The 111,851-nt window shown below is 43.5% G+C and carries 99 protein-coding genes, 6 tRNA genes, 4 pseudogenes and 1 riboswitch; of the genes and pseudogenes, 97 read left to right on the top strand and 12 right to left on the bottom strand.

Translation table 11 applies throughout. The annotated features are described in order from the left end of the window. The first annotated feature begins 159 nt into the window (after positions 1-159). From AB5618_RS12035 to AB5618_RS12020, 4 genes are all read left to right on the top strand, one after another. Positions 160-230: transfer RNA gene (locus AB5618_RS12035), tRNA-Gly, on the top strand. Positions 231-233: 3 nt separating this feature from the next. Next, a tRNA-Gly gene (locus AB5618_RS12030) sits at positions 234-306 on the top strand. A 40-nt stretch (positions 307-346) separates the two neighbouring features. After that, positions 347-417 (top strand) — tRNA-Gly (locus tag AB5618_RS12025). 3 nt (positions 418-420) lie between these two features. Beyond that, positions 421-493, top strand: a tRNA-Gly gene (locus AB5618_RS12020). A gap of 40 nt (positions 494-533) precedes the next feature. Here the strand turns inward: AB5618_RS12020 and AB5618_RS12015 are convergent. The 3 genes and pseudogenes from AB5618_RS12015 to AB5618_RS12005 form a co-directional block, all read right to left on the bottom strand. Next, positions 534-752, bottom strand: a complete 219-nt coding sequence (locus tag AB5618_RS12015; protein WP_148462795.1) for a DUF378 domain-containing protein — start codon at positions 750-752, stop codon at positions 534-536. Positions 753-965: 213 nt separating this feature from the next. Then, positions 966-2,075: a DUF5067 domain-containing protein gene (locus tag AB5618_RS12010; protein ID WP_243271395.1), complete on the bottom strand. Its 1,110-nt coding sequence runs from the start codon at positions 2,073-2,075 to the stop codon at positions 966-968. Next, positions 2,057-2,134, bottom strand: a pseudogene (locus AB5618_RS12005) (DUF6783 domain-containing protein); the annotation flags it as partial. The gene AB5618_RS12010 and the pseudogene AB5618_RS12005, both read right to left, overlap by 19 nt. An 85-nt stretch (positions 2,135-2,219) precedes the next feature. Here AB5618_RS12005 and AB5618_RS12000 point away from each other — a divergent pair. From AB5618_RS12000 to AB5618_RS11945, 12 genes and pseudogenes are all read left to right on the top strand, one after another. Next, positions 2,220-2,288, top strand: a pseudogene (locus tag AB5618_RS12000) (hypothetical protein); the annotation flags it as partial. 250 nt (positions 2,289-2,538) lie between these two features. Then, the gene (locus AB5618_RS11995) at positions 2,539-3,468 is read left to right on the top strand and encodes an alpha/beta fold hydrolase (RefSeq protein WP_148462793.1); all 930 of its coding nucleotides are present in this window, start codon (positions 2,539-2,541) and stop codon (positions 3,466-3,468) included. 76 nt (positions 3,469-3,544) lie between these two features. Then, on the top strand, positions 3,545-3,700 hold the full coding sequence (locus AB5618_RS11990; protein ID WP_195477800.1) for a hypothetical protein: 156 nt from the start codon (positions 3,545-3,547) through the stop codon (positions 3,698-3,700). A gap of 375 nt (positions 3,701-4,075) precedes the next feature. Continuing rightward, positions 4,076-5,020, top strand: a complete 945-nt coding sequence (locus AB5618_RS11985) for an ABC transporter permease (protein ID WP_173735203.1) — start codon at positions 4,076-4,078, stop codon at positions 5,018-5,020. A gap of 2 nt (positions 5,021-5,022) precedes the next feature. Further along, entirely contained in the window at positions 5,023-6,381 is a 1,359-nt protein-coding gene (locus AB5618_RS11980; protein WP_173735202.1) for an ABC transporter permease, read from the top strand. A gap of 15 nt (positions 6,382-6,396) precedes the next feature. Next, positions 6,397-7,404: an ABC transporter ATP-binding protein gene (locus AB5618_RS11975; RefSeq protein ID WP_118579216.1), complete on the top strand. Its 1,008-nt coding sequence runs from the start codon at positions 6,397-6,399 to the stop codon at positions 7,402-7,404. After that, positions 7,405-8,415, top strand: coding sequence for an ABC transporter ATP-binding protein (locus AB5618_RS11970; protein WP_118579213.1), 1,011 nt, complete (start codon positions 7,405-7,407; stop codon positions 8,413-8,415). A gap of 103 nt (positions 8,416-8,518) precedes the next feature. Then, the gene (locus AB5618_RS11965; RefSeq protein WP_118579210.1) at positions 8,519-10,174 is read left to right on the top strand and encodes a peptide ABC transporter substrate-binding protein; all 1,656 of its coding nucleotides are present in this window, start codon (positions 8,519-8,521) and stop codon (positions 10,172-10,174) included. A 210-nt stretch (positions 10,175-10,384) separates the two neighbouring features. After that, positions 10,385-11,911 carry a 4-alpha-glucanotransferase gene (gene malQ, locus AB5618_RS11960; RefSeq protein ID WP_330589393.1) on the top strand — a complete coding sequence of 509 codons (1,527 nt, stop codon included), beginning with the start codon at positions 10,385-10,387 and terminating at the stop codon, positions 11,909-11,911. Between the two features lies 1 nt (position 11,912). Next, positions 11,913-13,646 (top strand): ABC transporter ATP-binding protein, encoded by a 1,734-nt coding sequence (locus AB5618_RS11955; RefSeq protein WP_173716426.1) that lies wholly within the window; start codon positions 11,913-11,915, stop codon positions 13,644-13,646. Then, positions 13,646-15,388 carry an ABC transporter ATP-binding protein gene (locus AB5618_RS11950; RefSeq protein ID WP_173716427.1) on the top strand — a complete coding sequence of 581 codons (1,743 nt, stop codon included), beginning with the start codon at positions 13,646-13,648 and terminating at the stop codon, positions 15,386-15,388. Before AB5618_RS11955 ends, AB5618_RS11950 begins: the two co-directional genes overlap by 1 nt. A gap of 11 nt (positions 15,389-15,399) precedes the next feature. Next, entirely contained in the window at positions 15,400-15,834 is a 435-nt protein-coding gene (locus tag AB5618_RS11945) for a hypothetical protein (protein WP_173716428.1), read from the top strand. 239 nt (positions 15,835-16,073) lie between these two features. Here the strand turns inward: AB5618_RS11945 and AB5618_RS11940 are convergent, their stop codons facing one another. Next, positions 16,074-16,589: a VanZ family protein gene (locus tag AB5618_RS11940; RefSeq protein ID WP_118579198.1), complete on the bottom strand. Its 516-nt coding sequence runs from the start codon at positions 16,587-16,589 to the stop codon at positions 16,074-16,076. Positions 16,590-16,840: 251 nt separating this feature from the next. Here AB5618_RS11940 and thyA point away from each other — a divergent pair, with 251 nt between their 5' ends. Beyond that, positions 16,841-17,689: a thymidylate synthase gene (gene thyA / locus AB5618_RS11935; protein ID WP_118579195.1), complete on the top strand. Its 849-nt coding sequence runs from the start codon at positions 16,841-16,843 to the stop codon at positions 17,687-17,689. Here the strand turns inward: thyA and AB5618_RS11930 are convergent. Further along, positions 17,664-17,807 (bottom strand): DUF6783 domain-containing protein, encoded by a 144-nt coding sequence (locus AB5618_RS11930; protein WP_306797087.1) that lies wholly within the window; start codon positions 17,805-17,807, stop codon positions 17,664-17,666. The two genes, thyA and AB5618_RS11930, sit on opposite strands and share 26 nt — an antisense overlap. Between AB5618_RS11930 and AB5618_RS11925 the strand changes: the two genes are divergently transcribed. Together AB5618_RS11925 and AB5618_RS11920 are read left to right on the top strand one after the other, a co-directional pair. Continuing rightward, the gene (locus tag AB5618_RS11925) at positions 17,772-17,888 is read left to right on the top strand and encodes a DUF6783 domain-containing protein (RefSeq protein ID WP_334285858.1); all 117 of its coding nucleotides are present in this window, start codon (positions 17,772-17,774) and stop codon (positions 17,886-17,888) included. The genes AB5618_RS11930 and AB5618_RS11925 overlap by 36 nt on opposite strands. After that, positions 17,866-18,357: a dihydrofolate reductase gene (locus AB5618_RS11920; protein ID WP_173718256.1), complete on the top strand. Its 492-nt coding sequence runs from the start codon at positions 17,866-17,868 to the stop codon at positions 18,355-18,357. Before AB5618_RS11925 ends, AB5618_RS11920 begins: the two co-directional genes overlap by 23 nt. Before the next feature lie 119 nt (positions 18,358-18,476). Here the strand turns inward: AB5618_RS11920 and AB5618_RS11915 are convergent, their stop codons facing one another. Further along, positions 18,477-19,502: a branched-chain amino acid aminotransferase gene (locus AB5618_RS11915; protein ID WP_148462786.1), complete on the bottom strand. Its 1,026-nt coding sequence runs from the start codon at positions 19,500-19,502 to the stop codon at positions 18,477-18,479. Positions 19,503-19,745: 243 nt separating this feature from the next. Here AB5618_RS11915 and AB5618_RS11910 point away from each other — a divergent pair, with 243 nt between their 5' ends. The 7 genes from AB5618_RS11910 (at position 19,746) to AB5618_RS11880 (ending at position 32,882) form a co-directional block, all read left to right on the top strand. Beyond that, positions 19,746-21,212, top strand: a complete 1,467-nt coding sequence (locus tag AB5618_RS11910) for a 5-bromo-4-chloroindolyl phosphate hydrolysis family protein (RefSeq protein WP_173718257.1) — start codon at positions 19,746-19,748, stop codon at positions 21,210-21,212. Between the two features lie 132 nt (positions 21,213-21,344). Further along, complete coding sequence (locus AB5618_RS11905; RefSeq protein ID WP_173718258.1) at positions 21,345-22,496, top strand: toxic anion resistance protein; 1,152 nt, start codon at positions 21,345-21,347, stop codon at positions 22,494-22,496. A 400-nt stretch (positions 22,497-22,896) separates the two neighbouring features. Then, a complete protein-coding gene (ispG, locus tag AB5618_RS11900; protein ID WP_148462783.1) occupies positions 22,897-23,967 on the top strand; it encodes a flavodoxin-dependent (E)-4-hydroxy-3-methylbut-2-enyl-diphosphate synthase in 1,071 nt (356 codons plus the stop codon). 21 nt (positions 23,968-23,988) lie between these two features. Beyond that, a complete protein-coding gene (locus AB5618_RS11895) occupies positions 23,989-28,500 on the top strand; it encodes a PolC-type DNA polymerase III (protein ID WP_148462782.1) in 4,512 nt (1,503 codons plus the stop codon). A 21-nt stretch (positions 28,501-28,521) separates the two neighbouring features. Next, entirely contained in the window at positions 28,522-30,498 is a 1,977-nt protein-coding gene (locus tag AB5618_RS11890; RefSeq protein ID WP_368366776.1) for a fructose-1,6-bisphosphatase, read from the top strand. A 15-nt stretch (positions 30,499-30,513) separates the two neighbouring features. Beyond that, the gene (locus tag AB5618_RS11885; protein ID WP_148462780.1) at positions 30,514-31,929 is read left to right on the top strand and encodes an amidophosphoribosyltransferase; all 1,416 of its coding nucleotides are present in this window, start codon (positions 30,514-30,516) and stop codon (positions 31,927-31,929) included. Positions 31,930-31,946: 17 nt separating this feature from the next. Continuing rightward, positions 31,947-32,882 (top strand): YARHG domain-containing protein, encoded by a 936-nt coding sequence (locus AB5618_RS11880; protein WP_368366775.1) that lies wholly within the window; start codon positions 31,947-31,949, stop codon positions 32,880-32,882. A 122-nt stretch (positions 32,883-33,004) separates the two neighbouring features. Here AB5618_RS11880 and AB5618_RS11875 read toward each other — a convergent pair whose 3' ends face one another. Beyond that, positions 33,005-33,217 (bottom strand): helix-turn-helix domain-containing protein, encoded by a 213-nt coding sequence (locus AB5618_RS11875; protein WP_118579180.1) that lies wholly within the window; start codon positions 33,215-33,217, stop codon positions 33,005-33,007. 204 nt (positions 33,218-33,421) lie between these two features. Here AB5618_RS11875 and AB5618_RS11870 point away from each other — a divergent pair, with 204 nt between their 5' ends. From AB5618_RS11870 to AB5618_RS11815, 12 genes are all read left to right on the top strand, one after another. Continuing rightward, complete coding sequence (locus AB5618_RS11870) at positions 33,422-35,017, top strand: YifB family Mg chelatase-like AAA ATPase (RefSeq protein WP_368366774.1); 1,596 nt, start codon at positions 33,422-33,424, stop codon at positions 35,015-35,017. Between the two features lie 42 nt (positions 35,018-35,059). After that, entirely contained in the window at positions 35,060-35,944 is an 885-nt protein-coding gene (gene dprA / locus AB5618_RS11865; RefSeq protein ID WP_118579174.1) for a DNA-processing protein DprA, read from the top strand. A 42-nt stretch (positions 35,945-35,986) separates the two neighbouring features. Continuing rightward, positions 35,987-38,065: a type I DNA topoisomerase gene (gene topA / locus AB5618_RS11860; protein WP_226855525.1), complete on the top strand. Its 2,079-nt coding sequence runs from the start codon at positions 35,987-35,989 to the stop codon at positions 38,063-38,065. A 250-nt stretch (positions 38,066-38,315) separates the two neighbouring features. Further along, complete coding sequence (locus tag AB5618_RS11855) at positions 38,316-38,396, top strand: DUF6783 domain-containing protein (protein ID WP_368366778.1); 81 nt, start codon at positions 38,316-38,318, stop codon at positions 38,394-38,396. Between the two features lie 21 nt (positions 38,397-38,417). Then, positions 38,418-39,203 (top strand): GTP-sensing pleiotropic transcriptional regulator CodY, encoded by a 786-nt coding sequence (codY, locus tag AB5618_RS11850; protein ID WP_118579172.1) that lies wholly within the window; start codon positions 38,418-38,420, stop codon positions 39,201-39,203. Between the two features lie 427 nt (positions 39,204-39,630). Next, the gene (gene groES / locus AB5618_RS11845) at positions 39,631-39,915 is read left to right on the top strand and encodes a co-chaperone GroES (RefSeq protein WP_118579169.1); all 285 of its coding nucleotides are present in this window, start codon (positions 39,631-39,633) and stop codon (positions 39,913-39,915) included. Positions 39,916-39,959: 44 nt separating this feature from the next. Beyond that, positions 39,960-41,582, top strand: a complete 1,623-nt coding sequence (gene groL, locus AB5618_RS11840; protein WP_195477787.1) for a chaperonin GroEL — start codon at positions 39,960-39,962, stop codon at positions 41,580-41,582. A gap of 395 nt (positions 41,583-41,977) precedes the next feature. Further along, positions 41,978-42,484: a DUF6106 family protein gene (locus AB5618_RS11835; protein ID WP_118579163.1), complete on the top strand. Its 507-nt coding sequence runs from the start codon at positions 41,978-41,980 to the stop codon at positions 42,482-42,484. Positions 42,485-42,565: 81 nt separating this feature from the next. Further along, positions 42,566-44,023, top strand: coding sequence for an IMP dehydrogenase (gene guaB, locus AB5618_RS11830; RefSeq protein ID WP_118579160.1), 1,458 nt, complete (start codon positions 42,566-42,568; stop codon positions 44,021-44,023). Further along, positions 44,023-44,796 (top strand): N-acetylmuramoyl-L-alanine amidase family protein, encoded by a 774-nt coding sequence (locus AB5618_RS11825; protein ID WP_368366773.1) that lies wholly within the window; start codon positions 44,023-44,025, stop codon positions 44,794-44,796. The genes guaB and AB5618_RS11825 overlap by 1 nt, the downstream gene beginning before the upstream one ends. A gap of 280 nt (positions 44,797-45,076) precedes the next feature. Next, positions 45,077-45,159, top strand: a riboswitch (ZMP/ZTP riboswitch). 113 nt (positions 45,160-45,272) lie between these two features. Next, positions 45,273-45,986 (top strand): IMP cyclohydrolase, encoded by a 714-nt coding sequence (locus AB5618_RS11820; protein WP_118579154.1) that lies wholly within the window; start codon positions 45,273-45,275, stop codon positions 45,984-45,986. Between the two features lie 106 nt (positions 45,987-46,092). Further along, positions 46,093-47,277 carry a phosphoribosylaminoimidazolecarboxamide formyltransferase gene (locus AB5618_RS11815; RefSeq protein ID WP_118579151.1) on the top strand — a complete coding sequence of 395 codons (1,185 nt, stop codon included), beginning with the start codon at positions 46,093-46,095 and terminating at the stop codon, positions 47,275-47,277. 348 nt (positions 47,278-47,625) lie between these two features. Here the strand turns inward: AB5618_RS11815 and AB5618_RS11810 are convergent. Further along, positions 47,626-47,698: transfer RNA gene (locus AB5618_RS11810), tRNA-Gly, on the bottom strand. Between the two features lie 242 nt (positions 47,699-47,940). On the opposite strand from AB5618_RS11810, the gene AB5618_RS11805 reads away from it, so the two are divergent. The 15 genes from AB5618_RS11805 to AB5618_RS11735 all read left to right on the top strand — a co-directional run bounded on the left by AB5618_RS11805 (position 47,941) and on the right by AB5618_RS11735 (position 64,198). After that, positions 47,941-48,861: a 3D domain-containing protein gene (locus AB5618_RS11805; RefSeq protein WP_243243767.1), complete on the top strand. Its 921-nt coding sequence runs from the start codon at positions 47,941-47,943 to the stop codon at positions 48,859-48,861. Positions 48,862-49,034: 173 nt separating this feature from the next. After that, positions 49,035-49,733, top strand: a complete 699-nt coding sequence (locus AB5618_RS11800; protein WP_118579145.1) for a CpsD/CapB family tyrosine-protein kinase — start codon at positions 49,035-49,037, stop codon at positions 49,731-49,733. Positions 49,734-49,785: 52 nt separating this feature from the next. Continuing rightward, positions 49,786-50,517, top strand: a complete 732-nt coding sequence (locus AB5618_RS11795; protein WP_195699911.1) for a CpsB/CapC family capsule biosynthesis tyrosine phosphatase — start codon at positions 49,786-49,788, stop codon at positions 50,515-50,517. An 81-nt stretch (positions 50,518-50,598) separates the two neighbouring features. Beyond that, the gene (locus AB5618_RS11790) at positions 50,599-51,333 is read left to right on the top strand and encodes a YveK family protein (RefSeq protein WP_195699910.1); all 735 of its coding nucleotides are present in this window, start codon (positions 50,599-50,601) and stop codon (positions 51,331-51,333) included. 27 nt (positions 51,334-51,360) lie between these two features. After that, positions 51,361-52,116, top strand: a complete 756-nt coding sequence (locus AB5618_RS11785) for an immunoglobulin-like domain-containing protein (protein WP_173718263.1) — start codon at positions 51,361-51,363, stop codon at positions 52,114-52,116. Positions 52,117-52,223: 107 nt separating this feature from the next. After that, positions 52,224-53,141, top strand: coding sequence for an LCP family protein (locus AB5618_RS11780; RefSeq protein ID WP_173718264.1), 918 nt, complete (start codon positions 52,224-52,226; stop codon positions 53,139-53,141). Between the two features lie 176 nt (positions 53,142-53,317). Next, positions 53,318-53,881 carry a phosphatase PAP2 family protein gene (locus AB5618_RS11775; RefSeq protein WP_118579130.1) on the top strand — a complete coding sequence of 188 codons (564 nt, stop codon included), beginning with the start codon at positions 53,318-53,320 and terminating at the stop codon, positions 53,879-53,881. A gap of 16 nt (positions 53,882-53,897) precedes the next feature. Then, positions 53,898-55,055: a 23S rRNA (uracil(1939)-C(5))-methyltransferase RlmD gene (gene rlmD, locus AB5618_RS11770; protein WP_118579264.1), complete on the top strand. Its 1,158-nt coding sequence runs from the start codon at positions 53,898-53,900 to the stop codon at positions 55,053-55,055. A gap of 87 nt (positions 55,056-55,142) precedes the next feature. Further along, a complete protein-coding gene (locus AB5618_RS11765) occupies positions 55,143-55,487 on the top strand; it encodes a DUF1622 domain-containing protein (protein WP_173718265.1) in 345 nt (114 codons plus the stop codon). A gap of 80 nt (positions 55,488-55,567) precedes the next feature. After that, positions 55,568-56,248: a tRNA (N6-threonylcarbamoyladenosine(37)-N6)-methyltransferase TrmO gene (tsaA, locus tag AB5618_RS11760; RefSeq protein WP_368366777.1), complete on the top strand. Its 681-nt coding sequence runs from the start codon at positions 55,568-55,570 to the stop codon at positions 56,246-56,248. Between the two features lie 73 nt (positions 56,249-56,321). Beyond that, complete coding sequence (locus tag AB5618_RS11755; RefSeq protein WP_148462768.1) at positions 56,322-57,641, top strand: aspartate kinase; 1,320 nt, start codon at positions 56,322-56,324, stop codon at positions 57,639-57,641. Between the two features lie 365 nt (positions 57,642-58,006). Continuing rightward, a complete protein-coding gene (locus AB5618_RS11750) occupies positions 58,007-59,338 on the top strand; it encodes a putative DNA modification/repair radical SAM protein (protein ID WP_368366097.1) in 1,332 nt (443 codons plus the stop codon). Next, on the top strand, positions 59,335-60,114 hold the full coding sequence (locus tag AB5618_RS11745) for a TIGR03915 family putative DNA repair protein (RefSeq protein ID WP_148462766.1): 780 nt from the start codon (positions 59,335-59,337) through the stop codon (positions 60,112-60,114). The genes AB5618_RS11750 and AB5618_RS11745 overlap by 4 nt, the downstream gene beginning before the upstream one ends. 89 nt (positions 60,115-60,203) lie before the next feature. Beyond that, entirely contained in the window at positions 60,204-62,573 is a 2,370-nt protein-coding gene (locus AB5618_RS11740) for an ATP-dependent DNA helicase (RefSeq protein ID WP_148462765.1), read from the top strand. Positions 62,574-62,695: 122 nt separating this feature from the next. Then, positions 62,696-64,198, top strand: a complete 1,503-nt coding sequence (locus AB5618_RS11735; protein ID WP_368366772.1) for a serine hydrolase — start codon at positions 62,696-62,698, stop codon at positions 64,196-64,198. 40 nt (positions 64,199-64,238) lie between these two features. Here AB5618_RS11735 and AB5618_RS11730 read toward each other — a convergent pair. Further along, positions 64,239-64,289 (bottom strand): annotated as a pseudogene (locus AB5618_RS11730) (DUF6783 domain-containing protein); the annotation flags it as partial. Between AB5618_RS11730 and AB5618_RS11725 the strand changes: the two are divergent. The 16 genes and pseudogenes from AB5618_RS11725 to AB5618_RS11650 form a co-directional block, all read left to right on the top strand. Beyond that, a pseudogene (locus tag AB5618_RS11725) lies at positions 64,266-64,349 on the top strand (DUF6783 domain-containing protein); the annotation flags it as partial. The pseudogenes AB5618_RS11730 and AB5618_RS11725 overlap by 24 nt on opposite strands. A 184-nt stretch (positions 64,350-64,533) precedes the next feature. Then, positions 64,534-64,905, top strand: a complete 372-nt coding sequence (locus AB5618_RS11720; protein WP_148462763.1) for a RidA family protein — start codon at positions 64,534-64,536, stop codon at positions 64,903-64,905. A gap of 305 nt (positions 64,906-65,210) precedes the next feature. Next, positions 65,211-65,684: a 2-C-methyl-D-erythritol 2,4-cyclodiphosphate synthase gene (ispF, locus tag AB5618_RS11715; RefSeq protein ID WP_118579255.1), complete on the top strand. Its 474-nt coding sequence runs from the start codon at positions 65,211-65,213 to the stop codon at positions 65,682-65,684. A 94-nt stretch (positions 65,685-65,778) separates the two neighbouring features. Then, on the top strand, positions 65,779-67,188 hold the full coding sequence (cysS, locus tag AB5618_RS11710; protein ID WP_173716451.1) for a cysteine--tRNA ligase: 1,410 nt from the start codon (positions 65,779-65,781) through the stop codon (positions 67,186-67,188). Then, complete coding sequence (locus AB5618_RS11705) at positions 67,173-67,598, top strand: Mini-ribonuclease 3 (RefSeq protein ID WP_118579103.1); 426 nt, start codon at positions 67,173-67,175, stop codon at positions 67,596-67,598. Before cysS ends, AB5618_RS11705 begins: the two co-directional genes overlap by 16 nt. Before the next feature lie 50 nt (positions 67,599-67,648). Beyond that, a complete protein-coding gene (rlmB, locus tag AB5618_RS11700; RefSeq protein ID WP_148462761.1) occupies positions 67,649-68,380 on the top strand; it encodes a 23S rRNA (guanosine(2251)-2'-O)-methyltransferase RlmB in 732 nt (243 codons plus the stop codon). Between the two features lie 14 nt (positions 68,381-68,394). Beyond that, entirely contained in the window at positions 68,395-68,976 is a 582-nt protein-coding gene (gene sigH, locus AB5618_RS11695; protein WP_118579097.1) for an RNA polymerase sporulation sigma factor SigH, read from the top strand. 480 nt (positions 68,977-69,456) lie between these two features. Beyond that, positions 69,457-69,945, top strand: coding sequence for a hypothetical protein (locus AB5618_RS11690; RefSeq protein ID WP_148462760.1), 489 nt, complete (start codon positions 69,457-69,459; stop codon positions 69,943-69,945). 10 nt (positions 69,946-69,955) lie between these two features. Then, positions 69,956-70,642, top strand: coding sequence for a hypothetical protein (locus AB5618_RS11685; RefSeq protein WP_173716453.1), 687 nt, complete (start codon positions 69,956-69,958; stop codon positions 70,640-70,642). A 21-nt stretch (positions 70,643-70,663) separates the two neighbouring features. Next, the gene (locus AB5618_RS11680) at positions 70,664-71,440 is read left to right on the top strand and encodes a TasA family protein (RefSeq protein ID WP_148462759.1); all 777 of its coding nucleotides are present in this window, start codon (positions 70,664-70,666) and stop codon (positions 71,438-71,440) included. A 19-nt stretch (positions 71,441-71,459) separates the two neighbouring features. Then, positions 71,460-72,857, top strand: coding sequence for a hypothetical protein (locus AB5618_RS11675; RefSeq protein WP_226855207.1), 1,398 nt, complete (start codon positions 71,460-71,462; stop codon positions 72,855-72,857). After that, a complete protein-coding gene (locus AB5618_RS11670) occupies positions 72,854-73,348 on the top strand; it encodes a signal peptidase I (RefSeq protein ID WP_173772378.1) in 495 nt (164 codons plus the stop codon). Before AB5618_RS11675 ends, AB5618_RS11670 begins: the two co-directional genes overlap by 4 nt. 1 nt (position 73,349) lies before the next feature. Continuing rightward, positions 73,350-73,985 carry a hypothetical protein gene (locus AB5618_RS11665; RefSeq protein ID WP_148462756.1) on the top strand — a complete coding sequence of 212 codons (636 nt, stop codon included), beginning with the start codon at positions 73,350-73,352 and terminating at the stop codon, positions 73,983-73,985. Then, complete coding sequence (locus tag AB5618_RS11660) at positions 73,982-78,079, top strand: SpaA isopeptide-forming pilin-related protein (protein WP_368366771.1); 4,098 nt, start codon at positions 73,982-73,984, stop codon at positions 78,077-78,079. The genes AB5618_RS11665 and AB5618_RS11660 overlap by 4 nt, the downstream gene beginning before the upstream one ends. A 166-nt stretch (positions 78,080-78,245) precedes the next feature. Continuing rightward, positions 78,246-78,318, top strand: a tRNA-Thr gene (locus AB5618_RS11655). A gap of 254 nt (positions 78,319-78,572) precedes the next feature. Further along, on the top strand, positions 78,573-80,240 hold the full coding sequence (locus AB5618_RS11650; RefSeq protein ID WP_118579073.1) for a glutamine--tRNA ligase/YqeY domain fusion protein: 1,668 nt from the start codon (positions 78,573-78,575) through the stop codon (positions 80,238-80,240). A gap of 168 nt (positions 80,241-80,408) precedes the next feature. On the opposite strand, the gene AB5618_RS11645 is transcribed toward AB5618_RS11650, so the two are convergent. Continuing rightward, positions 80,409-80,840: a hypothetical protein gene (locus AB5618_RS11645; protein ID WP_118579070.1), complete on the bottom strand. Its 432-nt coding sequence runs from the start codon at positions 80,838-80,840 to the stop codon at positions 80,409-80,411. A 152-nt stretch (positions 80,841-80,992) separates the two neighbouring features. Between AB5618_RS11645 and AB5618_RS11640 the strand changes: the two genes are divergently transcribed. From AB5618_RS11640 to AB5618_RS11615, 6 genes are all read left to right on the top strand, one after another. After that, positions 80,993-81,595: a nucleoside triphosphate pyrophosphatase gene (locus AB5618_RS11640; protein ID WP_368366770.1), complete on the top strand. Its 603-nt coding sequence runs from the start codon at positions 80,993-80,995 to the stop codon at positions 81,593-81,595. Then, positions 81,592-82,260, top strand: a complete 669-nt coding sequence (locus tag AB5618_RS11635; RefSeq protein ID WP_118579064.1) for an HAD family hydrolase — start codon at positions 81,592-81,594, stop codon at positions 82,258-82,260. Before AB5618_RS11640 ends, AB5618_RS11635 begins: the two co-directional genes overlap by 4 nt. A 68-nt stretch (positions 82,261-82,328) precedes the next feature. Continuing rightward, positions 82,329-82,586, top strand: a complete 258-nt coding sequence (locus tag AB5618_RS11630) for a glyoxalase (RefSeq protein WP_118579061.1) — start codon at positions 82,329-82,331, stop codon at positions 82,584-82,586. Between the two features lie 503 nt (positions 82,587-83,089). Further along, positions 83,090-85,555 (top strand): hypothetical protein, encoded by a 2,466-nt coding sequence (locus AB5618_RS11625; RefSeq protein WP_368366769.1) that lies wholly within the window; start codon positions 83,090-83,092, stop codon positions 85,553-85,555. A 343-nt stretch (positions 85,556-85,898) separates the two neighbouring features. Then, positions 85,899-87,965 (top strand): molecular chaperone HtpG, encoded by a 2,067-nt coding sequence (gene htpG, locus AB5618_RS11620; RefSeq protein ID WP_148462752.1) that lies wholly within the window; start codon positions 85,899-85,901, stop codon positions 87,963-87,965. A gap of 268 nt (positions 87,966-88,233) precedes the next feature. Next, entirely contained in the window at positions 88,234-88,623 is a 390-nt protein-coding gene (locus AB5618_RS11615; RefSeq protein ID WP_148462751.1) for a sporulation initiation factor Spo0A C-terminal domain-containing protein, read from the top strand. Between the two features lie 5 nt (positions 88,624-88,628). Here AB5618_RS11615 and AB5618_RS11610 read toward each other — a convergent pair whose 3' ends face one another. Next, complete coding sequence (locus tag AB5618_RS11610) at positions 88,629-89,132, bottom strand: DUF5721 family protein (protein WP_148462750.1); 504 nt, start codon at positions 89,130-89,132, stop codon at positions 88,629-88,631. Positions 89,133-89,395: 263 nt separating this feature from the next. On the opposite strand from AB5618_RS11610, the gene AB5618_RS11605 reads away from it, so the two are divergent. Further along, positions 89,396-90,235, top strand: a complete 840-nt coding sequence (locus AB5618_RS11605) for a DegV family protein (RefSeq protein ID WP_148462749.1) — start codon at positions 89,396-89,398, stop codon at positions 90,233-90,235. A 294-nt stretch (positions 90,236-90,529) separates the two neighbouring features. Continuing rightward, on the top strand, positions 90,530-90,787 hold the full coding sequence (locus AB5618_RS11600) for a hypothetical protein (protein WP_118579046.1): 258 nt from the start codon (positions 90,530-90,532) through the stop codon (positions 90,785-90,787). Positions 90,788-91,009: 222 nt separating this feature from the next. Here the strand turns inward: AB5618_RS11600 and AB5618_RS11595 are convergent, their stop codons facing one another. Beyond that, the gene (locus AB5618_RS11595) at positions 91,010-91,210 is read right to left on the bottom strand and encodes a cold-shock protein (protein WP_008705499.1); all 201 of its coding nucleotides are present in this window, start codon (positions 91,208-91,210) and stop codon (positions 91,010-91,012) included. 320 nt (positions 91,211-91,530) lie between these two features. Here AB5618_RS11595 and AB5618_RS11590 point away from each other — a divergent pair, with 320 nt between their 5' ends. From AB5618_RS11590 to radA, 20 genes are all read left to right on the top strand, one after another. Next, positions 91,531-92,826, top strand: coding sequence for a dihydroorotase (locus AB5618_RS11590; protein WP_148462747.1), 1,296 nt, complete (start codon positions 91,531-91,533; stop codon positions 92,824-92,826). Positions 92,827-92,873: 47 nt separating this feature from the next. After that, the gene (gene pyrF / locus AB5618_RS11585; RefSeq protein WP_148462746.1) at positions 92,874-93,800 is read left to right on the top strand and encodes an orotidine-5'-phosphate decarboxylase; all 927 of its coding nucleotides are present in this window, start codon (positions 92,874-92,876) and stop codon (positions 93,798-93,800) included. A 10-nt stretch (positions 93,801-93,810) separates the two neighbouring features. Next, on the top strand, positions 93,811-94,593 hold the full coding sequence (locus AB5618_RS11580) for a dihydroorotate dehydrogenase electron transfer subunit (protein WP_148462745.1): 783 nt from the start codon (positions 93,811-93,813) through the stop codon (positions 94,591-94,593). Beyond that, positions 94,590-95,495 (top strand): dihydroorotate dehydrogenase, encoded by a 906-nt coding sequence (locus tag AB5618_RS11575; protein WP_173735193.1) that lies wholly within the window; start codon positions 94,590-94,592, stop codon positions 95,493-95,495. Before AB5618_RS11580 ends, AB5618_RS11575 begins: the two co-directional genes overlap by 4 nt. A gap of 362 nt (positions 95,496-95,857) precedes the next feature. Beyond that, on the top strand, positions 95,858-96,532 hold the full coding sequence (gene pyrE, locus AB5618_RS11570; protein ID WP_118579037.1) for an orotate phosphoribosyltransferase: 675 nt from the start codon (positions 95,858-95,860) through the stop codon (positions 96,530-96,532). A 79-nt stretch (positions 96,533-96,611) separates the two neighbouring features. Further along, on the top strand, positions 96,612-96,764 hold the full coding sequence (locus AB5618_RS11565; protein WP_173717277.1) for a hypothetical protein: 153 nt from the start codon (positions 96,612-96,614) through the stop codon (positions 96,762-96,764). Positions 96,765-96,774: 10 nt separating this feature from the next. Continuing rightward, positions 96,775-97,251: a VanZ family protein gene (locus AB5618_RS11560; protein ID WP_233456030.1), complete on the top strand. Its 477-nt coding sequence runs from the start codon at positions 96,775-96,777 to the stop codon at positions 97,249-97,251. 107 nt (positions 97,252-97,358) lie between these two features. Next, complete coding sequence (locus AB5618_RS11555; RefSeq protein WP_148462743.1) at positions 97,359-97,673, top strand: DUF6142 family protein; 315 nt, start codon at positions 97,359-97,361, stop codon at positions 97,671-97,673. Positions 97,674-97,745: 72 nt separating this feature from the next. Then, positions 97,746-98,351 carry an HD domain-containing protein gene (locus AB5618_RS11550; protein ID WP_118579031.1) on the top strand — a complete coding sequence of 202 codons (606 nt, stop codon included), beginning with the start codon at positions 97,746-97,748 and terminating at the stop codon, positions 98,349-98,351. 97 nt (positions 98,352-98,448) lie between these two features. Next, positions 98,449-100,524 (top strand): aminopeptidase, encoded by a 2,076-nt coding sequence (locus AB5618_RS11545; protein ID WP_368366768.1) that lies wholly within the window; start codon positions 98,449-98,451, stop codon positions 100,522-100,524. A gap of 140 nt (positions 100,525-100,664) precedes the next feature. Further along, positions 100,665-101,171 (top strand): 5-(carboxyamino)imidazole ribonucleotide mutase, encoded by a 507-nt coding sequence (gene purE / locus AB5618_RS11540; protein WP_118579028.1) that lies wholly within the window; start codon positions 100,665-100,667, stop codon positions 101,169-101,171. A gap of 129 nt (positions 101,172-101,300) precedes the next feature. After that, positions 101,301-102,326 (top strand): phosphoribosylformylglycinamidine cyclo-ligase, encoded by a 1,026-nt coding sequence (gene purM / locus AB5618_RS11535; protein WP_368366767.1) that lies wholly within the window; start codon positions 101,301-101,303, stop codon positions 102,324-102,326. Then, positions 102,320-102,946, top strand: coding sequence for a phosphoribosylglycinamide formyltransferase (gene purN, locus AB5618_RS11530; RefSeq protein WP_148462742.1), 627 nt, complete (start codon positions 102,320-102,322; stop codon positions 102,944-102,946). The genes purM and purN overlap by 7 nt, the downstream gene beginning before the upstream one ends. Positions 102,947-102,956: 10 nt before the next feature. Further along, entirely contained in the window at positions 102,957-104,231 is a 1,275-nt protein-coding gene (gene purD, locus AB5618_RS11525; protein ID WP_148462741.1) for a phosphoribosylamine--glycine ligase, read from the top strand. Positions 104,232-104,373: 142 nt separating this feature from the next. Next, the gene (locus tag AB5618_RS11520) at positions 104,374-105,567 is read left to right on the top strand and encodes an FprA family A-type flavoprotein (RefSeq protein WP_368366766.1); all 1,194 of its coding nucleotides are present in this window, start codon (positions 104,374-104,376) and stop codon (positions 105,565-105,567) included. A gap of 244 nt (positions 105,568-105,811) precedes the next feature. Beyond that, entirely contained in the window at positions 105,812-106,705 is an 894-nt protein-coding gene (locus tag AB5618_RS11515; protein WP_173717280.1) for an SseB family protein, read from the top strand. A gap of 139 nt (positions 106,706-106,844) precedes the next feature. After that, positions 106,845-107,216 (top strand): GntR family transcriptional regulator, encoded by a 372-nt coding sequence (locus AB5618_RS11510; RefSeq protein WP_118579020.1) that lies wholly within the window; start codon positions 106,845-106,847, stop codon positions 107,214-107,216. A gap of 62 nt (positions 107,217-107,278) precedes the next feature. Continuing rightward, positions 107,279-109,738, top strand: a complete 2,460-nt coding sequence (locus AB5618_RS11505) for an ATP-dependent Clp protease ATP-binding subunit (protein ID WP_173717281.1) — start codon at positions 107,279-107,281, stop codon at positions 109,736-109,738. A 181-nt stretch (positions 109,739-109,919) separates the two neighbouring features. Then, positions 109,920-110,333, top strand: coding sequence for an endosialidase (locus tag AB5618_RS11500; RefSeq protein WP_148462737.1), 414 nt, complete (start codon positions 109,920-109,922; stop codon positions 110,331-110,333). Further along, on the top strand, positions 110,327-111,703 hold the full coding sequence (gene radA, locus AB5618_RS11495) for a DNA repair protein RadA (RefSeq protein ID WP_173770452.1): 1,377 nt from the start codon (positions 110,327-110,329) through the stop codon (positions 111,701-111,703). Before AB5618_RS11500 ends, radA begins: the two co-directional genes overlap by 7 nt. The last annotated feature ends 148 nt before the right edge of the window (positions 111,704-111,851 follow it).

Here is a 111,851-nt window from a genome sequence, read left to right as displayed (position 1 = left end):
GATGGAAGCATTATACTACATTGGGACATTTTCCTTTGTGGTATATTAGGACATTATCATAAATGGTTCATAAAAAATTAAAAAATTTCAAAAAAGTTGTTGACAAATATTCCAACATCAGATATACTAATCTTCGTTGTGACGGACAAGCACAAATGTGCGGGTGTAGTTCAATGGTAGAACACCAGCCTTCCAAGCTGGATACGTGGGTTCGATTCCCATCACCCGCTTATGCGATAGTGGCGTAGTTGGTAACGCGCGACCTTGCCAAGGTCGAGACCGCGGGTTCGAGCCCCGTCTATCGCTCTTCTGACAAATGTCAGGCAAACACATCTGAATATGATGTGCGGGTGTAGTTCAATGGTAGAACACCAGCCTTCCAAGCTGGATACGTGGGTTCGATTCCCATCACCCGCTTGTGCGATAGTGGCGTAGTTGGTAACGCGCGACCTTGCCAAGGTCGAGACCGCGGGTTCGAGCCCCGTCTATCGCTCTTTAAAAGCCAGGAATTAAGTTTCCTGGCTTTTTTTAACTTATGACGCATTATTTTCATTGGAGCAGAGCGTTCCATAGAAACTGAGCAGATACAGACCCGAAAGTCCGACCAGTGCGTAGATGATTCTGGAAATCCAGCTCATACTGCCAAAGATGAGAGCTACCAGGTTAAAGTTGAAGAACCCAATCAGCCCCCAGTTGACAGCGCCGATTATTGTGAGAGTCAGACAGAAACAATTTAAAAATTTATTTTCCATAAGTCACCATCCTTTCGTAACTATAGTGTTTCTTTTTATCGTGGAAATTATACGAAAAAGCCTGTATAAAATGTGGTAAAAGATGGAATTTTAGCAGCAAAAAACAGGGGGACTGTCTGAAACTGCAAAGAGAGACATAAAAATACGCGAAAGCCTTAAACGGAACTTTCGCGTATAAAAGATTTCATTGTGCTTCCCATATGGTTGCGTTTTTTACTGGAGATTTAATGTCTGTGCTGCTGTAATTCCTGTATCCAGACCAAATGCGTCCGAAGCATGCAAGGTAACCGGGCTCATATCATTAAGGGAAAAAGCCTGACATACATTTACCGTTTCTCCAGGCTGAATTTCTTTCATAAATGCATCAACAGCCTCATCACTGTTTGCCGGAATAGCTGCTTCAAGAGCCGCATCATTCTGATAAGCGGTAAGATTTACATCTACCATAGCACTGGAAGAACTTTCTCCGTTATTTGTGTAGTCGTAGTAGACGAGAAGACAGGGTTCACCGCCAAAGTCTGTGGAAACTACATTTCTGGTATAGTGGATAGAGAAACGCTGGTTGGAAAGATCAATGGTCCCATCGGATGTGGCTGGTGTCTGGGCTGCAGAATCAGCTGAATGATCGGTTCCCTCCGCTGTGGAATCGGAAGCCGCTAGTGTCTGGCTGATCTCATCCTCTACACTTTTGAAATTAGCGGACATGATCTTTACCGTTTCCTCATCAAGAGCCGTAACTTTCCATTGGCCGTTTACTTTGATCATAGGATAAACAATGTCTGTTTCACTGAATTTGTCTTCCAGGCTGGAGGCTTTTTCCATTAAAATAGCAGCAAGTTTGTCCTGGGTTTCCTGTTCTGTAAGACTCTCTCCGGAAAAGGCGCTGGAAACAATCTGACGAAGGAATTCGGTTACAGTTTCACGGTAGATGTCAGATCCGTCTACATAGCGGATCCGTGCAGTGACTTCTGCAGTGCCGTCTTGAAAACTGAAACGTGTCTTTGTGATCTTCCAGGTCATTTTGGCATTGATGGATTTGAAGAAGCTTTCGTAGGTGGCGTTTCGCACATCTGCATTGTCAAGAGCGGAAAGATCGGCGCTCTGGAGCATACCTTCCATTGTGTCGAAATCAAGGCTCTGAATGCCGGTGAGATATTTATCCAATTCTTTGGCTGGCTGGCTGCGTTCGTAGAAATAGTAGCCAATGGCTGCGCCGGCGACAAGGATAAGAATAAGCAGAAGCAGAATGCGTCCGGCCTTTCCTTTTCTTTTTTTCTTCGGAACAGGGTGTTCATCTGGCATATTTAGTTGTTTTTCTTCCATGTTTCCTCCTTGTTAGGTTTAGAGCCTGTTTGAAAAATCATTCCCGCAATCTGCACGTCCCACTTTGCGGTATATTTCGCCCGAATTCGGTTGCCTTAGCCCGGCTACGGCGCCCTCATCCGGAAAAAATCTCCCATAAATTGTGACGCACATCTTGCAGAAAGCCTTTTTCAAACATGCTCTGGCGATGTCTATGACATTATAATTTTATAAATTGACCGTCTGTAAAAATTTCACATATAAATTTGTGTGACATCTTTTTTATTATAGTATACTCTTGGGAGAGTGTCAAAGTATTTACAGAGTGTTACTGGCCACTCCGTTCACAGTAACGTACTTCGCGATGCACAGAAATCATGCTTTGCATGATTTCGCGCCGCAACTCTCGAACAGTAACCAGTAACTTTACGGATACCGGGTATTTATGTTAAGATAATAAAAAAAGAAGAAAGGCGGAAAAACTATGGGTGCAAAGTATGAAGCTTATATAGAATCAGAGGCGGATGGACTTGATATTTCCGTTCTGGCAGTGGTTCCGGATGAGACACCGTACAGAGGAATCCTGCAGCTTGTTCATGGGATGAGCGAATACAAGGAGCGCTATCTTCCCTTTATGGAATACATGGCCAAAAAAGGCTATGTATGTGTGATCCACGATCACCGTGGTCATGGGAAAAGTGTGCGGGCTCTGGATGACCTGGGATATATGTATGGCGGCGGCGCGGATGCAATCCTAAAGGATATTGAGGTGGTGAACCGGGAAATGCACCAGCAGCTTCCGGATCTGCCCTTGATCTTATTCGGGCATAGTATGGGTTCGCTGGCCGTGCGCGCTTTTGCAAGAGATCATGATGACTGCATGGACATGCTGATCGTTTGCGGTTCTCCAAGCAAGAATGGGGCAAGATCTCTTGGAGAAGCAATTGCCCATATGGAAAGTGCTGTGTTTGGACCAGCCCACAAGAGTAAAGTCATCGAAACCCTTTCCTTTGCCGGAAATGTGATGCGCTTCCGCAAGGACAAAAACTGTACTTCCTGGATCTGTGCCAATAAGGCAGCAGCTCAGGAGTACTCCGATTCTGAACTTTGTGGCTTTACGTTTACAGATGATGGCTATCTGGCACTTTTTGAGCTGATGAAGCGTGCTTACGACGTAAAGCACTGGCACTGCACCAGACCGAAAATGCCCGTGCTTTTTGTCAGTGGCTCTGATGATCCCTGTATGATCAACGTGCGTCATTTTGCAAAAGCAGTGCAGGATATGCGGCGTGCCGGTTATGTAGACGTGAAAGGCAAGCTGTATCCGGGAATGCGCCACGAAATTCTGAACGAGACAGACCGGAAGAGGGTTTATCACGACATTGCCTTTTATATAAAGAAAAAGGGCTTTTGAGAAAAGACGTCCATTATGCATAAGATGCTCTATTTTGCACATACTCACAGAAATACAGTGTGAAATGGAGAACTATATGAGAAAAAAAGGCTGGATTCTGCTGCTGGTTCTTCTGGGTGTGGCTTTTCTTATGAGCTGCGGCAAAGATACGGAGCCGGATGAAGCAAAAGGGGAACTGGTAAGAATTGAGAGGGAAGGATGCCAAGCTGGTGTCCTTCTTTTTTTGAACTAAAAAATAGATTAGTTTTATATAGATTGCAGAAATGATTTTTGAAACAGGCTCCCAAGTCTTTTTTAAACATGCTGTAGTGTTATGACAAACAATCTGCGCTTGTGAAACAAACAAATGTCTTTGTATAAAATACACAAAAAACACACCATAATAGCACTAAAAAATAGTACAAGCTTAAAAAATTGCATTGTCACTGTTCTAAAGTTTAAAATGTTACTTGAATAAAGCAAATTGAAATGCTATAATTTTTTTTACATATTATAAAAATGAACTCTGGTCAGAAATCAGTCTGATATGGGTGTGGTATTTTTGACGACATCTCTCATAAAGGAAAACGAAATAAATGTTTTCGACCGGAAAAAATAAGGAGGAAAAATGGGAAAGTATTTTGCAAAAAGACTTGGAATGGCGATTCTGACTATCTTTCTGGTAGCCTGTCTTACCTTCCTGCTGATGAATGCTGTACCTGGAAGCCCATGGCTCAGTGAAAAAACACCTTCCGAGACCACACTGGCTGCACTGAATGCCAAATATGGACTGGATAAGCCTGTCTATGTACAGCTGTTTATGTATCTGAAAAATATTCTTCACGGTGACTTCGGTGTATCACTTAAGATGCAGAAGAACCGTGCAGTTCTTGACATTATCGTGGATATGTTCCCGGTATCTGCCAAGGTAGGTGCGCTTGCACTTGCATGGGCGATTCTGGTGGGTGTACCTCTTGGCTGTCTTGCCGCATTTAAGAGAGGCAAGCTGACAGACAGCATTCTTCGTGTGATCTGTACACTTGGAATCTCCATGCCAAGCTTCGTTGTGGCATCTGTTCTTCTGGTAACCCTGACCGGAAACAATGCACTGAATCTGTTTCCGTCTATTTTTGATCCGTCGCAGGGATGGCGTGCCTATGTACTGCCATGCTTTGCCCTGGGCTTTTATCCAATGTGCTATACAGCACGTCAGACACGTTCTGCCATGCTGGATTCCTTAAGCCAGGAGTACATTAAGACAGCCCGCGCCAAAGGTCTGAAGAACAAAAAGATTATTTTCAAACATGCTCTTAGAAATGCACTGATTCCGGTTATTACATACTTAGGACCGCAGGTGGCCTTTACCCTTTGTGGTGGTTTCGTTGTAGAGAGCGTATTCTCAATTCCGGGACTTGGACGTTATTTCGTACAGTCCATCCAGAACCGTGATTATCCGGTTATTATGGGAACTACCATTTTCCTGGCAGCATTTATTATTCTGATGAACCTGGTTGTAGACTTCCTTTATAAGGTTGCTGACCCGAGAATCAGCCTTGCGAAAGGAGGAGAATGATCGTGGCAGAAGATAAGAAGATTAAGAAATGTCCGGTGAGTCTTCAGCCGGATATTGAGAACCTCCTTCAGGATTTAAGTCCGGATGATTTTGCATCTGCGTCCAGACAGGAGAAGGATGATTTTATTCAGGACCGCCAGAGTGTTTCCTACTGGAAAGATGCCTGGAGAAGATTAAAGAAAAATGTGGTGGCTATGGTTGCACTTGGTGTGATCGTATTCCTGTTTTTGTTTGCCTTTGTGGGCCCGCTTCTGATTCCATATGGCTATGACGAGTTTAACAAAGGTGCTGAGAACCTTTATCCCTATCACTACACACTGGAGGACACCCAGCGTGTGAACGACGAGATCGCTTCCAGAACCCAGTCCGATGTAGTGGATGTAGATGAAATGATCGCCCAGGCGAAAGCAGAAGCTGAGAAAAAGGGCGAGAAATTTACAAAGAAAGATGAAGCAGTTATCCGTGCAAAAGCAAAAGTTGCTGCAAAACCTTCAGAAGACTCTTCTGAGGAGCAGAGCGTAGATGAAGATTCCGTCCGCAAGGAGCTTGGAATCAAGAAGCATATTTTCGGTTATTCCCAGGCAGAGCTTGAGCGCAAGGCAAATGGGGAAAAAGTATTTCCACATGTATTTGGTACTGACATGTATGGCCGTGATATTCTGGTCCGTGTTATGTATGGTGCCCGTGTTTCCATGTCTGTCGGCGTATTCGCAGCTATTCTGGTACTGGTGATCGGCGCACTTTATGGTGCTATTTCCGGTTACTGCGGCGGCAAGGTGGACGCAGTGATGCAGCGTATTGTTGAACTTATTTATGCAGTTCCGGAGATGCTGGTTGTCCTTCTGATCGCAACTGCACTGAAACCAATCCTTACCGACTATGTGAATTCATCAGGAACCAGTCCTCTGAAATCCTTTGTCAATGTACTTGGACCGAACCTGATCTCCATGTTTATTGCATTTGGTCTGTTATACTGGGTTACCATGAGCCGTATTATCCGTGGCCAGGTACTTCAGCTGAAACAGCAGGAATATGTAACCGCAGCAAGAGCACTTGGTGCATCTGGCGGCAGGATCATCCGCCGTCATCTGCTTCCAAACTGTATCGGACAGATCGTTGTTACTACCTGCCTGCAGATACCGTCTGCTATTTTCCTGGAATCCTTCTTATCCTACCTTGGAGTTGGTGTTTCAGCACCTCTTCCAAGCCTTGGATCCATGGCAACAGACGCACTTAGCGGTATGTACACTTATACTTACAGACTGATCGTACCTTCCGTGATCCTGAGCATTATGATCCTTGCATTCAACCTGTTTGGCGATGGACTTCGCGATGCTCTTGATCCGAAGCTGAAGAAATAAGAGAGGAGGAGAACAATGTCTGAACAGAAAAATAAATTGCTGGAAGTAAAAGACCTGAAAGTCTCCTTCTTTACCCCGGCCGGCGAGGTAAAAGCCGTTGGCGGTATCTCCTATGACCTTGATTATGGCGAAGTTATGGGAGTTGTTGGAGAATCTGGTTCTGGAAAGAGCCAGGAGGCATATTCTATTATGGGGCTTCTTCAGTCCCCAGGTAAAGTTATCGGAGGCTCCATTACCTTCGAGGGAAAAGATGTCCTTTCTTTTTCCAAGGAAGAGATGACTGCGTTCCGCGGAAACAAAGTAGCTATGATCTTCCAGAATCCCATGACCTGTCTGAATCCGGTTTACACCATCGGAAATCAGCTTGTGGAAGCTCTTCGTGCCCATGATAAGAAAATCAGTAAAGAAGAAGCTCAGAAACGTGCCATGGAAATGATGGAACTGGTTGGAATCAATAATGTGGAGAAGCGTATGAAGCAGTATCCACACGAGTTTTCCGGCGGTATGCGACAGCGTGTCATGATCGCTATGGGACTGATCTGCCATCCGCAGCTTCTGATCGCAGATGAGCCGACCACAGCCCTTGATGTTACCATTCAGGCACAGATCCTTGACTTGATGAAGGATCTTCAGAAAAAGACCGGAATGGGAATCATTTTCATCACACACAACCTTGGTGTTGTGGCAGATATCTGTGACAAGGTATCCGTTATGTATGCAGGTAAAATTGTGGAGCAGGGACCTGTAGATGACATTTTCTACGAGCCTGCACATCCATATACAAAGGGTCTTCTTCGTTCCATGCCCCGTGTTGATGCCGAGAGCTATGAAAGACTGATCCCAATCGAGGGAACCCCGGTTGATATGCTGAATCCGCCGGAAGGATGTCCGTTTGCTCCACGTTGTGAGCATTGCATGAAGATCTGTCTGAAGAAAATGCCTCCTTACGTGGAAGTGGGCGAGAAACATCGTTCCGCCTGCTGGCTTCGGGTTCAGGAGCTTATGAACAAGGAGGAGAAATAAATGGCAGAAGAAAAGAAGCTTCTTGAAATTGAGAATTTACGAAAATATTTTCCGGTAAATGGCATAAAAGGTCCGGGGGTACAGGCTGTACAGGATGTTTCCCTTTATATCAAAAAAGGTGAAACACTCGGTCTTGTAGGAGAGTCCGGATGTGGAAAGACCACACTGGGAAGAACGATTCTTCGCCTTTATGAGCCAACCGGAGGAAAGATTATTTATGATGGCGAAACCATTTACGACAATCCTCTGGATAAAGACGGCAAACCTCTTGGAAAAGCCAAAGCTGCTAAAATGCTTCCCTACAGAAGAAAAATGCAGATCATTTTCCAGGATCCGTCCGCTTCCCTGGATCCTCGAATGACAGTTGGTGAGATCATTGGAGAGGCCATTGATATCCACAAGCTTGCAGCGAGTAAGAAAGACCGCGCTGACATGATCAAAGAGCTGCTGGCGCAGGTTGGATTAAATACAGAGCATGCAAACCGTTATCCACATGAGTTTTCCGGCGGTCAGCAGCAGCGTGTTGGTATTGCCCGCGCCCTTGCAGTAAAACCGGAGTTCATCGTCTGTGACGAGCCGATTTCCGCATTGGATGTTTCTATCCAGTCACAGGTGGTAAACATGCTGGAGGACATGCAGGAGCAGATGGGTCTGACTTATCTGTTCATTGCCCATGATCTTTCCGTTGTCCGTCATATTTCCAACAGAATCGGTGTTATGTATCTTGGCTCTCTTGTTGAGTTGGGCGAGAGCTATGAGCTGAACAGACATCCGATCCATCCATATACACAGACCCTGCTTTCCGCAGTTCCGGTTCCGGATCCAAAGCTGAGCCGGACAAGAAAGCGTATTATTCTGGAAGGAGACGTGCCAAGTCCTATGAATCCGCCAAGCGGATGCCGTTTCCACACCAGATGTCCATATGCCACTGAAAAGTGCAGCCAGGTAACTCCTGTGTTCAGAGAGCATGAGCCGGGCCACTGGGCAGCCTGCCATTTGCTGGACAAATAAAGAAAGTTTAGGTATTTCGTTCTTCTTCACGGAAGAGCTGATGAATACAAGCGTCGATTCTCATCTCTCATGCGGCGCAAAAAAGCATAAAGGAGGAAATGTAATGAGAAGAAAATTTATGTCTATGGCACTGACTGCAGCTATGGTATTAAGCATGGCAGCAACTCCTGTATTCGCCGAGGATACAGCATCTGACGAAGGATTCAATCTGAACCTTTGTATCGCATCTGAACCACAGACAATTGACCCTGCACTGAACTCTGCAGTTGATGGAGCTATCATGTGCAACCATATGTTCGAAGGTCTGGCTAAATGGGTAAATGATGGTGAAGGAAATGCTGTCACAGCTCCTGGACAGGCTGAGTCCTGGGAAAAGGCCGAGAACGAAGATGGTACAGTTACTTACACTGTTAAACTTCGTGACGGAATCAAATGGTCTGATGGACAGGCTGTAACAGCTGGTGACTTCGTTTATGCATGGCAGCGTCTAGCAAATCCTGAGACAGCAGCAGATTACTGCTACATGATCGATATGGTAAAAGGATATGACGCAGTTGCTGACGGAAGTGCGGATCCAAGCACTCTTGGAATTACAGCAGTTGATGATCAGACTCTTCAGATCGATCTTACCTATGACTGCCCGTATTTCGAAGAAATCATGGCATTCCCGGCAACCTTCCCGGTTCGTCAGGATATGGTAGAGAGCAGTGACAACTGGACATTTGATCCAAGCACATACATTGGCAATGGACCATACAAAATGACAGAGTGGTCTCACAATGCTTACATCTCCATGGAGAAAAACGAGAACTACTATGACTATGAGAATCTTGGACCGGATACTATCAAGTTTACACTTCTTGATGACAACAACGCAATGCTCAAAGGTTACAACAACGGAGAGCTTGATTTCATCGAGAACCTTCCTGTAGACGAGATCCCGACCTACCTTGCTTCTGGCGAGCTTGAGATTGGTGACTATCTTGGAACCTACTATGTATGCTTCAACACAGAGGACGAAGTTTTCTCTGACCCTAACATCCGTAAAGCGTTCTCACTTGTAATCGACCGTAACTACATCGTAGAGAACGTTTCTCAGGCTGGTGAGGTTCCGGCTGACGGATATGTACCGAACGGTGTAAATGATGCAGCTGGTGCTGGTAGTGATGACTTCCGTACAGTAGGCGGTTCTTACTACAGCATTTCCGATGAGGATTATGAGGCTAACTGCGAAGAGGCCCGTCAGCTTCTTGCAGACGCTGGTTATCCGAACGGCGAAGGCTTCCCGACTGTAGAGTATCTGTACAACACAGCTGATAACCACAAGAAGATCGGTGAGGCTCTTCAGAACATGTGGCAGACAGAGCTTGGTGTAACTGTTAACTTGAACAACCAGGATTGGAACGTATTCCTTCAGAACAGAAAAGATGGTAACTTCCAGATCGCCCGTAACGGCTGGATCGCAGACTACAACGATCCTTGCTCATTCCTGGATATGTGGTACACAGACGGCGGTAACAACGACGCTCAGTACTCTAACCCAGACTATGATGCAGCTATCGATGCAGCAAAAGCTACTTCTGATCCGGAAGAGCGTATGAAAGCATTCCACGAAGCTGAGGATATCCTCATTGGACAGGACAGCGTACTTGCTCCAATCTACTTCTATACACAGCCATATATGCTCAATCCAGACATTGACGGCATGTACTACACACCACTTGGATACTTCTTCTTCGGTTATACAAGTAAGAAATAATCAAGTTAAAAGAATATAAGTCTTTTGGTATTACTTAAATGTGATGCAGAAGAAAATGACAGGCATTCGGAATTTTTCCGGGTGCCTGTTTTTTTGAGCAGCAACGAAAGCAGGATAAAATTTGCGAAGCTGTTTTATTCTGTTGACCGATTATGCATGATAGCGGTATAATAAACAGATAATGGTTATTGAACCAGACAGGAGGAACATATGATGAGAGCCAGCGGTATTTTATTGCCTATATCCAGTATCCCTTCCAACTATGGAATCGGATGTTTTTCTAAAGAAGCTTACGCTTTTGTAGATCAGCTTGCAGAAGCGGGTCAGAAATACTGGCAGATCCTGCCACTTGGACCTACCGGATACGGGGATTCCCCTTACCAGTCTTTTTCCACATTTGCAGGAAATCCTTATTTCATTGATCTGGAGGAATTGATCCAGAGAGACCTTCTCACAGCAGCAGAATGTGCAGAATGTGACTGGGGCGGCAGCAAAAGCTATGTGGACTATGAGAAGGTTTATCTTTCCAGATTTTCCCTTCTTCGGAAGGCTTACAGACGTTTTTACCAGATGGATGGAAAAGAAAAGGAGCTTCAGCTGATCCGTGAGGAGATGGAAGCCTTTGAGAAAGAACAGGGCTTCTGGCTTGCAGATTATTGTCTTTATATGGCAATAAAGGACAGCCTGGAGGGAATTTCCTGGAATCAGTGGCCGGAGGACTTAAAGACACGTAAGCCGGAGGCACTTGCTAAGGCAAGAGAGGAGCTGAAGGAAGATATCAGCTTCTATGCCTTTCAGCAGTTCTGGTTCTACCGCCAGTGGAACCGGCTGAAGAAATATGCAAATGACAGAGGTATTAAGATCATAGGTGATCTTCCTATCTATGTGGCTTTTGATGGCGCAGATGCATGGGCGAACCCGGATCTGTTCCAGTTTGATGAGGAGGCTACACCGGCAGCAGTGGCAGGATGTCCTCCAGACGCTTTTTCTGCAACCGGTCAGCTGTGGGGAAATCCGCTTTATAATTGGGAATATCACAGAAAAACAGGCTATAACTGGTGGATTCTTCGTATGACTCACTGTATGAAGCTGTACGACAAGGTCCGGATCGATCATTTCCGCGGTTTTGACGAGTACTGGTCAGTTCCCTATGGAGATAAGACCGCTGAGAACGGAAAGTGGGAAAAAGGTCCTGGAATAGAATTGTTCGAGGTTCTGGAGGAGAAAATTAAGGATCTGGATGTGATCGCAGAGGATCTGGGATTCCTTACAGACAGTGTCAGGGAGCTTCTGGCAGAATCCGGATATCCGGGTATGAAGGTGCTTCAGTTTGCCTTTGATGAAAGCGGCGAGAGCGTATATCTTCCTTTCCGATATGACAAAAACTGCATTGTATACACTGGAACCCACGACAATGAGACTACGAAGGGCTGGCTTGGGAACCTTACCCAGTCAAACAGAGCCTACGTGAACCAGTACACAGCCTGTGAGGAGAAAGACACAGATGAATGTGTATGGGGGCTTATCCGGGCGGCACAGTCCTCAGTAGCAGAAGTGTGCGTAGTACCTTTGCAGGATTATCTCTGTCTTGGAAATGAAGCGAGAATGAATACGCCTTCTACTTTGGGAGACAACTGGAAATGGCGTCTTACAAGAGGTCAGCTTACGGATGAGATCATTCACAGAATTAACGCCATGACCAGATTATACGGACGAATCCAGGAGAATAAGAAGTAAGATGAAGAGACTGATCAGATTTTTGAAGGGCTATGAGAAAGAAAGTTTTCTGGCTCCTTTGTTCAAAATGCTGGAGGCCACCTTTGAGCTGATCGTGCCTCTGGTTGTTGCCAGAATCATGGATATCGGCATTAAGAATCAGGACAATGTCTATATCTGGCACCAGTGTGTGATCATGGTACTGCTTGGAGTGATCGGCCTTGCATGTTCTCTGATTGCACAGTATTTTTCTGCAAAGGCAGCCATGGGATTCAGCACTGCCCTTCGCAAGGAGCTTTTTTCCCATATCAGCAGACTTTCTTACAGAGAACTGGATATGCTTGGAACTCCTACCCTTGTGACAAGGATCACCAATGATGTGAATCAGGCACAGACTGGTGTGAACATGGTACTTCGTCTGTTCCTTCGTTCTCCTTTTATTGTTGTGGGTGCAGTGATCATGTCCTTTACCATTGATGTGAAGATTGGCCTGATCTTCCTGATTGCGGTTCCGGTGATCTCCATTGTAATTTACGGAATTATGCGCACAACAGTGCCAATTTACAAAAAGGCTCAGTCATTCCTGGACAGGATTTCCCTGATTACCAGAGAGAATCATGTGGGTGCCAGAGTAGTAAGGGCTTTTGGAAGACAGCAGGAAGAATATAAAGAATTTTCAGAAGTAAACGACGATTACACCAAGGTGCAGGTAAGAGCGGGAAAAATTTCCGCACTTCTGAATCCTGCCACTACGGTTATCATGAACTTTGCCATTATCGGAATCCTCTGGTATGGAAGCAAGGAAGTGTCTGTGGGTATTCTTACACAGGGGGAAGTGGTTGCCCTTGTAAACTATATGAACCAGATCCTGATCGCACTGATCGCTCTTGCAAACCTGATCGTGGCAGTGACAAAGGCTATGGCTTCCGGTGTGCGTCTGAATGAGGTGCTGGATACACAGCCGTCTCTCACGGATCAGGGCAATAGTGTTCAGAAAGAAAATGCAGGCGCTGCAAGAGTTGTCTTTGAAGATGTGAGCTTTACCTATGCAGGCAGCAAGGAGCCGGCGCTTTCCCATATTTCCTTTACGGCAAAACCAGGTGAGACCATCGGTATCATTGGTGGTACCGGATGTGGTAAATCCACTCTGGTCAATCTGATCCCACGCTTCTATGACGTAACTTCCGGTAATGTGGTAATTGATGGAAATAATGTAAAAGAATATCCATTTTCACAGCTTCGTAAAAAGGTGGGGATGGTACCACAACAGGCAGTTCTGTTTAAGGGAACCATCCGTGACAATATGAAATGGGGCAAAGAGGACGCTTCCGAAGAAGAAATCCAGCGGGCTCTTTCCATTGCGCAGGCAAGTGGTTTTGTAAAAAGTAAGCCGGAGGGCTTAAATACCATGGTAAGTCAGGGCGGCGCCAATCTTTCCGGCGGACAGCGCCAGCGTCTTACCATAGCAAGAGCACTGGTGGGAGATCCGGAGATCCTGATCATGGATGACAGTGCTTCTGCCCTTGACTTTGCCACAGATGCGGCTCTTCGTCATGCCATTCATGAGCAGACAAAGGGAATGACTGTGTTTATCGTTTCCCAGAGAGCAACCTCCATCAAGCAGGCAGATAAGATCCTGGTTCTGGATGATGGTGAGCTGGCTGGTGTGGGAACACACAAAGAGCTTATGGAATCCTGTGAGGTCTACAGAGAAATCTGCCTGTCACAGCTTTCCGAACAGGAGGTGAACCGCTGATGGGAAGGAATAAAGAGACTATGAAGAGGGTACTGAAATTTATCAGCCCTTATAAATCAAAAATTATCATTATGCTTCTGACAGCGCTTGTCACCGTTGGATTTACCCTGTATACACCCATTCTGATTGGTAATGGTGTAGATAATATCGTAGGTCCGGGAAATGTAAATACAGCCGGACTTTTGAAGGTACTTGGAGCTCTGGCTGTGATCGTTGTGGGAAATGCAGTTTCCCAGTGGGTGATGAACCTTCTTACCAATCAGGTTACCTACAGCGTGGTGCAGGATGTGCGAAGCCAGGCGTTTGCCCATCTTCAGGAGGTGCCGGTATCTTATATAGATGCCAATCAGCCAGGAGATATTTTAAGCCGTATTGTTTCTGATGTCAGTCAGTTTTCAGATGGTCTCCTTATGGGCTTTACCCAGCTGTTTACCGGTGTGCTGACCATCTTTGGAACCATTGGATTTATGCTTTCCATCAGTGTGAAGATCACAGTGATCGTTATTTTGCTCACTCCGATTTCCCTGTTCGTGGCAAGCTTTATCGCAGGCAGAACCTTCCGCATGTTTCAGGAGCAGTCCGAGAAGAGAGCGGAGATGACTTCTATTGTGGAAGAGCTTGTTGGAAATCAGAAGATCGTGCAGGCTTTTTCCTATGAGGAGAGAGCTAATGAAAGGTTTGGAAAAGTAAATGAAGAGCTTCGCGTCTGCGGAATCAAAGCAATTTTCTTTTCCTCTATTACAAACCCGTCCACACGTTTTGTAAATGGTCTTGTTTACACAGCAGTTGGAATTTTTGGCGCATTTACAGTAATTAAGGGCGGTATGACTGTGGGACAGCTGACCAGCTTCCTGAACTATGCAAATCAGTATACCAAGCCTTTTAATGAGATTTCCGGCGTTATCACAGAGCTGGAGAATGCGTTGGCATGTGCAAAACGTCTCTTTGACTTTATTGATACACCGGCACAGGAGCCAGATGCGCCAGATGCTTTGGAACTGGAGAAAGCAGACGGTCGTGTAAGCGTGGAGAATGTTTCCTTTTCTTACAGAAAAGAAGTTCCGCTTCTTACTGATATTTCCATTGACGTAAAACCTGGACAGCGGATCGCTATCGTCGGACCTACCGGATGCGGTAAGACCACTATGATCAACCTTCTTATGAGATTCTATGATGTAGATAAGGGTCAGATTAAGGTAAGCGGTTATCCGGTAAGAGAGCTGACAAGAGACAGCCTGAGACGAAACTTTGGTATGGTGCTTCAGGAGACCTGGCTGAAGGCAGGAACCATCCGCGAGAACATTGCCTATGGAAAGCCGGATGCGACTTTGGAAGAGGTTATGGAGGCAGCTAAGCATGCACATGCCCACAGTTTTATCAAGCGTATGCCAAATGGCTATGACACCGTGATTTCAGAGGGCGGTGGAAATATTTCCCAGGGACAGAAGCAGCTTCTTTGCATTGCAAGGGTTATGCTGATGCATCCGGCTATGCTGATCCTGGATGAGGCCACTTCTTCCATTGATACCCGTACTGAGGTGAAGGTGCAGAAGGCTTTTGCAGAGTTGATGGAAGGAAGAACCAGCTTTATTGTAGCACATCGTCTTTCCACTATTCAGGAGGCAGATCTGATTCTGGTCATGAAGGACGGAAATATTATCGAGCAGGGCAGACATGAGGAATTGCTGGCGAAGAAGGGCTTTTATGCGAACTTGTATGAGAGTCAGTTTGCTATTTCATAAGGGGGATGAATATGGAAAATAAGAATCTGGAAGAGACTGATGTAAATGAGAAGCAGGAAGTCGGAAATGGGAAGTCTGCTATGCCTATGAGAACCTGCCTGGTTATGATTCTGGCAGGGGTTTATGTGGCTTATCTGGGTGTTTCTCTTTGCCAGAATGTAATAAATGGTGCTGAGGGCAGCAGTCCTGGCTTTATGGTTGCGGGAGTGATTTTTATTGTGCTTGGCGTGGCTTTCGTGATCAATGGAATCCGCGGCAGCATAAAGGCTGGCAAGATTCAGAAGGAGTCGAATGCAGAAAGTGAAGCACAGGCTTCTGAGACAGAAATTTCAAGGACAGTTGAATCTAAAATGGAAAGTACTTCATCCTTGAATAAGAAAATGTCTATTGCTGACCGCGCTAATCTGGTTAGCCAGTTAGGGGATGCGACAGAGGATGAAGAATAGAGAGTATTGTTTTTTGAAAAGAAATTGATATATTAGATAGTGTTAATATATGTATGAAAAATGAGTGGTGTAGTTATTTCGAGAACGATGTACTAGTTTGCAGACCGGGCGGTTACTTTTGCGTTTTATGATTATAACAGCACGAAATTACGAATACAATACTAAATATAAAAAAATAAACAGACTTCCGAATGAGTGATAATCAATCAGAAGTCTGTTTTTTTGTTGAAATACACGCTCTAGCGCCGTTTCCTGCGCCTGCGTTTCCCGCTTGGGTTATGTAGAGTGGACCAGCAGAATGCCTGCACCAACAGGATTCCCGCTGTGACTCCGATGCTGTCGATTCCCACATCACGTACAGAAGGTCCGCGGTCTGCCACAAAGGACTGGTGGTATTCATCAAAGCCTGCGAAGCCTACGCATATGGCGCCTGCCAGCAGGATCAGCCAGATACCTCTTACTCCGTAAACATAAAGTGGGAAAGAAATGGCAATGGCAAGCAGACAGTACTCTGTCATGTGAGCTGCTTTTCGCACATAAAATTCGATGGAGCTGGCAGAATAGGCGAGCTCGTCATAAGTTTTGTTTTCGTTGAGAACTTCATTCTTGGTTTCCACAATCTGGTAGCTGACTTCATAGCTTAGGGCTCCGGACACCTCCCCTGTCTGGGCTGAAAATGAATAGATCAGATACATCATCAGAATTGCAGGAAGAAAAGAAAGAGGTTTCAGTAAATGGATTAAAATTTTCTTCATGGGGTTTACTATAACACGGGAAAATAAGATTGTAAAGAAAAAGGTGATTTGACAAGGCTTTGAAAAAACAATAAAACCAGAGCAAGCAGAAGGGAGACAGGAGGGCAAAGAACTTGTTATTTACAGGAATCTATGCTAAAATTGTTGAAGTATGAAAAGCAGCGAGATACTTGGTGTGGAGAGACTCTGGCAGCCAGGTATCGTGTTGCTATAAAGAACGCACAATGGAGACCAGGAGGAAAAAGACAGGTATGAGTTTAGCTGATCATATTTTTATAGATATGTGTAAAGACGTAATTGAGAACGGAACCAGTACAGAAGGGGAGAAGGTCCGGCCGGTGTGGGAGGATGGCACTTCTGCTTATACGATCAAACGTTTTGGTGTTGTGAACCGTTATGATCTGAGAAAAGAATTTCCAGCGCTGACCCTTCGCAAGACCGCATTAAAGAGCGCTATGGATGAGATCCTCTGGATCTGGCAGAAAAAATCAAACAACATTCATGACCTTCACAGCCATATCTGGGATAGCTGGGCTGACGAGAATGGCTCCATTGGAAAAGCGTATGGTTATCAGCTGGGTGTGAAGCATCAGTACAAAGAAGGCATGATGGATCAGGTAGACCGTGTTCTTTATGATCTGAAGAATAATCCATACAGCCGTCGTATTATGACCAATATTTATGTGCATGAAGATCTTCATGAGATGAATCTTTACCCATGTGCTTACTCTATGACCTTCAATGTAACAAAGGAGCCTGGAAAGGACAAGCTGACTTTAAATGCCATTTTGAACCAGCGCTCCCAGGATATCCTGGCTGCAAATAACTGGAATGTATGCCAGTATTCCCTGTTGTTGATGATGATCGCACAGTGCTGTGACATGGAAGCCGGTGAGCTGGTACATGTGATCGCGGATTGTCATATTTATGACAGACATGTTCCGGTTATCAAGGAGCTGATTTCCAGGACACCTTATCCGGCACCGACTGTGAAACTGAATCCGAATGTGAAGAATTTTTATGATTTTACCACGGATGATCTGATCGTGGAGAATTATCAGACCTGGCCTCAGATTAAAAATATTCCGATTGCCATTTAAACATGGAGTAAATGAGAAAGGGTTCCAATGCCGCATGCGTTTCAGATATGGTGAGGCTGCTGTAGCGGGCTACGGCAACCGAATTTGGGCAAAATCTCCCGCAAAGTGGGGCGTGCAGATTGCGGGAATGATTTTTAGACACGCTCTAGGAGTTCGTATAAAGGAGATTATAAGAAATGAAAATAATAGTAGCTGCTGACAAAAACTGGGGAATTGGAAAAGACAATAAGCTTCTTGTAAGCATTCCGGCGGATATGAAAATGTTTCGTCAGGAGACCACTGGCAAGGTTTGTGTTATGGGAAGAAAGACCCTGGAGAGTTTCCCAGGAGGGCTTCCTCTTAAAAACCGCATAAACATCGTTCTTACCAGAAATGAGAATTACAAGGTGAAAGATGCCATAATCGTTCATTCTATTGAAGAGCTTATGGAAGAATTGAAAAAGTATCCGGCAGAAGATGTATACTGCATCGGCGGCGATACTATCTATAAGCAGCTTCTTCCTTATTGCGATGCTGCTCAAGTGACCAAGATCGATTTCGCCTATATTGCAGACAGTTATTTTCCGAATCTGGATGAAGATCCACAGTGGCATGTGGCAGCAGAGAGCGAAGAGCAGACATATTTTGATCTGGAATATAAGTTTGTGAGATATGAGAGAAATAAATAAGCGGGAAAATATAATGTGTTTTTAAAAAAATCAGTTCTGCCATCACGACAGAACTGATTTTTGTTATATGCTGTGTAGAGTGTGTTTGAAAAAATACGAAAAATGGGAAGCTTAAGAAATTACTCAATAACCTTCAGCCATCCCTCTGGAGCCTGGATGCGTCCCATCTGGATTCCGGTAAGGGTTTCATACAGCTTCTTGGTGATCGGTCCCATCTCGTTCATGCCGCTTGGGAAGCAAATCTCTTTGCCGTGGTCCACGATCTTTCCAACAGGAGAGATAACAGCAGCAGTACCGCAAAGACCGCACTCTGCGAAATCCTTCACTTCGTCGAAGTATACTTCTCTTTCCTCAGCCTCAAGTCCAAGGTACTCTTTCGCAACGTAGATCAGAGAACGACGTGTGATGGATGGAAGGATACTGTCAGACTTCGGAGTAACAACCTTGCCGTCTTTTGTTACGAATAAGAAGTTTGCTCCGCCTGTCTCCTCAACCTTGGTACGAGTTTTGGAATCAAGATACATGTTCTCATCGAATCCGTTCTTATGAGCGTCAACGATCGCATGAAGGCTCATTGCGTAGTTAAGACCAGCTTTGATATGACCGGTACCATTTGGTGCAGCACGGTCAAAGTCGCTGACACGGATTGTGATCGGCTTAGCGCCGCCTTTGAAGTATGGTCCGACAGGTGTGGTGAATACACGGAACTGATACTCGCTGGCAGGTTTTACACCGATAACAGCGTCGCTTCCGAACATGTACGGACGTACATATAAAGTAGCACCAGAACCATATGGCGGAACATATGCTGCATTTGCTTTAATTGTCTGAACAACTGCGTCAACAAAACGGTCTTTCGGGAATACAGGCATTTCCAGTCTTGCGGCGGAATGCTCCATACGCTCACCGTTCAGGTCAGGACGGAAAGTAACGATATGTCCGTCTTCTGTAGTATATGCTTTCATACCCTCAAAAACAGTCTGTGCATACTGAAGGACACCTGCACACTCACTGATGGTAACCATATCATCTGTGGTAAGGCCTCCCTCATCCCACTTGCCGTCTTTATAATTGGATACATAACGGTAGTCTGTTTTTACATAACCAAAGCCCAGGTTTCCCCAGTCAATGTTCTTTTTTTCCATAACAATTTCCTCCTAGCGTGGTTTTTGGGGGGAGATTCTTATTGTGAATCCCCAATGTTTTTACTATTGTAAAACTTTTACGTGTGAAATTCAATGGGAAAAGCAGATTTTTTAAGTGATTTTCCTGTGAAAAAGGTTACAAAAAGTATAATGTGTTTATATTTTATGGTGTCTTGTTTTTTGAGGGGGATTTTTGTATAATGATAAAACAAGCGTTGTGAAATAAAATATCCGGAGGAAAAGATGGGATATAACGAATTTGATGAACTTGGAGATAAGATCCAGAGCATCATTGACAGTGCAGTAAATGAAAAAAATTACCAGAAACTGAGCCAGAGTATTAATCAGGCGCTGAATAAGGCTATTGATAATGGGAGTGATGCCCTTCGGGATGCGCTTAATAATACTGTGGGCAGTGGGAAATATACCAATTACCGCAGCGGCAGTTCTTATGATTACAGAGAGAATCGGTCCTGGGATTTTCAGAAGGATGGAAAGAAAAACCGGAGTACCGGGGAGGATCATGGAACTGGTTATCAAGGATATGCCGATGCGAAAGGGAATGATTCGCGTAATGGAAATTTCCAGAGAAATGGTACAGGCAGGCAGGATACCAATCACCAGAATTCGGATCTGGCATTGTATTTACCGACGAATGGAATCAAGGTCGGGGGAATTCTGAAGACAGTGTTTGGTGGGATTCTTACTGGAGTATTTGGAATTGCTACAATGGTAGTTGGTGGAATTGGAGCTGGCTTTAGCAGCAGTGTAATGCTTGGAATTTCGGCAGTGCTGGCGGCATTTACGGTCGGCGGAGGTATTCTTCTTGGACAGGGCTGCAGCAGTCTTACCAGTTTAAGCCGCCGAAACAAGTATATCAAGGCTCTTGGCACTCACACCTACTGCAATTTCCAGCAGCTGGCACAGGCAGTCGGCAAGCCGGTGAAATTTGTAAAAAAAGATATCAAACGTATGATAAGCAAAGGCTGGTTCCTTCAGGGACATGTTGATAAACAGGAAACTTGTCTGATCACAAGTAATGAGACTTACGACCAATATGTAAGCACTCAGAAGCGGCTGGAAGAAAGAGATCATCAGCAGGATGAAGAGCGTGCACGCCAGGAGGCAGCGCTTCGTCAGCAGGCAGAGGAAAAAGAAAGGCAGAAATTTAACCAGCATGAACAGGCAGATGCCCGGGCGTGTGTGGAAGCAGAACGGGATGCTGCGGAAAGAATCAGACTTTCCCCGGAAGTCCGGCAGGTTCTGGATAAGGGAAATGACTTTCTTGATAAAATCCACCGCAGCAATGATGCCATTCCAGGAGAAGAGATTTCCAGAAAAATCTCCCGTATGGAGCTGATCATAGCGAAGATTTTTGAACGCGCCAAGGCTCATCCGGAGATTATTCCGGATTTGAACCGCCTTATGGATTATTATCTTCCTATGACTGTGAAGCTTTTGAATGCATATGAAGAAATGGACAGCCAGCCGGTTCAGGGAGAGAATATTACTTCTTCCAAGAAAGAAATCGAAGAGACTATTGATACGTTGAATGTGGCTTTTGAGAAGCTTCTGGATTCCATATTTGAAGACACGGCTATGGATGTATCCAGTGATATTTCTGTTCTGAATACAGTTTTGGCACAGGAAGGGCTGACTGAGGACGAGCTTACCCGTATGAGAAAAGAGGCTGAAAAAAACAGGCTCTAGCAGTGTGCGGAATGTTAAGTATATGAAAAGATAAGATTTGCAGCGGGGTTAGAGCGTGTTATAAAAATAACGAAAATGCCAAACTGAAGGCTGCTGATAAATATGGGCAGACCTATACACAAGGAGGATGCTATGGGAAACGAATTTACAGGTTTTGAAGATAACGCACCTACACTTACATTAGAACCGGATTTGGGAGAGTCAAAGGCAGAGATTGCAGCAGAGCCGGAAGCCGAAGCTGTGAAAAAGGAAATGGAACAGACCGTTCTCTCTCCGGAAGAACAGCAGATGGTAGACAGCTTTGCTAAGAAAATTGACATTGAGAATACTAACCAGATCCTCCAGTACGGTGCCGGAACCCAGAAGAAAATGGCTGATTTTTCCGATGCAGCTCTTGAAAATGTACGGACACAGGATCTGGGTGAGGTTGGAGAGCTGATCACCCAGGTGGTAGGCGAGCTTCGCGATTTTGATGCTGCTGAGGAGGAGAAAGGCTTTCTTGGCTTTTTCAAGAAACAGGGCAGCAAGATTGAAAATATGAAGAACCGCTACGCCAAGGCTGAGGTAAATGTGCAGAAGATCACTACCTCCCTTCAGGATCACCAGATGCGTCTCATGAAGGATTCCGCAGTTCTGGAAAAAATGTATGCTCAGAACCTGAACTATTATAAAGAACTGACCATGTACATCCTTGCAGGAAAACAGAAGCTGCAGGAAGTACGGGAGGGAAAATTAAAAGATCTGGAGGCAAAAGCAGCAGTCAGCGGACTTCCGGAGGATGCGCAGGAAGCCAAGGATCTGGACAGCAAGTGCAATCGTTTCGAGAAGAAGCTGCATGATCTGGAACTGACCAGAACCATTTCCCTGCAGACAGCACCGCAGATTCGTCTGGTGCAGAACAATGACACCCTTATGGTAGAAAAAATCCAGACAACCATTGTAAATACCATTCCACTTTGGAAGAGCCAGATGGTACTGGCACTTGGAATCGCCCATTCCACAGAAGCAGCCCAGGCCCAGCGCCAGGTAACAGACCTGACAAATGAGCTTTTGAAGAAAAATGCGGAGGCACTTCACCTTGCATCCACAGAGACTGCCAGGGAATCTGAGCGCGGAATCGTGGATATTGAGACTCTGAAGCAGACCAATCAGGAGCTGATCGCTACTTTGGATGATGTCATGAATATTCAGAAAGAGGGCCGCGCCAAGAGAGCCCAGGCAGAACTGGAAATGCGCAAGATGGAAGAAGACTTGAAGAATAAATTGTTGGAAATCCAGCATTAAATTGCAAAGAAAACAGGGTTACTGTTTACTGGTAACGTTCCGCGAGGTGTTTTTTGTGAACAAAGTTCATGAAAAACCCGAGAATTGCGGTGCGAAATCACGCAGAATGCTGTGGAAATAACTGTACAGCAGGGGTGTCAGAGACATCCCTTTTGTGCCTTTTTGCATAGAAACGTTTGATAAGCGCCTGCGGTGTAAAAGTGAACCGCAAAGAATGTTACTGTTCACTCCGTTCACAGCAACACGCTTCGCGATGCACAGAAATCATGCTTTCGCATGATTTCGCGCCGCAAGTCTCGGGTTTTTTTGTGACCTTTGGTCACAAAAAACACCTCGCGGAATGCTATCAGTGAACAGTAATCAAAGAATACCATGTTCATAATATATGGAGGAATTTCGTATGTACAGAGACCATACCAAAGTAATTCAGATAGGAAATAAGAAGATTGGAGGCGGAAATCCCATCCTGATCCAGTCTATGACCAATACAAAAACAGAGGATGTGCAGGCAACCGTAGAGCAGATCCTTGCCCTGGAGGCTGCTGGCTGCGACATTATCCGCTGTGCAGTGCCGACCATGGAAGCGGCAAAGGCTCTGAAAGAGATCAAAAAACAAATTCACATTCCGCTGGTAGCAGATATTCATTTTGATTATCGTCTTGCGATTGCGGCCATGGAGAACGGTGCCGACAAGATCCGTATCAATCCCGGAAATATTGGAAGCACAGAGCGTATCAAGGCAGTTGTAGATGTGGCGAAGGAGCGGAATATTCCCATCCGTGTTGGGGTAAACAGCGGTTCTCTTGAGAAAGAACTGGTGGAGAAATATCACGGTGTTACCGCAGAAGGTCTGGTAGAAAGCGCCCTTGACAAGGTGCACATTATTGAAGAGCTTGGCTACGACAATCTGGTGATCAGCATCAAATCTTCTAATGTTATGATGTGCGCCAGGGCTCACGAACTGATTGCGGAACAGACCAGTTATCCTCTCCATGTGGGAATTACAGAGGCAGGAACCCTTTATTCTGGAAATATCAAATCTGCCATAGGGCTTGGTATTATTTTATACCAGGGAATCGGTGACACGATCCGCGTCTCCCTGACTGGTGCCCCTCTGGAAGAGATAAAATCTGCCAGACGTATCCTAAAAACCCTTGGACTTCGCAAAGGCGGCGTGGAAGTAGTATCCTGTCCAACCTGCGGGCGCACCCAGATCGATCTGATCGGTCTTGCAAATAAAGTAGAAACTATGGTGCAGGATATCCCTCTTGACATTAAAGTAGCTGTTATGGGCTGTGTGGTAAATGGCCCGGGAGAAGCGAAAGAAGCCGATATCGGAATTGCAGGCGGCGTAGGTGTAGGTCTTCTGATCAAAGGCGGTGAGATTGTGAAGAAAGTGCCGGAAGACCAGCTGCTGGATACCTTGAGAGAAGAATTGATGAACTGGGATAGCAATAAGACACAGAAATGACAGAAGGTGTATATTCTATAAATGGAAAAAGAATTTTTTGACGTATTTCCAAACTTAAAATTAAAACAGGAATTAAGTGAACTTCTGGAAGAGGTGATCGTCACCAAGGTTGCCTGCAACTCTGCCAAAACTTGTGTCCGGGTTTACTTGAAAAGCGACCGCTGGATCCATAAAAAGCATATTTTCAGCCTGGAAGAGCAGATTCAGAGACAGTGCTTTCCTGGTCTTGAAGTGAGTGTGAAGGTAATCGAGAAGTTCCATCTGTCCAGACAGTACACGCCAAAGAATTTCCTGGATACCTACCGCTCCAGCATGGAACTGGAGCTTCGCAATTACAACATGCTGGAATACAATCTGTTCAAGCAGGCACAGATCACATTTCCAGAAGATGACTGCCTGAATATGGCACTTCCGGATTCTGTGATTTCCAGACAGAAAAGTGAGATACTTATTGAATATCTTCACAAAGTATTCTGCGAGCGTTGCGGAATGGACCTGAAAGTTTCTCTGGATTATGTGCAGACGGAGGAGAGCAGGTACCGCAAAAATGCAGCTATCCAGATCCGTCAGGAAGTAGCTAATGTGCTGAAGCATGCCAGACTTTCCACAGAAGAAGAGAGCGCAGCACCAGCTCCTGCAGCTGAGGAAAAAACAGGAAAAGAGGCCGCAGCCGGCAAGACATCCGCTGCCAGGTCGGAGAAGAAAGCAGAGGCAGCCAGTGAAAAGAAGCCTTTCGAGAAAAAGCCATTCGAAAAGAAAGGCAAATGGGGCGATTTCCGTGGTGGCTTCCGCAAGGATCCAAATCCGGACGTTATTTATGGAAGGGATTTCGAGGACGAGCCTATTCCATTGGAAAATATTGTGCAGGAAATGGGAGAGGTTATCATCCGCTGCCAGGTTATGGATGTGGAAGCGAGAGAAATCCGAAATGAGAAGACCATACTGATTTTCCCGGTTACGGATTTCACAGACTCCATCACAGTAAAAATGTTCCTGCGCAACGAGCAGGTGCCGGAGATCAAAGAGCATGTGAAAAAAGGTGCCTTCCTGAAAATCAAAGGCGTTACTTCTATTGACCGTTTCGATGGTGAGCTTACCATAGGCTCCATCTCCGGAATTAAGAAAATCTCCGATTTCCGCAGTTACAGAGTGGACACCAGCCCTCAGAAGCGTGTGGAACTTCACTGTCATACGAAAATGAGCGATATGGATGGTGTAACCGAGGCAAAAGCGCTGGTAAAACGTGCCTACGAGTGGGGGCATCCTGCCATTGCCATCACAGATCATGGTGTGGTGCAGGCTTTCCCGGAGGCAAACCATTGCTTTGATGCGTGGGGAGGCTGCGTGCCAAAGGATTCTGATTTTAAGGTGCTTTACGGTATGGAGGCCTATCTGGTAGACGACTTAAAGGGTATGGTCACCAACCCGAAAAAACAGTCCCTGGACGGCAGATTCGTGGTTTTCGACATTGAGACCACAGGATTTTCCCCCCTTACCTGTAAGATCATTGAAATTGGTGCTGTATTGGTGGAAAATGGAAAGATCACAGATCGTTTTTCCACATTTGTCAATCCTCAGGTTCCAATTCCATTTCGAATTGAGCAGCTGACCAGTATTAATGACAGCATGGTTATGGATGCCCATCCAATTGAAGAAATTTTACCGGAATTCCTGAAATTTTGTGAAGGAGCTACAATGGTAGCCCACAACGCAGATTTCGATATGAGTTTTATTATAGAGAATTGTAACCGCATGGGAATTCCAAATGATTTCACCTATGTGGATACGGTAGGTATGGCACGATTCCTGCTGCCTGCGCTGAACCGTTTTAAGTTGGATACCGTTGCCAAGGCAGTTGGCGTTTCCCTGGATCATCACCATCGTGCGGTTGATGATGCAGAGTGTACGGCCCGTATTTTCGAGAAATTCGTGGGAATGTGCAGGGAAAGAGATATTACGGATGTAGACAAGCTGAATGAGCAGGGAAAAGTTTCCCCGGACACCATTAAGAAACTGCCCACTTACCATGCCGTTATTTTCATGCGGAATGAGACCGGCCGTATCAATCTGTACAAGCTGGTAAGCCAGTCCCATATCAAGTACTTTAACCACAGACCCCGTGTGCCAAAGAGCCTGTTTGAGGCACATCGGGAGGGACTTCTTATTGGAAGTGCCTGCGAGGCTGGTGAGCTTTACCAGGCTCTTTTGCGCAATGCACCGGAGCAGGAAATCGCAAGGCTGGTAAGCTTTTATGATTATCTGGAAATCCAGCCCCTTGGGAACAATATGTTCATGGTGGAGGATGAAAAGAATGATACGATTCATTCGAAAGAGGATCTGATTGAGATCAACAAAAAAATTGTAAAGCTTGGTGAACAGTTTAACAAGCCGGTTGTTGCTACCTGTGACGTTCACTTTATGGATCCCCAGGATGAAATCTACCGTCGTATTATCATGGCTGGAAGCGGCTTCAAGGATGCCGACAATCAGGCACCTCTTTATCTTCGCACTACTGAGGAAATGCTGGAGGAGTTTTCCTATCTGGGAAGCGAGAAGGCAGAGGAAGTGGTAATTACAAATACAGTGAAGATTGCGGATATGATAGAGAAAATGTCACCGATCCATCCGGATAAATATCCGCCGGTTATTGAGAATTCTGACCAGGACTTAAAGGATATGTGTTTCCAGAAAGCCCATGAAATGTATGGTGAAGTGCTTCCCAAGATCGTAGAAGACCGTCTGGACAAAGAGCTGAATTCCATTATTTCCAATGGATATGCGGTGATGTATATTATTGCCCAGAAGCTGGTGTGGAAGTCCAATGCAGATGGTTATCTGGTGGGCTCCCGAGGGTCTGTAGGTTCTTCCCTGGCGGCTACCATGTCTGGTATTACAGAGGTAAATCCTCTGCCACCCCATTATCTGTGCCCAAATCCGGAGTGTAAGTACAGTGACTTTGATTCTCCGGAGATCAAGGCTTTTTCCGGTATGGCGGGATGCGATATGCCAGACAGGATCTGTCCAAAGTGCGGTACCAGGATGACCAAACAGGGCTTTGACATTCCCTTTGAGACCTTCCTTGGATTCAAAGGAGATAAGGAGCCTGATATTGACCTGAACTTCTCAGGAGAGTATCAGTCCAATGCCCATCATTATACAGAGGTTATATTCGGAAAAGGTCAGACCTTCAAGGCAGGAACCATCGGTACCCTTGCGGATAAGACCGCATTCGGATATGTAAAGAACTATTTTGAAGAGCGGGGACAGCACAAGCGTTCCTGCGAGATTAACCGTATTGTACAGGGGTGTACCGGTATCCGGCGAAGCACCGGCCAGCATCCTGGCGGAATTATTGTACTCCCAATGGGAGAGGAAATAGAGAAATTTACCCCAGTCCAGTACCCGGCGAACGATTCCAGCAGTGGATTTATCACCACCCATTTTGACTACCACTCCATTGATGGAAACCTGCTGAAGCTGGATATTCTGGGACACGATGATCCCACCATGATCCGTACTCTTGAGGATATGACAGACTTAAACGCAAGAGAGGTTCCTCTTGATGACAAGGCGGTTATGTCACTTTTTGCCAGTACAGAAGCTCTTGGAATTGATCCGAAGGATATCGGCGGCTGCAAGCTTGGCTGTCTGGGAATTCCAGAGTTTGGTACTGATTTTGCCATGCAGATGCTTGTGGATACCAAGCCGAAATATTTTTCTGATCTGGTCCGTATTGCCGGACTTTCCCACGGTACGGATGTATGGCTGGGAAATGCGCAGACACTGATTGAAGAGGGAAAAGCTACTATTTCCACGGCAATCTGTACCCGAGATGATATTATGATCTACCTGATCGGTCAGGGTGTGGAAAGTGGTCTTGCCTTTACTATTATGGAGAGCGTCCGTAAAGGAAAAGGCCTCCGGGATGAGTGGATCACCACCATGAAAGAACACGGCGTTCCGGACTGGTATATCTGGTCCTGCAAAAAAATCAAATATATGTTCCCGAAAGCCCATGCGGCAGCTTACGTTATGATGGCATACAGAATCGCCTGGTTCAAGGTATTCCAGCCGCTGGCTTATTACGGTGCATATTTCAGTATCCGTGCCACAGCTTTTTCCTATGAACTGATGTGTATGGGAAAAGAAAAGCTGGAGTTTTATATGGCAGAGATACGCAAGAAAGGGGACGCTGCATCCAAAAAAGAGCAGGATACCCTGAAAGATATGCGTATTGTCCAGGAAATGTATGCAAGAGGTTATGATTTTATGCCCATTGATATTTACCGGGCGAAGGCACATCGTTTCCAGATCATAGAAGGAAAACTGATGCCGTCCATTGATTCTATAGAAGGTCTTGGAGATAAGGCGGCAGATGCTGTAGTGGATGCTGCTGTACAGGGAAGATTTCTTTCCAAGGATGATTTCCGTGACAGGACCAAGGTCAGCAAGACTGTCATTGATTTGATGGATAAACTTGGATTATTTGGAGATATTCCACAATCCAACCAGATTTCATTGTTTGATTTCTAACGCTGGTTAAATAAGAGTAATATGAATTTAGGAGGTTCCATGAAAACAGAAGAACTGCGCTACCTACAACGTCTGGCGGAGCTCTACCCCACTATCGGGAAGGCTTCTACAGAGATCATCAACCTTCAGTCCATTCTCAATCTTCCAAAAGGCACCGAGCATTTTCTTTCCGATATCCACGGAGAGTACGAAGCTTTTTCCCATGTGCTTCGAAACGGCTCGGGAGCTGTGCGAAAGAAGATAGATGATGTATTTGGACATACCTTAAGCAACAGTGACAAGCGTTCCCTGGCAACCCTTGTGTATTACCCGAAGGAAAAAATTGCCTATGTGAAGAAAAAAGAGTCTGATATGCAGAACTGGTACAAGATCACCCTGTACCGTCTCATTGAGGTGTGCAAGACAACTGCCTCTAAATATACCAGATCCAAGGTTCGTAAGGCATTGCCTTCTGATTATGCATATGTGATCGAAGAACTGATCACGGAGAAAGCAGAAGTTCTGGATAAAGAGGCTTATTACGATTCCATTGTGGATACCATTATAGATATCGGCAGGGCAGAGAACTTCATTATCGCTCTTGCTGAACTGATCCAGAGACTGGTTGTAGACCATCTTCATGTGCTTGGAGATATATATGACAGAGGTCCAGGTCCTCATTTTATTATGGACAGACTGATGGATTATCATTCTCTGGATATTCAGTGGGGAAACCATGATGTGGTATGGATGGGCGCCGCTGTAGGACAGGCTGCCTGTATGGCCACAGTGATCCGTAACAGTATCCGTTACGGCAATCTGGATATTCTGGAGGATGGTTATGGAATCAATATGATGCCTCTTGCTGCTTTTGCCATGGAGGTTTACGGGGATGATCCCTGCCAGGTATTTGAAGTACATGGCAATCCTTCCAATTACAATGCTCTTGAGAAAGAGCTGAGCAGGAAAATGCACAAAGCCATTTCCATTATCCAGTTTAAGCTGGAAGGGGTACTGGCGAAAGAACATCCGGATTTTCATATGGAAAATCGATGCGTTCTGGAGGGGATTGATCCGGAGAAGGGCACTGTGCAGCTGCCGGATGGAAGCGTGCATAAGCTTCTGGACTGTCATTTCCCTACCATTGACTGGGAACATCCCTATGAACTGACAGATGGGGAAAAAGAAGTGGTGGAGCGTCTGAGCTCAGCATTTCGGAACTGCGAGAAGCTTCAGAACCACATGCAGCTGCTTCTGGATAAAGGCGGCCTTTATAAGACCTATAACGGGAATCTTCTTTTCCATGGAAGTATTCCGCTGAACGAGGATGGAACTCTGAAAGAAGTTGAGATTTACGGTGAGACTTGTAAAGGCAAGGCACTTTATGATAAACTGGAAGCCTACGTAAGAAAAGCATTTTTTACCGTAGATGAGAAGGAGAAGAAGGCAAGCCAGGATATTCTGTGGTATATCTGGGCCGGACCTAATTCTCCCCTTTATGGAAAAGATAAAATGACCACCTTTGAGCGCTATTTTATCGCAGATAAAGAGACACACAAAGAGAAAAAGAATGCCTACTATCACCTCTGGGAAAAAGAAGAGGTAGTAAATCGTATGCTGGAAGAATTCGGACTGGATCCGGAGGATGGGCATATTATCAATGGTCACGTGCCTGTTCATCAGCTGGAGGGAGAGAATCCGGTGAAATGTGATGGCAAGGTGATCGTAATTGACGGTGGTTTCTGTGAGGCATACCGGAATGTGACCGGTATTGCCGGATATACTCTTGTTTACAGTTCCTATGGTCTGAGCCTGACTGCCCATGAGCCTTTTACTTCGGCAGAAGATGCAGTGGAAACAGAGAGGGACATTGTGTCCAACCGTGTGGCTGTCCGCTATAATCCAAGGCGTGCCCTTGTGGGAGATACGGATAACGGTAAGGCATTGAAAGAACGAATTCAGGAGCTGAAACAGCTTTTGGATGCCTACAGAAAAGGCGTTATAAAGGAGAAAAAATAAGGAGACTAAGGAAAAATGGGTGGAATTTTTGGTGTTGCGTCAAAGTCTGATTGTGTAATGGATCTTTTTTTTGGAATTGATTATCACTCCCATCTGGGTACAAGAAGGGGCGGAATGACTGTTTATAGCAGGAGCAGTGGATTTAACCGCGTGATCCATAATATTGAGAACTCACCGTTCCGTACCAAATTTGATAAAGATGTGGCAGAGATGGAAGGCAATCTTGGAATAGGCTGTATTTCTGACAATGAACCGCAGCCTCTTCTGGTGCGCTCCCATCTGGGGAATTTTGCAATTACAACAGTAGGCAAGATCAATAATATAGAAGCTTTGGTAGAGAAATGCTTCAAAGACGGGCATACCCATTTTCTGGAGATGAGCGGTGGCAGTGTGAATCCTACAGAGGTAACTGCAGCGCTGATCAATCAGAAGGACAGTATTGTTGAGGGAATCCGCTATGCACAGGAGATGATCGAGGGCTCTATGACCCTTCTTCTCATGACAGGGGAGGGCATTTACGCAGCACGCGACCGTTATGGAAGAACTCCTCTTGTAATCGGAAAGAAGGAAGATGCATGCTGTGCTTCTTTTGAAAGTCATGCCTACATTAATCTTGGCTATGAAGACCTGAAAGAGCTGGGACCTGGAGAGATTGATTTTATTACCCCGGAGGGAGCCCAGGTTCTGCAGAAGCCAGGAGACAAGATGCGAATCTGTTCTTTCCTCTGGGTATATTATGGATATCCAACCTCCACTTATGAGGGGGTAAATGTAGAGGAAATGCGTTACAAATGCGGCGATATTCTGGCAGGAAGAGATGCCGGAGAAGTGAATCCGGATCTGGTTGCAGGAGTACCGGATTCCGGTATTGCACATGCCATCGGCTATGCTAACCGCTCTGGTGTGCCGTTTGCCCGTCCGTTTATTAAATATACGCCCACATGGCCAAGATCTTTTATGCCGACTCAGCAGAGCCAGCGAAATCTTATCGCCAGAATGAAACTGATCCCAGTACATAAACTGATCAAAGATAAAAGCCTCCTTATGATTGACGACTCTATCGTAAGAGGTACCCAGCTTCGTGAGACAACAGAATTCCTCTATAACAATGGTGCTAAGGAGGTTCATATCAGACCTGCCTGCCCGCCGCTTTTATATGGATGTAAGTACCTGAATTTCTCACGCTCTAAGTCAGAGATGGATCTGATCACAAGAAGGATCATTGCGAAACGTGAAGGGGACAATGTATCAGACAGGATTTTGCAGGATTATGCAAATCCGGATTCTACAAACTACAAAGAAATGCTGGAAGAAATCCGCAAGGAACTGAATTTTACATCCCTGAAATATCATCGTCTGGATGATCTGAAGAAGTCAATTGATATTGAACCGTGCAAGCTTTGCACTTATTGCTGGAACGGACAGGAATAAACAGGAGGTGACTGCCTGTGAAAAAGCACAACAAAGATGTACTAAAAGCAACGCTGTTTGCCTTGATCGCCATATTTATCATGATTGGAGCAGCGGGGCTTCTGTTTGCCGAACATAAGAAAAAGATTCAGAAGGAGCAGCAGAAGAAGGCTGCTATTGAGGCTTTGGAAAGGGTGCCCACAGTGACACCGACTCCAGCGGCTACAGCCACGCCCACACCGGAGCCTACGGCCACAGTGACACCGACTCCTGTGATCACCCGGGCACCGGCGTTCGTGGCAAATGATTATATGGGAACCTGGTACAGTAAGGATGGACTGGTGACACTGTCTATAGACGACCTTACCCTGAAGTCTGTTACTTTTACTTTTTCTCAGGCTGGTGACAATGCCGGCAATAAGGTTTCGGAAGCTTCGGACACTGCAAAAGTGGCTGGAAATGCAGCAAAGCTTTCCTTTACAGATTCCTGGGGAAACCAGGTGCGTGGAAATATGACCTTTGATCAGGGCAGACTTTATCTGCGCCTAAATACAGCTTCCCCTGCAGAGGGTGCCGGGGTGACACCAAAGGTAGATGGGGTCCTTACAAGGGAGAAAGCCGCTTCAGTGACACAGGCACCTTCAGTGACTCCGGCTGATAATACAGATAAAACGGATCTCTCTTCCCGGGATTATATATTCCCGGACAGCAACAGCCGATATCTTACAGATGAGGATTTGTCGGGCTATTCATCTGACCAGCTGGAACTGGCGAAAAATGAGATTTACGCCCGACATGGCAGGAAATTTGTGACACAGAGAATTGCGGATTATTTTAACAGCAAATCCTGGTATAAGGGAACTGTGGAGCCGGAGACCTTTGATGCAGATACTTCTGTATTTAATGAATATGAAGTCGCAAATATTCAGAAAATTGCAGATACGGAAGGGAAGCTTCGAAGTGAAGGAAAGTAACGGATATATGAAAAAAACTTTACGGAATGTTACGCGTGAATGGTAATAACTTTATTTATGGTATACAAAATGAGGGGGAAATCGCATCCCCCTCATTTTGTACCTGCTGAGTACCTTTACAATTACGGCATTTTTTTATTATCAGTACGGCCAACCAGATAGTCAATGCTGGTTTCATAATAATTTGCAAGGCGGATCAGCATTTCGATTGGAATGTTCCTGGAGCCAGTTTCGTAGTGGGAGTAGGAACGCTGGCTGATGTGAAGGATATCACTGATCTGCTTCTGGGACAGATCAGCGTCTGTCCGAAGGTCTTGAATTCTCTGAAATTTCATAGGTTCACCTCTTTTTCTTCTGTAGAGTCTGCAGGGACCAAATGTAACGAACAACGAAAAACGTCTGGCCCCGAATCCTTTCAGAAAGTATAAATCAGAACGAAATGCACTATTGCAATTCAGAGCAAAATGGGCTATAATGAATTTTGTATATCTTTTAATCATATCTTTTTTACTTTTATTCTTTTTTATTCCAGAGACACATTGAAATGGCAGAGCAGGTTCGCATATGGGGAAGAACTGTATCTGCAGAAAGGGATAAGATTGTTTGCAAGTGTTTTATCAGCGGCGATTTCAGGAATGGAAGTCTGCCCGGTTCAGGTGGAAGCTGATGTAAGCAGCGGTCTGCCTTGTTTTACTATGGTTGGATTTCCAAGCACCCAGGTGAAAGAAGCACAGGACAGAGTGCGCACAGCGTTAAAAAATAATGGGATCAGTCTGCCGCCTAAGAAGGTGACTGTGAATCTGGCACCTGCTGATCTGCGAAAAGAGGGGGCCGGTTTTGACCTGCCTGTGGCAGCAGCGGTGCTGGCAGCATCGGGATTTATAGAACCACAGCTTCTTCGGAATGTAATGGTGGTTGGTGAACTCAGTCTGAATGGGGAGGTAAGAAGTGTATCCGGAGTGCTGCCAAGAGTGATCCGGGCAAGGGAACTGGGATGCCGGTACTGTATCATTCCGTTTGAAAACCTGGCAGAAGGAGCTCTGGTGAAGGATATGAAAGTGGTCGGAGTTCAAAATATAAAAGAAGTTTTGAAGCTTGTCTCAGATCCGGATGCATTTGGAAAAGAAAATCAGTTTTCAGAGGTAAATTCAGAAGAGAACCAGGTAGAAGAGAGTCTGGTGGATTTCGGGGAAATCTGTGGTCAGGAGAGTGCCAGAAGAGCTGCTGAGATTGCAGTCAGCGGATTTCACAACATCCTGTTTATCGGCCCTCCGGGCACTGGGAAGACCATGCTTGCCAAAAGAATACCTACGATTATGCCCTCTCTTACTTTTGAGGAAAGCCTGGAGCTTACAAAAATCTACAGCATTGCCGGACTTTTAAGTCCAAAGAGACCATTAATTAAGGCAAGACCCTTTCGAAGTCCGCATCATACCAGTTCGTCTGCAGCTCTGGCTGGAGGCGGAAGGATCCCGGGTCCCGGTGAAGTGACCCTGGCTCACAGAGGCGTTCTGTTTCTGGATGAAATGCCGGAATTTGCAAGAGGCAGCCTGGAAGTGCTGCGACAGCCCCTGGAGGACAAGCAGATCCAGCTGTCAAGGGCAAGTGGAACGTACGTGTTTCCGGCGGGATTTATTCTGGTAGCAGCCATGAACCCCTGTCCCTGCGGCTATTATCCGGATATGAATAAATGCAGGTGCACACCTGGCGAGGTGAGTCATTATCTTCATAAGCTGAGCCAGCCCCTTCTGGAGCGGATCGATCTATGTGCGGATGTGCCGCCTGTTAATTTTTCCCAGATCTCAGGAGAAAAGTCAGGAGAAAGTTCTGCCCTTATCCGGAAAAGAGTGGAAAAAGCCAGAAGAATACAGCAGAAACGTTACCAGAATGAGAAAATCTGTTTTAACGGAGAACTGTCCGGGAAGCAGATCCGGAAATACTGTGTGCTGACAGAGAATGCCATTCAGGTGGCAAAAAATGCTTTTGAGCTTATGGAACTCAGTGCAAGATCCTATCACCGGATTCTGAAGGTTTCACGCACCATTGCGGATATGGAAGGGGAGGAACTGATACACACAAGACATGTTGCAGAAGCCCTTACTTACAAAGCATTTGATAAGAAGTACAGAAGCTGAATGAATTTATTCATAAAACCGCACGCAGGGAGGTATTTTAGTATGGAAGCAATGCAGAAAATCAAATGTTTAACTATAGAGGATTCCAATTTTCCAGATCGTTTGAGAAAACTTTCCGGAATGCCAAAAAAACTGTACTACATCGGAAACCTGCCAGATCCGAAGAAGCCTGCTGCAGCAGTGGTAGGTGCCCGCATGTGCAGTCCTTATGGCAGATGTCAGGCATTTAAATATGCAAGAACCATGGCAAGCTACGGTGTGCAGATCATCAGTGGAATGGCAAGAGGAATTGATGCAGAGGGGCATAAAGGTGCACTGGATACGGACACTCCTACTTTTGCAGTGCTGGGAAGCGGAGTGGACGTGTGTTATCCCAATTCCAACAGATGGCTTTATCAGCGGATCCTGGAAAAAGGCGGCGGGATCATCAGCGAGCTTCCCCCGGGCTCTCCGCCTGTGAACTGGGCTTTTCCGGCAAGAAACCGGATCATCAGCGGACTTTCCGATGCTGTTCTTGTGGTAGAAGCCAAGGAACAGAGTGGTTCTTTGATCACTGCAAACTTTGCCCTGGAACATGGACACAGTGTTTATGCCCTTCCGGGAGCTGTGACAGAGGAACTGAGCAGAGGCTGCAACAAGCTGATTTTCGATGGTGCAGGAATCGCTTACAGCCCGGAAATCATGCTTATGGAATGGGGAATCGAGGCAAAAAACAGACCTCAAAATGTGGAAAAAAAGAAGTTGGGGCTTGCGCCGGATTTGGATTTGGTGTATAGTGGTCTCGATTTACGACCTGAAAATCTGGATAATTTAATACGAAAAACCGGTTTTTCAGCATCAAAAGTCTGTGCTCTTCTGACAGAACTTCAGCTAATGGGGCTTGTGGGAGAGACAGGCAGACAATACTACAGAATATCAGGGGGATAATTTGTAGTGTATGTAGACTGAATACAAAGTAGGAGAGGTAGTATGGCTAAATATCTGGTGATAGTTGAGTCACCTGCAAAAGTAAAGACAATAAAGAAATTTCTTGGGGCAAATTATGAGGTAGAGGCATCTAACGGACATGTCCGTGATTTTCCCAAGAGTCAGTTTGGAATAGATGTGGAGAATGATTTCGAGCCGAAATATATAACCATCCGTGGTAAGGGGGAATTGCTTGCCAAACTTCGCAAGGCAGCCAAAAAAGCTGATAAGATTTATCTTGCCACTGACCCTGACCGTGAAGGAGAAGCAATTTCCTGGCACTTGATGCAGGCTCTGAAAGAAGATCCGGATAAAATGCACCGAATCACTTTCAATGAGATCACAAAGACTGCTGTAAAGGATTCCCTGAAGCATGCACGCGGTCTGAATATGAATCTTGTAGATGCACAGCAGGCGAGAAGAATGCTGGACCGTATGGTGGGTTATACCATCAGTCCGCTTCTCTGGGCGAAAGTAAAGAGAGGCTTAAGTGCCGGCCGTGTGCAGTCTGTTGCACTTCGCATCATCTGTGACAGGGAGGAGGAGATTAATTCTTTTATCCCGGAAGAATACTGGAGCCTGAATGGTGAATTCCTTGTGGATGGCGAGAAAAAGCCTCTGGAGGCTAAATTTTACGGAACAGACAAGAAGATGGATATCCACAATAAAGCTGAGATGGATGAGATTCTTAAGGTTCTTGAGAACGAAGAATTTGAGATCTCTGAGGTGAAAAAAGGCGAGAGAATCAAGAATGCTCCGCTTCCTTTTACTACCAGTACCCTGCAGCAGGAGGCATCCAAAACACTGAATTTTTCTACCCAGAAGACTATGCGTCTGGCACAGCAGCTTTATGAGGGTGTTGATATCAAGGGCAACGGTACTGTAGGTGTGATCACATACCTTCGTACTGATTCTGTACGTATTTCTGACGAGGCAGATGCGGCAGCAAGAAGCTACATCAGCAGCCAGTATGGAGAAGAATATGTGTCAGAAACAGCCAAGACAGTGAAGAAGGGACAGAAGATCCAGGATGCTCATGAGGCTATCCGCCCAACTGATATCAGCCGTACACCTGTACAGATAAAAGAATCCCTTACACGAGATCAGTTCCGTTTGTATCAGCTGATCTGGAAGCGTTTTGCGGCCAGCCGTATGGCTCCTGCGAAGTATGAGACTACCTCTGTAAAAGTGGCTGGTGGAGACTATACGTTCACTGTGTCCGCTTCCAAGGTGGCATTTGACGGCTTCCTTTCGGTATATATGCAGGAAGAGGATATGAAGAAGGGAAATGTGTTAAGCCAAAGCCTGAGTAAAGGCATGAAGCTGAAACTGAAAGAGTTAAAGCCGGAACAGCATTTTACCCAGCCGCCGGCACATTATACAGAGGCTTCCCTGGTAAAGACCATGGAGGAGCTTGGAATCGGCCGTCCGAGTACTTATGCGCCGACCATCACCACCATTATCAGCCGCCGCTATGTTTCCAAGGAGCAGCGTAACCTTTATGTGACAGAGCTGGGCGAGGTGGTAAACAGTATTATGAAGCAGGCGTTCCCAAGCATTGTGGACGTGAATTTCACGGCTACCATGGAGGGACTTCTGGACTGTGTGGAGAATGGTACTGTACAGTGGAAGACAGTAGTCCGGAACTTCTATCCGGATTTGAAACATGATGTGGATGCTGCCCAGGAAGAGCTGGAGAAAGTAGACATCCATGATGAAGAGACCGATGTGATCTGTGATAACTGCGGTCGTCATATGGTGATTAAATATGGTCCTCACGGACGTTTCCTTGCATGCCCGGGATTTCCGGAATGCCGCAATACCAAGCCTTATTATGAAAAGATTGGTGTAGCCTGCCCGAAGTGTGGTAAGGAAGTGGTGCTTAAGAAGACGAAGAAAGGCCGTAAGTATTACGGCTGTGAAGATAATCCGGAATGTGACTTTATGTCATGGCAGAAGCCATCGGATAAGAAATGTCCGGTGTGCGGAAGCTACATGGTGGAAAAAGGAAATAAACTGGTGTGCAGCCAGGAAACCTGCGGCTATGTAGAAACCAGGCCGAAGGATGAAAAAGAAAATTAAGGTTGCTGTGAAGCTCGCGAACAGTAACAAATTAAGAAGTTTTCGGGAAAGATCCCCTGCAAGGCAGATGTATTATGTTTTGCAGGGGATTTTTTGAATAAAAGCTCTATTACTTCCATTGTTTGATGAATAGTTTCAAAAACGTGATATTTTCAGAAAAGCTAAACAAAATTGAAAAATAGTAAAAAATAGCTTGTAAATAGTTTGAAAAACGTGTAGAATTAGAATAACAGGTAAAGCCAGAGCATGACTGAAAAGGCTTTCTGCAAAATCTCCTGCAAAGTGGAGCATACAGATTGCGGGAATGATTTTTTTACAGGCTCTCATGTAACAAAAGCGAAGGGAGGACAAAATGAGCGTTCAGTTACTTGATAAAACAAGAAAAATCAATAAACTTCTCCATAACAGCAGTTCCAGTAAGGTGGTTTTTAATGATATCTGCCAGGTTCTGATGGATACTTTAAGTTCTAATATCCTGGTTCTCAGCAAGAAAGGCAAGGTGCTTGGTGTAAGCTTTTGCCCGGGAGTTGAGGAAATCCAGGAGCTGATAGCTGATGAGGTGGGCGGTCATGTTGACCCTCTGCTGAATGAGCGTTTTTTAGGGGTATTATCTACCAAAGAGAACGTGAATCTTCAGACACTTGGCTTTGAGCATGTTTCCAGCAGCTATCAGGGAATCATCAATCCTATTGATATTGCAGGAGAACGTCTTGGAACGGTGTTTATGTACCGCAAGGATCGTCCATATGATATTGAGGATATTATTGTCAGTGAATACGGCACCACAGTTGTAGGTCTTGAGATGATGCGGGCTGTACATGAAGAGAATGCCGAGGAAGACCGAAAGAAACAGGTTGTGAAATCTGCTTTTAACACACTTTCTTTCTCTGAACTGGAAGCTATCATCCACATTTTTGATGAGCTTGACGGAGATGAGGGAATTCTTGTTGCCAGCAAGATTGCAGACAGAGTAGGTATTACCAGATCAGTAATCGTAAATGCACTCCGCAAGTTCGAGAGCGCAGGCGTTATTGAGTCCCGGTCATCCGGTATGAAGGGAACCTATATCAAGGTTCTCAATGAAGTGATCTTTGATGAATTAGAAGAGATCAAGGCCCAGAGAAATAAAAAGGCCTGAATGAATTCAATAAATAATAAACAAGTGTATAGAAGAACTGTTTTCCTTCGAACGTGTTTGAAAAAGGCCTTCTGCAAATTGTGAAGTTGCAGATTGCAGGAACGCTTTTTCAAACACGCTCTGGAGGGCAGTTCTTTTTTGTGTATAACAGGAAACTTCGTTGGAATTCATGATTTCACAAAAAAACTTTACCAGGCAGTCTTCAGAAGCTTCGAAATAGAAAAAAAATCAGAAAATTTTTAAAGTGAGAAAACAAGAGAAAAAAAGAGCATAAAAGAGAATAAAAAAGAATATACTTAAAAATGCAACTATGAAAAGAGTTGCACAAATAACGATAATTCAATAATATAATGGACAGTGATTAGCACTCGGCAATAATGAGTGCTAGCAAGGAAAAGAAAAGCAATTCTAAAGGAGGACATAGATCATGAAATTAGTTCCATTAGGCGACAGAGTTGTATTAAAACAGTTAGAAGCAGAAGAGACAACAAAATCCGGTATCGTTCTTCCAGGACAGGCACAGGAGAAACCACAGCAGGCAGAAGTAATCGCAGTAGGACCTGGCGGAGTTGTTGACGGCAAAGAAGTGAAAATGGAAGTTACTGTAGGCGACAAGGTTATCTATTCCAAATATTCAGGAACAGAGGTTAAGCTTGACGGTGAAGAGTATATCATTGTAAAACAGAGCGATATTCTTGCAATTGTGAAATAAGACATAACCTTATAAATAACTTGAAATCAGGAGGATGATTCATTATGGCAAAAGAGATTAAATATGGCGCAGAAGCCAGAACAGCATTAGAGGCTGGTGTAAATAAACTTGCTGATACCGTAAGAGTAACACTTGGACCGAAAGGAAGAAACGTAGTACTTGATAAACAGTTCGGTGCTCCGCTTATCACAAACGATGGTGTTACAATCGCAAAAGAGATCGAGCTTGAGGATGCTTTCGAGAACATGGGTGCTCAGCTGATTAAGGAAGTTGCATCCAAGACAAACGATGTAGCTGGTGACGGTACTACAACTGCTACTGTACTTGCTCAGGCAATGGTTCACGAAGGAATGAAGAACCTGGCAGCAGGTGCTAACCCGATCGTTATGAGACGCGGTATGAAGAAAGCTACAGATACTGCTGTAGAAGCAATCAAGAACATGAGCCAGAAAGTAAGCGGAAAGAAACAGATCGCAAACGTTGCATCTATTTCCGCCGGAGATAAAGAAGTCGGAGAGCTTGTTGCAAATGCAATGGAAAAAGTTTCCAACGACGGTGTTATTACTGTAGAAGAGTCCAAGACCATGCACACAGAGCTTGACCTTGTAGAAGGTATGCAGTTTGACCGTGGATATATTTCCGCATACATGTCCACTGATATGGAGAAGATGGAAGCAAACCTTGAGGATCCATATATTCTGATCACAGACAAGAAAATCTCCAACATTCAGGAAGTTCTTCCGCTGCTGGAGCAGATCGTACAGGCTGGAGCAAAACTTCTTATCATTGCTGAGGATGTTGAGGGTGAGGCTCTTACCACTCTGATCGTAAACAAATTAAGAGGAACCTTCCAGGTAGTAGCTGTAAAAGCTCCTGGCTATGGTGACAGAAGAAAAGAAATGCTTCAGGATATTGCAATCCTCACAGGTGGTACTGTAATTTCTGATGAGGTTGGTCTTGAACTGAAAGATGCTACAATGGCTCAGTTAGGACGTGCAAAATCTGTTAAAGTTGCAAAAGAGAATACTGTTATTGTCGATGGTATGGGAGATAAAGAAGCAATTGCCAATCGTGTTGCCCAGATCCGTGCTCAGATTGAGGAGACAAAATCTGATTTCGACAGAGAGAAGCTTCAGGAAAGACTTGCAAAACTTGCTGGTGGTGTAGCAGTGGTTCGTGTTGGTGCAGCTACTGAGACTGAGATGAAAGAAGCAAAACTTCGTATGGAAGATGCTCTTGCAGCTACCAGAGCAGCTGTTGAAGAAGGAATCATTGCAGGAGGCGGTTCTGCATATATCCACGCTTCCAAAGAGGTTGCAAAACTTGCGGCAGATCTTGAGGGAGATGAGAAGACTGGTGCAAACATCATCTTGAAAGCACTGGAAGCTCCGCTGTTCCGTATTGCTGCTAATGCAGGTCTTGAAGGTGCAGTTATCATCAACAAAGTAAGAGAGTCTGAGCCAGGTGTTGGTTTTGATGCTCTGAACGAGAAATATGTAAACATGGTAGACGAGGGAATCCTTGATCCTGCAAAGGTTACAAGAAGTGCTCTTCAGAACGCAACAAGTGTTGCTTCTACTCTGCTTACAACTGAGTCTGTTGTTGCAAATATCAAAGAAGATACTCCGGCAATGCCAGCTGGCGGTCAGGGTATGGGAATGATGTAATTTCCGGCAGCGGAAAACAGAACGGAAAATCCATGAATGGATTTTTGAAAGTATAATTCAGAACTCATAAGGGTCGGTGTCAAAGACGCTGGCCCTTTTGCATTCAATAAAAGTCATTTTTTACAGTAACTGTGTACTGTTACTGTTCACTGGTAACGTTCCGCGAGGCGTTTTTTGTGAACAAAGTTCACAGAAAACCCGAGAATTGCGGCGCGAAATCATGCGAATGCATGATTTCTGTGCATCGCGAAGCGCGTTACTGTGAACGGAGTGAACAGTAACTGTGTACTGGCAATATTCCGCATTTTATCAGGAACAATGTTCACAGGAAAACTTTTGTGTGTTATACTTAAAACAACATGCCGGCTGGCAAAAAAACAAAGGAGAATTGTAATATGAGCGATTTGTATTCTGAGCTGCTTGTAAAAAAAGAGCGGACCGCAAAGGACAGGCTGGTAAAAGGCAGTATCATTGCACTAATCGTGCTTCTGGTACTCGCAGGTCTGTTTATCATGCCCCTGCTTCTGATCGCGGCAATTGTGCTGGGAGTCTGTGCCTATCTTTTTATCTTTCCAGGCACTGATCTGGAATTTGAGTACCTGTTTGTAAACGGAGAACTTGACATTGACAAGATCATGGCAAAGTCCAAGAGAAAAAGAGTAAAAAGCCTGAACATCACAGAATGTGATATTATGGCACCTCTTAACTCACATAGAATGGACTATTACAACAGCAACCAGAAGCTGAAAGTACAGGATTTTTCCTCCGGAAATCCGGAACATAAGCGTTTTGCAATTGTCTGCCGCGATGGCGCAGATACCTGCAAAGTAATTATCGAGCCAGATGAAATATTGGCAAAAACCATGAGAAATACTGCTCCGAGCAAAGTATTTTTAGATTAATTTACTAGATTGACACACTTTTAGTTTTTTGCTACACTAATCTACAAACCAAAGACACAATAAGACAAGGGAGGAAAAGCAATGGGTACTATCATTGGTGAAGGCATTACTTTCGACGACGTTCTTTTAGTTCCGGCGTACTCCAAAGTAATCCCGAATCAAGTTGACGTTTCAACTTACCTTACAAAGAAGATTAAACTGAACATTCCCATGATGAGTGCAGGAATGGACACCGTTACTGAGTACAATATGGCGATTGCCATGGCACGTCAGGGAGGTATCGGTATCATTCACAAGAACATGTCTATCGAGGCGCAGGCAGAAGAGGTGGACAAGGTTAAGCGTTCTGAGAATGGTGTTATCACAGATCCGTTTTTCTTATCTCCGGAACATACATTGAAGGATGCCAATGACTTAATGGCGAAATTCCGTATTTCCGGTGTCCCGATCACAGAAGGCAAGAAGCTGGTAGGTATTATTACCAACCGTGATCTGAAGTTTGAGACAGATTTCAGCAAGAAGATCAAAGAGTCCATGACATCTGAGGGACTGATCACAGCCAAAGAAGGTATTACACTGGAAGAGGCGAAAGAGATCCTTGCGAAATCCCGTAAAGAGAAATTACCCATTGTAGATGATGATTTTAACTTAAAAGGACTTATCACCATCAAGGATATTGAGAAACAGATCAAATATCCTCTGGCTGCCAAAGATGAACAGGGACGTCTTCTCTGTGGAGCTGCTGTTGGTATTACCGCCAACGTGCTTGCTCGTGTAGACGCACTTGTGAAGGCAAATGTTGATGTCATCGTTGTTGATTCTGCTCATGGTCATTCTGAGAATATCCTCCGTGCTGTACGAGAGATCAAGGCTGCATATCCGGAGCTGCAGGTTATCGCAGGAAACGTTGCCACAGGAGCCGCTACCAAGGCTCTGATCGATGCTGGTGTAGATGCAGTTAAGGTCGGAATCGGACCTGGTTCTATCTGTACCACCCGTGTAGTTGCTGGTATTGGTGTACCGCAGATCACAGCAGTCATGGATTGCTATGAGGTTGCCAAGAGATATGGTATTCCGATTATTGCAGACGGTGGTATCAAGTATTCAGGCGATGTTACCAAGGCAATCGCAGCTGGTGCAAACGTTTGTATGATGGGAAGCATGTTCGCCGGATGCGATGAGAGCCCGGGAACTTTCGAGTTATATCAGGGAAGAAAATATAAAGTATACCGTGGAATGGGATCCATTGCAGCTATGGAGAATGGCAGCAAGGACCGTTACTTCCAGGAGAATGCCAAGAAGCTTGTTCCGGAAGGTGTGGAAGGACGTGTTGCATACAAGGGACACCTTGAGGACACTGTATTCCAGCTGATCGGAGGACTTCGCTCCGGTATGGGATACTGTGGAGCTGAGAATATTGAAGCACTGAAACAGAATGGTAAATTCGTGAAGATTTCTGCTGCTTCCCTGAAAGAGTCTCACCCACATGACATTCACATTACAAAAGAAGCACCGAACTACAGTGTGGATGACAAATAATGAAAAGAAAATCTGCAAGGCCGTCTTTTTCAAGGCGGCCTTCTTTTAACAAAAGAGAAAAAACAGATAAGGGCGGCAGAATCCGTCAGAGAAATCAGCGTCTGGCATTACTGGTGCTTCTTTTGCTTCTGGTTGTGACAGGAGTGGTTATTCTGATGGTAAGGAAAGGACAGAAGCAGGAGGAAAGTGCAGAGACATCCCAGGAAACGAATGATCATACGAATTATGGACCGGAAGAATGGATGTCCCAGGGTGCTCCCTACATAGATGTACAATTATTGACTCCAAATGAGTATTCCAGGCCTCAGCTGCCCCTGAATGGAGCTGATTACATAGCGATCCATTATACAGCCAATCCCGGTGCCACAGCCCAGAATAACAGGGATTATTTTGAGAATCTTTCCATTTCTCATGAGGCGAAAGTAAGCAGCCATTTTGTAGTAGGACTGGAGGGTGAAGTGATCCAGTGTATTCCTACCTCGGAGATGTCTTATGCGACTAACTCAAGGAATGTGGACAGTATTTCCATTGAGTGCTGTCATAAAGATGATACCGGCGTTTTTGAACAGGAAACTTATGATTCTGTGGTAAAGCTGGCTGCATGGCTGTGCGCCCGATTTGGGCTGACCTCAGAGCAGGTGATCCGGCATTATGATGTGACAGGCAAGGAATGCCCCAAGTATTATGTGGATCATCCGGATGCCTGGGAGCAGATGAAGGCGGATATCAGTGCACAGATCACAATAGATCAGGGCCTGATGGGAATTTCCTGAGAAGAGAGTACGGATTATATCTATAAATTCGCTCATGCAGGCATTGCGACCAGTAACCACAAAAAGTTACTGTTCATTGGTAACGTTCCGCGAGGTGTTTTTTGTGAACAAAGTTCACAGAAAACCCGAGAATCTCAGCGCGAAATCATGCGAATGCATGATTTCTGTGCATCGCGAAGCGTGTTACTGGTCACTCCGTGACCAGTAACCACAAAAAAATTGTACATAAAAGAAAAAGATTTCCCATCTTGAAATAACGAAAAAAATATTGTAGTATAAAAAAGAACTGCATGACTGGCGGATCGTGGGAATACCCACAGGGAGTGCAGTAATATCATTGTGTCGACCGCCTGGGCAGCCTGGAAGAGAGGCTTCCCAGGCGTTTTTTTATACACGCAGTCAACATTTACACTATTGATGAAAATCTGGTGGCTGCGGTAATATACTCATGTAAATTTCGAAAGGAGAACATCTGCATGGAAATGATAGCATTGGACAAAGAACTGAAGGAAAATTCTTACCCGGGACGAGGAATCATCATTGGCCGCAGCGCTGATGGAACGAAGGCAGTTACTGCTTACTTTATTATGGGAAGAAGTGAAAACAGCCGCAACCGTGTATTTGTGGAGGATGGCGAGGGAATCCGCACACAGGCATTTGACCCTTCCAAACTGGTAGATCCAAGCCTGATCATTTATGCACCTGTCCGCGTACTTGGAAATAAAACAATTGTGACAAACGGTGACCAGACAGACACTATTTACGAAGGAATGGATCATCAGCTCACTTTCGAGCAGTCTTTACGTTCCAGAGAGTTTGAGCCAGATGCACCAAACTATACACCACGTATTTCTGGAATTATGCATGTGGAGAACGGCTCTTACAGTTATGCAATGTCCATTTTGAAAAGCAATAATGGAGATCCTTCCTCCTGCAACCGTTACACTTTTGCATATCAGAATGCAAAGGCCGGTGAGGGACATTTTATCCATACTTATAAATGTGATGGAAACCCGCTGCCAAGCTTTGAGGGTGAGCCGAAGCTTGTTCAGATTCCGGATCACATGGATGAGTTTGCAGATATGTTGTGGGAGAGCCTGAATGAAGACAATAAGGTTTCACTTTTTGTGAGATACATTGATATCGAGACTGGTAAATATGAATCAAAAATTATCAACAAGAATCACTGAAAATAAAGCTTTCCGTTTTGGGTAAATTATATTCACAAAACGGAATGCCTCACGGAATAGTACCTACTGAATCGTTACCTTAAAAGATAAAATGGAGGAGATAACCATGAAAGAGTTAGAATTAAAATACGGCTGTAACCCAAATCAGAAACCATCTAAAATATACATGGAAGATGGAAGTGAACTGCCAATTAAAGTACTTTCCGGAAAACCTGGATATATTAACTTTCTGGATGCCTTTAACGGCTGGCAGCTGGTGCGTGATCTGAAAAAGGCAACCGGGCTTCCCGCAGCTACTTCATTTAAACATGTTTCCCCGGCAGGTGCTTCCATTGGTCTTCCGCTCACAGAGACGCTTGCAAAAATCTACTGGGTAGAGGATATGGACTGGCAGAATTTTTCGCCACTTGCCTGTGCATATGCCCGTGCAAGAGGCGCAGACAGAATGTCTTCCTTCGGTGATTTTATTTCCCTTTCTGATGTATGTGACAAAGACACAGCACTTCTGATCAAGAGAGAAGTTTCCGACGGTGTGATCGCTCCTGGTTATACAGAGGAGGCACTTGAGGTTCTGAAACAGAAGAAAAAAGGCAACTACAATGTAATTCAGATCGATCCGGAATATGTACCGGCTCCATTAGAGCATAAGCAGGTGTTCGGCGTTACTTTTGAGCAGGGAAGACAGGAGCTTGCAATTGATGATGAGCTGATTTCCAACATCGTAACTGAGAATAAAGAATTATCTGAGGAAGCAAAGCGTGATATGAAAGTTTCCCTGATCATTCTGAAATACACCCAGTCCAATTCCGTATGCTATGTAAAAGACGGACAGGCAATCGGAGTTGGTGCAGGACAGCAGTCAAGAGTTCACTGTACACGTCTTGCAGGACAGAAAGCAGATAACTGGTTCCTTCGCCAAAGCCAGAAAGTATTGAATCTTCCATTTAAGGAAAGTATTTCAAGAGCTGAGCGCGACAATGCTATCGATGTTTACATTGGTGATGAGTATATGGATGTTCTGGCAGATGGAAACTGGGAAAAGACATTCACAGAGAAACCTGCAGTTTTCACAAAGGAAGAGAAGAGAGCATGGCTGGATCAGATGACAGATGTAACATTAGGATCTGATGCGTTCTTTCCATTCAGCGACAATATTGAGCGAGCTTACAAAAGTGGCGTGAAATATATTGCACAGCCAGGCGGTTCTGTGAGAGATGCAGACGTAATCGATACCTGCAATAAATACAATATAGCAATGGCATTTACCGGAATTAGATTATTCCATCACTAAATCGTGGCTGAAAAATCATTCCTGCAATTGAGACGCACATCTTGCGGAAAGTTTTTTTAACACGTTTTAAGAAAAATATTGGATTCTGGACAGAATAATAAAATGAAGTAATAAAAGGTCTTGTACAAAGTGCAAAGAACTGAAAATTCTTATTGAAAGATGAGTCAATAGAGAATCTTCAGATAGAAAAGCAAATTGTACAAGGCTTTTTTGTTTAAAATAAGATGTCCTTTATAAATTATTTCCGAAAAAATAAGCGGGATTTTCTTATGAAGTATACAAAAGACAGTGACCGCTTTGTAAGGCGGATTCAGACACAAAAAAGCTCCGACTAAATCGGAGCTTCAGAGCGATAGACGGGGCTCGAACCCGCGGTCTCGACCTTGGCAAGGTCGCGCGTTACCAACTACGCCACTATCGCATTTATTGCTGTCAACTGTTTTCCTCAGCGACAAAACATATAATACAGTATAAAATCTATTTTGTCAATGTTTTTTTGAAAAAAATGAAATAATGTTTTTTTTAATGAAAAAATAAAAAAGCTACAATAATAAATGTGAAAAATTTCTAAAAAGCCTGATGGGATTTGAAATAAGAAAATAGCTGTGCTATGATAAACAAAGAGTAGAGGGGAAAATTGAACAGATCAGGAGATATAAATTCATGAAAAAAAGATTTCTGGTTATGGCAGTATGTGTTTCTGCATGTATGCCTGTTTCTGCGCTTGGAGCGGAAATAGCCGGTCCGGCCATTTCAGGTACAGCACAGGAAAATAATGATAATAAAGAAGAAACAGTTTCAGAAGAAGCTGTCGAAAAAAAGGATTCCGGGAAAATCGAGGATGAGATCACGGAAGTCCAGGATACTGTCACAGTAGCGGCAGATACAGATGTATTAGATTATCCTGGCAGAAAAGAGGGGTCTGTGATCGGCGAAGTGCTGGAAGAAGATGAAATCAGCCGGACAGGTACTATTGATGATATCTGGAGCAGGATTCTGTTTGAGGATGATAATGGAGAAGAACAGGTGGGATATATCCCAACCTCTGTTTTGGAGGGGTATGAAGATAAGAATCAGGTAGCTTCAGATGCAACCTCAGATGGAACTGTAGAAGCAGGAATTATACATAAAAGTACAGGAGAGGGCGTATTTGCAGAAGCAGTAGAAGGTGTTACCCAGACAGGGGGAAATGCAGGTGTTCTTGAAGGACAGCCGATTATGGTTTCCGCAGACAGCAGCCTTCGTCCACTTGGTGTTTTCCATATTACCCATTACTGCCAGTGCAGCATTTGCTGCGGTCCGTGGGCAAACGGAATCACATCCACAGGTGTGACAGCTACCACGAACCGTACTATTGCAGTAGATCCAACTGTAATTCCTTACGGTTCTAAAGTAGTTATCAATGGACAGGTCTATGTGGCAGAAGACTGCGGCGGCGCCATTAAGAACAACCGCATTGATATTTATATGGGAAGCCATGCGGAAGCATTGAACAGCGGTGTATTTGATGTAGAAGTTTATCTTTTGGAAGAGGGATCATCCGTTCAGGGTATAGAAGGGATTCAGGAAGGGAATCAAGAATAATATGAAAATTTTGTGAAAAATTGTGCATATTTAGTTCGAAAATGTACTAGCCAATGCGGTACTTCTAGTGTATAATATTTAGGCAGACACTGCCATGACGTGAATTATGGGAAATCAGAAGGAAAATATGGCAGATTTACAGGATAACAAATAGATAAGGTGAAAACAAAATTATGGTAAAAGTAAAAATTAGCGACTGGAAAGCTGATTCATCCATGGATGAGGCTTATAAGGCACTTCGTACAAATATTCAATTTTGCGGTGCCGACAAAAAGGTGATTGCATTTACAAGCTGTACCCCGAATGAAGGAAAGAGTAATGTAACTTTCCATCTTGCAGCTTCCCTTGCAGAGAGTGGTAAATCTGTACTTTTGATTGATGCAGACCTTCGTAAATCCGTACTTATGGGACGTGTACAGGTTGAGGAAGAAGTGAAGGGACTGACCCACTACCTGTCCAAGCAGGCGAAACTGCAGGACGTTATCTGCGCAACCAATCTTCCCAAGTTTCACATTATTTTTTCCGGTGTTGTACCGCCGAACCCGGCAGAGCTTTTAGGAAGCAGACAGTTTAAAGACATGATCCGTGTTGTAAGAGATGTATATGATTACATTATCATAGATACACCGCCTCTTGGACGAGTAATCGACTGTGCAGTTGTGGCGGATTCCTGCGATGGAACTGTCATTGTAATTGAATCCGGCAGTATCAGCTACCATTTTGTACAGGAGATCAAGGGGCAGCTAGAGAAGACCAACTGTCCGATCATCGGTGCAATTTTGAACAAGGTAGATACTAAGGAATATGGTAAATACGGTAAGTATGGTAAATATGGCAAATATGGCAAGTACGGAGAATACGGAAAATACTGATTCGGCATTATTCGAGATTGTTATATGAAGAGATTGGAAATGGGCGAAGCGAATGAAAGGTATTTATGATATTCACTGTCATATTGTTCCGGGAGTAGATGATGGAGCGAAGGATCTTAAGACATCTGTACGCATGCTCCAGAAGGAATATGATGACGGTGTCCGCAACATTATTGCCACTCCGCATTTTCGATATGATATGTTTGAGCCGTCTCTGGAACAGGTTAAGAAGCAGTTCCTTCGTGTGAGGAAGGCTGCCGCTGAGATTGGAGAAGACGGTATTCAGATGTATCTGGGCTGCGAGCTTCATTCCAGCATGGATATGACAGACTGTCTGAAAAAAGGGGAAAGACTTACCATGTCAGGTTCCCGTTATGTGTTAACGGAGTTTCGGACTTCAGACGAAAAGTCCTATATCAGGGAACGGGTGCAGGCATTGATCCGGAAGGGCTATTATCCTATTATTGCACACGTAGAACGCTATCATTCGGTAGTAAAAAGCGGTCTGGATTTTATTGATGAACTCAGGGATATGGGGGCCTATATCCAGATGAATGCGGACAGTATTATTGGTGAGGATGGCTTTATGATCAAGCGTTTCTGCAAGAAAGTAATTAAAGAAGAAATGCTGGATTTTGTAGGGTCTGACGGTCATGATCTGGCCAAACGAACACCTCACATTGGCAAATGTTACGACAAAATTGAAAAAATGATGGGAACGGATTACGCAGATATGATTTTTATCAGCAATCCGGAGTGCATTATAAATAACGAGAGATTTTGACTTTTATATATGGGATGTCGTTGAAAACGATGTATCTGTTTTGAAAAAGTAAAGAAAATTACAGGGTAACGGAGAAGAAGAATGGAAAATCAGGTTACAAATAATAACGATGAAATTGAAATCGATTTAGGTGAGATTTTTCACCTGATTCTTAGCAGGCTGGGAGTGATTATTCTTTCCGGTATCATTCTGGGTGTGATTTCCATTATCGGAACAATGCTTTTTATCACTCCACAGTATGAATCTACTACGAAGATCATGGTGCTGAATAAACAGGACAGCAATACACTGACCAGTGCAGATATGCAGACCAGTACACAGCTGACTAAGGACTATGCGGAACTTATTAAGAGCCGTACAGTTCTTGAAGGTGTAATTGCACAGCTGAATCTTAATATTACCTATCAGCAGCTGCTTGGCAAACTGACCGTAGATACTTCTACAGACAGCCGTATTGTAACGATCATAGTATCTGATGAAGATCCATATACAGCAAGTGAGATGGCCAATGCTATCCGCGATATGGCAGCAGAGCACATTCAGTCAGTTATGGATATTGAGGCGGTTAACGTAGTTGACAGCGCAAACATCCCAAATGAAAAAGCCAGCCCAAGTCTTGCGAAGAATGGTGTGATCGGTGGACTTTTAGGTGTTATCATTGCAATGGCGATTGTGATCATCATTTATCTTACAAATGATACGATCAAGGTTGAGGAAGATGTAGAGCGTTATCTTGGACTTTCTGTTCTGGGAAGTATTCCATATTCAGAGAAAGAAAGCAGATCCAAGAAACAGAAATCAAGAAAACGTCGCTGATGAAATTGAGTATAAGGAGCTGCAGATATGCGTAAATGGTTGATTGTTTTAATGGCGGCAGTGGCAATAGGAGCGACCGGAATCCTGGGATGGCTGTATATGAGGCAGGATCGCAAGGGACCGGAAATTACCATTGCAGAGAGCAAGAAAAACAGCTACACTTCGGATATGACAACGGAAGATCTTCTGGAAGGAGTAAAAGCTGTTGACAAGAGAGATGGAGATGTTTCAGCCAGCCTGACAGTTGAGAATGTTTATCCAAATGAAAAAGGGGATGAAGTCACAGTTGTTTATGTTGCAAAGGATAACAGTAACAATGTAACAAAGGTAACTTATCATATGACTTCCGAGGGAAATCTTATGGGATTTACTTCAGAAACCAAAACTTCTTCTGACAATACAGATACAGATGCAGAAACGGATGAAGCCCTGCAGGATGAAAATGAGACTGATTCAGAAGATGAAGAAGAACCAGAAATGACAGAAGAAGAAAAAGCGCAGGAAAGGGAAGAAGAAAAGATTGACCAGCTGAACCCTCAGGATCCGCGTTTTTATCTGAATACTTACTACGTTGAAATTGCCAAGGGAACACAGATTGACAGACTGAGTTATGTAAAAGACATTCAAGACGATAAAGATTCAACAAGTGATCTTTATCGTAAGATTCAGATCACTGGAACCGTTGATGTGAATACTCCGGGTACTTATGAACTGACTTATTATGTTGTTGACTCCAATGGCAATGCTTCAAACGGAGCTGTTCTGACAATTGTAGTAAAATAATGATTACTGTGAACGGAGTGAACAGTAATCAATAGCGACTGCTGGTTATGAAAGAACCGGCAGAAAGATTCCTTTTTGACCATGCACATGTACATAGGAGCAAATATATGAGATCTACCATATGGAAGAAGACCCTTATCTGCCTTGGCGCGGTGCTGTTTCTGGAAAGCCCGGCTGTGAGTACGGCGTTTGCATATACAGTAAAGGCAGAGAATACGGATGCTGAAGCGGCCACCAGCAATATCAAGAGTATTTTGCTGATCGGACAGGACAAAAGAGAGGGAGAGTCCCGTCAGCGTTCCGATTCCATGATTCTTGCTACATTGGACAAGGATCAGGGTACTGTAAGCCTGACCTCTTTTATGAGAGATCTTTATGTTGCCATTCCTGGATATTCGACTACTCGTATTAATGCGGCTTACGCATATGGAGGAATGGATCTTTTGGACCAGACTCTGGAAGAAAATTTCGGAGTAAAGATAGATGGAAATGTGGAAGTGGATTTTGAAGTTTTCCAGGTTCTGGTTGACAAGGTTGGAGGAATAGATCTGGAGTTGACTCAGGCGGAAGCAGATTATATCTGCGGACGAGATCAGAATGTTCTTTACCCTCAGCCTCTTCGAAGCGACTGGAATCTTCAGGAAGGAATGAACCATCTGGATGGAGAACAGGCACTTATCCATGCACGCAACCGTTCTATTGGAAATTCCGATTATCGGAGAACAGAGCGGCAGCAGGAAGTACTTATGGCTGCTTTTGCCAAGATAAAAGATCTGGGAGTTTTTGATATTGCAGGTCTGGTTAAGGATGTTCTTCCAATGGTTACTACGGATCTTTCTTTGTGGGATATAACCGGATATGCCATGGATGTGATGAACATCGGTACAGATGAAATTGCATCATACCGGATTCCGGAGGATGGAGCCTACACACCTCAGACGATTGACGGCATGCAGGTTCTGGTTCCTGATCTTGAGCAGAATCGGCAATATCTTCAGCAGATCCTGTATCACGCAGGTGAATAAGAATTAAAAAGAATTAAGACGGTTCGCACCACACGAACCGTCTTTTACGCTATAATAACGAAATAAAAGCAGCTGTTGAGTTCCTTTGCAGTTACACACTGTCTGCTGAACCATTATAAAAATAAATTATAGAAATATATAGACAGCAATCAGAATTGAAAGCGGGTGGAGGATAAGTGGAATTGCTTGAATGGATACATAATATTGATGCACAGATTCTGCTTTTTATACAGCAGTATTTAAGAAGTGATCTGTTTACCTGGCTGTGGAAGGGAATTACCTTTCTAGGAGACGGAGGCTGGTTCTGGATTGTTTTGGGGCTGCTCTTTCTTTTTCCAAAGAAGACAAGAAAGGCAGGTGTAACCGCACTTCTGGCACTAGCTATAGGGGCAGTGGTTACGAATTTATGCCTTAAGGATCTGGTAGCGCGTATAAGACCTTATGATTCTGTGGAGGGACTTGTGCCTCTGGTTGCCAGGCTGAAGGACTATTCTTTTCCATCAGGTCATACCTGCGCATCTTTTGCCTGTGCAGGCGTATATTATAAAGCCTTTCCTGGAAAATGGGGAAAAGCAGCCATGGTCCTGGCAGTACTGATCGCTTTGTCCCGATTGTACGTGGGAGTACACTATCCTACAGATGTGCTGGCTGGAGCCCTTGTAGGCACTTTTAGTGCGTTGGCGGCGCTGAAGCTAGAGCACGCTCTAGTCAGATATTATGAAGAACGAAAAGCAAAATAAAGATAAGGGAGAATTTATGGAAGAGAAAAAAACACAGACAGTCTGTCCATACGCAAAAAAGTGCGGTGGGTGCCAGTATCAGGGTGTGCCTTATTCCGCACAGCTTAAAAAGAAACAAAATCAGGTACAGGGGCTTTTGAAGAAGTTTGGGAATGTGAAGCCGGTAATTGGAATGAAAGATCCTTATTTTTACCGGAATAAAGTTCATGCTGTATTTGACCGTGACCGGAAGGGAAATATTATTTCTGGAATTTATGAGGCTGGTACCCACAGAGTGGTTTCTATTGAACAGTGTCTGATTGAGGATAAGAAGAGTCAGGAAATCATCCGTACCATTCGGGGAATGCTGAAGTCTTTTAAGATCAAAACATATGATGAGGATACCGGATATGGACTTCTGCGCCATGTACTGGTGCGTCGTGGCTTTTCTACAGGTGAGGTAATGGTAGTACTGGTGGTCGCCTCTCCTATTTTTCCATCCAAGAATAACTTTGTGAAGGCATTAAGAAAAGTTCATCCAGAGATCAGTACTGTGGTATTAAATATTAATGACAAAAATACAAGCATGGTTCTTGGCGAGCGGGAAATCGTACTTTATGGTAAGGGATTTATCCGTGATACCCTTTGTGGAAAATCCTTCCGTATTTCACCAAAATCCTTCTATCAGGTAAATTCAGTGCAGACCGAAATTCTTTATGGAAAAGCTGTGGAATTTGCAGGGCTGACAGGGAAAGAAAAAGTCATTGATGCATATTGTGGAATTGGCACCATTGGTCTGGTAGCTTCTGGTAAGGCAAGAGAAGTGGTCGGAGTGGAACTGAATAAAGATGCAGTCAGGGATGCAAGGATCAATGCAAGAGAGAATAAGGTGGTAAACATATCTTTCCGCCAGGGTGATGCCGGTGAATTTATGGAGGCAATGGCAGAAGCTGGTGAAAAGGCAGATGTGGTATTTATGGATCCTCCCCGCTCAGGCAGCAGCGAGAAATTCCTGAATTCCGTAATAAAACTCTCTCCGAAGAAAATTGTTTACATTTCCTGTAACCCGGAAACACTTGCAAGAGACCTTAATTTCCTTACGAGAAAAAATTATATAGTTAAAGAAATCCAGCCTGTGGAAATGTTTTGTTTTACAGATCACACAGAAGTGGTGACCTGGCTGGAGCAAAAATAAGAAACTGTTGCTGTTTACAGGCTGTGTAGCAATGAAAATATATTCTGTAAGAAAAGGTATCCTGTCAGCAGGAAAAAGGAGGTACCTATGATGACGACCATAACTGGAATTATGGAGTGGGTTCTGGAGAATATTGCTGGTTTCGCCATTGTAATTTTTGAGTTTATTGGAGTTGCCATTATTATCTGGAGTGGAATTACCGGATTTATCAAGTGGCTGAAACATGCCGGAGATACTGGTGTCTATCTGGCGAGGGGACTTGCCATGGGACTGGAATTTAAAATGGGAAGTGAGATTCTACGTACTGTAGTGGTACGTGAGTGGAAGGAAATCGGAATTGTAGCCGGAATTATTGCTCTTCGTGCAGCTCTTACGTTCCTGCTTCACTGGGAAATCAAGGAGGAAGAAAAAAGCGGCGGACATGAGGAATAGAGGTTCGCTGTTTATAGATGATATCTGCGGGTTTATAGGAGCACACATAAAGATTGATAAAGGTATAATAAACAATGGAAATGAAAGTAATTGCTCATATCAGAAGTGATTTTCCAACGAAATTTGGAATTCCCCATCAGAGCTGCAGAATACAGGAACTAAAGGCGGATATTATTTTTGAACCGGAATATCGGAACCATGAGGCATTTCGAGGGCTGGAAGAGTATACCCATATCTGGCTGATCTGGGAATTTTCACAGGCTGTCCGCAAGGAGTGGTCTCCTACAGTGCGTCCTCCAAGACTTGGGGGAAACGTCAGAATGGGCGTTTTTGCTACAAGGTCTCCTTTTCGTCCAAATCCCATAGGACTTTCCAGTGTAAGGCTGGAGAGCGTAGAGTTTTCTGAAAAGTATGGACCGGTGCTTCATGTATCAGGAGCGGATCTTATGGACGGAACACCTATTTATGATATAAAGCCCTATCTGGCTTACGTGGACAGCCATCCGGAAGCAGCAGGCGGATTTACCGACCAGATTCAGGATCATAAGCTGAAAGTAGAGTTTCCGGAAGAGCTTTTGAAGAAGATTCCAGTGGAAAAAAGAGAAGCGCTTCTTGCTGTCCTTGCAAACGATCCAAGACCTGGGTATCAGAAGGACCCTGAAAGAAAATACGGAATGTCTTTTGGATCCTGGGATATTCATTTTAAAGTAGATGGAGAACAGCTGCGGGTATTGGAGGTATTTAACACTTTCACGAATTAAATCGAAAAAACCCTTGCAAAAAGTCGAATTTTTTCATAAAATGGAGAAAAAGTTTTTGAGGAGCATAAGGATTATGAGAAAAGTTGTAAAGTTTGGCGGAAGCTCCCTTGCAAATGCGGAGCAGTTTGAAAAAGTCGGAGATATTATCAGAAGTGAAGAGAGCAGACGTTTTGTTGTTCCTTCTGCACCAGGTAAGAGATTTGACGGGGACACGAAGGTAACAGATCTTCTTTACAGCTGTTATGACGCAGCTGCAAATGGCGGTGATTTTGAAAAGGTTTTAGAAGAAATCAAATCTCGTTATTATGAGATTATTAAAGGGCTTGGCCTTGCTCTTTCCATGGAAGAGGATTTCCAGTTGATCAAAGAGAATTTTAAAGCACAGATTGGCAGGGATTACGCCGCTTCCCGTGGAGAATATCTGAACGGCAAAGTGATGGCTGCTTATCTTGGTTATGAATTTGTGGATGCAGCAGAAGTAATCCGTTTTGATAAAAACGGAAATCTGGATTCAGAGAAGACAGACAAACTTCTGAACAAGCGTCTTTCCAAATGTGAGAATGCAGTTGTGCCGGGCTTCTATGGTGCAAAGGACGATGGAACTGTGACCACTTTTTCCAGAGGTGGTTCTGATGTGACAGGTTCTCTGGTTGCCAAGGCAATTAAGGCTGATATGTATGAAAACTGGACTGATGTATCCGGTTTCCTTGTAACAGACCCGAGAATTGTAAAGAATCCGGCTGTGATTGAGACCATTACATACCGTGAACTTCGTGAGCTTTCCTACATGGGAGCTACTGTTCTTCATGAAGATGCTATTTTCCCTGTAAGAAAAGAGGGAATTCCGATTAATATCCGCAACACCAACCGTCCGGAGGATAAGGGAACTTTTATTGTGGAGAGTACCTGCCGCAAGCCGAAATATACCATAACCGGTATTGCAGGAAAGAAAGGTTTCTGTTCTATCAACATTGAGAAGTCCATGATGAACAGTGAAATCGGATTTGGCAGAAGAGTGCTTCAGGTATTTGAAGACCAGGGAATCAGTTTTGAGCATGTTCCATCCGGTATTGATACCATGACAGTATATGTTCACCAGGATGAGTTTGAAGAAAAGGAGCAGCAGGTAATTGCGGGAATCCATCGCCTGGTTCAGCCGGATTTTGTGGAAATGGAATCTGACCTTGCCCTGATCGCAGTTGTAGGACGTGGAATGAAATCCACCCGCGGTACAGCCGGAAGAATTTTCTCTGCCCTCGCACATGCAAATGTAAACGTCAAGATGATTGACCAGGGCTCCAGTGAGCTGAATATTATCATTGGCGTGGAGAACCGTGATTTTGAAAATGCAGTGAAAGCAATTTATGATATTTTTGTGCTGACACAGATTTGAAATTGAGTGGATAGGTCACCTGTCGGCAGCATTCACATATATGAAAATCTGCTCATACGTTCAGAACGTCTGGTATTCATGAATTCGCTGATGTAAGCATGTACCATTTCTGGCTGTCGTCCGGGAGCTTTAATATTAAAAGAATGAGATAAGAGCCGTAAATCAAAGGTAGTGTTAGAATTAATCTTTGATTTATGGCTCTTTTTGTATAGAAAAAATTTCGTGCCGTTTTATGATATTGACAAAACAGAACGTGCGTTCTAAAATAAAACAAGAACAAACGTTCTGAAATTAAGAATAATAAAGAATGCGAAACACAGATTACATAAAAGGAGCTTTGTTACGGGATGATTATTCAGGAATCAATGACATTGAAGCGGAAACTGGAGATTTTATCGGATGCCGCGAAATATGATGTGGCTTGCACATCCAGTGGTGTGGATCGAAAGGGAGATGGAAAGGGCATGGGAAACAGCATTGCTGCCGGAATCTGTCATAGTTTTGCTCAGGATGGCAGATGTATCAGTCTTTTGAAGATCCTTTATACAAATGAATGTGTATTTGACTGTAAATACTGTATAAACAGAGCCTCCAATGATGTGGTGCGTACCAGTTTTACCCCAGAAGAAGTGTGTCGTCTGACTATGGAATTTTACAGGAGGAACTATATTGAAGGACTGTTTTTAAGTTCCGGAGTAAAGGAAAGTCCAGACAGGACTATGGAAGAACTGCTTTGTACAGTAAATCTTCTTCGTAATAAATATCATTTTCAGGGATATATTCATTTGAAAGCCATTCCAGGTGCTGCTCCTGAACTGATCGCCAGGGCGGGGTATCTGGCAGATCGCATGAGCGTGAACCTGGAACTTCCTACTGCAGACGGGCTTAGGAAACTGGCACCGCATAAGAGCAGGCAAACCATTCTGCGCCCTATGAAGCAGATTCAGCAGCAGCGAGATCAGAATAAGGAGGAATTGGTTCTGTACCGTCATGCCCCTAAGTTTGTACCAGCCGGTCAAAGTACCCAGATGATTATTGGAGCTATGGGGGAGAGCGATTATCAGATCGTGTCAGTAGCAGAATCTTTGTATAAGAACTTTGCATTAAAAAGAGTTTTTTATTCGGCTTTTGTCGCCGTAAATGAAGATAAGGATCTGCCCATGTCCTTATCAGGTCCGCCTCTTTTGCGGGAACACCGGCTTTATCAGGCAGACTGGCTTATGCGGTTTTATGGTTTTCGGGCTTCAGAACTGCTTTCAGAGAAGCATCCGGATTTTAACCTTCTTCTGGATCCCAAGGCAGACTGGGCAGTGTCACATCTGGAGTTTTTTCCGGTAGAGATCAACCAGGCAGATTATTATGAACTTCTTCGTGTACCGGGAATCGGTTATACCTCTGCCAGAAGAATCATTGGAGCCAGGAGAACCCATTCCCTGGAATTTGCAGATTTGAAGAGGATTGGTGTGGTTCTGAAGCGTGCCTTATATTTTATCACCTGTAATGGCCGCATGATGTACAATACCAGGTTGGAGGAATCTTATATTACCCGTAATCTTCTGGATGAAGAGAACTGTCGGAAGCATGGGAATGAAGCTGCATTTCAGCAATTATCCCTCTTTGGAGATGAGATGGGGAGCAGAAGACTGTATACAGAAAATACAAAGAATCATGTGGACAGAAAGGTGGGAGCTATATGAATCAAGAGAAAAGAATCCTGGTATGTGAGGACTCTATGGAGGGAATTTTTTCTGCTGTCTATGATGGATGGAAAGAGTGTGCAGGCGGCTGTAAAGTGAGCATTCAGACCAGTTTTCCTGTAAGCATGGAATTGTTCACTTCTTATCGGGAGATTGCTACAGATCAGAGTAAGGTTGGTAAGGTTATGAGGACGATTCTTATGAGACTGGGAAGCGAGGTTTACGAACAGATCTGTCTGGCGGCAGCTTCAGCAGATGAAGACAGGGGAACTGCCATTTATTATGTGCTGCACCGGGCTTTTGGGGGAGGCAGATGCGAAAAACGTGTAATGGAGGCACTGGCAGATCCATATGTATCCAGGGTTGCGAAACTGGCACTCTGCGTGAAGCGGGAATATCACCATTATTTTGGGTTTGTCCGTTTCAGGGAGATTGGCGGAAGGTTTCTGTTGGCAAAGATCCAGCCGGGGAATGATATCCTGTCTCTTATGGCTCTTCATTTTTCCAATCGCTTTCCCAATGAGAACTGGGTAATCTATGATGAGAAGAGGCAGAAGGCGTTGTGCCATGAGAAAGGGAAGGAGTGCGTCATGAGAAAAGAAGTGCGTATACAGGTGCCAGGGAGCGCCGTAGGGGATATGGGAGAGTACGAGGAACTGTGGCAGACATTTTGTGATAGCATATCCATTGAAGCAAGGAGGAATGAGAAACTTCAGAAGCAGATGCTTGCTTTGCATTTTCGGAGTAATATGCCGGAGTTTTCTGTGAAAGGATAGGCCGATAAGTAAAATTCGTGTTATAATGCTTACAGATAAGGTATCTTTGTTTGGAAGGCAGCAGACCAGTAAAAGGCGGTAAATTGGAAATGGACAATCCGGTAACACGAATATCAGTAAGAAATCTTGTGGAGTTTATATTGCAAAGCGGTGATCTTGATAACCGAAGAGGTACTATAGACAAAGATGCTATGTTAAAGGGCAGCAGACTGCATCGGAAGCTTCAGAAACAAATGGGCGGAGACTACAGAGCAGAGGTTGCTTTGCGGATGAATTGCAGCTATGAGGATCTGGACATTCGGTTAGAAGGTCGTGCAGATGGAATTTTTACAGAAGATGAAGTTGTCTGGATCGATGAGATTAAAGGAATATATGGAAATGTGGAACAGATGGAAGAGCCTGTGAAGGTTCATAAGGCTCAGGCTATGTGTTATGGCTATATTTACGGTGTTCAGGAAGGCTTGTCGAAGATTGGAATCCAGATGACATATGCCAATCTGGAGACAGAAGTGGTGAAAAGGTTCCGGGAGGTGATCTCCATAGAGGAACTGAAAGAATGGTACCAGAAACTTCTGGATGAATATCATAAATGGCTCAGTTATCAGAAAAAATGGAAGGAAGAGAGAAATCATTCTCTTCAGAGCCTGGAATTTCCATTTTTCTACAGAGAAGGTCAGAGAAAGATGGTGAGCAGTGTTTACCATGCAATTGGAGCCAGTCGTCAGATTTTTATTCAGGCACCTACCGGCGTAGGAAAAACCATGTCTACCATTTTTCCGGCAGTTCGCGCTGTTGGCGAAGGGAAAGGGGAGACGATCTTTTATCTTACAGCCAAGACTATTACAAGAACAGTGGCTCAGGAAGCTTTTGAGGTGCTGCGGGAAAAGGGAATGAAATACAAAGTGGTGACCATTACAGCCAAGGAGAAGCTGTGTTTTATGGACGAAACCAAATGTGATCCGGTACATTGTCCTTACGCCAGGGGACATTTCGACAGGGTCAATGACGCTGTCTATGAGCTGTGGACGACGAAGAGCAGATATGACAGGGAGACTATACGGGAGCAGGCAGAGAAATGGCAGGTATGTCCTTTTGAAATGTGTTTGGATCTGTCTTTATGGGTGGATGCTGTAATTTGTGATTATAATTATGTGTTTGACCCTACGGTTCATTTAAAACGTTTTTTCGGGGAAGGTGCAGGTGGAGATTATGTCTTTCTCATTGATGAAGCTCATAATCTGGCAGAACGGGGAAGAGAGATGTACAGCGCTTCTATTTGCAGGGAAGATGCTGTTCGGGTTCGAAAAGTTATGAAAGAAAGAGCACCCCGGCTTTACCGCTCCCTTGGAAAGCTGGATAAACAGCTGAAAGAACTACAGGTGGACTGTGGAAATTACCTCGTTCTCCCAGGCACGGGTTCCATAACTATGACGATTTTAAAGGTTCAGGGAGAATTTGATGCTTTTCTGGAAGCACATAAGGATGTGGAACTGGAAGATGAAGTAAGGAAGTTTTATTTTGATATTCGTAATTTCCTGAATATTGCAGAACTGATAGATGAGAACTATGTAGTTTATGCTGAGAATGGAGAAGATGGTCTGTTTCGCCTGAAACTGTTCTGTGTAAATCCGGCAGTGAACCTGGGGGAATATCTGAAGAAAGGCCGCAGTGCCGTATTCTTTTCTGCCACATTGCTGCCCATGAACTACTACAGGAAATTGCTCAGCAACAGGCAGGACGATTATGGAATCTACGTGGAATCACCGTTTTCACAGAAGAACCGCTGTATTTTAAATGCCGGCGATGTAAGTTCCTTATATAGTCGCAGGGGATATGAGGAATATCATAAAATTGCGGAATATATAGCAAAGACTGTATGGCAGCGCAAGGGAAATTATATGGTATTTTTTCCTTCTTACAAAATGTTGGAAGAGGTTTATGCAGTCTACGAAGAAGAATTTTCTGTAAACTGGGTGAAGTGTATCTGTCAGAACAGCTCTATGAAGGAACAGGAAAGAGAAGAGTTTCTTCAGGAATTTGAACAGAATCAGGAATCACTGGTAGCTTTTTGCATTATGGGTGGTATTTTTTCAGAGGGAATTGATCTGCTGGGAGAAAAACTGATTGGAGCCATTTTAGTGGGAACCGGATTGCCCCAGTTGGGAAATGAGAGGGAAATTCTTCGTTCTTTTTACACAGAAAATGGGGAAAATGGATTTGATTACGCCTATAGGTATCCTGGCATGAATAAGGTTCTGCAGGCTGCTGGAAGAGTAATCCGCACAAGGGAGGATCATGGTGTTATTCTCCTTTTGGATGAACGGTTCCGGCAGAGAGAATACAGCAATCTTTTTCCGGTGGAGTGGAATGACAGGAAAACGTGTACATTGTCAAATGTGGAAGCACAGCTGCAAAAATTTTGGGAGAGTATTCCGGACAAAATCTCTCACAAATTGTGACGTACATCCTGCAGAAAGTCTTTTCAAACACATTCCAGAGCCTGTAAAAATGTTATGGAAAACAAAGAGGTTGCATACAAAGCAGAAACAGGTTATACTGCCCTTATTAAAAGGAGAATAACATGAAAAAAGGCAAAAAAACCAGATGGCTGTATAAAGCAGCTGGAATGGCAGTCCTTTTGGGGGCAGCATTTTGGTGCAGCAACAGCGGGCTCCTGTTATGGAAGCCTGAAGTTCTGACTGTATTGGCGGAATCAGAAACTGGCGGCAGCCTGTCATCTGTTACAGAGGAAGCTAAGATACTTCCTATTCCCAACAGTGATGGCAAATATATGTTGAAAAGTGACGGCTTTTACTGTCTGAATGAAGATGGTTCAGGAGACTGCGTTCAGGCTATACATTATTTCGACCATTTTGTTGTAGATGGAACAGTGTTTAATGGATATTATTATCACGACGAGACAGGAAAATTTAAAGCTTCTGAAGCACATCTTACAGCCATTTCACAGGAAGCACTCCCGAAAGCAGAAGATGGAACTGTGGAAGCAGGATGGACTTCGGGGATTTATGTGGTAAATAACCTTGGAAGGCTTTCCGGTACCGGAAGAGTTTGTATTCTAAAAGAAGAGATTGGACAGATAAAACTAGATGGCGGGTATTACGTTGACAGAAATGGAAGAGTGTGTCAGGAAGGTGGCATTTATTATATCCAGGAAATGAATGTGGGAGAAAAGAGATTTTCCGGGTATTATTATTTTGATGAATCAAGCGGCGTATTAGTGGAAGAAGCTGGTACTACACCAGAGGGCTTGACAATCCAAAAAGATGGCAGTATCAAGGAATTGACGGATCCGGGGATCAAAAATCTGAAGAAAGCTGTGAAGGAATTTACGGAAAATTTGGAAGGGGACTGGAGCGTCTATGTGAAAGATCTGAAGAGCGGAGAGAAGTTCTCCATCAATGATAAAGCCATATCTTCTGCAAGTCTGATAAAAGCATTTACAATGGCTGCAAGTTATGAAAATATGGAAAAAATCAGGATAGCTGAGGGGATACTTCTGAAAGCAGATTCAGCTAGTCAGACTGTGACAGACAAGCTGTTTCGGCTTATGGAGAATATGGTAACCTACAGTGACAATGAGTCTTTTAATGAAATGGTAAGGCTTCAGACTGCTTCCAATCAATTCAATGCAGGTGCACGTGTAATTAACAGGTATCTTAGGGAACAGGGTTATAAAGAGACAGCTGTGCTTCATACGCTTGCGCCTTCGAATACAGATCCGGAAGGGCTTGGCAGCAGTAATATGACCTCTGTGGAGGATTGTGGCACTTTGTTAGAGAAGATTTACCGAAGAGAATGTGTAAGTCCGGAGGATTCTGACCAGATGCTGTCTTTGCTTCTGAATCAGGATACCAGAACAAAGATTCCTGGCGGGCTCAAGGAATCTGTTCAGGTAGCGAATAAAACTGGTGAAAATGATAAAAGCCAGCACGATATTGGAATTGTCTATGGAGCCAGAACGGATTATATTCTATGCGTAATGTCTGAGAATGCAGGAAAGGAAGCAGATGCTGTTTCCAATATTCAAAGGATTTCTGCGATGGTTTATTATTATTTGAATTAGAGCATGTTTGAAAAAGGCTTTCTGCAAGATGTGCGTCACAATTTGTGGGAGATTTCGCCCGGATGAGGGTGCCGTAGCGGGCTACTGCAACCGAATTCGGGTGAAATCTCCCACAAAGTGGGGCGTGCAGATTGCGGGAATGATTTTTTAAACACGCCCTAAGACTGTGCAGCAAACATTATTTATGTAATAGGAAAATCCTGCAAGGCAGAATCCGTTCCAGACTTGTACAAAAAAATTACTTTCCAGATTCGTACAAAAAAATTGCTTGACACTAATAAAATTTTGCGATAGCATGAAGACAATAAAAGAAAAATTGAAAGGAGATTTACACCATGAAAGTAGTTTATACAGAGAAGGCACCAGCAGCAATCGGACCATACTCCCAGGCAATGATCTTAAATGGAGTATTATTCACATCTGGACAGATTCCGGTAAATCCTGCAACAGGCGAGATCAACGGAAATACCATTGAGACTCAGGCAGAGCAGGTTATGAAGAATCTTGGCGAAGTACTGAAAGAAGCAGGAAGTAGCTTTGAGAAGGCAGTTAAGACAACATGCTTCCTTGCTGATATGGGAGATTTTGCCAAGTTTAATGAAGTGTATGCGAAATACTTTGTAAACAAACCAGCACGTTCCTGTGTCGCTGTGAAAACTCTTCCGAAGAATGTTCTTTGCGAAGTTGAGGTAATCGCAGAAGTTTAATAGTACTGTCCACAGGAAAATGTGTCAAATGTTTTTGTATTTAAAGATATGCAAATATTTAGAATATATATTGTCAGGCCTTCTGGGGTTCACCCGGGAGGCCTTTGTCATAAATAAAAATTGTGCAGAATTCTGTTGCAACGCAGTCTGGAATGTCAGACAGAAATCCCTGGCATATTAAACTGTTGACGGATTGCTTTTTAGTTGGAAATCATGTATAATAGCGAACGATAGCATGGGGATTTTTTGCTATGCAGGAAAATCCCTTTCAAGAAGAAAGGCAGGGACGAAATGTGGATAATCTTATGAAAGTGGGAATGGGATATGATGTACACAGACTGACAGAGAACCGGAATCTGATCCTTGGCGGTGTGAAGATACCGTGGGAGAAAGGCCTGCTGGGACATTCAGATGCAGATGTACTGATTCATGCGATTATGGATGCTCTTTTGGGAGCTGCAGCTCTTGGAGATATTGGACAGCATTTTCCAGATACAGATCCGGCATACGAGGGGATTTCCAGCGTAAAGCTGTTGGAACATGTAGCCTCTCTTCTGGAAAAAAAAGGATATGGTGTAGGAAATATTGACGCTGTGATCATTGCCCAGAAGCCGAAGATGGCACCTCATATTCCACAGATGAAGGAAAACATTGCGAAAGCGCTGCATATGGAGCCTGACTGTCTGAATATCAAGGCTACCACAGAGGAGAAGCTGGGTTTTACCGGAAGAGAAGAGGGAATTGCTTCCCAGGCAGTCTGCCTTTTATACAAGAAATAATGTTGTTGTGCGCACAAGTACAAAATGCTGCAGAAGTCTGGAATTGGTAGCTGCGAAATAACATTTAGAGAAATTGACCGGAGGGAGAAATAAAATGAAGATTTTTAATACGCTGACCCGTCAGAAAGAGGAATTTGTACCCCTTGAAGAGGGAAAGGTAAAAATGTATGTCTGCGGACCTACTGTATACAACCTGATCCATATTGGTAATGCACGTCCAATGATCATTTTTGATACAGTCCGCCGTTATCTGGAATATAAAGGATACGAAGTAAACTATGTATCCAACTTTACAGATGTAGATGACAAAATTATCAAGAAAGCAATCGAAGAGGGAGTTTCCGCAGAAGAAATTTCCCAGAGATATATTGAAGAGTGCAAAAAGGATATGGCAGGAATGAACGTGAAGCCTGCTACTACACATCCTCAGGCAACTCAGGAAATTGACGGCATGATCAGCATGATCCAGACTCTTATGGATAAAGGATATGCTTATGCAGTGGCAGACGGAACTGTATATTTCCGTGTAAAGAAATTTAAAGAATATGGAAAGCTTTCCCACAAAAACCTGGATGACCTGCAGTCTGGATTCCGTGCACTTCAGGTATCAGGAGAGGACCAGAAAGAAGATCCGCTGGATTTCGTACTCTGGAAACCGAAGAAAGAAGGGGAACCATACTGGACTTCTCCGTGGTGCGATGGCCGTCCGGGCTGGCACATTGAGTGCTCTGTTATGTCTAAGAAATATCTTGGAGACGAGATTGATATCCATGCCGGTGGTGAGGATCTTATTTTCCCGCATCACGAGAATGAAATCGCACAGAGCGAATGCTGCAATGACAAAATTTTTGCAAGATACTGGATGCACAATGCATTCTTGAATATTGATAACCGTAAAATGTCCAAGTCCCTTGGAAACTTCCGTACTGTGCGTGAGATCAGCGAGCAGTATGACCTGCAGGTGCTTCGTTTCTTCATGCTGAATGCACACTACAGAAGTCCGCTGAACTTTAGTGCTGATCTTATGGAGTCTTCCAAGAATGCCCTTGAGAGAATTACAGAGGCAGCAGGACGCCTGAAAGACCGTAAGGAGAAGGCATCTGCTGTTGAACTTACTGAGGCTGAGAAGAAACTTCTTGCAGAGGCAGAAGGATATGTAAAGAAATTTGAAGAAGCAATGGAAGACGATTTCAACACAGCTGATGCGCTTGCAGCTGTATTTGAACTGGTCAAATTTGCCAATACAAATGTAACAGAAGAAAGCAGCGCCGCTTTTGCAGAAGGAATTCTTGAAATTCTTGTGAAGCTTTGTGATGTGCTTGGACTTGCTGCTGTGAAGAAAGAAGAAATTCTGGATAAAGAAATCGAAGATCTGATTGCAGAGCGCCAGGAGGCAAGAAAGGCAAAGAATTTTGCAAGAGCAGATGAGATTCGTGATGAACTCCTTGCAAAGGGAATCATTCTTAAAGATACACGTGAAGGAGTAAAATGGAAACGGGCTTAAGTGAATTAAAAGAACTGTTTGAACTGAAAGACAGGGATCTGCGAACCTATTCCCCGCTGACACTGGCTTATATTGGAGATGGTGTTTATGAACTGGTGATCCGGACAATCCTTGTTAAAAAAGGCAACTGTCCGGTGAATCAGCTTCATAAAAAGGCCAGCAGCCTGGTAAAGGCAGGAGCGCAGTCAAAGATGATGGAGCTTCTGGAACCTGATCTTACAGAAGAAGAACTGGCTGTCTATAAAAGAGGCAGAAATGCACATTCCCCTACAATGGCCAAGCATGCTACAATGGCAGATTACCGCAGGGCTACAGGCTTTGAGGCACTGATGGGATATTTGTACCTGAAAGAAGATTATTCCAGAATTGTGGAACTGGTGAGAAAAGGAATTCCGGAAGAGAATTTATAAAGAACAACAGCAATGATTTTACAAAGGCAATAAGAGACAGGAGGCTGCAAATGAGCGAGCAGATTGAAGGAAGAAATGCGGTATTAGAGGCATTTCGCTCAGGAAAATGCGTGGACAAGCTTTTTGTTCTGGACAGATGCCAGGATGGACCAGTACGCACCATTATCCGTGAGGCAAGAAAAAAAGATACGATCATTAATTTTGTACAGAAAGAGCGTCTGGATCAGTTAAGTGAGACAGGCGCCCATCAGGGCGTGATCGCGCAGGTGGCTGCATATGAATATTCCACAGTTGAGGATATTTTAAATAAAGCAAAGGAAAAAGGAGAAGCACCTTTCATTTTTCTTCTTGATGATATCGAAGATCCCCATAATCTGGGAGCTATTATCCGTACTGCCAACCTTGCAGGCGCACATGGTGTTATCATTCCGAAAAGACATGCGGCAGGGCTTACATCAACAGTTGCAAAAACTTCTGCAGGGGCTTTGAACTACACACCAGTTGCCAAGGTATCTAATCTTGGACAGACCATCGAAGAGCTGAAAAAAGAGGGTATGTGGTTCGTATGCGCAGATATGGGCGGAGATCTGATGTACAATCTGAATCTTACCGGTCCTATGGGTGTGGTAATCGGAAATGAGGGAGAGGGCGTGAGCCGTCTTGTAAAGGAAAAATGTGACTTTGTGGCAGCTATTCCTATGAAGGGAGATATTGATTCTCTGAATGCGTCTGTTGCAGCAGGAATCCTTGCCTATGAGGTGGTTCGCCAGAGAATGAAATAAAATCCGGAGGAAATATGGGAAAGTTCGATGGTGTAAGTGATGAAGAACTGATTGCCCGTCTGCGGGCTGGAGAGACAGCCATAGAAGATTATCTGATGGAGAAATATAAGGGGCTGGTGCGTCAGAAAGCCCGGGCCATGTTCCTCATCGGAGGAGATACAGATGACCTGATTCAGGAAGGAATGATCGGTTTGTTTAAAGCAGTCCGGGATTTTCAGACAGATAAGGAGGCATCTTTTGCAACTTTTGCCAGAGTGTGTATTGACAGGCAGATATACAGTGCCATTCAGAATTCTAACCGCCAGAAGCACCAGCCTCTGAATTCCTATGTATCGTTGAATCAGGAGGATGAAAGCAGTCCAATCTGGGAACTGAGCGTGGAGAATCCGGAATCTATCATTATTGATCAGGAGACTACAGAGGATCTTCGGAAAAGAATTTCAGATTATTTAAGTCCTATGGAAAATAAAGTGCTGGATTTGTATCTGAAGGGAAAAGGATATGTGGAAATTGGAGGAATCCTGAATAAATCTCCAAAATCTGTTGATAATGCTCTGCAGAGAATTCGCTCCAAAATCCGCGAGGTAATAAGCTAGAGCCTTTTCTAGTCCAGGAGCTGGTACAGGAAATAGAAAAATTCTATTTCCTGTATTGACTTTTTCAAAAAACATGTTATCATATCAATTAATCAATGCGTCACAGAAGACGCGTCAATTTAATCTTTAATTCAAATTTGTTAATTCAGTTATTAAAATCCATTTAATTAATTATTGTATCTTAGAAATTGTTAAAATATTAATAATTATAGTTTCTATTTATTTCACTGATCTCAGATGTATTTATAAATCAAATCTTTTATTCTTTTTACTATTTAATTTTCGAAAAAATCCCTAATGACAGATATGACCGTTCTGGTTCTTTGTAAAGGAGGTGGTACCCATGTGCTGATTTTATGGTTACTGGTCTTTTTGAGCAGTAGCTGTTTTGCAGCAGGTCTGCAAAATAACAGAAATTCCAGGAGGAAAGGAGTAAGCAGGAACGGTTCCTGCCGTGATTGATCCATGAGAAAGAAATGGATGCTGTTTGTACTAGCGTTCTGCCTTTTGGCGGGAGCAGCAGGTTCTATGGTGTATGCCTATTTAATTGACCGCCAGGAAACTGTTAACAGGATAAAGATAGTGGAGAATAAGACACACATTGAAGAAGAGTTTGATCCTCCGGCCGATCCTGGACCAGGATCGGTCATAAAGAAAAAGCCATGTATTGTAAATGATTCTGTGATTCCGGTATATGTCCGGGTCAGGGTAGTATTCAGCAATCTGGATGCACAGGCGCAGTGTGAGCCTCTTAAGATAAAAGACAGTTGGAAAACAGGAGAAGACGGATACTATTATTATCAGAAACAGCTTCAGCCAGGACAGCGAACAGATACGGTTTTTGATAATATTGTTATAAAAAACACAGTAAAAAAAGAAGATTTAGTTCCATTTGATATTCTTGTGTATGAAGAGTCGGTTCAGAGCGAAGGATTTTCTTCTCCGGAAGAAGCCTTTGCAAGACTGTAAGGAGGTGCACATGAAAAAAATGAAAAAGGCAGCACTGATCTTTGGAACCGGGTTATGTCTGGCTGTGGGAACTGGCGGCACACTTGCTTATCTTGGTGACACAGGACAAGTTGCAAACAGGCTGACATTTGCCGGGGAAAAAGGCCTGGATGCAGTTCTTACAGAGCCGTCATGGAATCCACAGAAAGGATTACTTACTGTTCCAGGTTCTTCTGTTGCAAAAGATCCTCAGATAACCAATACATCAGAACTGAATATGAATGAGCTTGCAGCATTGAAATGTGAGTTCGTTTACAGTCAGAATTGCCCGGATAAGAGCAAAAGAGGAAAAGTCTTAAGCGCTCAGGATATGGAAAAAGTAGTCCAAGTTTATACCATTGATTATAACAGTGATGATGCCGCTAAAGGAGAATGGGTGCGATTTGCTGAGCAGAAAAAGACAGACCCTGTACAGTATTTTTACTACTCGAAAGTTTTGAAAAGGAACCTGAATGGTACAGGAGAAACAACTGTTCCTCTATTTACAAAGGTCTGGGTGGATAAAAAGGTAAATAACCGCAGGCAGACCTGGATTCAGGAAATGGGCGGGGTGGAAATTAAGATTTCCGGACAGATTCTTCAGCAGATGACAGGAGAAGAATATTTTGGTCTTAACAATCCAAAAAGTGCGTATGAAGCAGGATTGTTTCATTTTTAATGAGAGAAAGGAAGAGAAAATATGAAAATGAGCAGAGGAAAAAGAAATGTATTATTTGCGGGAGTACTTTCATGTGCCATGTTATTTGGAATTGGAAACACAATGGCTTATTTCACGGAAAATTCTGTGCAGACCAATGTTTTTACCACAGGGGACCTTGATATTGGTCTGAAAGAACCGGACTGGGATCCAAATGAAAACGATGGAAAGAATATGTATCCGGGATACACGGTATACAAAAATCCAACTGTAAAGAACATCACCTCCGACAAAAACGGGGACGAGCCCTGTTATGTGAGAATGAGTGTGGACATTCTGAATAGTCAGGGGACACCGATCACAGACGATCAGGCGTTGAATCTGATTTATAAAACCATTTATTTTGATAAGACTTTTACCGGTGGATATGACAAAAAAGAAGGTAAGGCTACCGGACTGATTCAGGATAGGATTCCTGGCTACAACCTTGCACAGCTGGCAGCCTATCCAATGGTAAATCCATTGTGGACAAAGGACACGGCACGCTCCACTGCTTCAAAACTTGTTTTCAATTATATGGGAGCAAAAGGGGATGGAATTTTAAATATTGGAGAGGAGTCTACCCTGTTTACCAATATTGCGATTCCTACAGACTGGAACCAGACACAGATGCAGAAAGTTGGAAATTATCAGCTGAAAGTAACAGCACAGGCAATTCAGAGCAAAGGATTTGCTACCCAGTCAGAAGCTTACCGTATGTTGGATGAAGAAATTAAAGGAGGAACCTTGCAGGAAATAAACCGCGGCAGTGAGAACTGATCAGAAAGGAAGAGATACCATGAAGAAGCATAAGTGCACAAGTATCTGCATAACTGTGGTGGCAGTACTGCTGCTTGCATGCGGTACTGCGCTGGCTGCCTGGAATGTATCTGAATATGCAGTAAATCTGCTGTCCATGTCCTTTTACAAAAATTCCATACAGGAAAATTATGTAAGGCCAGATCATGTAGATCCGGGACAGAAAGTGGTGAAAGAGGTAAATATAAAAAATGAAGGAACTGTGGATTCCTTTGTCCGGATAAAAATTGGAAGAGTATTTGGGAGTATCAGTGAAACCGGTCAGTTTCTGGAAAATCGGGAACTGGATCCTGAGATGATCGAAATTCATTACAACACCGATCTCTGGAAGCTGTGTGAGGACGGCTACTGGTACTATAAGGATGTATTGCCGGCAGGAAAAACCACGAAAAAGCCTCTGATGGACAGCTACTATCTCTCTGAAAAAGCAGACAACCGTTATAAGAACAAAGAGGCAAGAATTATTGTAAATCTGGAGAGTATACAGGCAGAGAGCGGCGAAATGAAAGCAATATGGGGAAAAAATGAGAAGGATCTTGGAATTACCTATCAGCCATGTACTTGCGAAGTTGTTACCAGTGTGATTTTTGACAAAAATCATAAGCTGATCATTGGCGGCGAGAAAACAGATCTGTTTGCAAATTTTAAGAACCTGCAGCCTGGATGTACAAGAAGCCAGACAATAAGGCTTGCTAATAACTCGGATTTAAACATTAAGATGAGCCTTCGGGCGGAAGCTGCCAAACAGAACAAGTACAGCAAAAAGAATCTGGAGCTGATACGGAAGCTTCTTACCAGTTATGCAAAGATTGAAATTCTGGAGAACAATAAAGTTCTTTATCATGGAACTGTAGATGGAAATCTGACGAAAAAAGGCTGGAGCATGAAAAAAGACATTTCCCTTGGTGAGTTTAAACCAGGAGCAGGAAAAAATCTGATTGTAAAATTGTCTTTAAGTGAAGAGATGGATAATGAATATCAGGAACTGTTGGGAAAAGTGAAATGGGTATTTTCTGCGAGTCAGGCCTCTTCGGATTCATCTTCCGGTCAAAATGGAAATGGTGACCGGGGGCACAATGACGATGAGAACAATGGAGATGACGGAAATAACGGAAATAACGGAAATAACGGCGGAAGTGGAAATAAAAGCGGAAATGGAAAGTATGGCGAAAACGGAAACAGTGGTGGAAGTGGATACAACGGTGGAGGGGAAAGCTTAAATGGAGCAGCAGGAGAAAAAGTGTATGCAACTGCGTCTGCAAGCCCTAAAACCGGAGATAACACAAATCTGCTGGCAAGATGGTTTGCGCTATTTGCAGCTGCGGTGGTTCTTGCAGTAACTGCAAGAAAACTGTACAGAAAGGAAAAAGACAGATGAGATTAAAAATCTGGGGAAAAGGTCTGTTGAAAATCATATGGGTGATTTTTGTCATTTTGTTAGTCGGACTTTCGTTTCCCCAGATATATGGCATGAAATGTTACAGCGTAATGTCTGGAAGCATGAGCCCTGATTTGCCAGTTGGAAGTGCCATATATGTGAAGGAAAAGGAGCCGGAAAAAGTAGAAAAAGGGGAGATCATTACATTTACCACAGAACAAGGGAGAACAATGATTACACACCGGGTAGCTGAAAACAATAAGGAAAAGCATTTTTTTGTAACAAAAGGGGATTCCAATCAATATCAGGATACAAAACCGGTAAAGTGGGAAAATCTGCAGGGCACGGTTGTATTTTGCATCCCTTTTGCCGGATATGTGCTGAACTTTACAGGAAGCAGAACGGGTAAAATTGCGGCAGTCTTTTTCCTGTTTGCAATTTATCTGGCAACAGAAATTTTTGAAGGGCAGACAAAAAGGAGAGTGAGATAAGTTGAGGAAAAAAAGAAGCTTTTTGGCAGTTATGGGGCTGCTTGTCGGAACTATGTCTTTTGCCGGGGGAACAGCTGCGTATTTAAGCAAATCTGCCGGCGAAGTAAAGAATGTTTTTACGGCAGGATCTGTAAAGGCGCAGCTTACAGAAGCCCACTGGGATACGCAAAAAGCGTCAAAGGTTTATCCCGGTCAGATCCTGGAAAAAGATCCGGTTGTAAAAAATATAGGGGAAAACAGTGCAAATGTTTTTCTGGAGGTAAATGTTCCTATGAGAAGTATAGCTGTTCTGGATGGCAGTACAGGCAGAAAAACAATAAGAGAAAACAGAGAATTGTTTACATTTCAGGCAGACGAGACGAAGTGGACTCTTCTTTATCAGGAGAAAACCTCAGGAAACAAAAAATATATTTACGGCTATAAAAGTGTTTTAAACCCAGGAGAATCCACTACACCGCTATTTCGAAAACTTGCTGCTGTTTCCTATTTAGAGGGGGAATTGGATGCAAGTGTAAGCTATGATGTACCTGTGATTGCCAGCGTTATTCAGGAACAGGATGGAAGCAAAACCATGAAAGAAATCTATCAGGAATATTTGAAACAGGCTGATATTGACCAGAAGGAGGCGAGGGGATGAGAAAAAGAAATCTGAAAAAAACTATATTGGCCGCGGCTCTGGCTGTGCCTGTAGCGTTCTCCTATCCTGGCTGGGCAGTAAGGGCACAGGAAGATGAGAAGGTGTCAACTGAAACGGAAGCGCAGGAAGTAATGCAAGACAATACAGCGCCTGAAGAAGCTGAATGTGAAGAAAATCCTGCTCATGATGAAATGGATGGGGCAGAAACAGATAGTACAGAAACAGACAGTACAGAAGCCGACAGGAATGTTTCAGAAGAGGAGAAATTTTTTCAGAGTGGACTGATTGCAAATGAGGATGGAGAATTTTTGTCTTCTTTGGAGGAAATGGAAACTTCAGGAGAGGATTCCATGTTTTTTCAAGATGGTCTGGAAGTGCTTGAAGATGGCAGCACAGATGACTTGATTGATGCATATGTTGCTCCGGAAAATTATGCACAGGAAGGAACTCCTGTAAGAGAAGGAAAGGGCGGTTTTACCGCTGTTGCAAATGGAAGTACGCTTTTCAGCAGCAAATATACAAGACTTGGCTGGAATGCGGATACCCAGGTTTATTCATGGAACAATGCAGGAAATGACGTTATTTCAGGAATGAAGCAGGGAGCAATGGTAGAGGGACCGTATTTTGTTCCACTTAATAACAATGCAAAAGGAAAATTTGGTTTTCGTGTTACACATGTAGGATACAATAAAGAAGCAAATACGAAGGTAGACCTTCTTCTTACCTGTAATAATTATCAGGATTATACCTACGATTACAAGGGAAATAAAATAACGGGAATTTATCCTATGTTTGGTGTCAGCAATTCAAATGAATTGTGGATCAGCTTTAAGGATGAGCTCTCTGCACAGGAAATCAAAATTGATATTGTAAAAAGCGGTACAGATATTCCGGTTGCAGGCAACTATCGTTTTCGATGGCTGGATATTGATTTGTACCAGAGATTTGGAATCAATCTTCAGAATGGTTCTATAGGACACCGGTATGCGACAACTGATTCTGTAGTAAATGTAGTGAAGAAAACTTTATTTTCCAAAAACTTTGAAGTTCTTACCGCACCGGCACCTGCCGTTGACGGAGAGATTCCGCAAAATACAGTTGTTTATGAGCTGGACAATTCATCCGGCTTCTATCTGGCAATTCTGCGGCCTGGTTGCGGAGCTTATTCTATTGAAACAGCAAGCAGGATCAAAAGTGTATTTGCTGATGTACAGACTGGAACCTGTAAAACGTCTGCCGGACTTAACTGGGATGCGAAAGGCTATGGTCCGGTAGAGTATCCTGGCCTTGTAAAAAAGACTGGAAATACACTGGCTTCCCAGGGAACGTCAAACACCTTGTCTGACAGTACCTCGGAATTTTATTATACCTTGCAGACAGATATCCCGGAAGAGCATTCAGCGTATTATTACAGCTCTTGCGAAGTCAGTGATACCCTGCCGGCAGGAGTCGATTTCGCTGGTTACGCAGCTGTAAAGATGCTGCCTTCAGAGAATGATGTAACCTCATGGTTTAGTATTTCTACAGATGGGGATGTGATAAATTTTCAGGCTACACAGGCAGCATTGTCACAGGCGGACTTTTATGGAAAAACATATGAGTTTCAGATAAAAGTGAGAATGGATCCTACTGAAATAACACCGGTTTACAGTGGTGACAGTTACCGTTATGAGGTAAAAAATAAGGCTTCGATTACCTGTCAGCATATAAATGGGCTCGCAGGAACTTCCTGGTCAGATGAAGTGACTACAGATTGTACAAGATATAAAAACAAAGTAGTGAATGCTTCTGTAAAGAAGTATACTGCCAATTTGCAGGATGGGGTATGGAGAGAAGACCTTCTTCTTCCAGGTCCGGACAGTGAGTATAAATATAAACTGAATATAAATGTGCCGGATAATGAATTTGGCGGGTATATGACCAGAATGGAAATTGCAGATACATTGCCTGCGGGAGCAGAATTGACAGCTGCAACAGCGGAGGTTTATGAAAACGGGCAGAACAGAGTGGATGGACGGTTCCAGATATCTGTAAATGGAAAGAACATTACCTTAAAGGCAACAGAAGCTGCTCTTGGTGACAGAGGATTTTATGGGAAATCCTATGATGTGATTTTTAACGCCAGAATGGTACCAGGAGAGATTTCCTGTACTTATAACGGAACTGTAGCTTCTTATGTGACCAGCAATCATTTTACTGTTACGACACAGCATAAAGGAGACTCGCAGGCTGTAACAATTACCTCGAACAATGTTGCAGATAGGGCAAGCGTAAACAGAACCGAACCAAAGAATCCTCAAAAATGGATTCTAAGGGAAAATCAGAGAATAGTTACTGCAGAGTATAATGGCAGAGATTTTGAAAGTGTGTTTGAAATTGTTCAGGAAATTCCTTCCAATAAAAGAGAATGGAAAATTTCCAAATTTAAAATCCAGGATACTTTGGCAGACTGTTTTGAACTGAAAGGGGTTCAGATATATCTTGATCAGACAGTAGAAGCTTCATTTGGCGCTTCTGACAGTGTACGCGGAGATTGGAGTCTGAATGTTGCTGGAAATTCGATTACCTTGTCTTCTGTGGCAGAATTGCCAGAGCGCTGTTATGGAAAATCCGTGCGTCTTTTACTTACTGTTGGATTGAAGAGTAACAGTGACTTACAGCAGTACTATGTAGCAAATCAAAATCCGGATGTACTGGAAGCCCATATATACAATATTGCTACAAGTACTTTTAACTGGATTGGAGGAGAACCTTCTTCCACATCAAAAAATACAGAAAAGACCAGGGTGATTGTAAAGGAAAAAGTTCCAAAAGGTCATATTACTATAAGAAAAGTGGATGAGACAGGAAAGGCACTGCAGAATGGAAAATTTCAGATCACAGCTTTGGAGGACATCCGTTCTGCTTCTGGAAATATTTTGCTGAGAGCTGGGACTGTAGCAGATACTATAGTAACGGATAGAAATGGAACAGCCATTTCAAAAGATATTTATCTTGGAAAATATAAGGTAAGTGAGGTAAGACCACCGGAGGGATATGCAATCAGCCGGCAGGTATTTGAGGCGAATTTAAGCAAAACAGAGCCTGAAAAAGCGATCCTTGTCAGAAATCAGAAAATGCATCTGTACATCAAAAAAGTAACAGAAACGGAAGAAGCAGGAGGAAATCGTCCTCCTATTGAAGGCGTAAAATTCCGTTTATGGGAAAGCAGTGCAAATGCAGATTCGGCGGGAACAACATACACAACAAACAAAAACGGATTAATAAAATTGGAAGGGCTGTCACCTGCAACATATTGTATACAGGAGACAGCAGTACCTGCCGGATATGTTTTAGATAACACAGTTTATAAATTTACTGTGGATGCAAATGGATTGGTAAAGAATGAGCAAGGTTATACAATGGTAATTGAAAACCGTTATATAAAAGCGGAATTTTTAAAGACGGATAAGGTGACTGGTGAAGCTGTTGCAGGAGCTGTTATGCAGTTGACGGATAAAAGCGGAAAAGTGATCGACACCTGGACGTCCGGGAAAACTGCTCATAGGATTAATAAACTGCCAGCCGGAGAATATGTACTTACAGAAATAACAGCTCCTTCCGGTTACAAAAAAGGAAAACCGGTGATTTGTACGGTAAAAAGTACATCTGGAGTTCAGAAGTTCCAGATGACAGATGTGAAGATGGTGACTCTTACAATAAACAAAATTCTTCATGGAGATGAAATTGTCTGGGGACAGGGAAATCCGGCCTTTACATTCACGGTGAAAGGAACAGATCTGGATGGAGAAGAACGTATTTACTCTAAAACTGTGGAATTTACAAAAGAAAACACAGACATCCGGGCAGATGTAAGCAAAAGGGCTGTATTCGCACTTCCGGCAGGGAAATACCAGGTTCAGGAGAGTAAAGTTATGCGGTATAAACTGGAGAAAATTGACCAGGTAGTAAATGGAACTGTAAAGGGAAATGCTGTTCAGTTTGATCTGTCCGGAAATCAGAATGGGACCGCTTCCTTTACAAACAAGAAAAGCGGAGATGGCTTACTGACAGATACAGATTATGTGCGGAATATTGTCATTCCTGAAAAATGAAAAATGCAGTATAGCAGTACCTGCCAGGTTGCAGCGGCAGGTGCTGCAGCAAAGAATTTTAATTATTTTATATTTTTTGAAAAAATTTGAAAATAAGTGTTGACAACAAGATAACCTTCTGGTAATATAATCAACTGTGAGCGGCAGAAATGCCGGATATGAGAGTGCTGATGTGGCTCAGTCGGTAGAGCGTCGCCTTGGTAAGGCGGAGGTCACGGGTTCGATTCCCGTCATCAGCTCTTTTAATCCCTGATTATATATCAGGGATTTTTTTGTGGCATAAATTAATATATTCTCATAGATAGGGATAAAAATCAATATTTTTGTAAGAAAAACTTTTAAAATGCACCTATTTATGATAAGATAAATCATCAAAGAACAGAATATGTTTGAGAAATTATTCCCGATACACATATTGAAGAAAATTTTTTAACATGCTCTGACAGATATTGGAATTTATGCTATAAAAGAGTTGATATCAGGAGGAAGAACCATGGAGAACGAAAAGGTTTCCAAAAATTTTATTGAGAATATCATTGATAAAGACCTGGCAGAAGGAGTTTATGACACCGTTCATACACGTTTTCCGCCAGAGCCAAACGGTTATCTTCATATAGGACATGCCAAATCCATTCTTTTAAATGCCGGACTGGCGAAAGAGTACAATGGTAAATTCAACATGCGTTTTGATGATACCAATCCGACTAAGGAGAAATCTGAGTTTGTTGAGTCCATTAAAGCCGATATCAAATGGCTGGGAGCTGACTGGGAGGACAGACTGTTCTTCGCTTCCGATTATTTCGGACAGATGTATGAAGCTGCAGTAAAATTGATTAAAAAGGGTAAGGCATATGTCTGCGATTTAACTGCGGACCAGATCAGAGAATATCGTGGAACTTTAAAGGAGCCTGGCAAAGAGAGTCCGTATCGCAACAGAACTGTAGAAGAGAATCTTCAGCTTTTTGAAGAGATGAAAGAAGGCAAATATGCTGATGGTGAGAAAGTTCTGAGAGCAAAGATTGACATGGCTTCTCCAAACATGAACATGCGAGATCCGGTTATCTATCGTGTAGCTCATGTAAGCCATCACAGAACAGGAGATACCTGGTGTATTTACCCGATGTATGATTTTGCTCATCCTATTGAGGATGCAATTGAGGGAATTACACATTCCATTTGTACTCTGGAATTTGAAGATCACAGACCATTATATGACTGGGTTGTAAGAGAACTGGAATATCCACATCCTCCGAAGCAGATTGAGTTTGCAAAGCTGTATCTGACGAATGTAGTAACAGGTAAGCGTTATATTAAGAAGCTGGTAGAAAATGGAATTGTTGACGGATGGGATGATCCCAGACTGGTATCTATTTCCGGTTTACGTCGCCGTGGTTACACACCTGAATCTATTCAGAAGTTTGTGGAACTTTGTGGTGTATCCAAAGCTGACAGCTCAGTAGACTATGCAATGCTCGAGTACTGTATCCGTGAGGATCTGAAATTAAAGGCTCCTCGCTATATGGCAGTCCTTGATCCGATCAAACTGATCATTGACAATTATCCGGAAGGACAGGTGGAATATCTGGATGCTCCGAACAATATGGAAAATGAAGCCCTTGGTAGCAGAAAGGTTCCATTTGGAAAGGAACTTTATATTGAAAGAGAAGACTTTATGATCGATCCTCCAAAGAAATACAAACGACTTTTCCTTGGTACGGAAGTTCGTCTTATGAATGCATATTTTGTTACATGCACAGGTTTCGAGGCATTGGATGATGGAACAGTTACTGCTGTACATTGTACTTATGATCCGGAAACAAAGGGCGGAAATGCACCTGACGGACGTAAAGTAAAAGGAACCATTCACTGGGTTGAAGCGTCAAATGCAGGTAAGGTTCCGGTACGTCTTTATGAGAATATCGTAGATGAGGAAAAGGGTGTTTATGATAAAGAGACAGGAGAACTGAATCTGAACCCGAATTCTCTTATAGAGATGTCTGCTTATGTTGAACCAGAGCTTCTGAAAGCCAAAGGACTGGATAGTTACCAGTTTGTAAGAAATGGCTTTTATTGTGCAGACATTCATGATTCCAAAGAAGGGGCACCGGTATTTAACCGTATTGTTTCTCTTAAGAGTTCATTTAAACTTCCAAAAGCGTAAAAGAAACCCCCACGGAAAATTATATTCAAATTGCCGTGGGGGTTTTTGCAATAGAAAATTCTGTTGGAACTTCTTCTTGCAAAGTGAAATCTAAATACTGTCAACGAAAGTGGCAAGCCTGATTGTCACTATTTGTAAAATGTGGAATAATTATGAATTTACCTGCAATTAATCAATGTGGATAGAAGCTTCTTCTTCGTCCTGCTCTTTCTCAGCTTCAGCAAGTTCTTCCTCGAATTTATCTTCATCTTTCGCTGCTTTTTCAAGAGCATCGGCTATAGTATTATCCTGCTCTTCTGCATTTTCAGCAGAATCCTCTTCTGTATCCTCTGAACTTTCTTGTGAATCAGGCTCCTCAGAGCCTTCGGTTTCATCATCTTTTTCATCTTCGGAAGTAGCTTCCCAGGTTACGAAATCTTCGTGGACATCCTTTGCTTCAGGCTGCTCGTCATCTTCCTGCTCATCTTCAAAATCATCTTCAAGGTCAGCTGCCTCTTCCAAAGCATGTCTTTTGGCAAAAGCTGCTGCTACGGCACCGGCTACTGCTGCTGTTGCTGCTCCGAGTGCAACCATTCCCCAATATTTGTTAATCTTAGCCATATTGTCTGCTCCTTTCGGTATTTTCCATCTGTCTAAACAAAGCTTAATGGAGTTGTCTATATTGTAATACTTTTTACGCAAAAAGAAAAGAAAAAAATCGTTGCACCCATATAAATGGAGGGTTATACTGTTAAGACAGAAAAGGAGAGATTATGGAGAAAATTGTTTTAGCTTCGGGGTCCCCACGAAGAAAGGAACTGCTTGCAAGAATCGGTGTGGATTTTTCTGTGGTTGTAAGCAATGGGGAAGAGAAAACCAACCTGACAGATCCAGCGGAAACGGTGGAAAAACTTTCGCAGGATAAAGCAATATCGGTTGCAGACAGACTTGAAAATGAAAGTGAACCTTGTCTGATCATTGGTGCGGATACCGTAGTTGCATTTGAAGGAAAGATTCTTGGAAAGCCGTCAGATGAAGAAGATGCATTAGATACATTGTTAAAACTTCAGGGGAAATCCCATCAGGTCTATACCGGTGTAACCCTTCTTGTAAAAGAACAGGGTATCTGGAAGCCTTATACTTTCAGTGAAAGGACCGATGTTGAATTTTATCCTGTTTCCAGGGAAGAGCTTTTGGAATATATAAAAACAGGGGAGCCTATGGATAAAGCAGGAAGCTATGGAATCCAGGGGAAATTTGGAATTTACGTAAAAGGAATCTGCGGAGACTACAATAATGTGGTTGGGCTTCCTGTAGGAAGACTGGTTTATGAACTTAAGAAAATGAAAATCAATATAAGGGGAATGAGAAAATGATAAAAGCATGTATTTTTGATCTGGACGGAACTTTAGCCTACACATTGGATTCCATGGCTGTTGTAGGAAATGAAGTTGTAAGAAAATACGGTTTGAAACCAATGCCTATAGAAAATTACAGATATTATTGCGGAAACGGTGCTGACATGCTGGTGAAAAGACTTCTGGTCGATGCAGGAGATCCGGAATTGCTGCACTATGAGGAAGCAAGAGCGTTATATAGAAAAGAATTTGATAAAGACCCATTTTACAAAATACAGCATTATCCGGGAATGCCGGAAACCTTAAAAGAGTTGAAAAAAAGAGGCGTGAAGCTGGGGGTGTGCTCAAATAAACCACATGAAGCAGCCGTGAAAGTGGTAGAAAGAATGTTTGGGTCTCAGATTTTTGATGCAGTTATGGGACAGAGTGATTCTGTAAGAAAGAAACCAGCACCGGATGGTCCGCTTAAAATCGCGGAGCAGTTTGGAATTAAGCCAGAAGAGTGTATGTATCTGGGAGACTCCGGAACAGACATGCAAACTGGAAAAGCAGCCGGGATGTACACGGTAGGTGTTCTGTGGGGATACAGGGAAAAAGAAGAACTGCTGAAAAATGGAGCGGACTATCTTGTGGATTCTCCAGAGGATATTCTTGATTTATATGAGGAAAAATGCGAAGAGTAAAATTTTGATAATTATTCAGCATGCTCTAAACAGTTATAACTTTTATTATAAAACAGGAGGTCGGAAAAATGTATACAGAGGAGTGTATTCAGACATTTTTGGAAAAACAGGAGCAGCTTTTTGATGAACCGGTTGCAGAAACTTACGAAGAAGCAGAGGAATTCCTGGAGGATTGCATGGCTGTAGTTGCAGATTCTATTGACGAAGTGCGAAAATATCTGTCTGGAATGGGTGCAGATGTGGATGGCATGAGTAATGAAGAATTAGAAGAAGCAAGTGAAGTATTTGCCCTTCCAGATGGAAAATATCTGATTGTGGAGGGATGATCTTTTGAAGCAGAGGTTTGCAGCTGCAGAGTAACTGACTTTCACATAAGGTGATGAAACTGGCGAAAAGGCAGTATGTCCGGTTGGAATTCCGAACAGTTATCGGATAAATTCATATTACATAAGTATAAAATCAGGTTGCTATAATGACACTAAACAAGAGAACATAATGTGTTACTGTTCAGAAGAGAAGATACATCCCATAGGATGTTTTCCGGAGAAAGAAGTGGCCAGCAACTATCGCGTTATGGTTCACTGGCAATGTTCCGCGAGGTGTTTTTGTAAACAAAGTTCACAGAAAACCCGAGAATCTAGGCACGGAATCATGCGGATGCATGATTCCTGTGCAGCGCGAAGTGGTTGCGGTGCGCGGAGCGAACAGTAGCACTGTCACATGCACTGTAAGAATTACAATAAAATAAAAGTGCTTGTGAAAATGTTTAAAATATGTTACAATAATGTTACAGGTCAGCCTAAAAGGGGAATGTAAAGGAGGATGGCATATGAGACCTAGGAAAATTATAGCAATGATTATGACTTTTCTTATGATGCTTTCATTGCTTCCGTCTCTGGTATTTGCGGCAGCAGCACCAGAGGGAGAACTTGGAGGTCAGCTTAAGATTAAGGGAACTGCAGCTGTAGGCTCTGAGCTTAGCGCCGATTATGAAAAGGTTACACCGGAAGGACTTACAGACGATTATGTAACGTTCAGCTGGTCAAGAAAAGTTGGAGATCAGCTCACTGAAGTAGGCACTGAGAAGACCTATAAGCTTGTTGATGAAGATCTTGGAAATAAGATCGAGCTGAAAATTACCGGAAAGACCGAAATGGGCATAACCGGAGAACTGAAAGTAAATACAATTGAAATTGTGGCTACACCGGAAGAGGCTCCGGAAGAGGCAACCGAGCTTCCAGAGGAAGGGCAGGAGGCTGCACCGGCAGAGGAAGCTCCTGTTCAGGAAAATGCAGCAGAGGATACACCTGCGGAAGGTTCCCAGACAGATGAGAACACACAGCCGGCTCAGGATGTAGCAGAAGATACACAAACCGAGGAAGTAATTGACATTGGTGCTGATGAACCAACTGATTCTTCCGCTGATGTTATGCAGCCGGCAGATGGACAGGACACAGAGAATTCTGCTGACAATTCCCAGTCTGAGATCACTACAGATGACAGTGTGATTAACATTGGAACAGAAGGCTATCTGGAAGTTCCTGAGAATGGACAGGCTGAGGATGCAAATCAGGGAGCTTCAGCTGAATCCCCTGCCCAGCAGGAACCTGTGTATACAGCAGAAATTGTTGCAGAAAATACTGCAGAAGATGGTACTGCAGTACTTGATTTTGGAACCGTAAATGCAGGCTTCACACAGGAAAATGCAAACTCTTCCATGACTAAGAATGTAACTGTTAAGAATACTGGCAACAGCACTCTTAATTTCAAAGAAATCAGTCCGGAACATTTTATGGTAAAGGATCTGGGTTCTCTTGCGGCTGGAGAATCAGTTGATGCATGGGTTATGCCAAGAGAAGGTACAGCTGTTGGAGAATACAGTGATACGATCACTTATGAAACAGAGGAAGGTGTAAAGGTTTCCTTTATTGCAAAGCTTACAGTAGCTGAGCAGAAGCAGGATGATACGAATACAGATCAGCAGCCAGCAGAGAAACCAGCTACACCGGAAACCACCCCGGAAGTGACACCAGAGGTAACTCCAGAAGTGACACCAGAAGTCACCCCAGAAGTGACACCAGAAGTCACCCCAGAGGTAACTCCAGAAGTGACACCAGAAGTCACCCCAGAGGTAACTCCGGAAGTAACACCAGAAGTCACCCCGGAAATGACTCCGGAGATTACTCCAGCTCCTTCATTTACTACCGACATTTCCGAAGTGAAATTCGACAGTAAAGAAGCTGGTTACAAAGAAGCACCGGCTGCAGTTACAATCAATGTATCCAATACTGGAAATGTGAAATTAACCGGTATTGCTGTAAGTGTAAGCGGAAACGAATTTACAGTAAGTGCTCCGTCTGCTTCAGAATTAGAGGCAAATGCAAACCAGTCTGTATCTTTTACTGTTGCACCGGCAGTTGGATTGGCAGCAGGAACCTATACACAGACTGTTTCCATTAAGACAGATCAGACAGATTACCTGAATATTCCAGTAAGCTTTACAGTAACAGAAGCTGCTGCCAAGCTTACAGCTGTAGGCAAAGTATCTGATATCAGTCTGGCAAACGGGGTTGAGAAGTCAGCAGCTGGACTGCAGCTTCCATCTACTGTTAAGATTACTACAAACAAGGGCGATATGAATGCCTCTGTAAAATGGGATGTAAAGGGCAGTGCATATAATCAGAACAGTACAGAAGCACAGAAGTTCTCTGTGAAAGGTACTGTTGCTCTTCCAGACGGTGTTACAAATCCGGATAACCTGAGCCTTGTAGTATCTGTTAATGTCACTGCAAGCCGTGGATCGATTGTATCTGATGCAGGGAATAACAGTATCACAGGAATCAGCTCCGATGGAAACTATACTACAGAGACCAAGATTACTTTCACTGCAGTTGGCGCAGGTATGGATATTGAAAATCCGATTAAGGGAGATGTAAGATATCAGCCGCTGAACTGGGAGGTCCTTGAGGCAAGAAGCTGGGACGGCGCACCATATTCTGCAACTTTCCGCATGGGCAAGAATGGAAATTATACTTTGACTGTCACATATAATCAGCAGCAGTTTGATGGAAGCAACTGGGTAAACACTGGAACACAGGATACCAAGCAGGTTAATTTCACTGTAAATGCTGCACCGAATCAGACTCTGACACCGGCTGCAGACAAAACAGATGCAAATCAGAAGAATGCAGTAAAGACCGGGGATAATACTCCAATCCTCCCATTTGTAATTATTCTGATCGTTGCGATTGTCTTAATTGCAGGAATTCTTGTTTACCGCAATAAGAAAAAATAATAGTGGATTCTCAAATAAACAGTAATTGTGAATGAGAGCAGAACGAATGAGGGAGACCAGAAATGGTCTCCCTTCTTTTAATAATAATTACTAGGTTACTGTTCACTCCGTGACCAGTAACACGCTTCGCGATGCACAGAAATCATGCATTCGCATGATTTCGCGCTGAGATTCTCGGGTTTTCTGTGAACTTTGTTCACAAAAAACACCTCGCGGAATGTTACCAGTGAACAGCAATATTACTAGCACTCAATTAAAATGAGTGCTAAATTTTCCTTGACTTTTAGTCAGTTTGGTATTACTATAGTTTGTATAATTAAGAAGACAAAGGAGAGTGAGCTGCATGGCTGAGAAGCATGGTAGTTTATCAATTAACAGTGAAAATATTTTTCCAATTATAAAGAAATGGTTATATTCTGATCACGACATTTTTGCAAGAGAGTTAATCTCCAATGGTTGTGATGCAATTACGAAGCTTAAGAAACTTGATGTTATGGGTGAATACACACTTCCGGATGATTACAAAGCTGAAGTACAAGTTATTGTGAATCCGGAAGAGAAGACTTTGAAGTTTATTGATACAGGTCTTGGTATGACGGCCGATGAAGTGGAAGAGTATATTACACAGATTGCTTTTTCAGGAGCTACTGAGTTTCTTTCCAAATATAAAGATAAGACCACGGATGATCAGATCATCGGTCATTTTGGACTTGGCTTTTATTCAGCATTTATGGTAGCAGATGAAGTTCATATTGATACTCTTTCTTATAAAGAGGGCGCTGCTCCAGTACATTGGACCTGTGATGGTGGTACAGAGTATGATATGCAGGAAGGCAATAAGACTACAGTTGGTACTGAAATTACTCTGTTTTTAAATGATGAGAGTACAGAATTTTCCAACGAATATCGTATGAGAGAGATTATTGAGAAATATTGTTCTTTCATGCCGGTAAATATCTATCTGTCTAAGGAAAATGCACCGCAGGAGTATGAGACCATTGATGAGGCTGAGCTTCGTGATGATGATGTAATTGTAGAGCGTATCCACGAGGAGGCCAAGACTGAGGAGAAAGAGAACGACAAAGGTGAGAAAGAAGTCGTAGAAGTATCTCCTGCGAAAGATAAAGTAAAAATCAACAAACGTCCGGTATCTTTAAGTGATCCGGAGCCATTGTGGATGAAACATCCAAACAGTTGTACAGATGAGGAATATAAAGAGTTTTACCGTAAAGTCTTTATGGATTATAAGGAGCCTTTGTTCTGGATTCATTTGAACATGGACTATCCGTTTAACCTGAAAGGTATTCTGTACTTCCCGAAGATCAATACAGAATATGATTCCATTGAAGGTACGATCAAACTGTACAATAACCAGGTATTTATCGCAGATAACATCAAGGAAGTAATTCCAGAATTTCTGCTTCTTCTGAAAGGTGTAATTGATTGTCCGGATCTTCCACTGAATGTATCCAGATCCGCACTGCAGAACGATGGCTTCGTGAAGAAGATTTCCGAGTATATTACAAAGAAAGTAGCGGACAAGCTTACCGGAATGTGTAAAACAGACCGTGAGTCCTACGAGAAATACTGGGATGATATCAGTCCATTTATCAAATATGGCTGCATTAAGGACAGTAAGTTCTCAGATAAGATGAATGATTATATCCTCTTCAAGAACATTGATGGCAAATATCTGACTCTGAAAGATTGCATCGAAGAGAACAGGAAACCAGAAGCTGAGACTAAGACAGAAGAGACTGTTGAATCCACAGAAGAGAAGAAAGAGGACGGCGCGAAAGACGAGAAAGAGCCTGAGAAGACTACTATCTTCTATGTAACAGATGAGGTTCAGCAGAGTCAGTATATTAACATGTTCCGTGAGGCAAAGAAGGATGCTGTTATTCTGAAACACAATATTGACAGCGCTTTTATTTCCCATCTGGAGCAGAAGGATCAGACTATCCAGTTTAAGAGAATTGATGCAGATCTTACAGAAGAACTGCGTGGAGCGGAAGCTGCTGACGAGGAAACTTCTAAGACTCTTACAGAAGTATTCAGAGGAGCATTGAAGAATGACAAACTGGAAGTGAAGGTTGAGAATCTGAAAAATGAAAAAGTTGCTGCTATGATGACCCTTTCTGAAGAAAGCCGCCGTATGCAGGATATGATGAAGATGTACAATATGTACGGCATGGATCCATCTATGTTTGGCGGTCAGGAAACTCTGGTTCTGAATGCGAAACATCCGCTGGTTCAGTTTGTAGCAGATAACAAGGATTCTGAGAAGACCCCGGTTATTTGCGAGGAACTGTATGATCTTGCCATGCTGAGCCATAAACAGCTTTCACCGGAAGAGATGACCAGATTTGTTCAGAGAAGCAATGAAATTCTGCTTATGCTGACAAAATAAGTTATGACAAAATGGGACAGACGTTTAAATGAGTATTGCATTTAGGACGCCTGTCCTTTTTATATGAAAAAATTGGAAAAGTTTATCCTGTTATTCTGTTTTTTCTATAGATTTTATCTCGAAATTCCTAAAAAATATTACAATTCTCTTAATTTTTGTCTCGAAATGCTAAAAAAGGCAAATTTAACTCGTATTATATGTAGAGGCAAATCAAGGGCTGACTGCAGATGCAGAATCAGAAGTATAACTTATTGTGGGAGGGACAAAAATGAGAGAGGTATACGGCACGATACGCAAACTTGGTGCGACATCGAAATATAAAGGATATTATTTTGTGGCGGAAGCCATACGCATGACAATGGAATTTCAGGAAAGACCAATGAAGATCACGAAAGATATTTATCCAAGGCTTGCAAAGAAATTTAAATCCAAGCCATCTAATATTGAGCATGATATTCGTACAATTGTAAATGTATGTTGGGAAAATCATCGGGAAAGATTGGAAGAGATTGCCGGATATCCTCTGGAATACAGACCTACCAACAGTGAATTTGTAGATATGATCGCCTTTTATCTGGGAGATGAAAAAGAAAGCAAGGTTCCAGACGTGGAATGCCAGAATAGTTCTATTGGAAAAATAATGGAGAACCTATTCTGACAGGATCAAACTTCTTCTACGGATAATCCGTTGCGATGAAAAAAATCCATCACATATTGCTCCCAAAGGTGGTCCAGTTCTTTACCGGGAAGAAAGGTTTTCATAGATGTGCCGGTAATACAAAGCAAGGTCTTATTCTTATATTGGAGATTCAGATACAGACCTGTTATCATTTCGGGAGAAATTGAAAATGCAGAATTCTGCAATAATGCAGCGGTCTTGTTCGGAGAAAACTGAAGCACGATTTTGAAAGAAAGAGGCGCTTTTTTTCCACGGATAACAGAATAACAAAATGGTTTTACTTCTTTCCAGAGAGAGAACGTACGGTGGCTGGAAGCTAAAAATTCCTGCTCGTCATTATCGAAAAAATCAGTTTGGAGTTTGCCGTCAATGGAAAAAACATTGCTGGTAATAATCTCCGCCTGGTTCAGCCAAAAGAGATCGAAGGTATCTCCAAGAAAAAGCTTATTGGTAAAATTTTTCTGGTCAGTGATTTTTAAAGCGAGCATAGGGACCTCCTTTCTAAAGGGCATGTCGCCTGTCGACGACATCAATACATGAAAATCAGTTGTCAATAGTGTTATTTATTATTCACGGGTTTTCTGTGAACTTTGTTCACAAAAAACACCTCGCGGAATGTTACCAGTGAACAGTAACATTATAAAGCAATTTTGGGGGAAATGGAAGAAAAAACTCTTTTCAAACACATAGTAATGTGTTAATATAGATGTGGTATTTAAAACTACATATTACGGAAAAGAGGACGATATAATTGAGTTATAAAATTGTGATAGATAGCTGTGGAGAACTTCTGGAGCAGTGGAAACAGGATGAAAGATTTGCTTCCGTACCGCTTACACTGACTGTTGGAAGTGAGAATATAATAGATGACGAGACATTTAACCAGGCAGATTTTTTACAGAAAGTTGCTGCCTGCCCGGAATGTCCGAAATCAGCCTGCCCGTCGCCTGAGAGCTACAGAAAGGCATTTGACTGCGAAGCTGAACATATATATTGCGTTACTCTTTCCGCTGAACTCAGTGGTTCCTATAACAGTGCAGTGCTCGGAGCAAGTTTTCTTCATGAGGAGAAGAAAGGCGTTCAGATTCATGTTTTCAATTCCTGTTCTGCTTCTATAGGGCAGACTTTGATTGCAATGAAAATTGCACAGTGCGAAGATGCCGGCCTTCCGTTTGAGGATGTTGTCAGCGTTGTGAATAAATATATTGAAGAACAGCACACTTTTTTTGTGCTGGAGAATCTGGAAACCTTACGTAAAAATGGCCGCCTCAGCCGTGTGAAAGCGCTTGTGGCAACAGCCCTTAAGATCAAACCGATCATGGGATCTACTCCGGAGGGGACGATCTGCCAGCTGGATCAGGCACGAGGCATGAATAAGGCGCTTGTGAAAATGGTGGATAAAATTGTGGAAGTGACAGAAAACAGTGAGAACAAAATTCTTGCCATTTCCCACTGCAACAGCCCGAAGAAAGCAAATATGCTTAAAGAAGCCATCCAGGAGAAAATGAAGCTGTCTGACATTGTGGTTCTTGACACAGCTGGTGTCAGCAGTATGTATGCAAATGATGGTGGAATTATTGTAGCTGTCTGATGCTAGTACATCGAATATTAAGTAACTGCCATATTGACTTGTCTGATTTTTCATCTGCTGTGTTGTCGTCAGTCGCCGTAGCCACCGCTACGCCTTCTTCCTCCGCCTTGCATATGAAGAAATCATCCTGCGTCAATATAGCAGAAACTTAATTTTCGATGTACTAGATTCTGTTCACTGATAACATTTCGCGAGGCGTTTTTTGTGAACTGTAAGTGAACATACTTCCATTTTGTTGGGAAATATGATATACTCATCTAAGTTGATATTTTATCCCAAAGGAGACGTGCGGCTATGAGTCAGAAGAAAGTAGATGCCTATAAAGCAGAAAAAGCAAACCGTGAGAAAATTATGAAAAAGGAGAAACTGATCCTTACTATTGAGAAACTGGCAGCGCTTGTTGCGTGTATGGTTGCTGTATGCTGGATTGGTTATTCTGTTTACGGAAAGGTTACAGAAGGTCAGGAGACTGTGACGACAGAGACTGTTATGGATACTTCTGCACTGGATTCTTATCTGAATGGACTTAGTGCAGATTCAGAGGCGGAATAAGTATGAAATATAAGAAAATATAAGAAAAAACTGCCTGAGGTAGCGTAAAGTTATGGGGATGGATTTTGAATCTGTCCCCATTTTGTTTATATAATAACAATAAAAAGAATCCTGCCAGATAGGGCTTTTTTAATAATACGAAATTTTGAGGGAATTTCTTATTGCATAAAAAATCCCCTCGGATATGATTCCGAGGGGAAATTTCTGCTTCAGTTGCTTCAATTATAACTTAGTAACATTAGCAGCCTGCATTCCGCGAGCGCCTTCTGTTAAGTCATATGTTACAGCCTGGCCTTCTTCAAGAGATTTGAAGCCTTCACCATTGATTGCAGAAAAATGTACGAATACATCAGCTCCGTCTTCTCCTGTGATGAAACCATAACCTTTTTCAGCGTTGAACCATTTTACAGTGCCCTTGTTCATTTTGAGTTACCTCCATAAAAAATAAAAAATTAAAAAGATGTTCTGGCGAAAAAAATCACCAGATTTTACAGACTATATCATGTAAATATATAATCTCTAAAAACTAGTGATTTTACATTAAATAATCTTCGACATGGATTGATTATATAACCTGAACTAAAAAAAGTCAAGGATAATTAAAATTGTGCAACAAAAAATATAATTGGATGGAAGATATAAGGAAAAATGCCGGAAGGGAAAAAAACTCTTTATTAAATGAAAAAATTCGTGTATGATAGGTTGTGATAAAGTTTACGTTATACCAGAAGGGAGAGAACCAAATGGGTATTCTGATTCGAGGCGGACGTGTTGTGGATGCGGCTGCTCAGATTGATAAAATTGCGGATGTTTATCTGGACGACGGCGTAATCCAAAAAGTGGGAGAGAAGCTGGAAGCAAAGGATAAAGATGACAAGATTATAGACGCTAAAGGGCTGGTGGTAATGCCAGGTCTTGTGGATCTTCACGTACATTTTCGTGATCCTGGACAGACAGAGAAGGAAGACATTGAAACCGGTTCCCATGCAGCTGCAAGAGGCGGTGTGACTACTGTAGTGGCAATGCCGAACACCACACCGGTTATTGACAGCCCTGACCGTGCAAACTATGTGAAAAATAAAGCTGCGCAGGTTTCCGCTATTCATGTGCTCCAGGCAGGAGCCATGACAAAGGGAGAACTTGGGGAAGAGCTTTCTGATATTGCAGGCATGGCAGCAGCGGGAGTACCTGTTCTTTCCGAAGATGGCAAATCTGTTATGAAAGCAAGCCTTTGCAAGCAGGCGATGGAAGAAGCCGTGAAAGCCGGACTTCCTATCTTTGACCACTGTGAGGATATGTCTCTTCGTGGGAACGGCTGCATGAATGAGGATGAGAACGCCAAACGCCTTGGGCTTCCGGGAATCTGCAATTCTACAGAAGATACCATTGCGGCAAGAGATTCTTTGCTTGCCATTGAGACAGGCGCTAAGCTGCACCTTTGCCACTGTTCTACAAAAGGTGTTGCAATTATGATGAAAATGTTAAAGGCAGAAGGCATTGAGAATGTAACAGCAGAAGTTTGCCCCCATCATTTTATACTCACATCTGATGATATTGAAAGAGATGACCCAAACTATAAAATGAATCCGCCTCTCCGTACCAGAAAAGATGTGGATGCGCTGATTGAAGGTCTGAAGGAGGGATACATTCAGGTGATAAGCACGGATCATGCCCCACACACCCAGAAAGACAAAAACGGTTCCATGAGAACTGCAGCTTTCGGAATTGTGGGAATCGAGACCAGCTTTGCACTTAGTTACACCGCTCTTGTAGAGACTGGAATCCTCACTCTTTCTCAGCTTGTAGAGAAGATGAGTTACAATCCGGCCAAGATTCTGAACCTGCCATGCGGAACCTTGCAGAAAGGACATCCGGCCGATGTGATAATCGCGGACATTAAGAATCCATATACCATTCATAAAGCGGACTTTGTTTCCAAAGGCAAAAACACCCCATTTGAGGGCAAAGAGGTGAAAGGAAAGATTCTATACACTATTTGCGGCGGTAAGATTGTGTACAAGGATTCTGCTGCTAAATAAGATAAAAAATGAAATTTCCAGGAAAACATATTAAGGAGGAAACCCCCATGATCAACAAACTTATTGCCAATATTAAGAAAACCGGAGCCCCTATTGTAGTAGGACTTGACCCAATGCTGAATTATATTCCGAAGCAGATCCAGGAAGCAGCATTCAAGGAATTCGGAGAGACGCTGGAAGGTGCTGCAGAAGCAATCTGGCAGTACAATAAAGGAATTGTGGATGCCACATATGATCTGATTCCTGCTGTGAAGCCGCAGATCGCTATGTATGAACAGTTTGGAATTCCGGGACTTACGGCTTACAAGCGTACTGTAGACTATTGTAAGGAAAAAGACCTTGTAGTAATTGGAGATATTAAACGTGGTGATATCGGTTCCACATCTGCAGCTTATGCCGTTGGACATCTTGGAAAGGTTCAGGTAGGAAGCAAGACTTATGTTCCATTTAATGAGGATTTTGCAACTGTAAACCCATATCTTGGAACAGACGGAGTGAAGCCTTTCATGGATGTTTGTAAAGAAGAGAAAAAAGGAATTTTTGTTTTGGTTAAGACCTCTAATCCGTCCAGCGGTGAGTTCCAGGACAGAATAATTGAAAAACGTCCTCTCTATGAGTGGGTTGGTGAGAAAGTTGCCAAATGGGGAGATGAGCTTATGGGAGACGGTTATAGCTATGTAGGCGCAGTTGTAGGTGCTACCTATCCGGAAATGGGCAAAGTATTAAGAAAACTTATGCCAAAAACCTTTATTCTGGTACCGGGATATGGCGCACAGGGCGGTAAGGGTGCTGACCTTGTACATTTCTTTAACAAAGATGGTCTTGGCGCTATCGTAAACTCTTCCAGAGGAATTATTGCAGCTTACAAGCAGGAGAAATATGCAAAGTTTGGTAAAGCGAACTATGCAGATGCTTCCCGTCAGGCAGTGAAAGACATGATCCTTGATATCAGCACTGCACTTGAGAACCGCTAGGAGGAAGAAAATGGGTACAAAGGTAAAAGAAACCTGTACAGTCCTCAGCCAGGAATGTATTGGAAAAGACATTTACAGCATGTGGATTCAGACAAAGACCATTGCAGGGAATGCGAAGCCGGGACAGTTCGTTTCCGTTTATACACAGGATGGAAGCAAGCTGCTGCCACGCCCTATCAGTCTTTGTGAGATTGATAAAGAAAAAGGTGCACTTCGCCTTGTCTATCGTGTAACAGGTCCGAAAACAGGTACAGAAAGTTTTTCCAGACTGCATGCAGGTGCACAGCTTGAACTTCTTGGACCGCTTGGAAATGGATTTCCGCTGGAAGAGGCTGCTGGCCGGCAGGTATTCCTTATGGGTGGAGGAATCGGTGTTCCGCCTATGCTGGAGACCATGAAGCAGCTGGATGCTAAGAAGATCGCAGTTCTTGGCTATCGTGATGAGCTGTTTTTAAATGAGGAATTTGCAAAAAATGGTGAGGTATACATTGCAACAGAAGATGGCTCTGCTGGAACCCGGGGAAATGTAATGGATGCAATCCGGGAGAATGACCTGGAAGCAGACGTGATTTTTGCCTGTGGTCCTAAGCCTATGCTTCGCGCCATCAAGGCCTATGCACAGGAGAAGGGAATCCCCTGCTGGATTTCCATGGAGGAGCGTATGGCTTGTGGAATCGGTGCCTGCCTTGGCTGTGTATGCCAGTCCACAGAAGTAGATGCTCATTCTCATGTACACAATAAGCGCGTATGTAAAGACGGTCCGGTGTTCAGAAGTACGGAGGTGGAGTTATGAGCAAAATGAGTGTAAATCTTGCAGGAGTGACTCTGAAAAATCCAGTAATGACTGCATCTGGAACTTTTGGTTCCGGCGCAGAATACAGTGAATTTGTAGATCTGAATAATCTTGGTGCAGTCGTGACAAAAGGCGTGGCAAATGTGCCGTGGCCTGGAAATCCTACACCCCGTGTAGCAGAGACCACAGGAGGAATGCTGAATGCTATCGGTCTTCAGAATCCTGGAATCGATGTTTTCTGTGAGAGAGATATTCCATTCCTGAAGAAATTTGATACGAAGATCATTGTAAATGTATGCGGAAAGACCACAGAGGACTACTGTGAGGTTGTGGAACGTCTTGGAAATGAGCCTGTAGATATGCTGGAGATCAATGTATCCTGCCCGAACGTAAAGGAAGGCGGCATTGCCTTTGGACAGAATCCCAGGGCTCTGGAGGCCATTACAAGAGAAGTGAAAAAATACGCCAGACAGCCAGTGATTATGAAACTGAGTCCTAATGTAACAGATATTACGGAGATGGCAAGGGCCGCAGAAGCAGGCGGCGCAGATGTGGTTTCTCTTATTAACACCATTACCGGAATGAAGATTGATATTAACCGCAGAACATTTGCCCTGGCAAATAAAACAGGTGGTATGTCCGGTCCGGCTGTGAAACCTGTGGCAGTGCGTATGGTTTATCAGGTGGCAAATGCAGTGAAAATCCCAATCATCGGAATGGGTGGAATTGCAAGTGCTGAAGATGCCCTTGAATTCATTATGGCGGGTGCCACCGCAGTATCTGTAGGAACTGCAAATTTCATTAATCCATACACCACTCAGGAGGTTGTGGATGGTATGTCTGCATTCCTTGAAAGACAGAAAGTGGAAGATATTAATGAGCTGATCGGTTGTGTGAAATAGTTTACTGTTCATTGGTGATATTCCGCGAGGCGTTTTTTGTGAACGTAGTTCACAGAAAACCCGAGAAGTGTGGCGCGAAATCATGCGAATGCATGATTTCTGTGCATCGCGAAGCGTGTTATTGTGAACGGAGTGAACAGTAACACTGAAATAGGTTTTACTTCGCGGGTTAAAAGAGATTTTGACCACGCCCATATTTTGTGTTACTATAAAGAGAGCGTAAAGCGGTTACATTACTGATCACTAAGTGAACAATAATGTAACTGGGTTTTGCTTTGAAAACGGCATATGCAAGAGTTTTTTTCAAATATGCTTTAAGAAAGACCAATAACAGATACAGCCCATATACGAGGAGGATAAAAATGGAACAGTATAAACAGGAATTTATTGAGTTTATGATTGATTGCAATGTATTGAAATTTGGAGATTTCGTAACCAAATCCGGAAGAAAAACTCCATTTTTTGTAAACACAGGATTTTATCGTACAGGAGCTCAGTTAAGAAAATTAGGACAGTATTATGCAAAAGCAATTGAGAGCAAATTCGGTCTGGATTTTGATGTGCTTTTTGGACCTGCATACAAGGGAATTCCGCTGACTGTTGCAGCGACAATGGCAATCAGCGAGGAGTATGGCAAGGATATCCGCTATTGCTCCAATCGTAAAGAGGTAAAGGATCATGGGGATAAGGGAATTCTTCTTGGAAGCCCGATTGAGGACGGAGATAAGGTTGTGATTATCGAGGATGTTACGACAGCCGGAACTTCTATTCAGGAGACTCTGCCGATAATCAAAGCTCAGGGTGACGTTTCCCCAATCGGTCTTGTGGTTTCTGTAGACCGTATGGAGCGCGGACAGGGTACCAAGAGCGCTTTAAAGGAGATTGAGGAGAAATATGGCCTTAAGACAACTGCTATTGTAACTATGGCAGAGGTAGTAGAGCATCTTTACAACAAAGAGTATAAAGGGAAAGTCATCATTGATGACACATTAAAAGCTGCTATTGATGCATACTATGAGCAGTACGGCGCAGAATAAGAGAATTCTATGCAGCATTAAAAATTCTGAAAGTGTGCTGCGGCAACTGGCAGCATAATGGCAAAAGGAGGAAATGCTGATGAGTGAAAAGCTTTACAAAATCGTATCTGGCGTAGGTGCCGGAAGTATTGCACTTGGGATCATCACACTGGTGACAGGTGTGTCCACTGGTATTCTCATGATCGTGAATGGTGCCAGACTTCTGAAGGGCAAATCCGATATGATGATTTAAGGGGATTTTTTTGAAAAAGGAAACGAAGACTTTAATTCGCCGTATGGGAATCCTGCTGTTCGTCATCTATATAATCTTTCTTGTTTATTTTCTGTTCTTTTCAGAGGAATATGGCAGGGCGGCAGAGACGCAGCGGGTATACAGGTATAATCTGATTCCCTTTGTGGAAATCAGAAGGTTCTGGATATACCGGGAGCAGCTTGGCACATTTGCAGTATTTTCTAACATATTCGGAAATGTGATAGGCTTTCTGCCTTTCGGGTTTATCCTTCCTGTTATTTTCCGAAGAATGAACAGCGGTTTTCTCATCTGCGTATCAGGATTTATATTAAGTCTGACTGTGGAAGTGATCCAGCTGGTCACGAAGGTTGGCTGTTTCGATGTGGATGATATGATTTTGAACACCCTGGGGGCAACCTTGGGGTATGTTCTTTTTTTCATCTGTAATCATATTCGAAGGAAAGTTCTGGATGGCAGCCATGTATGAGCCATGCTTACCTAAGCGGATTTATGGATATTGCATGGCAGCAGCTGACTTTCATATTTTGACATGCTTGCGCAAGCAGACATGTCCATTTAGGAGAAAGTTCCATTATGGCAAGAAGATATAGATATTCATTTACAAAGAAAAAAGAAGCGAAAAAAGGGAAGCTGTCTGCCGGTCTGGCGGCAGCGTCCTTTTTGTTGTTTATAACGGCTGTTGTTCTTGCATATCTCTTGGATGACAGCTTTGGGTTTTTGGTAGGAGGAGTGGGCTTATTTGCCACCCTTCTTTCCGTATACGGATTTATTATGGGGCTGCTCAGCTTTTCTGAGGAAGGAAGAAGCCATAAAACCAGCATTATCGGTTCAATCAGCAATGGACTGATCCTGATTGTGTGGATCGGAGTGTACCTGACCGGATTGTAGAGCACGGCGTATGTATGACGGAAATCCGATTGAAAGCAATAACAATTGATCAGACAGGGAAGGGGAATATATATGGATGAACGTTTAAAAAAACAATTAGACTTTATTCTGGAAGCAGATAAAGTGAAAAATATTATGCGTCAGACCTATCTGGCGGATGGAAAACGTAAGGAAAACGATGCAGAACATTCCTGGCACCTGGCACTTATGGCAGTACTTTTGAAAGAATATGCACCAGAGGAAGTTGATCTTTCCAAAGTCATTCCTATGGTACTGATTCATGATCTGGTAGAGATTGATGCCGGAGATACCTATGCTTATGACGCTGTTGGGGGAGCTACCCAGCATACAAGAGAAGAAGCTGCTGCACAGCGCATTTACGGCATTCTTCCAGAAGACCAGGGAAAATGGCTTTATGATCTTTGGGAAGAGTTCGAAGCTTATGAAACACCAGAGGCCAAATATGCGCACATGCTGGACAACAGTCAGCCTCTTTTTCTCAACAATGCTACAGATGGAATCAGCTGGGTAGAGCATGGCGTGAAGAAAAGTCAGATTTACACACGAAACCGCCGTACTGGTGAGGGAGCACCAAAGATCTGGGAATATATGCAGGAATTGATCGACCAGCATGTAGAAAAAGGACATGTGATCGACGATATGTCCAAAAAAGAATAAGAAGTGTGCTGATCGCGGAAACAATTATTCAAACAGGCTCTGTCAGTGCCGTGACGGATAGCTTCGTATAAATAAAAAGGAAGAGTGAGGGAAACGAGTGGACGAATTACTGATGGAACGTTATGCTCTTGCAAAAGAAAGAGTATGTGAGATCAAAGAGGAGAAAGCAGTACAGATGCCATATCTGGACTTTTTCCAGAAAACAGCTGCTTTTCTTGAAAAAAATGTGGAAATAATGGATGGCGTTGTATTTTTGGGAGAAGCCAGGGAACCAAAGAAACTTGCAGATGCGGCTGATCTATCTATAGATGAATGGAAAGAACTGAATCGTGATCTGTATGCAGATATCCTTCCGGAAAATTATAAAAACAGCTACGGAAATCCGGTTTATGCCTGTGAAAAGCTTGGGGAATACGGAAGGGACTTTTCTTTCCTGTATGCAGAACTGCGTGGTATTGTGGTCTATGCCTTTGAAAAGAGGCTGTGGGACATAACTGTGCTTCTGGAGCTGTTTCTGGAAGTTTATGGCGCTTTTGCTCAGGAGGAGGTTCCTACAGAGGAAGAATTGAGGGGGATTTTAAATTCCTATGCAAATGATTACTGCCAGGATATGATAGAGTACCGCACCAGAGAGTGCGTGGACCCGGAGCTGGATTTTGCGGCAAAAATTATCATGCATTCTGATTTTTCAGACCTTCGTTACCTGTATCTGTTTGGAGAATACATTACAGAGAATGAACTTGGAGTGGCTGCATTTCTTAACGGTCTTTCCCAGGAAGAAATCGATTCCTGCGCAAGAACTTATACAGAGGGCTACCGTTTGGGATTTGTAAATGGACACAAAGACCTGAGCAAAAAGAAAACAGTCAATATCCGCTACAACCTTGGTTTTGAACGTATGGTAAAAGCGGCAATTCTTCAGTTTGAGGAGATGGGGCTGAAGCCAGTTATATATCGCTATCCGACCCATGCGGTAAACAGGCGTGGCTCTTATAGAATTGGCTATACAGGCGCTGTTGCAAACCCGCAGTTTGACTATGATCATCGACAGGACGGGGCACTTTTTTTGGATCAGGATTTTGTGCAGAAGCGCCTTCGTGCCCTGCAGACTTCCTATGAGAAATATAAGGAGCTGGCGTATGTTCACGCTGGTCCGGCCTGCATTGAGGTATTTGGGGAAGCTCCGTTTTCACCGGTGAGTGTAAAAGAGGCATGGCAGTTCAGTGATGTCCAGCAGAAGCTGGAAATTGAGATGCAAAATGAAGCTGGACAGATTACAAACCGCTACATAAAAGGTGATGAGAGAAGCTTTACCATTATTGCATATCCGGTTCCTGAGATCGGCGGTGATTATGAGGAGATTTTCCGCCAGATCGTGAAAATCAACACCCTGGATTACCAGCTTTATCAGAAAATCCAGCAGACCCTTATTGATACTCTGGATACTGCAGAATGGGTATCTGTAAAGGGAAAAGGAGCAAATGAAACAGATCTCAGGATACATCTGCACACTCTTACCGACCCGGCGAAGCAGTCCAATTTCGAGAATTGTGTAGCGGATGTAAATATTCCCGTTGGTGAAGTGTTTACTTCCCCGGTTCTTTCCGGAACAGACGGTCTTCTTCATGTAAGCCAGGTATATCTGGAAGGCCTTCAGTTCCGTGATCTGAAGCTTGAATTTAAAGATGGAAAAATTGCATCCTATTCCTGCGGAAATTTTGAAAATGAAGAAGAGAATAAAAAATATATTGAGGATAATATCCTGTTCCATCATCCAACACTTCCAATGGGTGAATTTGCAATCGGAACGAATACTACGGCTTATGTAGCTGCGAAGAAATACAACATTGCAGATAAGCTGCCTATTCTGATTGCAGAAAAAATGGGACCCCATTTTGCAGTAGGTGATACCTGTTACAGTTGGTCTGAGGATACTGCTATGTACAATCCGGATGGAAAAGAGATCATTGCAAGAGACAATGAAATCTCCATTTTGAGAAAAGAAGATATAAGCAAGGCGTACTTTGGCTGTCATACGGATATTACCATTCCTTATGATGAATTGGGAAGCATCTGTGTTCCTGGAAAGAATGGGGAGAAAATTTCGATTATTGAGGATGGCAGATTTGTGCTGGCCGGAACGGAAGAACTGAATAAACCTTTTGAGGAATAAAGAAAAATTTAAAATCTAACAGCAAAATTAATTAGCCCTACAAAATTTTTCTTTGCCTCAATCGTATTGACAGAAAATGTTATTCTTAGTAGAATTTACGCGAATGGTAGTTCTAAATATAACTAAAAGAGGAGAATATTATGCCAAAAGTAGGAATTGTAATGGGCAGTGATTCAGATATGCCGGTAATGAGCAAGGCAGCAGACATTCTGGAGAAACTTGGGATTGATTACGAAATGCGTATCATCTCCGCACACAGAGAGCCGGACGTGTTCTTTGATTATGCGAAGACAGCTGAGGAAAAAGGATTTAAGGTCATCATTGCAGGTGCCGGTATGGCAGCACATTTACCAGGAATGTGCGCAGCGATTTTCCCGATGCCTGTTATCGGAATTCCTATGCACACTACATCACTTGGGGGAAGAGATTCCCTGTATTCCATTGTACAGATGCCATCTGGTATTCCGGTAGCAACTGTTGCAATAAACGGAGGGGCAAATGCCGGTCTTCTTGCAGCGAAGATTCTTGCAACATCCGATCCGGAGCTTCTTGCACGTCTGAAAGCCTACAGCCAGGAGCTGAAGGAGCAGGTCGAAGCCAAGGATGCGAAATTACAGGAAGTGGGACATAAGGCTTATACAAAATAGAGTTATACAGCAGGGACAGAATAACCCTTTCTGCTGATGCAGGTGAAGAATCCTGCGAGGCAGGATCTTTTTATGAAAACCATAATAAACACCATAATAGAAACCATAAAATTCTGGGAGGAAAAAGGCATGGATTACAAGAACGCGGGCGTTGATATTGAGGCAGGATACAAATCAGTAGAATTAATGAAACAGCATATTGCAAAGACTATGAGACCAGAGGTACTTGGAGGAATCGGCGGATTCTCAGGTGCTTTTTCCATGAACAGCTTCAAGGATATGGAAGAGCCTACACTGGTTTCCGGAACTGACGGAGTTGGAACCAAGCTGAAACTGGCATTTATTATGGATAAACATGACACTGTTGGAATCGACTGTGTGGCAATGTGTGTAAACGATATTGCATGTGCAGGCGGAGAACCTCTTTTCTTCCTGGACTACATTGCCTGTGGAAAGAACTATCCAGAGAAGATTGCTGAGATCGTAAAAGGTGTTGCAGAAGGCTGCAGCCAGTCAAGCGCAGCCCTCATCGGCGGCGAAACTGCTGAGATGCCAGGATTTTATCCGGTAGACGAGTATGACCTGGCTGGATTTGCAGTTGGTGTTGTTGATAAAAAAGACCTGATTACAGGAGAGGATTTAAATACCGGAGATGTGCTGATCGGAATGGCTTCCTCAGGCGTACACAGCAATGGTTTCTCTCTTGTCCGCAAAGTGTTTGAGATGACAAAAGAGTCTCTGGACACATATTATGATGAACTTGGAACTACCCTTGGTGAGGCCCTGATCGCACCAACCAAGATTTATGTAAAAGCTCTTAAGAGCATTAAGGATGCAGGGGTTAAGATCCACGCATGCAGCCATATCACAGGCGGCGGTTTCTATGAGAATGTACCTCGTATGCTGAAAGAGGGCACAAGAGCCGTGATCGAGAAAGATAGTTATCCGGTACTTCCGATCTTTAAGCTTCTTGCAAAGACCGGAGACATTGAAGAAAAGATGATGTACAACACCTACAACATGGGACTTGGTATGGTTCTGGCAGTTGATCCGGCTGATGTAGATAAGACTATGGAAGCAATCAAGGTAGCAGGTGAGACACCGTACGTAGTAGGACGTATTGAAGCAGGAGAAAAGGGAGTGACATTATGCTAAAGGTTGCTGTCCTGGTATCAGGAGGCGGTACCAATCTCCAGGCAATCCTGGATGCCATTGATTCCGGCAGGATCACCAATGCGGAAGTTTCCCTTGTGATCAGCAATAATCCAAATGCTTACGCACTGGAAAGAGCGAAGAACCATGGTATAGAGGCTGTCTGTATTTCCCCTAAAGAATTTGAAAACCGTGAAGAATTTCATAAGGCACTGTTAAAGAAATTGCAGGAAAGCGGTGCAGAACTGATTGTTCTTGCTGGCTATCTGGTTGCAATTCCACCTATGATCGTGGAGGCATTTCCAAATAAGATTATCAACATCCACCCATCCCTGATCCCATCCTTTTGCGGTGTAGGATACTATGGACTTCATGTTCATGAAGCTGCCTTAAAAAGAGGAGTGAAGGTAACAGGTGCTACTGTTCATTTCGTGGATACAGGTACAGATACCGGCCCTATTATTTTGCAGAAAGCAGTAAAAATCGAGCCGGATGATACCCCACAGTCTCTTCAGAGAAGTGTAATGGAAAAGGCAGAGTGGAAGATCCTTCCGAAAGCAATTAATCTCATTGCCAATGGAAAGATTTCGGTAGAAGATCATATTGTGACTATCAGCGATTAAGGAGGAGATTATGAAAGTACTGATCGTAGGAAGCGGCGGAAGAGAGCATGCAATCGCATGGAGTGTATCCAGAAGCCCTAAGGCAGATAAGATTTACTGTGCACCGGGAAATGCAGGAATTGCAGAGTATGCAGAGTGCGTGAACATTGGTGCTATGGAATTTGAAAAACTTGCTGATTTTGCTCAGGAAAATCAGATAGACCTTACCATCATCGGTATGGATGATCCGTTGGTAGGCGGTATAGTAGACGAGTTTGAATCCCGCGGTTTACGGGTATTCGGACCTCGTAAAAATGCAGCAATCCTGGAAGGCTCCAAGGCATTTTCCAAGGATCTGATGAAGAAATACAACATTCCGACAGCCGCATACGAGAATTTTGATGACCCGGAAAAGGCACTGGTTTATCTTCGCACCGAAGCAAAATTCCCTATTGTCCTGAAAGCAGACGGACTTGCTCTTGGAAAAGGTGTTCTGATCTGTCAGAATCTTCAGGAAGCAGAAGCTGGTGTGAAAGAGATCATGGAAGATAAGAAGTTTGGAAGCGCCGGAAATACCATGGTTATTGAGGAGTTTATGACTGGTCGTGAAGTTTCCGTTCTTTCTTTTGTAGATGGAAAAACAATTAAAACCATGACCTCCGCACAGGATCATAAGCGTGCAAAGGACGGTGACCAGGGCTTAAATACAGGCGGAATGGGAACCTTTTCTCCCAGTCCTTTCTACACAAAAGAGGTGGATGAGTTCTGTAAGAAATATGTATATCAGCCAACTGTGGATGCAATGGCCGCTGAGGGAAGAGAATTTAAAGGAATCATTTTCTTTGGTCTGATGCTGACAGCAGATGGTCCGAAGGTACTGGAATACAATGCCCGTTTCGGAGATCCGGAAGCACAGGTTGTTCTTCCGCGTATGAAGAACGACATTGTAGAAGTTATGGAAGCCTGCATTGATGGAACTCTGGATCAGATCGATCTTCAGTTTGAGGACAATGCCGCTGTTTGTGTAGTTCTCGCAAGTGACGGATATCCGGTGAAATATGAGAAAGAAATCCCGATGTATGGATTTGAGAATTTCAAGGATAAAGAGGGATATTACTGTTTCCATGCCGGAACCAAGTTTAAGGATGGACAGATCGTTACAAATGGTGGACGTGTTGTAGGAATCACAGCCACAGGCAGCAATCTGAAAGAGGCCAGAAAAAATGCCTATGCGGCAACAGAGTGGATCACTTTCGCAAATAAATATATGCGCCATGATATTGGAAAAGCAATTGACGAAGCATAATTAAGTGGTATAAAATAGGCAGGAGACAAGAGTGTTTCCTGTCTGTTTTTGGGTTATGGAAGTCCTGACAGGATGAAAATACAAAAGTCAAAGAATTCTGTGTTGCAGAATTTGTTTAGCAAAAGCATTAGGAGGAACCATTATGTACAATGTGAAGAAAGTAAACGAAGATTTATACTGGATCGGTGCAAGTGACAGAAGACTTGCCCTTTTTGAAAATATTTACCCGATTCCAAGAGGAGTTTCCTACAACTCTTATGTGATCCTGGATGAGCAGACCGTGCTTCTGGATACAGTTGACAAGTCTGTGAGCGGACAGTTTTTTGAAAATCTGGAGCATGTTCTTGGAAACAGACCTTTGGATTATATGATCGTAAACCATATGGAACCAGATCATTGTGCAATTGTGGAAGAGGTGGTAAGAAGATTCCCGGAAGTGAAGGTTGTGGGAAATGCCAAGACCTTTAACATGATGAAACAGTTCTTTACCTTTGACGTGGATGCCCATGCAGTTGTGATCAAAGAGGGAGATACCATTAGTACAGGTAAACATACCCTTGCGTTTGCCATGATCCCCATGGTTCACTGGCCGGAGGCAATGGTTACATACGATGCATATGACAAAGTGCTTTTTAGCGCAGATGCTTTTGGTACTTTTGGAGCGCTGAATGGAAATGTGTTTGCAGATGAAGTAAACTTTAAAGAAGAGTGGCTGGATGACGCCAGAAGATATCTGGTAAATATTGTTGGAAAATATGGCGGACCGGTTCAGAGTGCCCTGAAAAAGGCTCTTACACTTGATATCGCCATGATCTGCCCACTTCATGGTCCTATCTGGAGAGAGGATCTTGGATGGTTTATTGACAAATATCAGAAATGGAGCACTTATACACCTGAAGACCATAATGTTGTGGTTATGTATGCTTCCATTTATGGAAATACAGAGAATGCAGCTGATGTTCTGGCAGGCAGACTGGCAGATGCAGGGGAGAAGAATGTGAAGGTTTATGATGTTTCTGTAACAGATCCTTCCTATCTGGTAGCGGAAGCATTCCGCTGTGACAGAATCGTATTTGCCTGCCCGACTTATAATGCAGGACTTTTCCCGAAGATGGAAACCCTGCTTCATGAACTTGCTGCCCACAATCTGCAGAAGAGAAAAGTGGCAGTTCTGGAAAACGGTACCTGGGCTTCTACTGCAGGTAAGCAGATGAAGGAGATCCTTTCTGGTATGAAAGATATGGAAATCTATGAAGAGATGGTAACGGTAAAGTCTGCCCTAAAAGAAGACCAGCTGGCACAGCTTGATAAGATTGTAGAATTTATGACAAAATAAGAGGAAGTTTGTCGGATCAGTGGATGACAGGAGGAACAGAACATCAGTTTTTCCTATCTTTGAATGGAATGCGGTAAAATTGCATAAAAACACTGACGGTTAGACTTTACTTTTTTGCAATTTTGTTATAAAATAAAACCTATATTAGGTTTTTGTCGATATGTTTTGAAATCTGCCAGACAGGACAAGGTTCATAGAATTTTCGTATACGACAGCAGGAAACCAGGACTGAGAGGATAATGACATGGGAATCACTGAACAGGAAGCAATTAAGGAATTACAGACAAGAGACGAAATCTTTGTAGCGTATTCACAGGCTACGAAGCTTCCATATGTAATTTGCGATCAGGAAAGCTTTAATGATCAGGTGTGGGTATTTGCCACAGAAGAAGAGATTAAAGCATTTGGCAAGAAGAAATTAGAGGATAAGATTCTTCTTATGGGAATGAAATATGAGAAGAAAGACTACCCAAGATTCTACGGCACACTTTATGCAATCGGTGTAAACAGTGTAGTATGGGTTGATGGAGAGAATCAGATTGAGGTTGAGCTTACCAGAATTGCCAGACAGGCAGACTTCAGCCAGCTTGAGCCGAAGAAGCAGCCACTTTTTAATTCCACTCTTCAGCTTTCGGGTATCTATTTTATGCAGGAACTCCGTCGCCCGATTAAGAAAGAGGAGCGCACTGTAAACCTTCGTGAAATGGAAGAAGAGCTGATCGTGAATCTTAAGAAATCCGAATTCCTGGTAGCTATGGCTACTGATCCGGAAGACCCGACCAAGGTTAACATTCCATATCTTAAGAACAAACAGGGCGATATTCTTCAGCCGGCTTTTACAGATGTTATGGAATTTGATAAATTTGCAAGAGGCAAGAAGCTTCGGGCAGCCAAGGTTCCATTTGCCAAACTGCCAGGTCTTATCATCAATCAGGCGAAGGCATTTGTGATCAACCCGATGGGATTCAATCTGATCCTTGACAGAGTACAGCTTGGAAAGATTCTGGGTGTTGAGATCCCTCCGGCTGCAGTACCGGCTGAGAGTGCGCCTGCTGAGGCAGCGGCACAGGAGACTAAGGCATCAGAGGGTGAAGTAAAGGCAGAAGAAGCACCGGCAGCTGAGACACCGGTTCAGTAGGAATAGGGAGCGCTGCAGCTTTACAGATGGCTTATATTTAAACGAAGTGTTTATTACGAAAGACAGGAAGAGACCGGGGCAGTATGACTCCGGTCCCTTTGTTTTATAATATTCACTATTTTTTACAGGGAGGGATAAAATGGTAATTGAGATAGATTTCCAGAGTGACGAGGCACTTTATACCCAGCTGATGAATCAGATCATTATGGGAATTGCCACATCCCGGCTGCAGGAAGGAGATCCCCTTCCATCTGTCAGACAGCTTGCGGATACCATTGGAATTAATATGCATACAGTAAACAAGGCCTATTCCTTGTTACGCCAGGAAGGATTTGTCTCCATTGACAGAAGAAAAGGTGCAGTAATCTGCCTGGATGTGGATAAGTTAAGGGCTATGGAGGAACTGAAGCAGAATTTGCGTGTTGCGCTGGCAAGGGGCTGCTGCAATAATGTGACCAGGGAAGAAGTGCATAGTCTTATAGATGAGATTTTGGATGAATATGAGAAATAAAAGCGAGATTGTTCGAGAAATCAACTTGTTTGTACACTAGCGTAAGGAGGAACAATTGATCAATGCGAAATAAATTTACGAAACAGGCTCAGACAGCTCTGACTCTGGCAAAGGCAGCTGCCATTGACTTTGAACTGGGCTATATTGGTACAGAACATCTTTTGCTGGGCCTTTTAAGTGAGACAGAAGGTACTGCCGGAAGAGTCCTGGAGGAATTTCAGGTAGATGGCAAGAAGCTGGTGGAACTGATCGATAAGCTGGTGACTCCGGCAGAAGTTGGAAATGTAACTGAGATTGAAATGAAGCCGGCATACAGTCCGAGAACAGAGAAGGTTCTGGAGAGTGCTGTGGCGGAGGCACAGAATTCTGGCTGTGAGAAGGCCGGAACGGAGCATTTGCTCCTTGCCATGCTCCGCGAGACGGACTGTGTTGGAACCAGGCTTTTATATACGATGGGAGTGAATATCCAGAAGCTTTATGCAGCAGTCCTTGGAGCCATGGGCTATGATAATGAGTCTATTCAGGAAGAGTTCCAGGCTGCCAAGGCAATGCAAAATCCCGGAGGCAGCCCGACACCGGCACTTGACCAGTACAGCCGTGATCTGACCCAGATGGCAGCAGAGGGCAAACTGGATCCTGTTGTGGGAAGAGAAAAGGAAATCAGCAGACTGATCCAGATCCTAAGCCGCAGAACCAAGAACAATCCATGTCTGGTAGGCGAACCTGGGGTAGGTAAGACTGCCATTGCCGAGGGGCTTGCCCAGAGGATTCTTGCAGGTAGTGTTCCGGAGACGATTAAAGACAAGCGCCTGGTAGTGTTGGATCTGTCTGGAATGGTGGCTGGAAGCAAGTACAGAGGTGAATTTGAGGAGCGTATCCGCAAGGTCGTGGATGAAGTACGTGAGAATCAGGGTATTCTTTTGTTTATTGATGAGCTTCATACAATTATTGGAGCTGGCGGAGCAGAAGGAGCCCTTGACGCCTCCAATATTCTGAAGCCATCTCTTTCCCGCGGGGAATTGCAGATCATAGGCGCGACCACTCTGGAAGAGTATCGCAAATATATAGAGAAGGATGCCGCTCTGGAGCGACGCTTCCAGCCTGTTACCGTGGAAGAGCCTTCTGAAGAGGAGGCTTACGAGATCCTGAAGGGACTTCGCCCATACTATGAAAGACATCATAAAGTAGAAATATCAGATGAAGCTTTGGAAGCAGCAGTTAAAATGTCAGTACGTTATATTAACGACAGATTTCTTCCGGATAAAGCAATCGACCTGATTGATGAAGCTGCTTCTAAGGTACAGCTTTCCGGATATCAGGCTTCTTCCGAGATTGAGGATTTAAGCCGTGAGATTCAGGAAATCCTTCAGGAGAAAGAGCGTGCCATCAAAACTGGTTATTTAAGTCTTGCCAAAGAATGTCAGGAGAAACAGAAGGAAGCAGAAGCCAGACTTGAGCAGCTTCAAGTAAAAGAAGAAAAGAAGAATCAGAGAAAATCCGGAAAAGTGGACGAAAAAGCTGTAGCTTCCATTGTATCCGACTGGACCAAAATTCCGGTACAAAGACTGACGGAAGGAGAGACCAGACGTCTTGCTCAATTGGAAAAGGAACTTCACAAACGTGTGATTGGTCAGGAGGAAGCAGTGCATGCTGTTTCTCAGGCTGTAAAACGTGGCCGTGTGGGATTGAAGGATCCGAACCGTCCAATCGGTTCTTTCCTGTTTCTTGGACCTACAGGCGTTGGGAAAACAGAACTTTCCAAGGCGTTGGCTCAGGCTGTGTTTGGCAGTGAACAGGCTATGATTCGTGTGGATATGTCTGAATATATGGAGAAACACAGTGTTTCCAAGCTGATCGGTTCTCCGCCAGGCTATGTGGGATATGATGAGGGCGGACAGCTCAGCGAAAAAGTACGCAGAAATCCATATAGTGTCATTCTTTTTGATGAAATCGAGAAAGCACATCCGGATGTGTTTAACATTTTGCTTCAGGTGCTGGATGACGGCCATATTACAGATGCCCACGGAAGAAAAGTGGATTTTAAACAGACGATCATTATCATGACTTCCAATGCGGGCGCCCAGGCAATCGTAGAACCGAAGCAGCTTGGGTTTATTTCCCAGAAAGATGAGAAAAAGGATTATGAAAAAATGAAATCCGGCGTTATGGAAGAAGTGCGTCGTCTTTTCAAACCGGAATTCCTGAATCGAATTGACGAGATTATGGTATTCCACACCCTGAATAAGGAGGAAATCCGTAAGATTGTACTCCTGCTCCTGAAATCACTGGAAAAACGTTGTGAGGAACAGATGGATATTCATCTGAATGTGACGAATTCTGCAGTAGATTATATTGCAGAAGCCGGATTTGATGCTAAATACGGTGCAAGACCTCTTCGCCGGGCCATTCAGTCCAAGATAGAAGACCGGCTGGCAAATGAGCTCCTGGAGGGCAAGATCAAGCGGGGAGACATCGTGCAGGTACAGTATAGAAATAAAGAAATTCGTTTTATTGTGAAGTAAGATCAGGTTTGAAAAGTAACCAGTAATCTTCTAAAATTACTATAAATTTTATGTAAGGTACTGGCAAAGAAAAAAGTTTTATTATATAATATGTACAACATCGGGGAACCGGTGAAAAGGATCTGGCGAGGAGAAATCCGCTGGAGAACATAACGAAAGAGTCTTAGGGAGGACAAGCATCATGGCAGTAGTAAAGGAACTGATCCGTACAGAGGAAAATGGTACCATCAGCTTTGGAGATTATGAGAAAAACCAGAAATCAAAGGTTTCAGACTATCCCCATCAGGGAGATATGTATAAAGTAAAAACATTCAAGGAGATCACCAAGCTGGAACGCAATGGTATGTTTGTATATGAGTCCGTACCAGGTACCGCTGTGTTTGATCTTGCGCAGGACGGAAGTCAGATGAGTTTTCGTGTAGAAGGACCGGAGGATGCACAGATCACGGTTGAACTTGAGGCAGAAGCTCAGTATGAAGTATATCTTGACGGAGCAAGCACAGGCAAAATGGAGACCAACCTTGGCGGAAAGCTTTCTTTCAGCGTAGAGCTTGGAAATGGCTCAGCTGTTGATGTAAAAATTGTAAAATGTTAAAAAACAAAAAAATGGTATATTTTTGCCAGGAGTGCGGTTACGAATCCTCGAAATGGATGGGACAGTGCCCTGGCTGTAAGGCCTGGAATTCTTTTGCGGAAGAACCTGTATCCACAGGGAAAAAAGCATCAGGAGGCGGTAAGTCCGTTTCCAGGCAGCAGTCTGAACCGGTGATTCTGAAGGAAATCAGTCTGAAAGAGGATGAACGTCAGACAACGAAAATAGGGGAACTTGACAGAGTACTCGGGGGCGGCATTGTCCCCGGGTCTTTGATTCTTGTGGGGGGAGATCCGGGTATCGGAAAATCTACCCTTCTTTTACAGGTGTGCCGGAATCTGGCTGAGAATGGAAATTCTGTCCTCTATATTTCCGGTGAGGAGTCTTTGCGTCAGATCAAACTTCGTGCTAACCGTATCGGTACTTTCAACGAAAACCTTCAGCTTTTATGTGAGACCAATCTGGATACTGTACGAGAAGTAATGGAACGAAAGAAACCAGATGTAGCTATTGTGGACTCTATTCAGACTATGTTTGATGAGGAGATTGGTTCTGCACCGGGGAGTGTTTCCCAGGTAAGAGAGTCTACGAATGTACTGATGCAGATTGCAAAAGGTCTTGGAATAACGATTTTCATTGTTGGTCATGTGACCAAGGAGGGCAATGTGGCAGGTCCGAGAGTGCTGGAACATATGGTTGACACAGTGCTTTATTTTGAGGGAGACAGACATGCTTCTTATCGGATTCTGCGTGCGGTGAAGAATCGATTTGGTTCTACCAATGAAATTGGCGTTTTTGAAATGCAGGGGACTGGTCTTGAAGAGGTTTCCAACCCTTCGGAGTATCTTTTAGAGGGACGCCCTGAGAACGCGTCAGGGTGTGTTGTGGCATGTTCTATGGAGGGGACACGCCCGATCCTTGTGGAAATTCAGGCATTGGTTTGTGAGAGTAATTTTGGTATTCCAAGAAGGACTGCTGTGGGAACGGATTTTAACAGGGTCAATCTTCTCATGGCTGTATTGGAGAAGAAAGTTGGGCTTCATCTTGCTTCTTCTGACGCCTATGTAAATATTGCCGGAGGGATGAAGATGACAGAACCGGCGATTGATCTTGGAATCTGCCTGGCAATTGCATCCAGCATGAAGGATATTGTAATTCCAGATAAATTGATGGCTTTTGGTGAAATTGGACTTAGTGGAGAAGTACGTGCCGTAAGTATGGCAGGGCAGAGAGTGCAGGAGGCGAAAAAGCTGGGATTTGACACCGTGATCCTGCCTGAGGTATGCAGAAATTCAGTGGAAAAAGCAGATGGGGTTAATCTGGTCTATGTGAGACAGATTCAGGATGCCATCCGGTATATTATGAGTAAATAGGTTTCATGTTTGCGTTTGTGAAAATAGATAGAGAAATAATACTTGAAAAAGTAAGCAATGATAACCTGTACAAAAAATATGAATTTTTTTGTAAAAAGTGCTTGACGATTCTTTGCGGCAGTGGTATAGTAAACAAGCTGTCGTAAGG

The sequence above is a fragment of the Ruminococcus sp. J1101004sp1_RTP21198st1_B9_RTP21198_201120 genome, from assembly GCF_040924245.1.
Lineage (GTDB): Bacteria > Bacillota > Clostridia > Lachnospirales > Lachnospiraceae > Blautia_A > Blautia_A faecis.
The sequence above is the reverse complement of the archived record's forward strand: the minus strand, read 5'-3'. Positions and strand labels throughout refer to the sequence as shown.

Excerpts from the sequence above, each read along its gene's own strand:
- AB5618_RS11835 (WP_118579163.1), top strand. The coding sequence starts at position 41,978 with ATGAGCGATTTGTATTCTGAGCTGCTTGTAAAAAAAGAGCGGACCGCA.
- cysS (WP_173716451.1), top strand. The coding sequence starts at position 65,779 with ATGAAGATTTTTAATACGCTGACCCGTCAGAAAGAGGAATTTGTACCC.
- AB5618_RS11750 (WP_368366097.1), top strand. The coding sequence starts at position 58,007 with ATGACATTGAAGCGGAAACTGGAGATTTTATCGGATGCCGCGAAATAT.
- AB5618_RS11950 (WP_173716427.1), top strand. The coding sequence starts at position 13,646 with ATGGGAAGGAATAAAGAGACTATGAAGAGGGTACTGAAATTTATCAGC.
- radA (WP_173770452.1), top strand. The coding sequence starts at position 110,327 with ATGTTAAAAAACAAAAAAATGGTATATTTTTGCCAGGAGTGCGGTTAC.
- rlmB (WP_148462761.1), top strand. The coding sequence starts at position 67,649 with ATGAGCGAGCAGATTGAAGGAAGAAATGCGGTATTAGAGGCATTTCGC.
- AB5618_RS11890 (WP_368366776.1), top strand. The coding sequence starts at position 28,522 with ATGAATTTAGGAGGTTCCATGAAAACAGAAGAACTGCGCTACCTACAA.
- AB5618_RS11520 (WP_368366766.1), top strand. The coding sequence starts at position 104,374 with ATGTACAATGTGAAGAAAGTAAACGAAGATTTATACTGGATCGGTGCA.
- groL (WP_195477787.1), top strand. The coding sequence starts at position 39,960 with ATGGCAAAAGAGATTAAATATGGCGCAGAAGCCAGAACAGCATTAGAG.
- pyrE (WP_118579037.1), top strand. The coding sequence starts at position 95,858 with ATGGAACAGTATAAACAGGAATTTATTGAGTTTATGATTGATTGCAAT.
- AB5618_RS11920 (WP_173718256.1), top strand. The coding sequence starts at position 17,866 with ATGAAAATAATAGTAGCTGCTGACAAAAACTGGGGAATTGGAAAAGAC.
- AB5618_RS11660 (WP_368366771.1), top strand. The coding sequence starts at position 73,982 with ATGAGAAAAAGAAATCTGAAAAAAACTATATTGGCCGCGGCTCTGGCT.
- AB5618_RS11790 (WP_195699910.1), top strand. The coding sequence starts at position 50,599 with ATGGAAAATCAGGTTACAAATAATAACGATGAAATTGAAATCGATTTA.
- purM (WP_368366767.1), top strand. The coding sequence starts at position 101,301 with ATGGATTACAAGAACGCGGGCGTTGATATTGAGGCAGGATACAAATCA.
- AB5618_RS11515 (WP_173717280.1), top strand. The coding sequence starts at position 105,812 with ATGGGAATCACTGAACAGGAAGCAATTAAGGAATTACAGACAAGAGAC.
- AB5618_RS12010 (WP_243271395.1), bottom strand. The coding sequence starts at position 2,075 with ATGGAAGAAAAACAACTAAATATGCCAGATGAACACCCTGTTCCGAAG.
- AB5618_RS11875 (WP_118579180.1), bottom strand. The coding sequence starts at position 33,217 with ATGAAATTTCAGAGAATTCAAGACCTTCGGACAGACGCTGATCTGTCC.
- AB5618_RS11505 (WP_173717281.1), top strand. The coding sequence starts at position 107,279 with ATGCGAAATAAATTTACGAAACAGGCTCAGACAGCTCTGACTCTGGCA.
- thyA (WP_118579195.1), top strand. The coding sequence starts at position 16,841 with ATGAGTTTAGCTGATCATATTTTTATAGATATGTGTAAAGACGTAATT.
- AB5618_RS11970 (WP_118579213.1), top strand. The coding sequence starts at position 7,405 with ATGGCAGAAGAAAAGAAGCTTCTTGAAATTGAGAATTTACGAAAATAT.
- AB5618_RS11815 (WP_118579151.1), top strand. The coding sequence starts at position 46,093 with ATGAAAGAGTTAGAATTAAAATACGGCTGTAACCCAAATCAGAAACCA.
- AB5618_RS11635 (WP_118579064.1), top strand. The coding sequence starts at position 81,592 with ATGATAAAAGCATGTATTTTTGATCTGGACGGAACTTTAGCCTACACA.
- AB5618_RS11630 (WP_118579061.1), top strand. The coding sequence starts at position 82,329 with ATGTATACAGAGGAGTGTATTCAGACATTTTTGGAAAAACAGGAGCAG.
- AB5618_RS11705 (WP_118579103.1), top strand. The coding sequence starts at position 67,173 with ATGGAAACGGGCTTAAGTGAATTAAAAGAACTGTTTGAACTGAAAGAC.
- AB5618_RS12015 (WP_148462795.1), bottom strand. The coding sequence starts at position 752 with ATGGAAAATAAATTTTTAAATTGTTTCTGTCTGACTCTCACAATAATC.
- AB5618_RS11805 (WP_243243767.1), top strand. The coding sequence starts at position 47,941 with ATGAAAAAAAGATTTCTGGTTATGGCAGTATGTGTTTCTGCATGTATG.
- AB5618_RS11600 (WP_118579046.1), top strand. The coding sequence starts at position 90,530 with ATGAGTCAGAAGAAAGTAGATGCCTATAAAGCAGAAAAAGCAAACCGT.
- AB5618_RS11640 (WP_368366770.1), top strand. The coding sequence starts at position 80,993 with ATGGAGAAAATTGTTTTAGCTTCGGGGTCCCCACGAAGAAAGGAACTG.
- AB5618_RS11650 (WP_118579073.1), top strand. The coding sequence starts at position 78,573 with ATGGAGAACGAAAAGGTTTCCAAAAATTTTATTGAGAATATCATTGAT.
- AB5618_RS11575 (WP_173735193.1), top strand. The coding sequence starts at position 94,590 with ATGAGCAAAATGAGTGTAAATCTTGCAGGAGTGACTCTGAAAAATCCA.
- AB5618_RS11905 (WP_173718258.1), top strand. The coding sequence starts at position 21,345 with ATGGGAAACGAATTTACAGGTTTTGAAGATAACGCACCTACACTTACA.
- sigH (WP_118579097.1), top strand. The coding sequence starts at position 68,395 with ATGGGAAAGTTCGATGGTGTAAGTGATGAAGAACTGATTGCCCGTCTG.
- AB5618_RS11670 (WP_173772378.1), top strand. The coding sequence starts at position 72,854 with ATGAGATTAAAAATCTGGGGAAAAGGTCTGTTGAAAATCATATGGGTG.
- AB5618_RS11990 (WP_195477800.1), top strand. The coding sequence starts at position 3,545 with ATGAGAAAAAAAGGCTGGATTCTGCTGCTGGTTCTTCTGGGTGTGGCT.
- AB5618_RS11795 (WP_195699911.1), top strand. The coding sequence starts at position 49,786 with ATGAAAGGTATTTATGATATTCACTGTCATATTGTTCCGGGAGTAGAT.
- AB5618_RS11625 (WP_368366769.1), top strand. The coding sequence starts at position 83,090 with ATGAGACCTAGGAAAATTATAGCAATGATTATGACTTTTCTTATGATG.
- AB5618_RS11690 (WP_148462760.1), top strand. The coding sequence starts at position 69,457 with ATGCTGTTTGTACTAGCGTTCTGCCTTTTGGCGGGAGCAGCAGGTTCT.
- codY (WP_118579172.1), top strand. The coding sequence starts at position 38,418 with ATGAGCGTTCAGTTACTTGATAAAACAAGAAAAATCAATAAACTTCTC.
- topA (WP_226855525.1), top strand. The coding sequence starts at position 35,987 with ATGGCTAAATATCTGGTGATAGTTGAGTCACCTGCAAAAGTAAAGACA.
- AB5618_RS11820 (WP_118579154.1), top strand. The coding sequence starts at position 45,273 with ATGGAAATGATAGCATTGGACAAAGAACTGAAGGAAAATTCTTACCCG.
- AB5618_RS11780 (WP_173718264.1), top strand. The coding sequence starts at position 52,224 with ATGAGATCTACCATATGGAAGAAGACCCTTATCTGCCTTGGCGCGGTG.
- AB5618_RS11800 (WP_118579145.1), top strand. The coding sequence starts at position 49,035 with ATGGTAAAAGTAAAAATTAGCGACTGGAAAGCTGATTCATCCATGGAT.
- purN (WP_148462742.1), top strand. The coding sequence starts at position 102,320 with ATGCTAAAGGTTGCTGTCCTGGTATCAGGAGGCGGTACCAATCTCCAG.
- pyrF (WP_148462746.1), top strand. The coding sequence starts at position 92,874 with ATGATCAACAAACTTATTGCCAATATTAAGAAAACCGGAGCCCCTATT.
- ispF (WP_118579255.1), top strand. The coding sequence starts at position 65,211 with ATGAAAGTGGGAATGGGATATGATGTACACAGACTGACAGAGAACCGG.
- AB5618_RS11825 (WP_368366773.1), top strand. The coding sequence starts at position 44,023 with ATGAAAAGAAAATCTGCAAGGCCGTCTTTTTCAAGGCGGCCTTCTTTT.
- AB5618_RS11995 (WP_148462793.1), top strand. The coding sequence starts at position 2,539 with ATGGGTGCAAAGTATGAAGCTTATATAGAATCAGAGGCGGATGGACTT.
- AB5618_RS11550 (WP_118579031.1), top strand. The coding sequence starts at position 97,746 with ATGGATGAACGTTTAAAAAAACAATTAGACTTTATTCTGGAAGCAGAT.
- AB5618_RS11720 (WP_148462763.1), top strand. The coding sequence starts at position 64,534 with ATGAAAGTAGTTTATACAGAGAAGGCACCAGCAGCAATCGGACCATAC.
- AB5618_RS11510 (WP_118579020.1), top strand. The coding sequence starts at position 106,845 with ATGGTAATTGAGATAGATTTCCAGAGTGACGAGGCACTTTATACCCAG.
- AB5618_RS11945 (WP_173716428.1), top strand. The coding sequence starts at position 15,400 with ATGGAAAATAAGAATCTGGAAGAGACTGATGTAAATGAGAAGCAGGAA.
- AB5618_RS11745 (WP_148462766.1), top strand. The coding sequence starts at position 59,335 with ATGAATCAAGAGAAAAGAATCCTGGTATGTGAGGACTCTATGGAGGGA.
- AB5618_RS11565 (WP_173717277.1), top strand. The coding sequence starts at position 96,612 with ATGAGTGAAAAGCTTTACAAAATCGTATCTGGCGTAGGTGCCGGAAGT.
- AB5618_RS11910 (WP_173718257.1), top strand. The coding sequence starts at position 19,746 with ATGGGATATAACGAATTTGATGAACTTGGAGATAAGATCCAGAGCATC.
- AB5618_RS11610 (WP_148462750.1), bottom strand. The coding sequence starts at position 89,132 with ATGCTCGCTTTAAAAATCACTGACCAGAAAAATTTTACCAATAAGCTT.
- AB5618_RS11685 (WP_173716453.1), top strand. The coding sequence starts at position 69,956 with ATGAAAAAAATGAAAAAGGCAGCACTGATCTTTGGAACCGGGTTATGT.
- groES (WP_118579169.1), top strand. The coding sequence starts at position 39,631 with ATGAAATTAGTTCCATTAGGCGACAGAGTTGTATTAAAACAGTTAGAA.
- AB5618_RS11765 (WP_173718265.1), top strand. The coding sequence starts at position 55,143 with ATGATGACGACCATAACTGGAATTATGGAGTGGGTTCTGGAGAATATT.
- AB5618_RS11735 (WP_368366772.1), top strand. The coding sequence starts at position 62,696 with ATGAAAAAAGGCAAAAAAACCAGATGGCTGTATAAAGCAGCTGGAATG.
- htpG (WP_148462752.1), top strand. The coding sequence starts at position 85,899 with ATGGCTGAGAAGCATGGTAGTTTATCAATTAACAGTGAAAATATTTTT.
- AB5618_RS11965 (WP_118579210.1), top strand. The coding sequence starts at position 8,519 with ATGAGAAGAAAATTTATGTCTATGGCACTGACTGCAGCTATGGTATTA.
- AB5618_RS11590 (WP_148462747.1), top strand. The coding sequence starts at position 91,531 with ATGGGTATTCTGATTCGAGGCGGACGTGTTGTGGATGCGGCTGCTCAG.
- AB5618_RS11740 (WP_148462765.1), top strand. The coding sequence starts at position 60,204 with ATGGACAATCCGGTAACACGAATATCAGTAAGAAATCTTGTGGAGTTT.
- AB5618_RS11680 (WP_148462759.1), top strand. The coding sequence starts at position 70,664 with ATGAAAATGAGCAGAGGAAAAAGAAATGTATTATTTGCGGGAGTACTT.
- AB5618_RS11975 (WP_118579216.1), top strand. The coding sequence starts at position 6,397 with ATGTCTGAACAGAAAAATAAATTGCTGGAAGTAAAAGACCTGAAAGTC.
- AB5618_RS11595 (WP_008705499.1), bottom strand. The coding sequence starts at position 91,210 with ATGAACAAGGGCACTGTAAAATGGTTCAACGCTGAAAAAGGTTATGGT.
- AB5618_RS11645 (WP_118579070.1), bottom strand. The coding sequence starts at position 80,840 with ATGGCTAAGATTAACAAATATTGGGGAATGGTTGCACTCGGAGCAGCA.
- ispG (WP_148462783.1), top strand. The coding sequence starts at position 22,897 with ATGTACAGAGACCATACCAAAGTAATTCAGATAGGAAATAAGAAGATT.
- malQ (WP_330589393.1), top strand. The coding sequence starts at position 10,385 with ATGATGAGAGCCAGCGGTATTTTATTGCCTATATCCAGTATCCCTTCC.
- AB5618_RS11985 (WP_173735203.1), top strand. The coding sequence starts at position 4,076 with ATGGGAAAGTATTTTGCAAAAAGACTTGGAATGGCGATTCTGACTATC.
- AB5618_RS11915 (WP_148462786.1), bottom strand. The coding sequence starts at position 19,502 with ATGGAAAAAAAGAACATTGACTGGGGAAACCTGGGCTTTGGTTATGTA.
- AB5618_RS11755 (WP_148462768.1), top strand. The coding sequence starts at position 56,322 with ATGAGAAAAGTTGTAAAGTTTGGCGGAAGCTCCCTTGCAAATGCGGAG.
- dprA (WP_118579174.1), top strand. The coding sequence starts at position 35,060 with ATGGAAGCAATGCAGAAAATCAAATGTTTAACTATAGAGGATTCCAAT.
- AB5618_RS11675 (WP_226855207.1), top strand. The coding sequence starts at position 71,460 with ATGAAGAAGCATAAGTGCACAAGTATCTGCATAACTGTGGTGGCAGTA.
- guaB (WP_118579160.1), top strand. The coding sequence starts at position 42,566 with ATGGGTACTATCATTGGTGAAGGCATTACTTTCGACGACGTTCTTTTA.
- AB5618_RS11885 (WP_148462780.1), top strand. The coding sequence starts at position 30,514 with ATGGGTGGAATTTTTGGTGTTGCGTCAAAGTCTGATTGTGTAATGGAT.
- AB5618_RS11955 (WP_173716426.1), top strand. The coding sequence starts at position 11,913 with ATGAAGAGACTGATCAGATTTTTGAAGGGCTATGAGAAAGAAAGTTTT.
- AB5618_RS11500 (WP_148462737.1), top strand. The coding sequence starts at position 109,920 with ATGGCAGTAGTAAAGGAACTGATCCGTACAGAGGAAAATGGTACCATC.
- AB5618_RS11895 (WP_148462782.1), top strand. The coding sequence starts at position 23,989 with ATGGAAAAAGAATTTTTTGACGTATTTCCAAACTTAAAATTAAAACAG.
- purD (WP_148462741.1), top strand. The coding sequence starts at position 102,957 with ATGAAAGTACTGATCGTAGGAAGCGGCGGAAGAGAGCATGCAATCGCA.
- AB5618_RS11940 (WP_118579198.1), bottom strand. The coding sequence starts at position 16,589 with ATGAAGAAAATTTTAATCCATTTACTGAAACCTCTTTCTTTTCTTCCT.
- AB5618_RS11785 (WP_173718263.1), top strand. The coding sequence starts at position 51,361 with ATGCGTAAATGGTTGATTGTTTTAATGGCGGCAGTGGCAATAGGAGCG.
- purE (WP_118579028.1), top strand. The coding sequence starts at position 100,665 with ATGCCAAAAGTAGGAATTGTAATGGGCAGTGATTCAGATATGCCGGTA.
- tsaA (WP_368366777.1), top strand. The coding sequence starts at position 55,568 with ATGAAAGTAATTGCTCATATCAGAAGTGATTTTCCAACGAAATTTGGA.
- AB5618_RS11615 (WP_148462751.1), top strand. The coding sequence starts at position 88,234 with ATGAGAGAGGTATACGGCACGATACGCAAACTTGGTGCGACATCGAAA.
- AB5618_RS11580 (WP_148462745.1), top strand. The coding sequence starts at position 93,811 with ATGGGTACAAAGGTAAAAGAAACCTGTACAGTCCTCAGCCAGGAATGT.
- rlmD (WP_118579264.1), top strand. The coding sequence starts at position 53,898 with ATGGAAGAGAAAAAAACACAGACAGTCTGTCCATACGCAAAAAAGTGC.
- AB5618_RS11555 (WP_148462743.1), top strand. The coding sequence starts at position 97,359 with ATGGCAAGAAGATATAGATATTCATTTACAAAGAAAAAAGAAGCGAAA.